Below are 110,292 nucleotides of genomic sequence, written 5' to 3'. Positions count from 1 at the left end.
CGCGAGCGGGTCGCCCGAACCGCCCGATTCGCGGTGACGGCGGCGTCGGGACGCCACAGCGGCGGCGTCGCGCCGCGACGGCAATGGCGCCAGGACGCCACAGCAACACCGGCATCACGCCACGGCGATAACGGCGTCACGACGCCGCGGCAGCCGCGGCGTCAGTCCCGGTCGAGCCCGCTCGCCCCTTCGCGCACCGCGGCGAGCACGTCGTCGATCCGATCCTCGCGCGAGGACGAAGAAAACAGCTCGTGGCCGCCGTCGTACAGCCGGACGCGCTCCGCGGGCATCCGTTCGCCGATCGCGCGCGTGCTAACGACGCGATCCCGCAGGGAACAGAACACGACGGCGTCGTCGTCGATCGGCGGCAGCTCCCGGTGAGCGCGGCGCGTCTCGCGCAGGAACGTCGGGGCGGCGTCGGGCCCTTCGTCGAGCTGGCGATCGGTCGTCAGGTCGCCGAGCAGCTCGCGGTCGTCGATGCTGCCGGGCAGGATCGGCCGCGAGATCGGCAGCTTCGCGAGGATGTCCAGCAGCGGGCCGTCGCGTCCCGGCGGCTCGCCCCACCACGGGCTGAGATACGTGCGCGTCGTCGGGGCAGTGGTCGACGCCGCCGCAGCGACGTAGGGGCCGATCAGCCCGCCGGTGCTGTGGCCGAGCAGGCGCCACTCGTCGAGGTCGGCGACGTAGCGCTCGATCGGGCGGACGTACTCGCGCTCGAAGTCGGTGATCGCGTCGGGAATCCGAAACGCGTGGACGCGATGGGTCTCGGCGAGTTCGTCGAGCAGCCAGCGGACGTTCTCGTGGTCCAGTCGATTCCCCCAGCCGAGCACGACGACGAGATCGTCACCGTCGCCGAGCGTCTCGCGGTGCATGACGCCGGGTTCGGGGCCGAAAGACAAAAAAGTGAGAGGACGCCCCGAAAGCGACGGATCAGTTCCCGTCGTGCTCGAGCGAGCGCATCAGCTCGTAGACGTTCGAGCGCTCCTGGGCGAGCGCGGCCGGGTGGGCGCCGACGGCGACGATCAGGTCGCCCTCGTGGGTGAGCGTCGTGACGTGAACGTACAGCTCGACGGTCTCGCCGTCCATCGACGCCTCGGTCCGGAACGTCGAGACCTCGACCTCGTTGGTGAGGATCACCTCGTCGCGGCTCTCGACGTACTCCAGCTGGTCGAGGCCCTCGTACTGGCCGCTGAGTTGGCTGCGGAACCGGTCGAGCAGTTCCTTGTGGGACATCTCGTTGACGGGGTTGAACGTCCGTCCCAGGATCTTGATCGCCGGCGTCGAGACGGCCGCGAAGCGGGCGGCCTCCTGCTGTTGGCCCTGGATCGAGAGCGCTTTCTCGTAGGTGGCGATCCAGTTGGTGGCGACGACCGTCCGACTGACGCCGGCGACCTCGAACGACTCCTCGATCGTCTCCTCTTGGGTCTCGGCGTGCTGGTAGCCGGTCGCTTCGAGCCCGTCGTCGCTCGCGCTCGCCTTCGTGGCCGTGTACTCCGCGCGGTCGTTGGTGACCAACTTCAGACAGCCGGCCGAGGCGGCCAGCAGGCCGACCGGAACGGCGGCCAGAAACTCGCGTCGGTTTTGCATGCACGTAGCAAGCCGGTCAGCGACTAAAGACCTTCTGGCACGCAAAGGTCGCTATTCGGCAATCGAACGGAACGAGCCGGGCGTTCGCGGCCGGAGAGCGATTCGACCGCGTCGCCCCACGTTTCGATGCGTTTGCGCCCGTTTTTTATGAGATGCCCGTCAAGGGAGCACAACAATGACGCGAGTATCCTACGACATCGTCGTCGTGGGCGGCGGCACCGCGGGCGCGTTCGCGGCGGCGACGGCGGCCCAGGAAGGGGTCGACGTCGTCCTCGTCGAGCGCAAGTCCGAGGAGGAAGCCGGCCACATCGCCTGCGGCGACGCCATCAAGGGCAAGAGCACGTTCCCGGACGTGATCGACCGGCAGTATCTCAAAGAGGAGTCGTTCAGCAACCGGAACATCCGGAAGGCTCGCTTCGAGAACCCGCGGAGCGGCGAGGTTCTGGACATTCCCTTCGGCGAGAAAGGCGCGGTTCTCGACCGGAAGCGCTACGGCGAAGTGCTGCTGGAGGAGACCGAGCGCGTCGGCGCGGACATGCACTACGACACGGTCGTCAAAGACGTCACGCAGGACGACGAGGGGAGAGTGACCGGGATCGAGGCGATCCGGAAGGGCGACACCCAGACCTACGAGGCCGACGTCGTGATCGACGCCGCCGGCGCGCTCTCCTTGCTACAGGACAAGGCCGATCTCGCGGACGCCACGTTCGACGAGAACGTGAACTACTCGCAGTTCTGCTCGGCCTACCGCGAAGTCGTCGACGTGCAGGAGCCCGTCGAGTGGGACGACGCCATCGTGTTCAAGCCGACCGAGGAGCTGGGCTACCTCTGGTACTTCCCGCGGACCGACACCGAGATCAACGCCGGCCTGGGCTTCCAGATGAACAAAGAGCCCATGGAACTGGTCGACGTGCTCAAAGACGACCTCGAAAGTCGCGCGGAGTTCCAGGGCGCCGAAGTCAAGGACAAACTCGGCGCCGCGCTGCCCACCCGACGCCCCTACGACTCGGCGACGGCGCCCGGCTTCGTCGCCGTGGGGGACGCCGCTGCTCACGTCAACCCCACCACCGGCGGCGGCATCCCCGGCGCCGCGAAGGCCGGCCACTGGGCCGCTCTCGAAGCCGTCGACGCCATCGGCGACGGCGACGTCGGCGAGGACGCGCTGTGGGAGTACAACCACAAGGTGATGACCGACTTCGGCAAGCGCTTCGCCGCGATGGATCTGTACAACATCTTCGGCGGCGCCCACGAGGTCGACGAACTCGTCGACGTGCTCACGGCGCTGCCCGGCCAGCAGATCATCGACGCCCTCGGGAAGGAGGGAACGGCGTCGATGGGGCTGGGCCTGAAGCTGCGGACGGTGTTCAAGACGCGCGGCCACTGGGACGTGCTCTACGAGCTCTACAAGATCAGCAAGAAGGCTTCGGAGCTCAAAGCCGTGTACGACGACTACCCGACGTCGCCCGACGGGTTCGACGCCTGGCGCTCGCGCCGGGACGCGATCATGGACGACGTCTACGAGATCACCGGCGCCGATCCGAAGTACTGAGCGGACCGTCGTCGAGGCGATTTCGCCGTGCTAGCGTACCCCATCGAGAATCGCTCGCCCGTTCCCAAACCCCTAACCGGTCGAACGTCCCAGTAACCAGTATGTCACAGCAACTGCCCGACAGCGACCAGTGTCCGCGCGCCAACGGGATGCCGATGCTCGGTCTGGGAACGTGGGAGAACACGGATCCCGACGACTGCATCGAGAGCGTGCAGGTCGCCCTGGAGTCGGGCTACCGACACATCGACACCGCGCAGGCCTACGGCAACGAGCACGAGGTCGGCGAGGGGATCGCCCGCGCCGACGTCGATCGGGACGACGTGTTCCTCGCGACGAAGGTCTGGCTCGACAACCTCGCGTACGACGACGTGATCGACACGACGTCGGCGAGCCTGGATCGGCTCGGCACCGACTACGTCGACCTGCTGTACGTCCACTGGCCGTCGCGGACGTACGACGCCGAAGACACGCTGGAGGCGTTCGACGAACTCGAGGAGCGCGGCTGGATCAACCGGGTCGGCGTCAGCAACTTCGAGCCCGAACACATGGAGGAGGCCGTCGACATTCTGGACGCGCCGCTGTTCGCCAACCAGGTCGAGTGTCACCCGATGCTCCCCCAGGAGGAGGTCCGCTCGAAGGCCGAAGAGCTCGACATCGAGGTCGTCGGCTACTCGCCGCTGGCCCGCGGCGAGGTGTTCGACAACGACACGCTGACCGACATCGCCGAGGACCGCGACGTCAGCGCGGCCCAGGTCAGTCTGGCGTGGCTGCGCCAGAAGGGCGTCACCCCGATCCCGAAGGCCACCGGCCGCGACCACGTCGAGGACAACTGGCGGTCGCTGAACCTGACGCTCGACGACGAGGAGATCGAGCGCATCGACGCCATCGACGAGCGCGGGCGACGCGTCGACCCGAGTTTCGGCCCCTGGAACTGAGCGCCCCCTCCTTCTCGCATCTCATTCCGGAATCGGGGGAAATATTTGCTCGACGGCGATCGAACGATCGTATGGCGAGCGTCGTGCCCGTGATTGGCGTCCGCGGTCCGGTACTATTCGTACTGCTGTTGCTGTTGGTCATCTCGGTCGGACTGGCGTACTGGGTGTACGTCGATGCTCGCTTCCGGGACGACGAGTACGCGGCTAGCTGGGCGATCACCGTGTTCCTGACGTCGCTGTTCTACCTGTTCCCGGGACTCGTCGTGATCGGCCTGTATCGGGAAGTCCGAGCGTAGCACGGCCGCCGGGATCGTTGCGAGTTGCGCTCGGATGGTAGGCGGAAGGTTGAAAGTGACACACCACTCTGTGTCGTGTATGTCCGTCGGGTCGAGCAACCGAGGCGGCGTCACGGGAGCGGTGCGGATCGACCTGCGGCGCCTCCACGAGAGCTGGATGGAACTTCTGTTCCCGCGCCAGCGCGGCACCGGCCACTCGGTGCTCGGCAAGTGGACGCCCAACACGACGAGCGGGTGGATCGCCTACCGGCTCTGGAGCGCGCTCGGCGTCCCCTTCGTCGCCGTGCTGTATCCGCTGGCGCTGTTTGGCTTCATGGCCCGATTCTACTCGCGCCGGATCGACCGCGTCGTGGCGGGGCTGGGCGTCGCCGGCGTCGTCGTGCTCGCGACGGTCGTCTGGGGCGCGCTCACGGTACTCGCCCACCTTCGGTTCACCAGAACCGGCTTCCTCGCGGTGCTGGCAGCGGGCGTGATCGGGGTGCTCGCGGCGGGCGCCGCGACCGCCTTCTCGCGGATCGGCGGTCGCGGCACGTCGGTGATTCTGGCCTATCCCGCCGCGATGACGGCGATCTTCCTGCCGCCGGTGGCCGCGGCGCTGTACTCGCCGGCGCTGGGCGATCTGGTGTTGCCGGGCAGCGAGTCGGTCGCGATCTGGGTGCTCGACAACCTGCTGACCGTCGGCGGCCTCGAAACGTACCTGCGCGACCAGTACCAGCTCGCCGGCGCGGCGTATCTGGGGATGTGGTTCGGCATCGCGGTCCCGCTGGGCTGGCTGCTCGGCGCGCTGGTCGCGCTGGCGGATCTCGTGCGGCCGTCCTGATTCCGGCAGAGCGGGTCCCCTTCCACGTATAGTTACTGTCCTCGCGTCCGTAGCTCGACCCGCATGGAGTTCGACCTGCCCACGACAGCGGCGCTGTTTATCGCACTGATCGCCGTCGGCGTCGGCGGCCTCATCGCCGCGCCGATGATGGGGACCGGCACGATTCTCACGATGGTCCTGCCATCGATGGTGGTGTTCGGGCTGCTGTGTCTGTTCATCGGGATGAAGTACGGCCAGCACCGGCGGGCGGGCGTCTGAGAACGGCTGCTCGCGACTCGGAATCGGCGAACGGCGTCGACGCCGAACCGGATCAGTCGTCAGCGTCGGCTCCCGTCGGAATCGACTCGTCCGGCGCGTCCGCGGCATCCTCGCCGACCCGCTTTCGGTTCACCGCGCCGACGCGGTCGGCGACCGTCTCGCTGAGTTCCTGTAGCTCCGCCTGCACGGCGTTGTCGTCGTCCCGCACCGCCGGACCGTCGATCCGCTCGCTGTCGAAGTCGGGATGAACCGGCAGCTCGGCCAGCAGCGGGACGTCGAAGTCCTCGCAGATGTTCTGGGCCTCGCCGCTGCCGAACACGTCGTGGTCGTCCTCGCAGTTCGGACAGCGGTACGTGCTCATGTTCTCGACGACGCCGAGGATCGGCGTGTCGTGCTCCTCGAACAGCCGGAGCCCCTTCCGGGCGTCCGCGACGGCCATCTCCTGTGGCGTCGTCACGATCACGACGCCGGCGACCGGCAGCGTCTGGAGCAGGTTGAGCGAGGCGTCGCCGGTGCCCGGGGGTAGGTCGACGATCAGGTAGTCCAGCCGCCCCCACTCGACGCCCTCGATGAACTGCATCATCACCTGTTTGACCATCGGCCCGCGCAGGATCGCGGGGTCGTCGGAGTGGTCGGTCAGGTAGTCCATGCTCATCACGCCGACACCCTCGGACCGCGGCGGGACGAGCTCCTCGTCGGGCGTCATGCCCGGTTCGCTCTCGACCGGGAGGATACGCGGGACATTCGGCCCGTGAACGTCGGCGTCGAGGATGCCGACGCGGGCGCCCATCTCGTGGAGGCCCGCGGCGTCGGAACGATGACGGACGCACCGAACGCGCTCCATCACGTCGGACCGTGCGAGCGATCCGACAAAATCTGCGGGTCGAACGCGTCCGGCATACTATAGTATATAAATCTTCTCCCTGCTTTGTGTCGCAAACTGCAATATTTAGCAAACCTTTTTGCAGTGCATATCGAACGCCGATTCGTGGCGGCGCGCCGCGCCGTCGCTGTTCGACCATGCACGACACGGCCCGCGTCCCGTGGACGCGACAGACTCGCACGTTCGCCCGCAGACACGTCCGGAAGGTGCTGCGAAGCAAGGTTCTGCTCGGCATCACCGTCGCCTGGCCCGTGCTCTGGTACTTCCTGTCGGTGCTGGTGTTCGTCGACGTGCCCGAGGGCGGGGGCGCCGGGGGCCTGAAGGCGGGACTCGCGATGACCTACGGGCTGTTCGGCGCGTTCACGATCACCGTCGCGGTGTTCGCGGGCGACTTCGCGCGGGACCTCGACGGCGATCGCTACCGGAAGTTCCGCGCGATGCCGATCGCGCCGACCGCCGACCTCGTCGGGCGCTTGCTCGCCGGGACCGCGTTCGGCGTCGCCTCCTACGTCGTGACGATCGCCGTCTCGATCGCCCACGGCGCGACGTTCGGCCGCCCGGATCCCGCCGCGCTCGGCGTGATCGTCCTGACGCTCGCGCTGTTCTGCCTGATCGCGATGGCGGCGGCGATGCTCGTCGCGCTGGTGATCACCAAGCCCGAGCACATGACGACGATCGCGGTGATCGGCGCGCTGATCGCGTTCTACGCGACGGGGTTCAACGGCGTCACGCCGGGGATGCTCGCGGAGGGCGCCGACATGGTCAACTACGTGCCGAACTCGCTGGCGACGCGGATCCAGATCGCGTACCTCTCCGAGGACGCCGCGTTCATGACGCCGCCGGCGGCGCCCGACTCGGCGAAATACCTCGGCCTGCTCGGCGCCTACGCCGCCGGGCTGCTGGCGATCTCGGTGCTGATCGTCCGCAGGTTCGCCTACGCACCGGAGTGATTCAGATGTCCGATGCCATCGTCACCGCGACCGGCGTGGAGAAGCGCTTCGACGACCAGCCCGTCCTGACGGGGATCGACCTGGAGGTGCGGCCCGGCGAGATCGTCCTGCTGATGGGCCCCAACGGCGTCGGCAAGTCGGTGTTCATGTCCTGTCTGGCGGGCTCGACCGCGCCCGACGCCGGCGAGATAGAGCTGTTCGACGGCCTGACACCGGACCGGGCCGGCGCCGAGCACAGCGTGATGCTCCAGGGGACGATGACCGATCCCGATCTCACGGGCCGGGAGAACCTGGAGTTCTACGAGGATCTCCACCCGCGGGGCACCGACGAGTGGGAAGCGCTCGCCGAGCGCCTGGAGATCGACGCCGACCTCGATCGGCTCGTCCGGGAGTATTCGGGCGGCATGGAGCGCAAGGTCGAGATCGCGAGCGCCCTCTCGGCGGACGTGCCGCTGTACCTGCTCGACGAGCCGACCGCGGAGCTCGATCTGGCGATGATCCAGACGCTCCACGACCTGCTGCTGGCGCGTCGCGACGCGGGCAAGGCGTTTCTCGTGACCAGCCACACGCCGCTCGACGCCCGGATCGCCGACCGGATCGCGTTCGTTCGCGACGGGCGCGTCGTCGCCGACGGCGAGCCCGAGGTCCTGCTCGACGAGCTGCCGCCGGTCGCGCGAGTCCGGGGCGGCGTCCCCGACGAGTCGCGACTGCTCGGCGAACGGGCGTTCCGCCGTGGCGACGAGGTCCGCGGGTTCCTGCCGACCGAGGAAGACGTCGACGCGATCGCGGCGTCGGTCGACGGCGACGCGAGCGTCGAGCTCGATCCGCCGTCGTACACCGACCTGTTCAACTACCACACCTACGTCGGTCCCGAGATCGCGGAAGGGAAAGGAACAGGTGGCCGGGCGCGAAAGCCGGTCACGAACTGAGATGTCCGGCGACACCGCGGACGACGAGGGACCGGTCGATACAGATGCGCCCGGAACTGCGAGCGCCGCGGGCGACCCGGATCTGGACGCGCTCCGGCGGGACCTCGACCATATCAAGACCGCGATGGGGATCGAGGACCGGTATCCGGGCCAGCGCCGACTCTGGGCCGTCCACGGCGCGCTCGTCGGCGGCGCAGGCGTCCTCGCGAACGTCGTGTTCGCCCTGCCGATCCCCGACTACCTCTACCTCGTCGTCTGGTTCGTGCTGGTCGCACTGGCGGGGCTGATCCAATGGCGCTCCGCGGTCGCCACCGAAGTCGACGACCCCGGTCCGACGCCGAGCTGGCGAGTCGTGTTCGGCACGCTCGTTGCGGGCTGGTTCGTGCTCACCGCGATCCCGTCGGCGATCTTCGGCGACGTACCGGGGGTCGTGCAGGGGGCGTACTTCTTCAGCCTCTCGGTCGCCGTCCTCGGGATGGGCTACCTGCTCGCGGGCACCATCCTGAGCGCGTACTCAATCCGGGCGCGGGACCGATATCCCTACTACGTCGCCGGCGCCTGGATGCTCGTCTTCGCCTTCTTCATGCCGTTCGTGGAGTTCCTGCAGTACGCCGGCTACGCGCTGTTCGGAGCGCTCTTCTTCCTCCACGGCGTCGGGACGTACTACCTGCTGACCTACCGCTGGGACTAACCCATGGAGTTCGACAAGCTCGTCCACCAGCCGACCCGGTTGCAGCTGTTCTCCTATCTCTACCGGCACGAGGAGTCGACGTTCTCGGAACTCCAGGAAGCGCTCGACGTCACCGAGGGGAACCTGTCGAGCCACCTCCAGACGATGGAGGAGGCCGACGCGATCGCCGTCGAGAAGCAGTTCGTCGACCGGCGCCCACAGACCACCTACGAGCTGACCGACGAGGGCCGATCGAAGTTCGAGGAGCACGTCGAGACGCTCGAAGCGCTGCTCGGCGCGCTGGAGGACTGATCGCAAGCGGCGCGGTGGCGGGACACCGATTCCCGGACGCCGACGATCAGGACGCCGAAACGCCGGGCGCAAACGTTTTGCCGGCCCGAGCGAATGCAAGTGCCGTGCAACTGCGTCACCGCGGCCCCGACGGCGTCGAGACGCTCGCGATGCGCGTCGACGTGGCCGACGGGCTGCTCTCTCGCGGTCGCGGGCTGATGTTCCGCCGGTCGATCCCCGACGATTACGCGCTCGTCTTCGAGTTCGACGAGCCGACCGCCCGGAGCGTCCACATGCTGTTCGTCCCGTTCCCGATCGACGTCGTCTGGCTCGTCGACGGCGAGGTCCAGCGCGTCGAGACACTGTCGGCCTGGACCGGGAACGCGAAGACCCGGGCCGACGCGTTCGTCGAACTGCCCGCAGGCGCCGCCGAAGGCGTCACGGTCGGCGACACTGTCGAGTTCGTCGAGGCGTGACGCCGCGCTACCACTCGGCGTCGGCGCCGCGGTCGGGACGCCACTCCGCCGCGGGAACGAGCGCGTCGCGATCCACGTCGGCGACCGAATCGTGGCCCGTCAGCGCCAGGGTCAGATCCAGATCGGCCAGGAAGTTCTCGGTCACCTCGCGGACGCCGTTCTCGCCGTCGATCGCCAGCCCGTAGGCGTAGGGCCGCCCGAACAGGACGGAATCGGCGCCCAGCGCCAGCGCGATGACGGCGTCGGCGCCGCGCCGGATGCCGCTGTCGAACAAGACGGTGGCGTCGTCGCCGACGCGCTCGACGATCCGCGGCAGCGCGGACAGGGCCGACACGGCGTTGTCGACCTGCCGGCCGCCGTGGTTCGAGACGACCAGCCCGTCGACGCCGCACTCTACCGCGCGCTCGGCGTCGTCGGGGTGGAGGATGCCCTTGACGAGCAGCGGCAGGTCAGTCTGCTCGCGGAGCCACTCCAGGTCGTCCCAGGTCAGCGAGGGATCGCCGAACACGTCGATGAACTGCATGATTGCGGCGTCGGGGTTCTCCTCGGGCGGGTCGGCCAGCAGGTCGCGGAACGCCGGATCGGAGAAGTAGTTCGCGACGCCCTCGCCGTCGAGGAACGGCAGGTATCCGAGGTCGACGTCGCGCTCGCGCCAGCCCAAAACGGGCGTGTCGAGCGTGACGACGATCGCCTCGTAGCCCGCCTCCTCGGCCCGCTCGACGAAGCTCGCCGTCACCTCGCGCTCGGCGCTCCAGTAGAGCTGGAACCAGCCCGGCGCGTCGCCCAGCTCCTCGGCGACGTCCTCCAACGTCTCCGAGGCGGCCGAGCTCTGGACGAACGGGACGCCGAGTTCGGCGGCGGCGCGAGCGCTGGCGAGTTCGGCGTCGTCGTGGAGGATCGACTGGACGCCGATCGGCGCCAGCGCGATCGGCGCCGGATACTCGTTCCCGCAGAGGTCGACCGAGAGGTCCCGCTCGGCGACGTCCCGGAGCATCCGCGGGACGAGCCGCCAGCGGTCGAACGCCCGGCGGTTCGCGCCGACGGTGCGCTCCTCGCCCGCACCACCCGCGACGTAGGCGTACGCCTCGTCGTCGAGCGCTTCCTCGGCGGCGGCTTCGAGTTCCTCGAACGACGGCGGAATCTCGGGCGTCCGGTCGGCGAGCATCCCCTGGGTGTACACCTCGACGAGCCGGTCGCGACCGACCGTGTGGCTGTAGTCGTCTGCCATACCGGCCGGTCTCGCGGCGGCGTCAAAAATATCGGGGCGGCTCCCGCTCGTTGACGCAGCGGCGTCTCGACGCCGAACGACGACCGCGACGCCGACGCGCGGTCGCGATGCCGCCCCGCGATCGCGCCGACGTCCGGACGCCGGCACCCGTGTCACCACCTGTCGAAGCGGGTAGCTTATATGTCTCGGGTGGCCTACGGGAGAGTGGACTATCATGACCGGTGACCGATTTATTCGGGGGCTCCCCCGAAACAAATCCCCTCTACGACGACGCGACTGACGTACAGCTTCTCGATACCACGTTGCGGGACGGCGAACAGGCACCGGGAATCTCGCTGACGCCCGACGAGAAAGCCGAAATAGCGCAGGCTCTGGACCGCGCCGAGATCGACGTGATCGAGGCCGGCAGCGCCTGCACCGGCGAGGGCGAGCGCCAGACGATCCGCCGCGTCACGGATCTGGGACTCGACGCGACGATCACCAGCTTCGCCCGGGGCGTCAAGAACGACATCGACCTCGCGCTCGACTGCGACGTCGACGGCGTCACGATCGTGGTCCCCGGCAGCGACCGCCACATCGAGACGAAGGTGAACACGACCCGCGACGAGGTCGTCGCCGACACCGAGGAGCTCGTCGCGTACGCCCGCGACCACGGGCTGTGGGTCGAAGTGATCGGCGAGGACGGCTCCCGCGCGGACCTGGAGTTCCTCGAACGGCTCGCCGAGGCCGCCATGGACGCCGGCGCGACGCGGGTCTGCTACGCCGACACGGTCGGCCACGCCGGTCCCGAGCGCGCCTACGAGGTCGTCTCCGCGCTCTCGGAGTACGGCCCCGTCAGCACCCACACCCACGACGACCTCGGGCTGGGCGTCACGAACGCTCTGGCGAGCGTCGCCGCGGGCGCGGACCTGATCCACGGGACCGTCAACGGGCTCGGCGAACGCGCCGGCAACGTCGCCCTCGAAGAGGTCGCCATCGCGCTGGACCACAGCTACGACCTCGAGACGGTCGACACGACCCAGCTGTACGAGCTGGGCCAGACGGTCGCCCGCTCGACGGGCGTCCAGCTCCCGCCGAACAAGGCCGTCACCGGCGAGAACGCCTTCACCCACGAGAGCGGCATCCACACGGACGGCACGCTCAAGGACGACCAGATGTACGAGCCGTACCCGCCTGAAAAGGTGGGCCGCGAGCGCCGGATCGTGCTGGGCAAGCACACCGGCCGCGCCGGCGCCCAGGCAGCCCTTCAGGAACACGGCTTCGACGTCTCCGACGAGGAGCTCACCGAGGTCGTCGAGCGCGTCAAGGCGATCGGCGACCGGGGCAAGCGCGTCACCGACGCCGACCTGCTGGCGATCGCCGAGGAGGTCCAGGGCACCGACCGCGAGCGCCGCGTCGAACTGCTCAATCTCACCGCGGCCAGCGGCGGCGGCATCCCGACCGCGAGCGTCCGCCTGCGCGTCGACGACGACGAGCGGACCGCCTCGGGCACCGGGAGCGGGCCGGTCGACGCCGCCGTCTCCGCGGTGCGCGAGGCGCTCGGCGAGGCCGCCAACGTCACGCTCGAATCCTACGAGGTCGACGCGATCACCGGCGGCACCGACGCCGTCGTCACCGTCGAGGTCGAGATGAGCCGCGGCGACACGTCGGTGACCGTCGCCAACAGCGACACCGACATCACCACCGCCTCGGTCAAGGCGATGGTCGACGCCATCGACCGGCTGCTGTCGGTCCCCGGCGAGGATCCGGTGCCGCTCGCCGACGACTGATCGGCGTACTTTTATCGAGGAACGACTGCGATCCGGGCTTTTGCTGAGCGGTAGTAGACGCTCGGAGAGTTTCCGAGCAACATCTTCTCGGGTTGCAGCCCTCTACGACACTCGATCCGCTATAATTGTCTCCCAAAAAACTATAAGGAACCTTTATTATGTTTGAGGGCGTATTGATAGTGAGAACCCGAACGCTGTACCGTTCCTTCTCAGGAAATACCATGACTAACTACGACGTATTGCGGGAGTTCGAAGCGGGAATCACAAACGAGCAGCTGGAGCAGGCGGTCGAAAGTTCGGGTGAAGCCATCGAGGAACTTCGGACTGGGGGGGTGCCGATGTCGTATCTCGGCTCTCAGACGTTCCTCAACGAGGACGGATCGATCGGCGCGACGATGTGTCGGTACGACGCAGACTCCGAAGCGACGCTCCGCGAACACAGTGAGCGGGCCGGTCTCGCTGTGAGCGATATCTTCGTGGTCGGCCCCCCGCACGCTGGGGTGGCCCCGAGGACCGGCGGCACGTCGAAGTCGGCCTGAAACGCCGGCTACGCGCGGACGAATTTGTTTGACGGAAACGGGGTGACGGATACCCGTTCCGTACGCGGCAATTTCTTGCCCGAGAGTGAGTGGTGTATACGCGCCCCGTACTCAACACAACTCGGTAGACTCCATCTGAAACAAATAGGACCGTAGCGGTCAGTACGCACAGGCAGTATCCAGTACCGTCAACTCGTATCCTGCTCGCCGAACGTCAGCGCCCAGTTGTCGGCGTCGGTCACCGATCGGCCGAACAGCGTCCAGTCGTCGGCGTCGACGGTCGCCGGGCGCGCGACGTGGATCGTCGCAGATCCCACGTACGACAGCGGCGGCGCGGTGTCGGGGTGGAAGCCGAAGCGAGCGAGCAGATCTTCCGGAAGGCAGGACGGCGCCGCCACGGCGTCGGCGTCGCCAGCGTCCGACAGCACGGCCGAGAGCAGCGCCGCCAGCGACCCCTCGTCCGGCGGCGTCGGGACGACGTCGGTGAGCCGGACCGCGGTGGACCCGCCCTCCGATTTCCGCCCGACCACCGCGGCGGCCAGCGGCCGGTCGGCGTCGTCGCGGGCGACGTAGGTGCGGTAGCTCCACCGCGGATTTCGGTAGCGCCAGCGCACGTACGCCTCGTTTCGGACGGCGTGAAATCCGGTCGGAACGGCCGAGCGGTACAGCGAGGCGAGCAACTCGGCGGGCGGCTCGGGGTGCCGTTCGACGGTGACGCCCTCGACCGACGGCGCCAGCGCGTCCCGCGTCCGCAGGTAACCAGTCGCGACGGCGTCGGCCGCCGTCGCCGCGACGGTCTCGACGCCGTCGTCGGGATTGACCCACGCACGTGGCGACTGCACGCGGTAGTACGTCGACAGGGCGCCGACGTCGCGCCAGCCGAGTTTGCGATTCCCGGCCGCGGACTGCTCGTTCGGGAAGTTGAAAAACAGCGCCGCCTCGTGGTCGTCGTAGCGCTCGATCGCGTGCTCGGTCATTCGGGTGAACAGCCCCTGCCGGCGGTGCTCTGGATGGACCATCGCGTCGCAGGGCTGGAGCGCCAGGAACTCGCTGTGCCCTGTGGCCATCGGCAGCGCGAACATCGGCCGCGCGCCGACGACGCCGTCGTCGGGGTCGACCGCGACCGTGATCGGCACGCCGTCGACGAACGGGTTCTCGCCGAACTTCCAGTCGAACCACCGCTCCGTCCTGGCGACGCCGAAGACGGTCTCGTACAGCGACGCGAACCCCGCCCTGTCGCTCGGCCCGAACTGTCTAAGATCGTACCCCTCGCGAACGATACCCATCGATGTTCCGTACTGTCAGGCGTCACAGACGAATAGATTCTTGCGTCATCGGTACTCTCTCGTCTGATTGCCTAAAGATGCCAACGGGATGGTTGCGGACCGATACCGGCTCGCCCGCGGTACGTCCGGCGAAGCCGCAACGAACTCGCGGCAATTCGACCGACAAAGCGCGGCCACGGCGAGCGATCGGACGCTAACCCGCTGCCGTCGGGGGACCGAGTGGTGACAACTCCCTTTCGACGGGTCGTCGACACTGTCGAGTGGATGACCGCAGTCGTCACGATGAGCGTCGAGCTGGAACTCGGGTGGGGCGTCCACGACCTCGACGAGCACGCCGACCACTTGACTGAGGACGGCCGGGAGGAGCGGCGTTTTCTCCGGCGACTCCTCGATGTCTGCGACGAGACGGGCGTAGCGATGACGTTCGACGTCGTCGATCACCTGCTGTTGACCGCCTGCGACGGCCACCACGACGGTCCCTACCCCGAGGGCTGGTTCGACGCCGACCCGGGTACCGACGTCGCGGTCGACCCGCTGTTCTACGCGCCCGACGTGGTCGAGGCGATCCGCGACCGGCCCACGGAACACGAACTGTGTACCCACTCTTTTTCGCACACGCCCCTCGAAACCGTCGACGCCGCGGCGGTGAGCGCCGACCTCGAACGGGGCCAGCAACTCGAAGCGGACGTACTCGGGCAGCGCTCGCGCTCCTTCGTCCCGCCGCGCCACCGGCCGCCACCGTCCGACGTGCTGGTCGATCGGGGCATCGACGTCGTCCGGATCGCGATCATGAATCAGGCCGACAATCCCGTGCGGAGAGCCGGGCAGTTGCTGTTCGGCCCGCCGCCGATGCGCGATCCCGAGTGGATCGACGGCGTCCTCTGGACGTACTGCTCGACCCACCCGAATCTCACCGCGCCGTCGCTCCCCTCGGGCCAGCGCCCCGCCGGCCGACCGCTCGGCTGGCTGCCGACCGGGCTGGCCCAGCGACTTCACCTCCAGTACCTCGAACGCGCGACGCTGCGAGCCATCGAGAACGACGAGCATCTCCACCTGTGGTGTCACCTCTACGACCTCAGCAACGAACGCCAGATGGCGCCGGTGTCGGAGTACCTGCAGACGCTGGCCCGGCTACGAGAGCAGGGCCGGGTCGAGGTCTGTACGATGGACGAGCTGCCCGACCGGTATCCTGCGGCCGTCGAATCGTCGGCACCGCCCGGCGAGTGACGACGCCGTCGCAACAGTCGCTGGACGCCGCCGTGGCATCGCTGCTGGACGCCGCTGTGGCATCGACGAACGGTTCCAAGGAGGAGAGTTGAACTCGCCGAGACGGTTCTAGTTGCCTCGCTTCGCTCGGCTGCGTGGACTGTGGCTCGTTTGATCCAATCTCCGGGAGTATCAGTAGTTGGTACTACAGTTTCTTTATTCAGGGCAGACCATGACAATCGCGTTGAGTAGAGGTAGATCATCTCGCGCTGAGGTCCTTCGTATCATCAGAGAATATGGCGCTCCGAACAGCTCACTTGATACGGCCAGCGCGGTAGCAAAGGACTGCCCCAACAGCGAGGAGGACCAGACGGTGAAAGTCCGTGCCACCGAACACCGAGCCGCGATACGTGAATGAGTCCTGCCGGTAATATGCATTATCGTGAGCGATTATATCGCGCGTATGGCTCCAGAGTGCGTATCCCGATAGTTGTTCATTCGTACGGATCTGACCCTCCTCGACAAGGTTTTGCACGCCCCGCGGGTAGTAGCCGGATGGCGTAGACGCCTGTTCAAGTGCAGTAGCATTCGAGATCGGCGTGAGGCCAATTCTGATCGATTCATTTTCGTAGGGGTTGAGCTGTAGTCGGTAGAACTCCTGGGTCGAGTCAGGGAAAATCACAAGTCTTGTCTTCTGATCATCCCCCTGAGCGGCGTGGTACGTCGAATCTGTGACAACCCGTGACTCAGTATCTTTGAGACTGTAGAAGAGTTCACAAGCGTCGTTCTCGGGGTAACAGGAGGTGGCTTGGTCGACCCACGCGAGAGTCTCGCCAAGTTGGGGATCGTCGGGTTCCACCTGCTCGACGGTATATTGGTGTGACCACGCGATGGTGCCAAGCGGAGCGAAGACGGTTGCTGCAAGTAAGAGAACACCGAGGGAGGCAGTAACAGCGCGGCGGACTCGGGGACTCTCAAAGGGCATACAGTAGGAATATCACTGGGAACACACAATTCTTTCCATCAGATGGAATTTCGTTAATAGAGAACCGAGCAGAATTAATTTGGATACGAACGATCGATTCGCACACGCACTTCCCGAATCGAGGAGGTCGCTCGCGGTCGTTGCGTCGACGAGAAGCGCCGAGGAGGAGGGTGCGTTTACACGCTCACGAGTGCGAGAGCCATGGAAGGCTCTCGCGGATTTGCGTCGGAGAGAAGCGCCGAGGAGGAGATTTGAACTCGCCGAGACGGTCCCGCTCGCCTCGCTTCGCTCGGCTGCGCGGGCTGCGACTCGTCTGCTCAAATCTCCACGTTTTGCGTGTACACGCTCACGAGTGCGAGAGCCATAGAAGGCTCTCGCGATGTTGTTCGCGTGAAAAGCGCCGAGGAGGAGATTTGAACTCCTGTGTCCTGAACGGACAGTTGCTCTCGAAGCAACCGCCTTGGCCGGGCTAGGCTACCTCGGCTCATCATCAGCTACCCGCCCCGTGATTTTGTACGTTTCGGTTCGGGCGTCGAGTGCCATCGGTACTCATATGTGACAGGCGGGCACCGTCACAGCTATGAACGTACGCGAGGCGAGCGAGCAGTCCGACGCGATCCTCGACGCGATCTCGGAGGCGGTGATCGCCGACGAGGAGTTTCTCGAAACCGTGCTGCTGGGCGTCGTCGGCCGGGGCCACGTCCTGCTGGAGGACGTTCCCGGGACCGGGAAGACCCTGACCGCGAACAGCTTCGCGACCGCGCTCGGACTGTCGTTCTCCCGGATTCAGTTCACGCCGGACCTGCTGCCCGCCGACGTGACGGGCACCCACGTGTTCAACGAGCAGGACGGCAGCTTCGAGTTCAACGAGGGACCGATCTTCGCGAACGTCGTGCTGGCCGACGAGATCAACCGCGCGCCACCGAAGACCCAGGCCGCGCTGCTCGAAGCCATGGAGGAGGGCCAGGTCACCGTCGACGGCGAGACCCACCAGCTTCCCTCGCCCTTCTTCGTGATCGCGACGCAGAACCCCGTCGATCAGGAGGGAACGTTCCCGCTGCCGGAGGCCCAGATCGACCGGTTCCTCGTGAAGAGTTCGATCGGTTATCCAGAGCTAGAGGGCGAGGAGGAACTGCTCCAGCGCAGGCTCGGCCGCCTCGACCGGAGCCCGAGCGTCACGAGCGTGCTCGAAGACGGCGCGGTCGCTGAACTGCGCGAAGTCCCCGAGTCGGTCGGTGTCGACGACGATCTGGTCTCCTACGTCGCCGAGCTGGCCCGCCGGACGCGCACCAAGCGCCGCGTCGACGTCGGCGTCTCGCCGCGGGGGACCCAGCGCCTGCTCGAAGCCGCCCGCGCGCGGGCCGCGATGGTCGGCCGGGACTACGTGACGCCCGACGACGTCAAGCGCGTCGCCCAACCCGTGATGGCCCACCGGCTCGTGTTGACGCCCGACGCCAAAGTCGACGGCGTCTCGAAGGCCGTGCTCGTCGACGAGGTGCTCGACGCCGTGCCGGTGCCGACCGTCGAGTGAGCCGGCCCGGGGTCGACTATCCGAGGGGCGCCTCGTAGACGTTGGCGTCGTGCGTTTCGCCGGCGATCTCGACCTGCCGCTGGTCGACCCGATCGAAGTGGTCCGCGTAGAACGCGTTGCCGACCTCGTTTTCCGCGAGCACGTAGTCGCTCACGCGCTCGACGCCGCGGTCCGCGAGGCGCTCGCGGGTCGCTTCGAGTAGCTGCGCGCCGACGCCCTGCCCCCAGCGGTCGGGATCGACGTAGACGTTCAGGTCCGCGGCCGGCTCCTCGTCGGCCTCGACGGCGCCGGCGTAGCCGATCACGCCCTCGTCGACGGCCACGAGCAACGCGGCGTCGTCGGCGTCGACGAGTTCTTCGAGTACTTCGTCGGCGTAGCCCCGCTCCAGCAACTCGTCGATCGTCGCCGAATCGAACGTGTCCGCGTAGGCCGCATCCCAGGCGCGCCGCGCCACCCCCCGAAGCGCGTCGAGGTCGTCGGCCGTCGCGGGCCGTACCGTGACATCGTCCCCCATAGCAAACGGTACGCGTCGGCGCGCGATAAATCCGCGCGGCGATCGGGATCGCCGGTGCGTATTTACTGCAGTGTGTCAATAGTTACCAATAGATGACCGGAATCACCTACGAGGACTTCCTGGACCTGTCGTACGAGCCCGACGAGAACGATCTGGTCTGTGAGTTCTACGTCGATCCCGCGGCCGACATGGATCTGGAAGCCGCCGGGAGCCGGGTCGCCTCGGAGAGCTCGAACGGCACGTGGGCCGAGCTCCAGGTCGAGGGATCGATCACCGACCTGAGCGCGACGACGTTCGCGCTCGGCGACGACGGCGTCATCGAGGTGGCCTACCCCGCCGAGCTGTTCGAGTTCGGCAACATGCCCCAGATCCTCTCCTGTATCGCGGGCAACATCATGGGGATGAAAGCGGTCGAGCGGATCCGGCTGCTCGACTGCGAGTGGCCCGACGCGCTGGCAACGAGCTTCCCCGGGCCGCAGTTCGGCACGTCGGTCCGCCAGGAGATCTTCGACGCCGGCGACCGACCGATCACGGCGACCGTGCCGAAGCCGAAGGTCGGGCTCTCGACCGAACAGCACGTCCAGGTGGGCTACGACGCCTGGACCGGCGGCGTCGACCTGCTGAAAGACGACGAGAACCTGACCGATCAGTCGTTCAACCGGTTCGAGGATCGGCTGGTCCAGAGTCTGGAGGCCCGCGACCGGGCCGAGGAGGAGACGGGCGAGCCGAAGAGCTACCTGATCAACGTCACCGCCGAGACCGAGGAGATGCTGCGCAGGACCGACCGCGTCGCCGAGCAGGGCGGCGAGTACGTGATGGTCGACGTCGTCACGGTCGGCTGGGCCGGCGTCCAGACGCTCCGGGAACGTTGTGAGGAACACGGGCTGGCAATCCACGCCCACCGAGCGATGCATGCCGCGTTCGACCGGATCGACACCCACGGCGTCTCGATGCGCGTGCTCGCCCAGATCGCGCGCCTCTGCGGCGTCGATCAGATCCACACCGGCACGGCCGACCTCGGCAAGCTAGAGAACGAGGACACCGTCGGCATCAACGAGTGGCTCTACGGCGACTGCCACGGGCTGACCGACGTGCTGCCGACGGCGTCGGGCGGGCTACATCCGGGACTGCTCCCGGAACTCGTCGACCGACTCGGCACGAACATCTGCGTCCAGATCGGCGGCGGCGTTCACGGGCATCCCGACGGCACCCACGCCGGCGCCAAGGCGCTGCGGCAGGCGATCGACGCCACGGTCGAGGGCGTCGACCTCGAAACGTACGCCGACGATCACCCCGAACTCGGCGCCGCGCTCGATCAGTGGGGGACCGAGACGCCGCGGTGAACTGCTACTGCCGGCGGGATCGACCGAACGGGACGGCGAGTCGCGACGCTCACGCTCCGCGGACCTGTAACGCGGCCAGCAGCGAGACGGCGCCCAGAAGCGCCAGCGCGACCGCGGCGACCGGCAATCCGCCGGGAGCGACGAGAAACGCCGCGTAGCTCCCCAGCGCGATCGCCGCTCCGACGGCCGCCGTCGCGCCGACGTGAGGGAGCTGGGCGCGGACCGTTCGCGGTTCGCGGCCGAGCTGGTCGCCGATCCCGACGGCCTGGTGGCCCGCGTCCCACGCGACGACCGTCGCCGTGGCGCTCGCGAGCGTCGGCAGGGCCGGGAGCCCCTGGACGCCGGCCGCGAGCACCCCGATCAGCAGCGCGACACAGCCGAGCGTGATCGAGCGGCGCGAGCCGACGACCAGCCCGACCGCGAGCAGTGCCAGCGCGGGCCCGCCGCTCCACACGACGTACTGGGAGTACGGCGCGCCGGCGAGCGCGGCCGCCAGCAGCGCGATCACGGCGATTGCGCTCGACGCCCGCGCCGGTCGCCGAGTGAGTTCTGACGCGTCGCTCACCCGTTCCACCTCCGTTCGGTGCCGGCGACCGCGGCGGCGAGCGACTCCTCGGCCGACCAGTCGACCACCCGGAGGCCGGCCTCTCTGAGACTCGCGACGCGCTCCGCGCGTTCGACGGCGGCGAGCCGACCGCCCGGCGTGTCCCTCGCCGTCGGGTCCGGGCTCAGAACCGTCACGAGGTGCCCGTGCGCGTTCCACAGTCGCGCGCGGCGGACGATCCAGTCGTCGGAGACCGGCGAGACGAGGATCACCTGCGAGCTGTCGGGCAGCCGCCGCTCGATCCTACCGGCGTACGAACGCGCCAGCGCAGCCACGTCGGGCGGTTCCGGCGAGAACGCTCGATCGGTCGCCAGCGCGTCGGCGATTCGCGCGCGGTGCTCGTCCCCCGCGGCCGGCGCCAGCCAGAACTCGCGGGGACCGAGCGCGGCGAGCCCGACTCTGTCGCCGCCGCTCAGCAGTGCGTCCGCGACGCCGGCGGCGGCCTCCGCACCGCGGTCGACGGCGTGTCTATCCGACGGATCGCCGCGACGGTAGGCGACCTCGCGCGCGTCGACCACGACCGTCACCGTCGCCGAGCGCTCCTCGCGGAACTCGACGGTGGTGAGCTCGCCGGTGCGTGCGAGACGGTTCCAGTCGACGCGGGAGAGCGGGTCCCCGACGCGGTACTCCCGCGTGGAGTGGAACTCGATGCCGTCGCCGCCGACGTCGGTCGACACCCGGCCCGCGTGGGGCGTCGTCAGCGACCGCAGCGGCAGATCGGCCAGTCCGGCCGGTGCCGGCGGACAGACGAGACTCCCCTCGGTCTCGACGGACTGGACGCGCTCGACCGACCCGGAGAACCCGCGAGCGACGACTCGGACGGGGTCGAACTCGTGGGTCCCGCGGCGGGCGGTGACGGCGTACCCGAACGTCGCCGCCTCGCCCGGTCGGAGCGCGGTGCCCAGCCGGGCGACGCCGTCGGTCACGACGAGCTCGTCCGGGACGCCGTCGACGATCCGCAGGTCCGGGAGGAGCGCGTCGCCGACGTTCCGGACGGTCACCGTCACTCGGACTTCCTCCCCGGGTTCCGGCGCGTCGTCGCCGAACGTCCGGTCGATCGAGAGCGCCGGCTCGGGGGCGTCGCCCGCTCGCGCGTACGCCGCGTAGCCGACGCCGACGGCCGCCGCCAGCACCAGCGGGGGCCGCGTCGCGAGCAGACCCGCGGCGCCGAACAGGAGCGCCAGCGCCGTGATCCCCGTCCAGCGGTTCGTCCCCGCCGCACGCGACGAGAGCACGGGGTTGGCGGCGCGGGCGTCGTCGGACTCCCCCGCGGCGCGCGTCGCCGTCTCGTCATCCGCTCGTGGCGCCGAGTCGTCCCCAGCGACGCCGTCGTCGCCCGGGCCAGTCGACGCCGCACCGGCTTCGCGCGGTTCGGCGTCCGCGCTCACGCCGACCCCTCCGTGGCGGCCGTGTCGGCCTCGTCGGGAGGCGTCTCGTCGCCGATCCCGGCGATCCGCGCGATCTCGTCCGCCGCTCGCGACGCCCGCCGGGCGTTCCGGCGCCGCGTCGTCCAGCCGCGCAGGCGGACGCGCAGCGGCGTCCAGTCGGGGAACTCGCCGTGGAACTGCGCGGCGGCCCACGGGTCGTCGGTCCACGTCCCCTCGGCCAGCGCCTCGCGCGCGGCCGCCTCGTCGAAATCGCGGTTGCGCACCAGCGCGTCGACCGCAGCGGCCGTGAGTCGGTCGTTCGCTCTCTTTCTCGCCGAGTACGACCGGGTCTCGTCGAGATCGCCGCCCTCGACGGCGGCGTCGAACTCCTCCCCGGGACGCGGAAGCTCCTGTGCCCGTTCGAGCGCCGGCAGTTCCTCGGCGTCGATCGGCGTCCGGCGCCGCTCTCGCGCCCGGTTGACTCCCTGGAGGAGCGCGATCACGCCGACGAGCGCGACGGCCCACGCGTCGAGCGCGAACGGCGCCAGCCCCGGTGCGAACACGATCCCGAGCGCGACTGCGACGAGCGCCGCGCCGACCGCGGCGAACTTATCCATCGTCGTCACCCCCGTGCGACGATTCGATTCGACGGAGCGCCGCCACCGCGCGCTCCTCGCGCTCGCCCGTCGCCTCGCGACCGCCGTACCGCACGGCCTCGAACAGTTCGGTGAGCTCGTCGACGTCGTCGGCGTCGACGCCGACGCCGCGGGCGGCCGCCGCGAACTCGCCGGGCGTGCTCGACGCCGGTCGCTCGATCGGCAGCGCGTCCGCCATCTCGCGCCAGGCCCGGTACACCTCGTTCTCGAGGTCGTCCGCGTCCTCGATTCGGTCGGCGGCTCGTCCCGCGGCGCGCCCGAGTTCGGAGCGGCGCTCCTCGTCGTCCTCGGGGGCCTCGTCGGGGTCCCGCCTCGACTCCCGTTCGCCCGTATCGGCGTAGAACAGCGCCGCGACCGCCCCGCCGATCGCGAGCAACAGGACGGACAGCAGCGCGAGCGAGGGGACCGCTGTCGCGGGGACGTCGCCGTCACCGCCGCCGCCGCCCAACAGGCCGCCGGAGCCGCCCGACGTCGAGTTGAGCTCCCCGCCCGCCGGGACTCCGGGGCTGCTGCCGGCGCAGCCGCCGGTCAGCATCAGCGCGAACAGGATCAGCAGCGGCAACAACGCGGCCGCGAGGATGAGCGTGATGCCGAGGCCGTAGCGCCGACTCGTGAGGTAAGCTGCGCCGAGCGCGGCGGCACCGATCACGGCGCCGACGCCGGGCGACAGGATCGGTTCGACACAGAGTGTCGAGAAGCTGCCGCCGCCTCCGCCGCTCTGGTTCGTCTCGACGGCCGGAAGTCCGGACGGGTCGGCGCCGCTGCCGCCGCCCGAGAGCCCGCCGTCACCGCCTCCCCCGGCCTGCATGCTCGTCAGCGTCGCCGCCGCGACGACGAGCGCGACCAGACAGAGGAGCGCGAGGGCGATCGTCCGAGCGGAACTCCGATTCACGATCGTTGATCAAACCGTCGCCTTGTATTGCTTGCGAAATATAGGATTGATAACAAATCACAGGACTAGGGCGGCATCCAGATCAGTCGTCCCGGCGCTGTGGAACGCTGCAGAACCCGTTACCGGTGTCAGTCGTCCTCGGGCACCCGCTTCTCGTCCGCGCCAGCGGCAGGGTCGGCGTCCTCGCCGGCCGTCACTGGCGCCGATGCCGATCCGCCGTCCGACGCCGTCTCCGATCCGCCGTCCGACGCCGTCTCGCGCCGCTCTCGGAACCAGCGGTACTCGCGGGCGACGGTCGGCTCGTCGTCGAGGTCCCACGGGTCGTCGTCGACGCGCGGGCCTTCGAGCCACGAGGTCACGAAGTTCCAGAGGAAGACGAGCTGACCCGCCGTCAGAATCAGGACCCCGACGGTCGCCGCAGCGTGAAGGTCGGCGAAGTGACCCGCCGGTCCGACCGGCAAGTCGTAGGTCGCGTAGCGCCGGGGCATCCCGCCGTAGCCAAGCAGGACCATCGGGAAGAACGTGACGTTGGTGCCGACCATCGTGATCCAGAAGTGCCACTTGGCGAGGCGGCGCTGGTACATCCGGCCCGTGACGAGCGGGAACCAGTAGTAGATCGCCGCGAAGATCGCGAACGCGATCGCGCCCATGATGACGTAGTGGAAGTGGCCGACCACGTGGTACGTCTCGTGGAGCACCTGATCGACGGGGATTGCGGCCTCGAACACGCCGGTGACGCCGCCGATGATGAAGTTGAACACGAAGCCAACGCAGAACAGGAGCGGCGCGGTCGTCCGAATCCGGCCGTTGACCAGCGTCGTGATCCAGTTGAACACTTTCACGGCGCTGGGCAGCGCGATCGCCAGCGAGACGGCCATGAACGCCGACTCCAGCCGGGGGTCCATCCCCGAGGCGAACATGTGGTGCGCCCAGACGCCGAACGAGAGCACCCCGATCGCGAGCGTCGAGTAGACGACGTACTTGAAGCCGAACAGCTTTCTCCCCGTGAACTTCGGCAGCACGTAGCTGACGATCCCCATCGGCGGCAACACGAGCACGTACACCTCGGGGTGGCCGAAGAACCAGAACAGGTGTTGCCAGAGGATCGGCCCACCGCCCTCCATCTGGAAGAACACCGTCCCGAGGTTCCGGTCGGCCAGCAGCATCAGGATCGCGCTCCCCAGCAGCGGGAACGCAAAGAGGATGATCCCCGACTGGACGAGCACGGTCCACGAGAAGATATCGAGGTTGTGCCAGCCCACGTCCTCGCCGCGCTCGGTGAAGATGGTCGCGACGAAGTTGATCGCGCCCATCGTCGCCGAGAGCCCCGAGAGGTGCAGCCCCAGCATCATCAGGTCGGCGCCGGGGTTCGGCGTCCCGCCGGGCGTCCCCTGGATCGAGCTCTCGATCGACATCGGCGGGTACATCGTCCACGACGTCTGGGCGCCCGCGATCCCCTCGACGAACGGCCCGAGCAGCACGCCGCCCCAGATCAGCAGCGCCGCCGGAGGCAGCAGCCAGAACGCGATGGCGTTGATCCGCGGGAACGCCATGTCGTCCGCGTCGATCAAAAGCGGGACGAGGTAGTTCGCGAACGCCGCCAGGATCGGCGTCCCGAACAAGAATAACATCGTGATGCCGTGAGTCGTCAGCAGGACGTTGTACGTCGAGGCGCCGATCAGCGTCGAGGTCTGGGTGACCAGCTCCAGGCGCATGATCACGACGGCGATGCCGCCCCACGCGAACGCCAGCACGGCGAAGGTGCCGTACAGCAGCCCGATGTCCTTGTGATCGACCGTCGTCAGCCAGCGCGCCAGCCCGCCCGGTTTCGCCGTCTCGCCGGCCGTTTCGCCGCTCGAATCGCCGTAGCTACCGGCCGCGCCGCCGGTTGTCGTCGGTCCGTACGTCCGCCAGCCTCCGATGCGCCGGAGCCAGAGCGCGACGGCGAGGAGAAAGGCAGCCATCGTCGCGCTCAGCGCCAGCTGCGTCGTCGAAGCCATTGCGGAGGCGTTCGTCCGAGCGCCGAAAGGATGTTCGCGGGAACATATTCGGTCAGTTAGCATAAAAACGGGGTTCGGCGGCGCGGACGCCGCGGTCGAGAGCCCCGCAGAAAACACGTCCGGAAGGCGGAGACGCCGCGTCAGGAGAGCTTCCGGTAGTCGCGGGCCTCCTCGGCGCGTTCGACGACCGAGTCGAGCGTCGCCTTGGGACTCGTCGCCTCGACGGCGGCGTTGACCGCGCCCTCCAGGATCGGCGCGTCGGCGAGTTCGGCGTCGACGTCGGTCATCTCGAGCGCGAGGTCGGCGTTCATTACGGCGCTCCCGAGATCGACCAGCACGACGACGCCGTCGCCGTCGTCGGCCGCCTCGATGGCGTCCTCGATCGTCGGAGCGCTCGTACCGATCTCGCCGTCGTCGCCGCCCGCCGGTTCGATCGGGGCGTCGCCGCCCATCTCCGCGGCGACCTCGCAGATTCCCTCGGCCGCGGTCGCGCTGTGGGAGACGATCACGAGGCCGATCATCAGGTGTCCCCCTCGCCGTCGGCGTCGGAATCGGCACCGTCGTCCGCCACGTCGGCGGGATCCTCGTCGGGTTCCTCGACCGCGGTCGCGTCGCGCTCGATCTCGCCCTCCACGTACTCTTTGGCGGTCGCGAGCAGTTCCTCCATGATGTACAGCGTCGACGTCGCGCCGGGGTCCTGGTGGCCGACCGACCGCCAGCCAAGGTACGACGCCCGGCCCTTCTCGGCGCGGATCGGCACGGTAAAATCGACGCCGCGCTCGGCGGCGTCGACCGCCTTCGCGAGCGCGGTCAGGGGCGAGAGGTCGTCCTGCTCGATCGACTTCTTGTACGTGTGAACCGCGGGCGTCAGCGCGTCGACCATCGTCTTCGCGCCGATCCGGGCGTCGCCGCGGTCTTCGACCTTGTCGAGATACGCCTCGGCGAAGTCGACGCTCGTCTCGGCGGTGATCCCATCATCGGCGAACGCCTGGCTGGCGCTCATGATCGACCCGCCGTACAGCGGCCCCGACGCGCCGCCGACCTCCGAGATCAGCGTCGTGCCGACCCGCTTGACCAGGTCGGCCGGCTCGGCGTCGTCGGCGTCGGCCACGGTCTCGGCCGCGGCCCGGAAGCCGCGGCTCATGTTGGCCCCGTGGTCGGCGTCGCCGATCGCCGAGTCGAGGTCGGTCAGGTACTCCTTCTCCTCCTCGAGGCGATCGGCGACGTTCTCGGCGGCCGCCCGGACCGCCTCGCGTTGCGTGTCATCGTCTGCCATAGTTGGATACCCGACCGCGTGTCGCTAAAGCATTTGTGCTCCGGTAAGTCGCCGGTCGCGATCCCGGCGTCACTCTTGGACGGTCAGCGCCGGCGTGTCGGCCGGCGCGGCGAGCAGTTCCTTGAGCTCCTCGTCGACCGCACAGACCGTGATCGAGCAGCCCTCCATGTCCAGCGAGGTCATGTAGTCGCCGACCCAGGCGTCCCAGACGTTCAGGCCCTCGTCGTCCATCAGCTCCTGAAGGCGGCGATTGACGACGAACAGCTCCATCAGCGGCGTCCCGCCCATCCCGTTGACCATCGTGACGACCTCCTGCCCGTCGTCCAGTTCGAGGTCGTCGAGCACCTGCTCGGTGAGGTGCTCGGTCACTTCGTCGGCGCTCATCGTCTCGGTGCGCTCGGTGCCGGGCTCGCCGTGGATGCCGATGCCGAGTTCGATCTCGTCGTCGCCCAGATCGAACGTCGGCTCGCCCTTTTCGGGGGTTACGCAGGATGTCAGCGCCATCCCCATCGTGCCGACGTTGTCGATCACTTTCTCGGCCGTGTCGGCGACCGTCCCGAGGTCGGCGCCCTGCGCTGCCTTCGCGCCGGCGGCCTTGTGGACGAGGATCGTCCCCGCGACGCCGCGCCGGCCCGAGGTGTACAGCGAGTCCTCGACCGCCACGTCGTCGTTCACCACCACTTGCTCGACGTCGACGCCCTCGATGTCGGCCATCTCGGCGGCCGTGTCGAAGTTCATCACGTCGCCCTCGTAGTTCTTGACGACGCAGAGCACGCCCTCGCCGCCGTCGCAGGCCTCGATCATCTCGTCGAGCTGGTCGCCCGTCGGCGACGTGAACACCTCGCCCGCCGCCGCACCGTCGAGCATCCCCTCGCCGAGGTAGCCCGCGTGGGTCGGCTCGTGCCCGCTCCCCCCGCCAGAGACGATCCCGACCTTCCCGTCGACCGGCGCGTCCGCGCGTACGAGCACCTCTTGCCCGTCGAGACGGCGGAGTCGGTCCGGGTGCGCCGCGACCATTCCGTCGAGCATCTCGTCGACCACGTCCTCCGGCTCGTTGATGAGTTTCTTCATGCCGCGTTGTTCTTCGTCATCGTTCAACATATACCTCACACTAGCGGTCCGCCTCTCCGGCTGTCGGCGTCCGGACGGCAGCTCCGGCAGCGGCAAACGGATCGGTCGACACAGCCACTATATCCGCGGCGCCCGTCGATCCGCTATGGCGCTGTACGACGCCGTCGCCGACCTCGAACTGGTCGTCGACGGCTACGACCTGTCGTTCCGCGAGCGAGATACCTCCAGCGGGTTCGCCCGGATGACGACCGTCTTCGAGCTGCGCGGCGACGGCGCCGTCGGGCGGGGTGAAGACGTCACCTACGAAGCCGAACATCACGACGCGCTCGCCGAGGACGACCCCGAGTTCGACCTAACCGGAACGTACTCGTTCGACGAGTTCTCCGAGTTGGTCGGCGACCTGGACCTGTTTCCCGCGGGCGCCCCCGACCGCACGGAGTTCCGGAACTACCGGCGCTGGGGCGTCGAATCGGCCGCGCTGGACCTGGCGCTGAAGCAGGCCGACCGATCGCTCGCCGAGGTGCTCGACCGCACGTACGATCCCGTCAGCTTCGTCGCGAGCACGCGGCTGGGCGATCCGCCGACGCTCGACCGGATCGACGCGCTGCGCGACGTGGATCCGAACCTGCAGTTCAAGCTCGATCCCACCTCGGACTGGACCGAGTCGATCGTCGAGGACCTCGCCGAGCGCGGCGCCGTCCGCATCCTCGACCTGAAGGGCCACTACGAGGGGACCGAGGTCGATCAGGAGCCCGATCCGGAACTGTACGACCGCCTGATCGAGGCGTTCCCCGAGGCCGTCATCGAGGACCCGGCGCTCACCGACGAAACGCGCCCGATCGTCGAGGAGGCCGGCGATCGGGTGAGCTGGGACGCGCCGATCCACGGATTGGCTGACGTCGAAAATCTTCCGTGGGAACCGGAGTGGCTCAACATCAAACCCTCGCGCTTCGGCTCGGTCGAATCGCTGTTCGAGACGATCGAGCACGCCCAGAAGCGCGGGATGACGATGTACGGCGGCGGCCAGTTCGAGCTCGACGTCGGGCGCCAGCACATCCAACTGCTGGCGTCGCTGTTCTACCCCGACACGCCCAACGACGTCGCGCCGCGGGCGTACAACGATCCGGACGTGGGATCTGAGCTGCCGACGAGTCCGCTCGCGCCGCCCGAGGACGCGCGGGGTCTAGAGTGGCGCAAGGATCTTTGAACGGGCCGAGAGCACCGCTCGGGCGCCGGGACGGCGCCGCTCTGTCGACGGATCAGGAACGAACCGGTCGAATTTTGGATGCTAGCCTGAAACGTCCCGAGCATGGAGCAGTTCGTCGCCGACAACCTGGAGTACTACGCGGAGACCCAGGGCGTCCTGCCCGAGCGGCTCGAGGAGTTCGGCGAGCAGTACCGCTCGCAGGGCCACCTCACGCGCGACCAGCTCTACGAAATCGCCTACGAATCCTCGACGCGGAGCGCGTATCACGTCGAAAACAACCCCGCGGATCGCTGCCGGGAGGTGACGCGAAATGCGCTCGAAGTGGAGGGCGACTTCTCGAAGATCCAGCTACTGACCGGGCTGCGCGGGTTCAAGGCACCGACGGCGTCGTGCGTGCTGGCCGCGCTCGACGGCGATCGCCACGCCGTCGTCGACACGCGCGTCTGGGCGTCCCTGGAGCGGAAGGGCTACCTGGAGGGGCGCAAGGAGAGCTTCGACGCCGCCGACTACGTGGCGATGATCGAGCCGATCCGCGAGATCGCCGCGGAAACCGGCTACAGCGCCGTCGAGATCGGCTACGCGCTGTTTGCCTACGACGACCGCGTTCGGGAAGGAACGCTGCACTGACGCGAAACCGGGCGCCTGCCGCCCGCGGCGGACGACCCGCCACAGACGCCCCGTCGCCCTCTTTTTGGAGGAGAGAACGCGAAGCGGATGCCACGGTTCATCGAATGTGAGGCATCTGGCTAATACATTCACCACGACGCCGATCCGATGTACCCGCATGGCAGACGACAAGAGAGGACGAGACAAGCAGGCTCGCGACGCCGATCGACGCCAGCGCGAGCGCGCCATCGCCGAGGAACTCGAGCGCCAGGACGAAACCGAGCCCCCGGTCGAGGCGACGGAACTCGACGACGTCGAGGCGGAACTCGAGTCGATGGAGTTCCCGGCGACGGGGGCCGAGACCGTCGCCCACGCCGGCGACCGCGAGGTCGAATCGTCCGACGGGACGTACGCGATCCGGGAACTGGTGCCGGACACGGACGCGGAGACGTTCGAGGCCCCGGACGACGTCCAGATGCGGATACAGCGGCCGACGATTGCCGCCGCCATGAAGCGGATCATCGAAGCGAACGAGGCGCACCCGAACATGGACTTCGGCGAGTCACAACGCGAAGCCTACGAGAAGACGCTCCGGAAGCTCAAGGCGATCGACGCCGACGACGACGACGAAGGCGTTCGGGTCGTCGGCGACTGGATCGTCGGGCAGATCCGCGACGAAGAAACGTTTCCCGATTCGCGGGCCGTACGCCGGGAGGCTGCGGAGTTCTGCCGATCGAACGGGTATCAGATCGGGGACGACGAGTGGCTCGGCGTGTAGGTCGGCCGTCGACGAGCGAGCGCGAGCGACCGCGCCGCGCACCGGCCGTCGACACCGGTCCGTCTCTCCGGGCAGCGCTCACCACTCGTCGCCGATCCGCTCTCTCGCGCCCTCGTACCCCCTGCTCGTCCGCCAGCGCTCGCCCGTATCGACGTGCTCGACGACGTACCGAGAGCCGCAGGCGCCGCAACGATGCTTCTCCGGCTTCTTGACGGTCTTCGAGGCCTTGAACCGGTCGACCGTCCAGTCACAGCCCGTTCCGGTGCAGAGCAACTGCAATCGCGGCACCGAAAACGACGGGCAGTGTCGCGACGCGCCGACAGCGTCGGCTTTCGCCCGGAAGCGCTCGCCGTGGCCCGACTCGCCGTACTCCAGAAACTCCCAAGCGTGGACGAGTTCGTGGCGGATCACGTCGGTGAACTCGTTCCAGCCGAACGAGCGGTAGGCCGCCCACGTCAGCCGGATCGTCACCGACTCATCGGCGCGGTGGTAGACCGCGGCTCCGGCCCGTCGCTTCGCCCGGCGGGAGACCTCCCAGGAGACGGCGTCGAGATCGACGTCGAGGTCGATCGTCGCGGCGTACTCGCGGGCGCGATCGAGCAGTTCGGCCTCGGTTCGGGGATCGTCCGCCGCGTCGGTCGGCGAGTGGCCGTCGCTCGCCGCCGCGGCGGTGGCCCGTCGCGCGTCGTCGCGTGCCATTCGAACGGTCGATCCTGTGCGCCGCCGCCACATGAAAGCGCGGGTCGCGGCGCCGAACTGCGTCGGCGCCCCGGGCGGACGAGGTGGTGTGGACGCCTCTCTCCCGCGAACGTGACGCGTTCTCACGCACACTCTTACGTCGCGCGTCGTGGATGCCGAACCCAATGGCCCCGGAGTTTGCCGTCGTCGCGACGGCGGTGGCGCTGCCCTTCGTCGCGGCAGCGCTGACGCCGCTGTTCTACCGGGCGCTCGGGGAGCGAACCGGCTACGTCGGTGCCGCGGTCGCGCTCGCCTGTTTCGCGCTCGTAGTCTCCCAGTGGGACGCCGACGGCGCGGTCGGCGTCCCGTGGGTCCCGTCGCTCGACGTCGCGCTGCGGTTCTACGTCGACGGCTGGGCGCTGCTGTTCGCCGGGCTGGCCAGCGGCGTCGGCGTGCTCGTGTTCGTCTACTCGACGGGCTACATGCACGGCGAGCCGAATCTGGCGCGGTACTACGCGACGCTGCTGGCCTTTATGGGCTCGATCCTCGGCGTCGCGTTCGCGGGCGATCTGATCGCGCTGTTCCTGTTCTGGGAGCTGACGAGCCTCGCGTCGTTCGTCCTGATCGGCCACCACACCGACCAGGAGGAGGCGCGCTACTCCGCGCGGATGGCGATGGTCGTCACCGTCGGCGGCGGCCTGTTCCTGCTCGTGGCCGTCCTGTTGCTGTCGATCGCCGCGGCGGGCGTCGCCGGCGTCGGCGCGTTCGATCTCGTCGGAATGCTCCGAAATCCCGGCGCGATGCAGGCCGCGCTGCGCGAGCAGGGCCTGTTCGTGCCCGTGCTCGGGCTGGTCGCGGTCGCCGCGGGCGCGAAGTCCGCGCAGGTGCCGCTGCACTTCTGGCTGCCCAACGCGATGGTGGCGCCGACGCCGGTGTCGGCGTTTCTCCACTCGGCGACGATGGTGAAGGTCGGCGTCTACCTGCTGGGTCGCCTGCGGCCGGTGCTGCTCGGCGGGGAGTGGACGCTGCTGGTCGCGACGCTCGGACTGGCGACGATGCTGGTCGGCGCCGTGCTCGCGGTCGCCTCGACCGATCTCAAGCAGTTGCTGGCGTACTCGACGGCGAGCCACCTCGGGCTGATGGTGGCGGGCTTCGGCTTCGCGAACCACTACGGCGCCGAGGCCGGCGTGTTCCACCTGCTGAACCACGCGCTGTTCAAGGCGGCGCTATTTCTGGTCGCCGGGATCGTCGCCCACGAGGCAGGATCGCGTCGGATCGACCGGCTGAGCGGACTCGGGCGGGAGCTGCCGGTCACCGCCGCGATCGCGGGGATCGCGGGCCTGAGCATGGCCGGGATCCCCCCGTTCAACGGCTTCTACTCGAAGGAGCTGCTGTTCGAGGCCGCCTACGAGACCGCGGTCAACGCCGACGGCGCGCTCGCGTGGCTCTTCCCCGCGGTCGCCGTGCTGGCGAGCGTCTTCACCGTCCTCTACTCGCTGAAGTTCCTCTCGATCTTCGTCGGCGAGCGCCCGGCCGCGGTCGGCGGGCTTGGCCGGGCACCAGTCACGCTGGTGGCGCCGCCGGCCGTCCTCGCGGTGCTGGCCGGCGTCATCGGCGTCGTTCCGCAGTTCGCGGTCGACGCCGCGGTCCAGCGGGGCGTCGACGCCACCGCGGCGTCGCCGACCGAGGTCGCGGTCGGGCTCCCCGCGCACCTCACCGTTCCGGTCGCGATGTCGGCGCTCTCGATCGTCGGCGGCGTCGCGGCCTACCCCTTCGAGCGGGGGATCTGCCGCCGGATCGAACTGGTCAACGCGCTGCGCGTGACGCCGCGGCCGGCCTGGCTCTACGACTACTGGCTCACGGCGACCGACGCCGCGAGCGTTCGGCTCGACGCCGCCGTCAACAACGGCCTGCTCCGGACGTACGCCGCCTGGGCCGTCGCCGCCGCGAGCGCGCTGGCGCTGATCGGGTACGCGTCGACGGCCGCCGCCGTCCCGGCGATCGACGGCGCTGGCGCGACGCCCGCGATGGTGCTCGTCCTGCTGGTGGCGATCGTCGCCGCCGTCGCCGTGACGATCGCGCCGTCCCACGTCGCGGGCGTGCTCACGCTGTCGATCCTCGGGTTCATGGTCGCGATCTTCTACATCCTCGCGAGCGCGCCCGACCTCGCGCTGACGCAGCTGGTCGTCGAGACGCTCGTCTTGCTGATCTTCCTGCTCGTGTTAGAGGAGCTCCCGGCGTTCTACGCCGAGGCGCGGCCCGGCGTGCTCGCGCGGGACGCCGCGCTCTCGCTGGGCGTCGGGCTGACCGCGGCGCTGACCGTGCTCGTGACCGCCCGGGACGGCGACGCGCCGCCGACGTATCTCGCGGAGCAGTACGTCGAGAACGCCGTCGAAGGCGCCGGCGGGGCGAACGTCGTCAACGTGATCCTCACCGACTTCCGGGCGTTCGACACGCTCGGCGAGATTGTCGTGATCTCGATCGCCGCGCTGTCGGTGCTCGTGCTGCTCACGATGCGACGCCGGGGTGAGTCGCCGTGACGCCGACGCTCGGCCGAGGTGGTCGGCGATGACGACGGTCGTGATGAAGACGACCGTCCGGATCGTCGTGCCGATCGTGCTCGTCGTCGCGATCTCGCTGCTGCTGCAGGGCCACAACCTGCCGGGCGGCGGGTTCGTCGGCGGCGTCCTGACGACCGCGGCGTTCGCGCTGATCTACGTCGCCTACGGGCTGGACTACCTGGAGATCGGCGTGCTCGGCCGCGACGTCGAGTCGGGGGCCGGGATGTTCGAGCACCGGTCGGTCGAGGCGTACCTGCGGACGTTCGTGCTCGGGCTGGCGCTGGCCGTCGGCAGCGGCCTCGCCGGCGTGGCGTTCGGCCTCGAGTTCCTGTACCAGGACCACTGGACGTTCTACGGGATCCCGATCTACCACGAGATCCACCTCGCGTCGGCGCTGGTCTTCGACGTCGGCGTCTACCTCGTGGTGGTCGGCGGGCTGCTGACGATCCTCTCGGTGGTGGGCGCCGAATGAGCCTGGCGCTCGCGCTCGTCGTCGGCGCGCTGTTCGGGCTGGGCACCTTCCTCCTGCTCCGGCGGGACCTCCTGCGGGTGGTCTGGGGGATCGCCGTCATCTCGCAGGCGGCGAACGTCTACCTCGTCTCGGTGGGCGGCGTCGTCGCGGGCGACGCCGACACGGCCCCCATACTCGCCGGGCACGGCGCCGAAGCGCCCGTGACGGCCGACCCGGTCGTGCAGGCGCTGGTGCTGACCGCGATCGTGATCAGCTTCGGGACGACGGCGTTCGCGCTCGCGCTGACGTTCCGAGTGCACGCGGAGAACGGAACGATGGACGTGGGTGAGCTGCCGTGACGACGCAGCTCGTCGTCGCGCCGATCCTGATCCCGCTGGTCGGCATCGTCGGGCTGCTCGCGCTGCGGCGCCGTCCGCGCGTCCAGCGCGTCGCGAGCGTCGGCGTCGCGCTAGCGTACGCCGTCAGCGTCGCCTGGCTGACCTACGGCGTCGTGCTCGGACCGGCGGCGCCCGGCGCGGCGGCCTACCAGCTCGGCGGCTGGCCCGCCCCGGTCGGGATCTCGCTCGTCGCGGACGCGCTGTCGACGTTCATGCTCTCGATCGCCGCCGCGGTCGGCCTCGCAGCGGTCGCGTTCTCGGTCGTCTACGTCGACCAAGCGAACCAGCGGACGTTCTACCATCCCCTCTTCCACTGCCTGCTGCTGGGCGTCTCGGGCGCCTTTCTCACGGGCGACCTGTTCAACCTGTTCGTCTGGTTCGAGGTGATGCTGCTCGCGAGCTACGTGTTCGTCGCGTTCTACGGCGGCGCCACCCACACCGCGGCGGCGTTTCGTTACCTGACGCTGAACGTGATCGGCAGCGTCGTCATGCTGCTGGCGATCGGCGGCCTCTACGCCACGACGGGGACGCTCAACATGGCCGACATGGCGCGCCGGCTCGCCGCCCCCGCGGCGTACGGTGTCGATCCCGCGCCGGTCGTCGGACTCGGCGGGTTGCTGCTCGCGACGTTCGGGCTCAAGGCCGGGCTGGTGCCGTTCCAGTTCTGGGTGCCCGACGCCTACCGCGCGGCGCCGCTGCCGGTCACCGCGATGCTCGCGGGCGTCACCAAGAAGGTCGGCATGTACGCGATCATTCGGCTGTACTTCACCGTGTTCGCCGCGGCCGACCTCGCGGTCGAGCTGCCCGGCGTCGCCGGCAACTCGCCGCTGGCCGTGTTCGCACCGGTCCTCATGGCGATGGGGATCGCGAGCGTGCTCGTCGGCGGGCTCGGCGCCGTCGCGCGGGACACCTTAGACGAACTGTTCGCGTACTCCAGCGTCGGGCAGGTCGGGTTCATCGCGATCCCGATCGCCGTCGCTGCGGCCGCCGACCCGGCGCCCTCGGGCGTCGATCCCGCGACCTCGCTTCGGGGACTTGCGGTCGCCGCAGCGCTGGTGTACGCGCTCCACCACGCGCTCGCGAAGGGGCTGTTGTTCATGGCGACCGGCGTCGTTCGCTCGGCGACCGGGACGAATCGACTGGCCGATCTCGGCGGCCTCGCGGGCCGGTCGCCGACGCTGGCCGGCGCCTTCTTCATCGGCAGTCTCTCGCTGATCGGCATCCCGCCGCTCGCGGGCTTTTTCGGGAAGTTCCTGACCTTCGGCGTCGCCAGCGACTGGCTCGGCGTCGCGCTCGGGGGCGGTGGCGCGGTCTGGCCGCCCGCCCTCGCGCTCGCCGTGTTGCTCGCCGGCGCAGTGCTGACGATCGTCTACGCGACCCGGGCCTGGACGACCTGCTTCTGGGGCGCTCAGACGCCGATGGTCGTCGGCGCTACGGTCGACCGGCGCGAGGTGGCGATCGTCGCCGCGATGGCGCTCGCGATCCTGGCCGTCGGCGTCGGCTTCGATCCGGTCTACGAGTTCGCGAGCGACGCCGCCGTCGCCGCGCTGGACCGGGAGTCGTACGTCGAGGTCGTCGCGCCGACCGGGGGTGAGTCGGCGTGAGCTTCGGCGCCGACGCCGCGCCTCGGCGGGCGGACGACGTGACGTCCGGCGACTACGGTCACGGCGGAGGTGAGCCGCCGTGATGTCCGGCGACTACGGTCACGGCGGAGGTGAGCCGCCGTGACCCGGAGATGGCCCGTCGCGGGGCTCGCCTTCGGCGTCCTGTGGGTGTTCGTCCGCGGCGTCGAGCCGGCGCTCGCACCGCTGGTCGGCCAGTTCCTGCTCGGGACCGCCGTGGGCGTCCCGATCGCGTACCTGTTCCGGCGCCTCTACGACGAAGGGATCGACCTCCGCGGGACCGCAGGTTCGGCGCCCTACGCACTGCTGTACGTGCTCACGTTCGTCCGGGAGGTCGTCGTGGCGAACGTCGACGTCGCCCGGCGGGTGCTCGCGCCCGAGATGCCGATCGAGCCCGAAGTGATCCTGATCCCGCTGCGCGTGCGGACCGATCTCGGCGTCACGACGATCGCCAACAGCATCACGATCACGCCGGGGACGATCACGCTCGATCACGACCCCGAAGAGAACGCGCTGTACGTCCACGTGATCGACGGCCGGGATCCCGAGGCGATCGTCGAGCCGATCCGCACCTGGGAGGACTACGCGCTGGAGATCTTCGACGAAGAACTGTCGCCCGACGACCCCTCGCCGGGCTTTTCGGTGTACCCGCCGGAGATGGAGATCCCCCCGGAGCCGGTGACCGACAGCGAGGGCCTCGAGGGCGTCGGCCGACCGCGCGACGAGAACTGGCGGGACCACGGAGGTGACGACGGTGGTCGCTGACCCGCTCGTCGCGACCGCGGCGAACGCCGGGCTCGTGATCGTCAGCGCCCTCTGCGTGCTCTGTAGCTACCGCGTGATCGTCGGGCCGACGGTGCCCGACCGGGTCGTCGCGCTCGACGCCATCGCGACCAACGTCGTCGCGATCGCGGTGCTGTTCGCGCTCAAGACCGGTCGCGGCCTGTTCGTCACCGTGAGCCTCGTGCTCGCGATCATCGGCTTCCTGTCGACGGTCACGGTCGCGAAGTACGTCACCGAGGGCGACATCATCGAACGGCGGGAGTAGTCGTCGAGCGCGTTTGTCCCAGGAGCTCCTGTCAGAGTCACGCTTCCGCCGGACTTCCCTACGTATCAGAGCACGGTTGGTTGAGCAGATCGGGACTCCTCACTCGCGTTGCCCGACGAACTCGGACAGTTCGTCCCACGTCGGCAGCCCCTCCATCGCGCCGGTCTCGGTCGTCGAGAGCGCGGCGGCCGCGTTGGCGACCCGGAGCACCTCGGCCGGGTCGGACGCCCGCCGGTCCATCGCCGCGAGCGATCCGGAGACGAACGCGTCGCCGGCGCCCGTCGTGTCCGTCACCTCGATCTCGAAGCCGCCGTGCTCGGCCAGCGCCTCGCCCCACGGCGCCGACGCCGACGAGTAGCCGATCGCCCCGTCTCCGCCGAGCGTGAGAAACACGGTGTGTGGCCCGTCGGCGCAGACGGCCTCGCAGAGCCGGGCGGGCTCGTCTTCCTCGTAGCCCAGCACCGAGAGCTCCGAGGCCGTCGCCTTGACGACGTCGGCGTACTCGACGGCCTCTGCGAGCGCCGAGCGGCCGTCCTCGTCGAACAGCTCCGGTCGGTAGTTCGGGTCGAAGTAGATCTGACAGCCGTCCTCGCGAGCCCGCTCCAGCAGGTCGAACACCGCCGTCCGGGAGGGCTCGCTCGCCAGCACGACGCCGCCGACGTAGAGCCAGTTCAGGTCGGTCAACGCGCTCGTGGGGACGGTGTCGGGCTGCAGTCTGGTGTCGGCGGTGCCGTCGCGGTAGAAGGAGAACGAGCGGTCGAACTCGTCGTCGTGGGCGACGAACGCGAGCGTCGTCTTCGCATCGGGATCGCGCTCGACGAACCGCGTCGGGACGCCGTTGTCGACCAGCGTCTCGACGAGGAAGTCACCGAAGGCGTCGTCGCCGACGCGCGTCCAGAACAGCGGTTCGTCGCCCAGCGCGGCGAGTCGTGCGGCGACGTTCGCCGGCGCGCCGCCCGCGCGGCGCCGGAAGCTCTCGACCTCGTCGAGGCCGCCGCGCTCGCCCGGCAGGAAGTCCACGAGCGTCTCCCCGACCACAAGGATCGAGCGATCGCTCATCGGCGTCGCCACCCCGCGTACGGACCGCCGCTCGCGCTCGCTGCGATGCCGTGGTTCGGTCGGTCGCCGTCACCGCCGTCGGTCGCGGCCGTCATCCGTGCCTGAGTCGCTCGCATCGTTGCCGAGTGATCGGCCCGTGCGGTGAAAAGTGCGGCTATCGTCGCACCGAGCGTCACGACATGCACTACTCGGCGTTTCCGTGCTCCGGACCCTCCTCGCGGATAGTGGCGAGGAGGATGACGCGTAGCGACGGCGAGCGTGACGCGTCGAGACGATCCCGGGTACTCACCTTCCCGGAGAACGACGTTCCGATAGATGGTCGGACCGATCCGCGTGTGGACGATCGTCGCGCTCGTCGTCGTCGGGATCTTCTTCCTGACGGTCGGGACGATCGGCCTGCTGCGCCTGCCCAACGTCTACAACCGGATGCACGCCACGAGCAAGCCGACGACGCTGGGAACCGCGGCGATCTTTCTCGCCGGCTTCGTCTACTTCGGCCCCGGCGGCGCGGGGATGCCGTCGCTGATCGGCATCGTCTTCCTGTTCCTCACCGTACCGACGGGCGCACACATGATCTCGCGGTCCGCACAGCGGATCGGCGTCCCGTTCCTGGGAAGCGTGACCTGGCCCGCCGAGGAGGCAGCCGACCACGGCGTCGGCGAGCGCGACGAGGACGCCGACGATGACGACGGTGTCGGCGAACGCGACGAAAACGACGGCGACGCCGGAGCGCGCGGAGCGTGATCCTCGCGTGAAGTCCCGCCCGCCGCTGCCTCCGATTGAGGACGTTCGCGACGACCTGCTCGCCGGCGGCCACCTCTGGCTGCAGGAGTACGTCGACGGCGGCTCGTTCCGCTTCCAGTTGCGCGCGGACGGCGCGATTCGCTTCGGCGACCGCGAAAACGAATTCGAGCCGGGCGATCCGCCGCTGCCCTACCGGCGCGCGCTGGCGCACGTTCGCGAGAACCTCGACCGACGGGCGCTCCGCGAGGCGGTCGCCGACGTCGGGGCGGTGACGTTCTTCGGCGTCGCGACGCACCACAGGTCGATCGACTACGACTGGGCGCGCACGCCGCCGGTGCTGGGCACCGACGTCTGGTCGGCGACCGAGGAGCGGTTTCTCCCGCCCGATCGGGTCGAGCAGACCTTCCGCCGACTGGGGCTCGATCCGATCAACGCCGTCCGGAAGGAACTGCGCGCGCAGGACTTCGACCCCGACGCCTACGAGTTCCCGGCCTCGAACTGGTACGACGGCCCGGTCGCCGGCGTCGTCGTGCGATCGAAAACCGGCGGCGCCGCGCAGTTGCTCGCCCCCGAGTTCGAACGCGGGAGCGGCCGGAACGACGCCCCGGCGCCCGACGCCGTCGATCCCGCGGACGCGCTGGTCGAACACCACGCCACGGACCGGCGGCTCGAAGGGCTGGTCGGAACGCTGGAGGCGCAGGAACGCGGGGTGACCGCCGACGCGCTGACCGAACGCGCGCTGGACGCCGTCGCGCGGGAAGCCCCCGCGGAGCGCTTCGGCGACGGCGGCGTCGACGAGGGGGCGCTCCGGTCGGCGCTCGCGCCCCGAGTCCGGGAGTTTCTGGATACCCGATCGTGGGAGTGAGCGCCCCGGCTGCTCCACCCCGGGGGCGGACGAAGCATTTACGTCAATCACTCCCCGAGTTCGCCACATGCCCAACATCGAGGTCTCCCTGCCCGACCGCGTCGACACCGAAATCGACCGCCTCGTCGATCAGGGCGAGTTTCTCAACCGGGAACAGGCGATCGAAGAGCTGCTGTCGATGGGGATGTCGGCCTACGAGACCACCGGAACGTCCACCGAGGACGACGAGTGGGTGATGCAGAACGTCGAGGACCAGACCGACCCCGCGATGCAGGACGACGTCGACGAAGACGGCCGGATGTTCTAGCGGGCCGCCGTAGCGACCGAGTCACCTCGTTTTTCCAGCACCGTGGCGAGCAGCCGTCGGCTACCGGCCGAGCGCCCGGTCGGCGTCGACGAACGCTTCCAACGCGTCGGTCGTCGCGGTCTCGGCCAGCGCGTCCAGCGCCCGCTCCGCCTCGTCGCGCCGCCGGGTCGCGAACTGTCGAAGCCGCCGCTCGTTCGGCGACGTGGGCGCGACGCGCGGCTCGTCAACGGGTTCACCGATCGCCTCTCGGACGCGCCGGGCAGCGGCGAACCCGCTGCCCACCGCGGCGAGGCGCTCGATCTCGGCGTCGGCGGCGCCGGCCAGCGTCGCTCCGACGACGGCCGCGCCGCGTCCGAGCGCGCCGGCCGTGGCGTCCGCGAACGCGCAGAACGCCTCGGGCGGCAGCGTCGACCGGGGCGGCCCGTCGCCGAACGCCTCGACGACCGACTCGGCGGCCGCCTCGAACGCCTCGACGCACGGCGCCGCGCGCTCGCCCCGGAGGTCTCCGAGCGTCGCGTACGACGAGGTAAAGAGGAAGTCCGACGCCAGCAGCCGCGTCGTCAGCTCGCGGTCCGAGCGTTCGAGGGCGCCCTCGTCGAGTCGCACGAGCAATCGCTCGCGCAGCGCCCAGTACTCGCGGAGCAGTTCGATCGCCGTCGCGGCGTCGTTCACCGCCGTCGCGTCGGCAGCCTCGGCTGGGTCGGACGCCGCAGCGACCGCATCGTGCGAGAGCACGAGTAGCTGTCCGTACCAGCGGTCGTCGCGCTCCGGGACGGTCGCGAGTTCGGCCGCCAGCGTCTCGCCCGCGACGGCGTCGATCCGGTCGGCGATCCGGCGGTCGATCTCGGTTCGGCGCTCGGGGAGGGTGCGTTCGGGGATCATGGTCGTCAGTCGTTCGTCGCGGACACATCGACCGCGGCGTCGTCGTCGGGGATGTCGGGCTCGGTGAGATCGCCGTCCCGCCAGGTGCCGCGCTGGTACCACGCGTAGGCGACGATCGCTCCGATGACGTTCGAGATGGCGAAGGACAGCCAGATCCCGGCCTCGCCGATCCGGTCGGCCGCGACCCACGCGATCGGGAACCGGACGATGCCGAGCATCAGCACCGAGATCGCCGCCGCGGTCAGCGTCTTGCCGGCGCCGCGGAAGCTCCCGGTGTAGGCCCGCGTGATGCCGATGAACCCGAACGTCAGGGCGACGTAGCGCATGAACTGGGCACCGACCTCGACGACCTGATCGGCGTTGGCCTGGTCCGCGCCGACGAACACCGAGACGATCGGCTCGGGGAACACGAACACGACGACGCCGACGATCGAGAGGAGGCCGAACAGGAATTTCGACGCCAGCTTCGCAGCCTCGGCGGCGCGGTCGGGCTTGTCCGCGCCGATGTTCTGGCCGGTCATCGTCTCGACGCCGCGAGCGACCGCGATCGCCGGCAGCACGATCACCGAGAACACGCGCGTCCCGATACCGTAGGCCGCCACGACCGGGTCGGAGAACATCGCCACGATGAACAGCAACAGGTTCATCGACAGCGCCCGGCCCATCCCCTCGACGGAGGCCGGCAGCCCGATCGCGACGAGGCGACGCAGGTACATCGGATCCGGCGCCATGTCGCGGAGATTGATCTGGACGCCGCGCACGCCGCGGAACATGATCGCGAGGCCGACGATCAGCGCCAGCCCGCGGGAGAACACCGTCGCGACGGCGGCGCCCTGGATCCCCATCTCGGGGAACACCCACCACCCGAAGATCAGGAACGGGTCGAGGATGATGTTGAGCACGACCGAGCCGAACATCACCAGCATCGGCGTGATCGTGTCGCCGTAGCCTCGCATCAGCGCGATAAACACGAAGAAGCCGAACATGAAGACCAGCCCTAGCGAGATCACCTCCATGTAATCGGTCGCCAGCGGGAGCACGTCGGCCGACGCGCCCATCAGGTCGAGGAACTCCCCGATCGCGAAGTAGCCGATCCCGCCGAGCAACACCGAGACGATCAGCGCGAACGTCACGGTCTGAGAGGCGGCGTACTCGGCTTCCGCCGGGTCGTCCGAACCGGTGTACTGGGCGACGAGGACGCTCCCGGCGACGGAGATCCCCATCCCGAAGGAGATCAGCAGGAACACCATCGGGAACGCGAAGCTGATCGCGGCCAGCGCGTCGGTGCTGTACTGGCCCAGCCAGAACGTGTCCGCGAGGTTGTAGGCGGTCTGGAACAGGTTCGTCACGACGATCGGCATCGCCAGGAAGAACAGCGGCTTCCCGATGCCGCCCGAGGTGAGATCGAACTCCTCGGGCCCCTTGAACAGCGCGCCGACGCGCTCGCGCAGGCTCATCGGCCGGCCCCCTCGGCCACTGCGGGCTGGAGCCGAGTTTCGACGAGTCCGTCGACGGCGTCGCGACTGCGCTCGGTCGAGCGCTCGGCCGCGAACCGGCGTATCTGGGCGCCCTTGACCGTCGTTACGAGTTGCTCGGCGACGACGGCGGGCTCGGCGTCGGCGTCGAATTCGCCGGCGTCGACGCCCGTCGCGACGACGTCCCGGAACGTCTCGAACAGCCGCCGGTCGAAGGCGGCGACCCGCTCCCGGATCGCGTCGTCGTGGGGCGCCCGCGCGGTCACCGCGAGGACGGCGGTGTGGAACTCATGGTCCAGCGGCGCCTCGTCCGCGAGCAGCACGTCGAGCACGGCGTCGAGGCGCTGCCGGGCGGTGTCGCCGTCCGCGGCGTCGATCCGGGCGACGTAGCGCTCGTAGAGGCGATCGAGCAGTGCGGCGAACAGTTCCTCCTTGCTGTCGTAGTGGTAGTGGATCGTCGCTTTGCTCCGGTCGGACTCGTCCGCGATGTTCTGTATCGTCAGATCGGCGTAGCCGTGCTTGCAGAGGGCGAGATACGTCGCGTCGAGAATCTCGGCCGCTGGATCGTCGTCCATGTCGATACCGTACTTACTGACTAGTTAGTCAAAAGAGTTTGGAACGCGCGCTCGCCGTTCCGTTCGCCACTGTTCGACGGGGAGAGTCGCGAACGCGACGTTCGAGGGCGTCGACCGGACGCTGACGAGGAGGTCACAACTGTTATCCGGGACAGGAGCGACGCTGTAGGTGATGGGAGATCCGCCGGACCGCTCTTTTTCCGACGCCGAGGAGGAGGTGCTGCGCGCCACCTACAGTGCGCTTCGCGAACACGGGTACGCCGACCTGACGATCAAGCGAATCGCCGACGAGTACGGCAAGTCCACGGCCGCGGTTCACTACCACTACGACACCAAAGAGGAGCTGCTGGCGGCGTTTCTGGACTACGTCCTCCAGCAGTTCGTCGACACGATCCACGAGGTCGAGACGACCGACCCCGACGAGCGGCTGACGCTGCTGCTCGACCAGTTGCTCGTCGAACTGGAGGACCACCTGGATCTGCTCGTCGCGATCCTCGAGATGCGCAGTCAGGCGCCGTACAAGGAGACATTCTCGCAACGGTTCGAGCAGAACGACGAGTACGTCCGCTACATGCTCAGGACGGTGATCGCCGACGGCATCCGGCAGGGCGTGTTCGACGACGATGTCGACGCCGAACACGCGGCCGGCGCGCTGATGACGATCGTCGACGGCGCCCGGACGCGGGCGGTCGTGCTCGACGATCCCGACGCGCTGGCGACGGCGAGACGGACCGCCGAGGAGTACGTGGAGTCGGTGCTCAAAAGCGGCGCCTGAACCGAGAATTGAGTTGGCAACCTGCCGCGAACGCACTTACTCCTCGGACGCGGGCTCGACCTCGTCGAGCGGCGTCGTACACCAGTGACAGAACTCCAGATCGCCGTCGAGTTCGTTCCCGCAGTGGGGACAGTGCGTTAGCGTCCCGTCGGGTTCGGGCGTCTGTCGCGCGATCATGTTCTGGGCCTGCGCCAGAATGTACGCGTCGACGACGCTGAGCGTCGCGACGACGAGCAGCGGCGCCACCGACAGCGGGTCGACATCCGAGAGCGTCAAGAACGCTTCGAGCGCCGACGGATCGACGAACAGCGTTCCCACACCGAACGTGGTAACGAGCCAGCCGAGCGCGCGTCGCCACCGCCGGATGTAGAAGTGACCGAACCCGATGGCGAGCACTCCCAGCAGCGCCGCGAGCCACGGTCGTTTCTGCGAACTCGTTCGTTCCACGCATTGACTTACTGGTCAGTAAGTCATAAGTCTTCTCTCGTTGACCCACTCCGGATTTAAGTGGCACCGACGCCACCTACCGCCGTGCGAGTGCTACTCATCGGCGGCACCGGGCTGATATCGACGGGCATCACCAGACAGCTCGTGGACGCCGGCCACGATGTCACGTGCGTGACCCGCGGCGAAACGGACGCCGACCTCCCCGCCGCGGTCGAGTTCGTCCGCGGCGATCGGAACGATACCGACCGCCTCGAAACGGTCGCCCGGGAGGTCGACGCCGACTGCGTGATCGACATGGTCTGCTTCGACGCCGAACAGGCCCGCGACGCCATCGACGCGTTCGCCGGCCGGGTCGACCAGTACGTGTTCTGCTCGACGGTCGACGTGTACCACCGGCCGCTGGATCGCAACCCGGCGACCGAATCGGCGTCGCGCGAGCCGGGCGTGAGCGAGTACGGCCGGAACAAGGCCGCCGCCGAGGACGCGTTTTTCGACGCCCACGGCGAGGCGTTCGCGACGACCGTGATCCGCCCGTGGAGCACGTACGGCGAGGGCGGCACCGTGCTCCACACGCTCGGCGACGGGAGCTACTACGTAGATCGGATCCGCAAGGGCAAACCGATCGTCGTTCACGGCGACGGCACGTCGCTGTGGGGGCCCTGTCACCGCGACGACGTCGCCGCGGCGTTCGTCGGCGCGGTCGGCAACGAGGACGCCTTCGGCGAGGCCTACCACGTCACCAGCGAGGAGACGATCACCTGGAACCAGTACCACCGCCGGGTCGCGAGCGCGCTCGACGCGCCCGAGCCCGATCTCGTCCACGTTCCGACCGAGCAGCTCCGGGCGGCTGTTCCCGACCGAACCCCTCTGCTGGAGAACCACTTCCGGTACAGCACGGTGTTCGACAACGCGAAGGCCCAGCGCGATCTGGGCTTCGAGTACACGATCGACTTCGAGGATGGCGTCCGCCGGACGGTGGCGGCGCTCGACGAGCGCGACGCCGTCGATCCCTGGGACAGCGAGAACGACGACGCGATCGTCGACGCGTGGCGCGACTCGACCGAGTCGTTCGTCGCGCAGTTCGAGTGAGTGCGGACGATTCAGGGCCCGCGCTTCCGTCACCACACGACTCAAGCGGACCCGGACCGAAGGTGCGATCATGACAGCGATCGAGGTAGACGGACTCACGAAATCCTACGGTGACGTCGTCGCGGTCGACGACCTCTCGATCGACGTCGCGGACGGCGAGATATTCGGGCTGCTCGGCCCCAACGGCGCCGGGAAGTCGACGCTGATCAACGTGCTCTGTACGCTGCTCGACCCGACCGACGGAACCGCCAGGGTAGCGGGCCATGACGTCCGCTCGGCGGCCGACGCCGTGCGCTCGTCGATCGGCGTCGTGTTTCAAGAGCCCGCGCTCGACGAGGAACTCACCGGCGAGGAGAACCTGTCGTTTCACGGACGGCTGTACGGGATGGGCGGGGCGACGCTGCAAGACCGGATGGACGAGGTGCTCGAACTGGTCGACCTCGGCGATCGGCGCGACGAGCGCGTCGGCGGCTACTCCGGCGGGATGGCGCGCCGGCTGGAACTGGCACGAGGAATGTTGCACCGACCGGAAGTCCTGTTTCTCGACGAGCCGACGGTCGGACTCGACGCCCGGACGCGCCGTGACACCCGCGACTACGTCCGGCGGCTCAACGAGGAGACCGGCGCGACGATCGTGCTGACCACCCACTACATGGACGAGGCCGACGCGCTCTGTGACCGCGTCGCGATCGTCGACGACGGCGACATCGTCGCGCTCGACGCACCCGAGGCGCTCAAGTCCTCGCTGGGCGGCGACGTCGTGACCCTCGACGTCGAGGGGTCGGTCGCGCCGCTCCGACCTCGACTGGACGACCAGCCGTGGGTGAGCGAGTACGCGACCACCGACGCGGGCGTCCGCGTCACCGTCGAGCACGGCCGCGCGCACGTCGCGGATCTCGTACGACTGGCCGACGACGCCGGCGTGCCGATCTCCGGCGTCGACGTTCGGAAGCCGAACCTCGAAACGGTGTTCCTGTCGCTCACCGGGTCGACGCTCGAAGAACGGGAGTCCGGCGCGTCGGCGCCCGCCGACGCGTCAGCCGGCGGAACGCGGCGCGCCGACGACGCCGAACCACAGGCCGACGCCGGAACGGCGGGTGGTGACCGATGAACCTCGTCGATCCCCGGAGCATCTACGCGCTCTGGCTGCGCGACGTCAAGCGCTTCCTCCGGGCGCCCTCGCGAATCGTCGGCTCGATCGCGATGCCGCTGCTCTTCTTGGTGTTCCTTGGCTTTGGCTTCAGCGGCGCGGCGATCCCCGGACTGCCCGAGGGCGTCGACTATCTTCAGTATCTGGTCCCCGGAATGGTCGGGTTCACGATGCTGTTCGGCGCCTCCTTCGCCGGCATGTCGATCCTCTCGGATCAGGACGTGGGGTTCCTCAAGGAGATCCTAGTCGCGCCGGTGAGTCGCACCTCGATCGTCCTCGGTCGGATCGCCGGCGGCTCGACCACGGCGCTCGTGCAGGCCGGACTGATCTTGCTCATCTCGATCCCGCTGGGGTTCCGAGTCGACAGCGCGCTCGGCGTCCCGCTCGCGGCCGTCTTCCTCCTGTTGATCGCGATCACGTTCGTCGGCTTCGGGATCGCGCTGGCCTCCCAGTTCCGCGACAGCGAGGGGTTCGGCCTCGTCATCCAGTTCGTCATCTTCCCGCTGTTCTTCCTCTCGGGCGCGATCTACCCCGTCGAGAGCCTGCCCAGCGCGATCCAGACGCTCGCGTTCGTCAACCCGCTGACCTACGGCGTCGACGGGCTGCGGGCGGTGCTGGTCGGCACCTCGGCGTACCCGGTTCTCCTCGACTTCGGCGCGCTCGTCGCGTCGTCGATCGTGATGGTCGGCGTCGGCACCTACCTCTTCGAGCGCGTCGAGCCGGTGTAACGCCGGTCACGCCGACTCGTTGCCTTCGCCCTCCTCGCTGTCGGCGGCAGCATCGGCGGCAGCGGCGTCGTCGCCGTTCTCGCCGGCACCGGCGTCGTCGGTCGCATCGGCGTCGGCGTCGTCGTCGGTAGCACCGTCACCGCCGTTTTCGGCAGCGCTCGCATCCGCATCGGCGTCGTCCGGACTCTCACCGTCGGTACCGGCGTCGGCATCGGTTGCAGAATCGTCGCCGCCGCTTGCGCCCGCATCGGCGTCAGCGTCGCCGCTCGCGTCGGCGTCCTCGGCACCGCCAGTAGCACCGTCGTCGCTCGTCCCGGCGTCGGCCGACGCGTCGTCCCCGCCACCATCAGTTCCGTCGGCACCGCCGGGTTCGCCGTCCGAGGGCTCGGCGTCCGCGCCACCGTCGTTCCCGTCGTCTGCCGAACCGCCCGCGGTAGTACTCTCGTTCGCGCTCGCGTCCTCGCCGTCCGCGGTCGCATCGGCGTCGGCCGCGGCGTTCGCCGAGGACTGCGCGCTCGCAGACGCCGACGTGTTGACGTTCACGTTGACGTTCGTGTCGCCGCCGGCAGGAGCGCCGCCACCGTCGCCGCCGTCAGTCCCGTCCCCGCCGTCGGCGTCGGAATCGTCGTCACCGCCGGCGTCGTCCGGCTGGTCGTCTCCGCCGTCCTGTTGTTGTTGCTGCTGCTGCTGTTGCTGTTGCTGCTGTTGCTGTTGCTGTTGCTGCTGTTGCTGTTGGCCCTGTTGTTGCTGGATGTCGTACTGCTCGCCGGACGGCGAGAGCGCGCCGGTCGCGAGGCCGAGCATCCCGTCGCCGGTCAGCCGACCGCTGACGGTCCCGACGAGCCTGTCGTCGCGGGGCTGGACGCCGACGATCGCGCCCGAGACGCGGTAGGTCACCGTCTCGCCGGGCTCGACCGTCCCGTTGAGCCGACAAACCTGGCCGGCGCAGTTCACCGTCCCCTCGGCCGTCTCGCTCGCTGGGAGCACCGCACCGAGGACGAGCAGTCGGTACTCGGTCGCGTTGGTCGTCCCGCTCTGGAGCGCCAGCCCGTAGTCGACCTTGTCGTAGTCGATCACCGGGTCGGTGACGTTCTCCGTCGCGGGCGGGAACTCGTCGGCGTCCTGCTGGGCGGCCTGTGGCTGGCCGGTCGATTGCGTGCCGCCGCCCAGCGCGGGGCCGATGCCCGCGCCCGCGGTGGCCGCGATGACGAGAATCGCGACGAGTGTGGTCAGTGCGCCCGCTGCGGCGTAGCGTAGCCGTGGCTCCCCTGGCATACGCGTGAGAACGACCGCTGTGCCTAAACGCGAAGTTTCGCGACGGTTGTCGTTGGCCGCGGCCTGCGTAGGGCTGGCGACCACTCGCGTCCGCATGAGTGTCGCGTACCTAGAGACGGCGCGGTGGTACTACCGGACGAGTGGTGAGACGGGGCCCATCGCCGTCACCGATCGTCGCCGTTCCGAGCCATCAGAGCTGCGAACAGGGCGATTCCGGCGCCGATCAGTCCGGCGGCGAGTTCGACCGGGTGGGTGACGGCCCAGAGCTGGAAACTGCGCTCGCGCGCGCGATCGTCGAACCGACCGTGCGCGCCGTGGTCCGTCTCGTCGTCGACCGGCTCCCAGAGGTTGTGTGCCCGATCGGGGTCGCTCGGCTCGTCGGTCATCTGGGACCCCCATCCGGAGGACGCTAGCTTCCGGTCGAGTCGGCGCGGGATCACGCGGTTCCCCAGGATCGCCTTGACCGTCGAGCGACCGACCCACAGCTCGTCGCGACCGTTCTCGGCCGTCCAGACGATCGCCTCGGCGGCGACTTCGGGCTGGTAGATCGGCGGCACGGGCTGGGCTTCCTTCGGCAGACGATTTTTCACCCAGTCGAACTGGGGCGTGTTGAGCGCCGGCATCTGGACCATCGAGAGCTGGACGTCGCTGTCCCGGTGGATGAGCTCGCTGCGGACCGACTCCGTGAACCCCTGGATCGCGTGCTTGGCGCCGCAGTAGGCCGACTGGAGCGGGATGCCGCGGTAGGCGAGCGCCGAACCGACCTGCACGATCGTCCCCTGGTCGCGGGGCTCCATCCGGTCGAGCGCGGCCTCGGTGCCGTACACGCACCCGAGGTAGGTCACCTCGGTCACCCGCCGAAACTCTTCGGGCTCCATCTCGGTCGCCGGGGAGAACACCGACGTCATCGCGTCGTTCACCCAGACGTCGATCGGTCCGAACGCCTCCTCGACGGCGTCGGCCGCGTCCTCGATCTGCTCGGCGTCGGCGACGTCGGTCGGCACCGCCAGCGCCTCGCCGCCGGCGTCCTCGACGTCCTTTCTCGCGCCGTCGAGTCCGGCCTCGCCGCGCGCGAGGAGGCCGATCCGCGCTCCCTGCTCGGCGAACGCGCGGGCCGTCGCCCGCCCGACGCCGGCCGACGCGCCCGTGACCACGACCACCGTCGAATCGTCAGTTTTGGTTGTATCAGACATTGTTTCTCACACGATGTACTCCTGCCAGAACCCGTACTGATCCCTGACCTGCCCTCTCGGGACGCTCAGGAGGACCAGTAGCACGCCGGCGACGACGCCGCTCCACGTCGCGAGCGTCGGCGCGCCGAACAGCCACGGCGCCACGGCCGCCCACGCGCCGAGCGGGACGTTGACGAACCGCAGTGCCCGCGCCGGCTCGGCCGTCGCGATCACGGCGGTCGAGACGATCAGCGCGCCCGCGAGGTGACTGCTGTCGGCGAGCAGCCCGCCGGTGCCGAACACCGTCGGCGAGAGCATCAGCCAGAAGCCGACCGCCATCGAGACGAGCAGGTACCACGGGATCGAGACGCCCCAGAACATCCCCGCGGGGCGGTTCCGCTCTCCGCGAGTATCGCCGTCCAGCCCGGCGTCGTCCTCGGAGAGGTACCCACCCATCCAGAAGGCGTGCCACAGCGACGCGCCCTCGTCGGTGCGCCGGTCGAGCAACTGGACCATCGCGACGACCTCGTCGAAGGTGAGCGAGATCATCCACAGCATTCCAAAGGCCGACAGCAGACAGAGGGTACACCACGTCCCGACGAGCACCGGCTGGGTGATGACCAAAAGCACCTGGACAAACCCCAGCGGGATCACGACGATGCCGAAGAACGTCACCATCCACGGCATCGTCCGCCAGCGGCTCCGGCCGCCCATAAAGCCCATCAGCGCCTCGATCGCGTACGCGACGGCGCCCAGCCCGGCGTCGGAGACGGGGAACGCCGCCGACACCCGCGAGTCGAGGATCTGCTCGGTGCCGTTTCGGAAGAAGGGGTCCCACACGGCGTCGATGTAGCCCAGCTGGTAGGCCGCCATGTACTGCGAGGCGAAGAAGCCGAACATGCCCAGCGCGATCAGCGGGAACCGCTGGGCCGCCGTCGAGGGGTTGTACGACCAGCCCTCGGGCACCGCGGCCCCGTCCATCCGCATGCGCATCATGATGATGATCGAGAACATGATCACCAGGATGCCCACGAGCGTGTCGTTGAGGTAGGCCGCGGCCGTCGGCGCGTGAAAGACCAGCGGCGCCAGCAGCAGCCAGACGCCGACGCCGCCGCTGGCGTACGACGCCCACGGGTTTTTCTGCCACACGGTCACGACGCCCAGCGCGACGAGCACCAGCCCCGTCACCACGTCGCTCCACGCCATCAGCGCGCTCTCGTACCCGTGGGCCGTCGGGGCGAACACGAGCCAGATGCCGAGCGAGATGATGCCGTACTGGATCCACAGCTCCTTCAGCGGGTGATTCAGCATCATCTCGCCGGGTTCTTGCATGCCTTCGCTGTCGTCCTGATTGTCGGTGTCCTGAGTCTGGGTGCTGTCAGCCATCCTGATCCCCCGATTGTGAAGCTGCCGCGTCTTCGAGCGCGAGCGCACCGTTGATCAGCCCGATCTGGCTGAACGCCTGCGGGAAGTTCCCCAGTAGCTCGCCCGTCTCGCGGTCGATCTCCTCCGAGAGCAAGCCGAGCGGGCTGACGAACTCGCAGACGTCCTCGAACAGGTCGCGAGCCTCGTCGTCGCGGCCCGCCAGCGCGAGCGCGTTGACCAGCCAGAACGAGCAGACGACGAACGCGCCCTCCTCGCCGGGGAGCCCGTCGTCGCCCTCGAAGCGGTCGACCAGTCCGTCGTCGGTCGTCAGCCGATCGCTGACGGCGTCGATGGTCCCTTGGACCCGCTTGTCATCGGGCGGGAGGAAGCCGACCATCGGAATGCGCAGCGTCGCGGCGTCGAGCTGCTCGTCGGCCTCGAACGAGCGGACGAAGCTGTCGAGCTCGTCGCTGTACCCCCGGTCGAGGACGGTCTCCTCGATCTCCCTGCGAACGTCGCGCCAGCGCTCGACCGGCCCCTCGTAGTCGGTCTCGTCGGCGAGTCGGAGCGCCCGGTCGATCGCCGCCCAGCACATCACCTTCGAGTAGACGAAGTGCTGCGGATCGTCGCGGATCTCCCAGATCCCGACGTCGGGTTGCTCCCACGCCCCGCAGACGTAGTCGACGATGTCGCGGATCGCTGCCCACGCCCGGTCGGTGATCTCGGCGCCGTACCGCGTCGTCTCGTGGACGCCGACGATCAACTCGCCGTACACGTCGAGCTGGCGCTGCTCGTGAGCGGCGTTGCCGACCCGGACCGGCGCCGAGTCCCGGTAGCCAGAGAGATGATCGAGCGTCCGCTCGGGCAGGTCGTCGTGGCCGTGGAGGCCGTAGACGGGCTGAATCTCGGCGGGCGGGCCGCTCGAACAGTGCGAGAGACAGAGCTCGAAGTAGTCTTTCGCCTCCTCGACGTGGCCGAGTTCGGCCAGCGCCTGGACGGTAAAGGCCGAGTCGCGGATCCAGTTGTACCGGTAGTCCCAGTTCCGGACGCCGCCGATCTCCTCGGGCAGCGAGGTCGTCGACGCGGCGCAGATCGCCCCCGTGTCGGCGTGGATCAGCAGCTTGAGCGCCAGCGCCGACCGAACAGCGAGGTCGTGGTGCGGGCCGCCGATCGGACACGTCCCGTCGTCGGGACACTCGTGGGCCCAGTCCTGCCAGTACTCGACGACGTCGTCGAGCGTCCGCCGGTGCTCGGCCGGTCGATCGGGGAGCTCGCGGTCGTAGCCGAGGACGAGCCAGCGCGTCTCGCCGGCCGCCAGCGTCAGCGCGGCGCCGGCGCCGTCCTTCCCCATCGTGGGCGAAGCATCGTCATCACTGCCCTCGTCGACGTCGAACTCGACCGAACTCGTGAGAAACGCCGACTCGTCGTCGCCCCGCGCGACGACGCCGTGGCTCGATCGCTCGACGGTCGGCGCCGTCTGCGCGTAGTCGAAGCGGGGCTCGAAGCGGACGTTCAGTTCCACCGGCCCGTCCTCGCACTCTACTTTCCGATACAACGCCCGGTGAGCGTCCCCGGCGCCGCCCGCTGCCCTCGGAACCGGCATGAAGTCGGTCACCGTCGCCCGCCCGGACGCCGTCTCGAAGCGCGTCTGCAGGACGTTCGTCCGATCGAGGTATCGCTGGCTCGCCTCGAACGGCCGGGCGGGCGTGACGCCGAAGTGTCCGCCGCGCTCGGTGTCGAGCAGGCGGGCGAACAGGCTCGGCGACTCGACGTGCGGGAAACAACACCAGTCGACCGACCCGTCGCGGCCGATCAGCGCGACCGTCTCCAGGTTTCCGACAACGCCGTACTCCGCGATCGGCCTGTACTTCTCGTCGCCCGATCGATCGGCGCTTTCGTCCGGTGAGGTCGATGGATGCATGCTGAGAGGCCCGCAAGTGATGCGGCGAGCGCGGCGTTACGTGAGGTCTATCACGAATCCGGTGTTCAACCTAGGGGTGATCGGCGACCGGGAGCGACGGGAGATCGAGATCCACTCGGCGGAGTAGCTGCGCGTTGATCGCTACGATGACGGTGCTGAGCGACATCAACAGCGCGCCGACCGCGGGCGACAGGAGAACGCCGATCGGCGCGAGCACGCCCGCCGCGAGCGGAATCGCGAACACGTTGTACCCCGCGGCCCAGACGATGTTCTCCTGCATCTTCCGGTAGCTCGCGGCGCTCAGTTTCACGAGGCGGACGACGTCCATCGGGTTGTTCTGGACGAGGATCACGTCGGCCGACTGCACGGCGACGTCGGTCCCGCTGCCGATGGCGATGCCGACGTCCGCGCGGGTTAGCGCGGGCGCATCGTTGACGCCGTCGCCGACCATTCCCACGAGTTTGCCCTGCCCCTGTAACTCCCGAATCTTCGTGTCCTTGTCCTCGGGCAGCACCTCGGCGAAGACGGTGTCGATGCCGAGCTCGGCGGCGACGGCACCGGCGACGTCTTCGGAGTCGCCGGTCAGCATCGCCACCTCGACGCCGAGGTCGTGGAGCGCGTCGACGACCCGGTAGCTCTCCTCGCGGATCACGTCCGCCAGCGCGACGGCGGCGACGATCTCCCCTCCACGGACGAGATACACGACGGTCCGCGCGTTCTCGCCCGCCTCGTCGGCGAACGCCCGCAAGTCGTCGGCGACCGCGGCGTCGAGGTGGTCCAGCAGGTTCGGACCGCCGACGTACACGTCGTCGCTATCGTCCGACGATCCTCCGGCGAAACCGGAGACGTCGACGGTCGCGCGAACGCCCCGGCCTTTCATCGCCTCGAAGCCGGTCGCGTCGGGCGCGTCGATCCCGCGATCGTCGGCCGCCTCGCGGATGGCCCGCGCGATCATGTGCTCGGAGTCGCTCTCGACGGCCGCCGCGAGCGCCAGCGCCTCGTCCTCGTCGACGCCGCGCTCGGTCTCGACGCCGACGACGCCGTGCTCGCCCTCGGTGAGCGTGCCGGTCTTGTCGAAGACGATCGTGTCCAGATCGCGCGCCGCCTCCATCGCGATGCGGTCGCGGACGAGCATCCCGTTGCGCGCCGCGAGCGAGGTGTTGATCGCGACGACGAGCGGGATCGCCAGCCCGAGCGCGTGCGGGCAGGCGATGACCAGTACCGTGACGACGCGCTCGATCACCGCCGCGTCGAACGACACGGCGACGGTCCAGCCGATGCCCGTCACGACCGCCGCAGCCAGCGCGACGTAAAAGAGCCACCCCGCCGCCCGATCCGCGAGCACTTGCGTCTTCGACTCGCTGCTCTGGGCTTCCTCGACCAGCCGCATGATCCCCGCCAGCGTCGTCTCCTCGCCGGTGGCGTCGACGCGGACGCGGAGACTGCCGTCACCGTTGATCGTTCCGCCGATCACCTCGTCGCCGGGCACCTTCGAGACGGGACGGGACTCGCCGGTGATCATCGACTCGTCGACCGACGAGTCGCCCTCCTCGACGACGCCGTCCGCGGGGACGCTCGCGCCCGGACGCACGAGGACGAGATCGCCCTCCGAGAGATCGCTCACCGGCACGTCCTCGATATCACCCTCGTCCTCGGAGATGCGCTCGGCCGTGTCGGGCACGAGCCTCGCCAGTTCGTCGAGCGCGCTCGACGCCCGGCGGACCGAACGCATCTCGATCCAGTGACCCAGCAGCATGATGTCGATGAGCGTCACCAGCTCCCAGAAGAACGCCGACTCCGTCGGGAACGCGACGCTCGCCAGGCTGTAGACGAAAGCGACGGTGATCGCCATCGAGATGAGCGTCATCATCCCCGGCGACCGATCCCTGAGTTCGGGGGCGGCCATCCGGAGGAACGGGACGCCGCCGTACGCGAAGACGACGACGGCGAAGACGGGGGTGATCCACTCGCTGCCCGGAAACGCCGGGACGGAGAACCCGAGCCATCGCTGAAGCGTCTCGCTGTACAGCAACACCGGGATCGAGAGCAGCGTCGACACGAAAAAGCGTCGCCGGAACATCCGCTCGTGACCCTCGTGCATCCTGCCGTGGTCGTCGCCGTTGCCCCGTCCGTCGTGGTCCGCACCGCGGGCCTGGTGCGCCCCGGCGCTATCGTGATGCCCCTGGATCTCGCTGTCGGCGTCGCCCGCGTCTTCGGTGCGTTCTTCGAGCGTCGACCGTTCAGTCGGCGGTTCGTCGCTCGCTCCGTCATCTCGGCGAGATTCGTCCCGCTCGTTCGAGGCGTGATCGTGGTCGTCCATCGACGCTCTGTGAACGGTTCGACGGCGCTGGTCATTGCTCTGGGGGCCGGGAGACGCCGCGCGTCGGGGCGATGGGCAGGGGGTAGTGGGATCACTCCCCGGAAATTTCGAGGATCCAAAAGAATCGCGCGTCGAAAACGAGGGGATCGAAGGAGCAACTGCATTGAACGGCGAGCGCGTACGTTCAGACGAGGTCGACAACCGGAGGTACACTCATGGCAACAAACAGGAATGACAGTTCGCTCGTCGCGATCCTCCTCGTCCTCGCCGCGCTGGTCGTCTTCCCCATGATCGTCATGGGAGGCGGCATGATGGGGTTCGGCTCGATGATGGGCGCGTGGGAGCACGGAATGTGGGGCGGCGGAGCGATGCCGGGCTGGATGCTGCTGGTCGGCGTGCTGATGCAGCTGCTGTTCCTCGCGGCGATCGTCGGCGCCGGCTACCTGCTGTATCGAGCGGTCGCCGGCTCGGACGATGACGCCGACCGAGCGCTCGAAGAACTTCGGGTCGCGTACGCCCGCGGCGAGCTGACCGACGAGGAGTACGAACAGCGCCGGGACGCGCTGGAACGGGATCGCTGACTCACGCACTGATCTACAAAAGATGTCCGGCACCTCAACGAGGGGATGCGACGACTCGCTACCGCGGTGGCTCGAGCAGTACCGGGTGTACGCGCTCTATGGACTCGCCGTCGGAACGATACTCTGCCTGCTCGCGCTGTTCACGAACCCGATCCCGGATCCGTCGTTTCCGGCGATGACGCTCCCGCCGTCGCTGCGGCTGCTGGTTCGACAGCCGCGAATCGAACACTGGCCCGTCACGTACACGGTCGGCATCTGGCTGTGGATCGGCGGCTTCCCGGCGCTGTTTCTGACCGGCTATCTGAAGTACGGCGCCGCAGGTCGGCGCCGGCACGCACTGTGGCTCGGCGGCGCGCCGGCGGCGGCGATGCTCGGCTGGACGACGTACTGTCGGTTCTTCTGGCCGAAGCTCCATCCGCCGACGTGGAACGCACCATCCTACACGGTCGCGTGCTGGGGCTACTGCTCGACGTACGATCCGATCTGGAGCAATCTCGCCTACGCGATCGCGCTGCTCGGGGTCGCCGCGACCGTCGCCGCGGATCGGCGCCGGCGCGGCGCGCCCCACGCGCTCGTCGCCTTCGGGGCGCTCGCGCTGCCGCTCGGGCTCCCCGCACTCTACGAAGGATTTCGACGATCGACGCGGTGAGGGACCGCGAAGCGTACGACGCGGAGTGACGGACCGTCGCGAGCGTGCCGATCGCGCGGTCGTCGTTCCTACCGCGCAAGAATGGTCGACGGAGCGTTTACGTCGTTCTGCGAGCGAGGAGATGATGACACGACATCGGACGCGGCGACGGTTCCTCCGCGCCGGCGCCACAGTCGGGCTCATCGGCGTCACGGGCTGTCTCGGCATCAGCGACAGCACCCAGCAGGACGCCGACGTCGCGATTCCAGCTGCGAACGCCCGCCAGTACAGCGCGCCCGGCTGCGGGTGCTGCGGGAACTACGCCGAGTACCTCCGCGACGCGCTCGACGGCGATCTTGCGGAGACCGTTTCGGAGGACGTCGACGCCGTCAAGCGCGAGCACGGGATCCCCGATCGGCTCCGGAGCTGTCACACGCTCGTCGTCGACGAATACGTCGTCGAGGGACACGTCCCCGCGGAGACGATCGCGACCCTGATCGAGGAGCGACCGTCGATAGACGGCATCGCGCTCCCGGGGATGCCCGCAGGCTCGCCGGGAATGGGTGGCGAAAAAAGCGAGCCGTTCGTCGTGTACGCGTTCGGCGGCGATCGCATCGACGAAGTCTTCGAGACCGTGTAGATCAGCGCCTCAGCCGAGGATGTATCGCATCCAGGGGTACTTCTCGATGAATGGCTGGCCCCCGACGTCGTACTGCTCGATGTAGGCGTCCAGCCCGAGGATGCGCCCGGCGCCGAACGCGGCGACCGCGAGGAACGTGAGCATGTACGCGAAGTCGCCGTTGATGAACCCGTGGGCCATGTCCCAGTTGCCAAGGTAGAACATGAGCATCATGAACGCGCCCCAGAACGCCGCCAGGCGCGTCAGGGCGCCGAAGATCAGGCCGAGCCCGATCAGCACCTCGCCCCACGGCACCGCGATGTCGACGAAGCTGACGAACAGGTCGGAACTGCCCATCGCCTCGAAGAGGCCGGCGACGGGACTGCCGTTCGCCGCCGGCGCGTTGTTCAGGTAGCCCGCGGCGCCGAACTCGCCGAGCACCTTGTCGAATCCGCTCTGGAAGAACGCGATGCCCATCATCAATCGAAGCGCCAGGATGAACCAGACGCTCAGGGTGTGAAGTTTGCCGGTCGCGGTGAATCCGCCGATCGTGCTGGTAAGTTCGACCTCCTGTGAGGACATGATGATTCGGGTTTCACAGAGATATTTGTTAAAGATTCCCCCCGGGCCCCGAATAGGTTCGGCAGGAGCTACTCCCGACTGAAGCGGCTGGCTACCCGTATGGCATCGGCATCGGGGCGTCGGGGGGAGTTCTGTACGGCCACGCATCCGGACCACTGCGTCGACCGCGGTCCGGGGCGATACCTGGCCGCGATCTACTGGGTCGTTGGCGGGGCGGATCGTCGGGCCCGACCGGGAGCGATCGGCGACCGCCTCGGCGTCGAACCGGCGAGCGTGACCGAGATGTTCGTCCGACTCGACGACGCCGGGCTGGCCGACTACGAGAAGCAGCGGGGCGTCGAACTGACCGAGCGGGGCGGGACCGTCGCCCGCGAACTCGCGTGGCGCCAGTGCGCCGTCAGGGCGTTCTTCGGGGCGCGGCTGGACGCCGAACTCGACGCCGGCACGGCGTATCGCATCGGCTACACGCTGCCCGAGCAGGGCATCGAGCGGCTGTCAGAACTCGTCGGCCACCCCGTCGAGAAAGCGTGCTGCGGGTCCGGAGCGGACGGTGATTGCTTCTTCGGTGTTCGATCCGCATTCGACGCCGCCGACCCGTAACGAGAATACAGACACCCGAACGGCGACCAGTCGATAGAGACGAGCGCCCGTTCGTTCGCTCCACGAACGGTACTCGCCGAGTCAGTCACACCCCCGCGAGTTTACTCTGCGCTCCCGTATCCTCGACACAGAGATGAACGTCCTTGTCCCGATGGACTACTCGGAGCTATCGAACGAAGCGCTACGCACCACGCTCTCGCTGCATCCGGACGCCGACATCACGGTCCTGCACGTCCTCGACTGGCACGCGAGCGACATCGGTCCCGGCGGGTGGGGCGACTCGCCCGGCACCTTCGACGAGTGGCTGGAATCGGCCCGAGAGCACGCGGAGGAACTCTTCGAGGACGCCCGTGAGATCGCCGCGGAGCACGATGCGGAGATCGACACGGACACTGCAGTCGGCGAGGACGCTCGAAAGATCGTCGAGTACGTGGAAAACAACGATGTCGATATGGTCATCATTGGCAGCCACGGCCGTTCGCTGACCAGCCGGGTCCTCCTCGGCAGCACCTCCGAGACGGTCGCGCGTCGAGCGCCGGTACCGGTGTTGCTCGTGCGCTGAGTCGCCCGACGGCGAGCCCCGTCCCGACCGGACGCGTCCGATGACGGCCTTTCATGTCACCACGGATCGTACTCCGGATACGGTGAACGCGTCGACCGATCGATCGAGCAGGCGTCGGTCGCTCCGCTCGATCGTCCGGATCGCCGTCGCGGCCGTGACCTTCCTGTTCGCCGTGCAGTTGCTGAGCGAGGCGTTACGTTCACCACGGCCGTCTCGGCCGGTCCGGCGCCCCCGCGACCACCGGGCGGCCACCGCCGGTGGCACACGAATTCCCTTTGTGGCCGCCGTAGATGATCCACGTAGTGTCCAGCGTATCACGGCCCGGCGTCGAGCAGGGATCGCCGCACCACCGCTCGACCGACCGCGTTCTCGACGATCTGGACAGTCGACGGGACGGGCTGTCGACCGCGGAGGCGACGAGACGGCTCGAAGTCCACGGCGAGAACGACATCGTCCGTGGCGAACGTCGGTCCCCGCTCGACATCTTCGTCGCGCAGTTCGACAGCGCGCTCATCTGGGTGCTCCTCGGGGCGGCCGCGCTCTCGATCTGGGCGGGACACGCCGTCGACGCGGTCCTGATCGTGACGATCGTCGTCGCGAACGGGGCCTTCGGCTTTCTGCAGGACTACCGGGCGGAGCAGAGCCTCGAGTCCCTTCGGGAGCTGGCAGAACCGACCGCGACCGTCCTGCGGGACGGCGAACGGATCGACGTCGACGCGACGGCGGTCGTCCCCGGCGACGTTCTGGTTCTCGAGAGCGGCGACGTCGTTCCGGCGGACGCGCGGGTGCTCGAGGCGACCGACCTCGACGTCGACGAGGCCGCGCTCACCGGCGAGAGCCTGCCGGTCTCCAAGCGGCCGGCGCCGGTGAGCGCCGACGCACCGCTCGCAGAGCGATCGAGTATGGTGTACAACGGGACGAACGTCGCGCGCGGCAAGGGCGTCGCCGTCGTCACCGGGACGGGAATGGACACCGAAGTCGGGTCGATCGCACGGGAACTCGCGGCCACCGAGGAGATGGAGACGCCGCTCCAGCGGGAACTCGACGACCTCGGGCGGGTACTCGGAATCGGCGTGCTCGCGCTGGCGGCGCTGGTCGCGCCGTTTTTGGTCCTCCGCGGGACGCCCGCGGTCCAGGCCGGGCTGACTGCAGTGTCGCTGGCCGTCGCGGCGGTCCCGGAGGGGCTACCGGCCGTGGTGACGCTGACGCTCGCGCTGGGAGTCAGGCGCATGGCCGACGAAAACGCGCTGGTCCGCAGCCTCCCGTCGGTCGAGGCGCTGGGGGCCGTCGACGTGATCTGTACCGACAAGACGGGGACGCTCACCGAGGGCGAGATGACGGTTACGCGCCTCTGGGTCGACGACGTCGCCGTCGACGCCGAGGGCAAGGATGCGGCCGAGGCGGTCGACGACGACCGCGTCGAACGTCTACTCCGGATCGGTGCGGTGTGCAACGACGCCACTGCGGACAGCGGCAGCCCGACCGAGCGGGCGCTGGTCGAAGCGGCCGAGCGACGCGGACTCGACGTGCCCCGGCTCCGCGAGGAGCGCCCCCGTACCGACGAAGTGCCGTTCTCCTCGGAGCGAAAGTGGATGGCGACGATCCACGACGAGGAGGCGTATCTGAAGGGCGCCCCCGAGGTGCTCCTCTCGAAGGCCGATCGGATCCTCACTGCCGACGGTCCCGCTCCCCTGACCGACGAGCGGCGCGAACGCGTCGAGGGCGCGGTCGGCGAGTTGGCGGACGACGCGCTCCGGGTGTTAGCGACCGCGTACGCCGACGACGGAGATCCGAACGACGACCTGGTGTTCGTCGGCCTCGCCGGGATGATCGACCCGCCGCGCGAGGAAGTGGCCGAGGCTATCGAGACGACCCGGCAAGCCGGGATCGACGTCAAGATGGTGACCGGCGACAACATCCGGACCGCGAGGGCGATCGCCGAGTCGCTCGACATCGGGACGAGAGTGCTCGAAGGCGCGGAGATCGAGTCGATGGACGGAGCGACGCTGCGCGACCGCGTCGAATCGGTCGACGTCTTCGCTCGCACCTCGCCCGAGCACAAGGTGCGCATCCTGCGGGCGCTCCAGGACCGCGGCCACGACGTCGCGATGACGGGCGACGGCGTCAACGACGCCCCGGCGCTGAAAAATGCCGACGTGGGCGTCGCGATGGGCGTCCGCGGGACCGACGTCGCCAAGCAGTCATCGGACGTCGTCCTGTTGGACGACGACTACGCGACGATCGAACGGGCGATCGAGCGGGGGCGCGCGATCTTCGACAACGTCTGGAAGTTCGTCGCCTACCTGCTGAGCGCGAACGTCGCGGAGGTGGCGCTGGTCTTTCTCGCCTCGCTGTACGGCTACCTCGTCCTCCCGGCCGTGCAGTTGCTGTGGATCAACCTGCTCACCGACGGCCTGCCGGCGCTGGCGCTCGGGACCGATCCCAAGAGCGGCGACGTGATGGACCATCCGCCGCGGGACCCCGACCGGGCGATCGTCGACCGCCCGATGCTCGGCCTGATCGCCGGAACGGGGGCGGTGACGACCGGGGTGATGCTCGGGCTGTTGTTCCTGACGCTCGACGGCGCGGCGGCCGTCACGCCGTACGCGATGACGATGGTGTTCACCGGATTCGTGTTTCTGGAGTTCGAGAAACTGTACGTCATCCGCTGGCTGCGCGAGACGCCGACGCTGTCGAACCCGTGGCTCGCCGCGTCGGTCGCGGCGTCGGTCGCGCTGCAGTTGGCGGTGCTGTACACGCCGTTGCGTCGGTACTTCGGCACCGTCCCGCTCGGGCTCGCGGACTGGGGAATCCTCGCGGCGGTGCTGGCGATCTGTCTCCCCCCGTACTTCGCGGTCGCAACTGTCGTTCGACGGCTGTAAGCAGTGCGCTCCCCCGACGGCTGGTTCGTCGCGAGCGTCCGGCCGAACGACGCTACTGCTCTTCCTCGTACCCGCCGTACTTGAGGAAAAAGTATCCGAGGCCCACGGCGATGGCCAGGGCGCCCATCGTCAGGATGCCGGCGGTCAGCGCCCAGCCGGGAACTGACGGCCCCGTCGGGCCGCCACCGCCGCCGGTCGCTCCGACTTCGATCGTCCCCTCCATCCCGAGGTTCAGGTGCGGATCGCAGTGGAACTCGTAGGTTCCCTCGGCGTCGAACGTGTACTCGTACTCGAACGGGGCGTCCTCGACCGGTTCGTGACCCTCCCACTCCGCGCCGTCGGGCGTGCTGTCGACGTTGATGTTGTGGCTGTCGGTGACCCAGACGAACTGGACCGTCGTCCCCGGTTCGATCGACAGCGGAGTGGTGGTCCCCGGTTCGTACGCGTAGTCGACGAGTTCGACCGTGACGCTCTCCCCGCCGGTCGCGCCGGTTTCGTTGCCATCTGTCTGCGCGCCGGTTTCGTTTCCGTCCGTTTCGTTGCCATCTGTCTGTGCGCCGGCGACCTCCGCCCCCGCGATTCCGACGCTGCCCGCCAGCAGCGCTCGCCGCGTCGTCGACGGTCCGTCGCTCGAAGTCGCCGTGGCGTCGTCCGGTGAATCGGAGCGAGCGCCGCGACGCCCTCCCCGTTCGCGCGTCGAGTTTCGTCGAAGCATCGAGGGATCAGTGTGTCGTCCTGACGACCGACCGCACGATAAGGGGCAGGGGCCCGGACCGCCCTCCCTCTTTACCCGAGCCGTCGTAGTTCACCACGGGATGACGATCGACGAACTCGGGGAGTACGGGATGGAACGCATGGACGACGAGGAGATAGAACGGTTCCTCTCGATGCAGAGCATGGGCGTGCTCGGCCTGCCGACCGAGGACGAGCCGTACCTGATCCCGCTGTCGTACGGATTCGACGGGGGATCGCAGCTCTACTTTTTCTACCTCGTCGGCGAGGAGAGCCGGAAGGCGGACCTGTCCGAACGGGCCGACTCGGCCAGCTTCCTCGTGTACAGCGCCGAGACGGCGTTTCACTGGCGGAGCGTCTTCTTGACGGGGTCGCTCCGAGAGCTCTCGCAGGACGAAGGCGAGACTATGACCGACGACCAGACGCCGACCTGGCGCCCGAAGCTGATCGAGGCGGCCGGCGAGACCGAGCGGACGCGGTTCTGGGAGTTCAGCATCGAGGAAGTGGCCGGGATTAGACACGATGCGCAGCCGCCCGGATACCCGTTCTACCGGCGACCGGAGGGAGACGGATCGGAGTGACGCCAAACGCGCTCGAAGGAGGTGTAAGTCGATCGAACGGTCGGGACGGGGGCTACTCGGCCGTCGCGATCAGGAGGAACGTCTCGGACCGGACGGCCTCGTGTTCGACGTCGAAGCCGCTCTCGCGGAGCGCGGCCGCCGCCTCGTCGGCGGCGTATCGCTCCTCGATCGGCGGTCCGGGGTCGCCGGAACCGGCGGCCGCCCAGTCGACGACGACGAGGCGACCCCCCGGTGCGAGGACGCGGCGAATCTCCGCGAGCGCGTCGTCGCTCGCGAACTCGTGGTACGTCATCGTCGAGACGGCGGCGTCGAGCGTGCCGTCGTCCAGCGGGAGATCGCTCACACCGCTGGTGACCAGTTCGACCGCCTCAGGGACGCCCTTCTCGCGGTAGTAGTCGTGCATCGCCTCTTGGACGTCGACGGCGTAGACGTCCCCCGCGTGCGGAGCGAGGTCGTCGGTGTAGAAGCCGGTGCCGCTGCCGAGGTCGGCGACGGTGTCGTCGTCGCTTAGCGCGACCGCCCACAGCAACTCCTCGGTCGAGAGGAACCGGTATCGGCGCTCGGGGCGCTCCAGCTTCTCCGCTCGCGAGGCGTCGAACGTGTGGTGCCCCACCGTTAGAGCTCCTCGAACGCTTCGTCGACGAGTTCGCCCGTCTCGGCGATGATGTCGCTCATCTCGTCGTCGTCCGGCGCCATGCCGACGAGTCGCGCGATGCGCATGATCGAGACGTGGTAGACGCGTTGCGTACCCGGTTCCTCCTCCCAGACGACGACGTTGCAGGGGAACAGTCCGCCCATCCGCTTGTCGGTCGCGTCGAGTGCGCGGTCGGCCACAGACGGGTTGCACGCGCCCAGGACGTAGTACGGGTCCCTGTCCGCGTCGACCTTCTCGTTGAGCATCTCGGAGGGCGAAAACTCGACGGGGATGCCGAACCCGGCGTCGGTGAACGCTTCGCGGACGTGTTCGATGGCCGCCTCGTGGTCCATCTCCAGAGTCGTCTGCTGGGTTCCGATCTCGTCGGGGTCGATCTGCGTCGGATCGATTGGGAGCGTCATTCGTGTGGAATATTGTGTCGACCAAGAAAAACTCTTTCGTCATCAGGGCGGACAGCCCGTCACCGGTCAGCTTCACGCTGCGCACGGCATCGCGAGGGCGGCGACGCGCTCGAAGTGCGGACGCCGACGTTCGACTCTGAACAACGCCTGACGAACGATCGTCGGCCAGCCGATCAAGGAGGTCGAGGATACGTGCGCTCGGGGCGCGGTGGTCCGGGAGAGCCAGTCGTTGCAATCCGGTCCCAAGCATCGTCGCGTTCGTCCCGCGGCGACCCAATATTGTGGGAATTGTGCAAAACAACTAAGTCGACGCGGTCCATACGAGTGGCCGATGGCCGAGGAGATCGAGGAGATCCGACGACAGAAACTGGAGGAGCTCCGCACCCGAGGAGAAACTGTGGATGCCGACGAATCTGAACGACAGAGCCCGTCCGAGCCGGTCCCGGTCGGCGGAAACGCTGATCTGTCCGAAACCGTCGAGGAGCACGGCGTCGTTCTGGTCGACTTCTACGCCGACTGGTGCGGGCCGTGCCGGATGCTCGAACCGGTCGTCGAAACGATCGCCGCGGAAACCGACGCGACCGTGGCGAAAGTCGACATCGACGCGAACCAGCAGCTCGCCGCCGAGTACAACGTCCGGGGCGTCCCGACGCTGCTCCTGTTTGCCGACGGACAGCCGGTCGAGCGGTTCGTCGGGATGCAAGAGGAAGCGCAGCTCCGCTCGGTGATCGAGAAACACGCGTAAACGACACTCACAGGTCGTCTTCCGGTTCACACGCCGCTGCTCGCCTGGCGAGACGCCGTCGCCGCCGATCGCCAAGCGCAGTCGCCGTTTATCTGTCAACCGCAAAGCCCATCAACGAACCACCTGATGTTGCACGTAAATGGAGAGCGAGGGCAAGATCACGCGTCGACGAGCACTACTCGCCGGCGGCGGGACGCTCGCGTTCGGCGGCGGCGTCGCGTACGTCGCGTCGCGATCCGGATCGAGCGAACAGCGCTACGTCCCAGCCACGTCCCACACTAGCGACGAGACGAGCGGCTTCGGCGTCGAACTCGCCGGCCGGCCGATCGCGGGCGAGCGCGACGCCCCGGTCGACATCTACTATTGGACTGACTATCTGTGCCCGTTCTGCAAGAAGTTCGAGGCGGAGACGTTCCCCGAGCTCGGACGAAACTACATCGACACCGGCGACGTCCGCCTCGTGGCGCTGTACATGCCGAACATCGGGCGGTACTCGATGCCGGCGGCGATCTGGGGACGGTGCGTGTGGTCGCAGGTGGCCGACACCGAGCCGAGCGCATTCTGGAACTGGCACTCGGCCGCCTTCGACGAGCAGCCCAACTCCGGCAAGGACTGGGCCGACGACGAGACGTTCGCGGGAGTGACCGAACGGACGGACGGCGTCGACAGATCCGCGGTCGAACGCTGCCGCCAGGAGCGCGGCGAATCGATCCGCGAGAGCATGGACCCCAATCTCGCCGTGGCTTACGAGGCGAGAATCCAGGGAACGCCCGGGTTCGTGATCTACAACCGCGAGTCCGGAGCGGTCGTGAAGGCGGTCGGCGCACAGCCCTACGAAAACTTCGCCGACGCGATCGATCAGGTGCTACAGTCGTGAGCAGGACCGGCGGCGTCGCCGGACGGGACTGGTCCCGCGACCTCCGTGACGCACTCGTCTACCCGCTCACGTCGAATCTGCGGCTGCTGTCGGCCGCCGTCGCGACGGTCGTCACGTACGCCGTCTTGGTGTTGAGTTCGTTTCCGCAGTTCTCTATTCAGGTACTGACGAACGATCCGGCCGACGTCGTCTACGCGGTCACCGCGCTCACGCGCGAAGTGTACCTGAGTACCGGCTGGTTCGGGATCGGTCTCGTCGCCGCGTACGCGGTGCTGACCGGCGTTGCGACGATCAACGCGCTCGCGCTGGTCCGTCGCGCGCGTCGCAGGGGCGCGTCGACGTTCGTCGGCGTCCTTCCCGGGGTGCTCGCAGCCGGCTGCGCGAGTTGCGGCGCGGGCGTGCTGGGGGCGCTGGGCTTCGTCGGCGCGATGGCCGCGCTGCCGTTCGACGGCAACCTCCTCCGGGTCGGCGGGATCGCCCTGCTCCTCTTTTTCCTCGGGCGAGCGGGCGATCCGCGAACGTGTTCGATCGCCGGGGCGAGAGACGGATGACGTCGCTGCCGAACCGCCGTCTCCTGCGGAGCGTCGGCGTGAGTGTCGGGGCGTTCGTCCTGTTCGGGACGATAACCGGCCTCCTGCCGAACCCGATCTACGTTCGGATGGTCGAACGGACCCCGGCGGACTACCTGTTTCTCGTCGCGACCGCCGCCTTCGCCGGGGCGTTCGTCTACCAGCGGTCGCTGGCCGACGAGCCGATCGGCGATCGGTTCGCCGCCGGCGGGATCGTCGGCGGGTTTCTCGCCTTCGGCTGTCCGATCTGCAACGTCGCGCTGCTCGCGCTGTTTAGCTCGTCGGCGCTCATGACGCACTTCGACCCGCTTCGACCGCTACTCGGGGCTGTGAGCGTCGTCTTCTTCGCCGGGCTCCTGTACTATCAGCGCCGGCGGTGCGAGGTGTGTTGACCGTGCGCCGTCGTCGACCCAAAAACACATGAGCAGACCACACGAACTGGGCAACGACCGATGACCGGTTCGGACGCCGATTCCGAGGCCGATTCGAGTTCCGAGGCCGATGCGAACGCCGACGCGGCGTCGACGCCCCCGTGGGGAGTGCTCGGTGCAGGGGGCGCGGTGAGTCTCTGTTGTCTCTTCGCGGCGCCGGCAGCCAACGGCGTCGCGGGCGGCGCGGCCGCCGGCGGAGCGACGGCCGCCGCCGGCGGGAGCCTCACGTTGATCGTGGTGACGGCGCTGACGGTCGGTCTCCTGGGCGCCGCGTTCCGGCTTCGCTCGTCGGCGCGTTCTTGCGAGTCCTGTCAGTCGTAGGGATCCAATCGCTGCCGGATCCATCTGCTCTCGCTGACGACCGACCGACGGACGCGTACGACTCGCCGACGGCGTTTCATAGTATTGTGGAGTTCAGGAAATACTTTTGGTGATGCTGGGCTAACTAGAAGGTATGAGCGACACGTTCGTGGTCGTCGGCGGTGACGCTGCGGGGATGAGCGCCGCGAGCAAGGCCAAGCGCGAGGACCCGGAGACGGACGTGATCGTCTTCGAGAAAGGCGAGTGGGTGTCCTACGCGGCCTGCGGGATGCCCTACTACGTCAAAGGCGAGATCGATGACCTGGACGATCTGGTCGCCGTGACGGCCGACGAGTTCCGGGAAGAGCGTAACGTCGACCTCCGGACGGGCCACGAGGTCGTCGGGATCGATCCCGAAGCCGAAACCGTCACCGTCGAGGGCGGCGGCGAGACGTTCGAGCAGCCCTACGATCAGCTCCTCGTCGCGACGGGCGCGAGCGCGATCGAGCCGCCGTTCGACGGGCTGGACCTCGACGGCGTGTTCACCATCCACGACATGGACGAGGCCGACGCCGTCGAGGACTACGTCACCGAGCGCTCGCCCGACACGGCGGCGATCGTCGGCGGCGGCTACGTCGGCATCGAGATGGCCGAGGCGCTGTCGGCGCGCGGCGCCGACGTCCACCTCTACGAGATGCTGCCCCACGTCCTCCAGCCGTTCGGCGACGCGGTCGCCGAGGTCGTCGAGGAGCATCTGCGAGAGCAGGGCGTCAACCTCCATCTCGACACGGCGGTCTCGGGCTTCGACGGCGGGGGTGCCGTCGAGCGCGTCGCCCTCGAAGACGAGTCCCACCCCGCCGAGATCGCGATCGTCGGTGTCGGCGTCGCGCCGAACGCCGAACTCGCGGCCGATGCCGGCATCGAACTCGGCGAGACCGGCGCCGTCGCGACCGACGAGTACGGCCGTACGAACTACGAGAACGTGTACGCCGCGGGCGACTGCGCCGAGGCGCGCCACGTCGTGACCGGCGAGCCCGACCACGTTCCGCTGGCGCTGACGGCTAACCGGGCCGGCCGCGCGATCGGCCAGACCGTCGCCGGCGACCCGGAACCGGTCGGCGAGATCGCCGGGACGGCCATCGTCAAGGCGTTCGATCTCGGCGCCGCCCGAACCGGAATCGTCGACGAGGAGCGGGCGCGGGAGGCCGGCTTCGACCCCGTCTCGGTCTCGATCTCGGCGCCGACGCGTGCCCACTACTACCCCGGCGGTGCCGAACTCACCGTCACGCTGGTTGCCGACCGCGAGTCTGGCGAACTGCTGGGCGGGACGGTCGTCGGCCGCGAGGGCGCAAAGCGGATCGACACGGTCGCGACGGCGCTCACGGCGGGCACGACGGTGACCGAGCTGCGGAACGCCGATCTGTCCTACGCGCCCCCGTTCAGCCCCGTCTGGGACCCGATCCTCACGGCGGCGAAAGTTCTCGACGGCAAGCTCGACCGCGAATGAGCGACGCTACCCCTGTCGAGTACGTCCGCGAGCACCGCGAGGAACTGGTCGACCTCGCCCTCGATCTGATCGAGATCGATACGTCGAATCCGCCCGGCGACACGCGCGAGATCGTCGCCGCGATCGAGCGCTTCCTCGATCCGCTTCCGGTCGAGGTCGAGCGCTTCGCTGTCGATCCGGCGAAGCCGAATCTCCTCGTTCGGGTCTCCGGAGAGTCGGATCGAACGCTGCTGTACAACGGCCACCTCGACACCGTGCCGTTCGACGCCGACGCGTGGGCCTACGACCCGCTCGGCGAGCGCGTCGACGACCGCATCTACGGCCGCGGTGCGACCGACATGAAAGGCGCCGCGGCGTCGATGCTGGTCGCGATCCGGGCGTTCGCAGCGGCCGACGCCGAACCGCCGGTCGATCTCCTGGTCGCCCTGGTGAGCGACGAGGAGGTCGGCGGCGACGCCGGCCTGCCCGCGCTGCTGGAGGCCGAACGCCTCGACGCGGACGCCTGCGTGATCGGCGAGCCGACCTGCGAGGCGGGCCGCAACTCCGTCACGATCGCCGACCGTGGCAGCATCTGGCTGACGCTCGACGCCGTCGGCGAGGGCGCCCACGGCTCGCGCCCGGCGCTCGGCGTCAACGCGATCGACCGACTCTACGCCGCCGTCGAGACGCTGCGGGAGCGTTTCGGGACGCGCGAGCTCGATATCGGCGCCGACGTCGAGCCGATCGTCGAGGAGTCGGTCGACTACTACGGCCCGTCGATGGGCGAGGACGTCGCCCGCGACCTGTTCCGGTACCCCTCGATCAACCTCGGCGTCCTCGAAGGGGGCGACGCGATAAACAGCGTCCCGCGGTCGGCCCGCGCCGAGATCGACGTGCGACTGACCGCCGGCGTCCCGACACCCGATGTGCTCTCCGAGATCCGGTCCTGCGTCGCCGACTGCGACGGTATCACGATCGCCGACGTCTCCTGGAGCGTCGGCACCGCCGAGGAAGCCGACAGCCCGCTCGTCGAGGCCGTCGCGTCGACGGCGGCGGACGTCACCGGCGATCGCATCTTCCGACGGAGCGCGACGGGCGGCGGCGACGCCAAGTCGCTCCGGAACGCCGGCGTCCCGACCGTCGAGTTCGCGCTCGGGACCGACACCGTCCACGCACCCGACGAGTACGTCCCGGTCGACGCGCTCGTCGACAACGCGACGGTCTACGCACGGCTTCCGGCGGCGTGGGCGACCCTGACGAACGGGAACAGCCGCTGAGGCGGGAGCTTCGTGGATCGGTGTCCGACCGTCGAGCAAGACTTAGGTTTTAGTATTGTGTATTAGTGGTTATGGAGAACAATATTGGTGCGGCCGACAGACGGACTCGGGTAGTCGTCGGTGCGATGCTGGCAGTCGTCGGACTGGCGACGCTGGGCGGCCTGCTCGGTCTCGGTCCGACGATCGGCGCCGTCGCGACGCTGCTGGGCGTCGTCCTCGTGGCCACGGGACTCGTCCGAATCGGTCTGCTGTACCGCCTGCTGGGTATCGATACGTCGGGGTCCCGATAGCGATGGAACCGTTCCAGAACACCGGCCAGCCCGACTGGGGCTGGTGGGGCAAGCTCTGGCCGACGCCCGGCGCGACGCTCCGGAAACTCGGCGTCGAGGCCGGCGAGTCGGTCGCGGAAGTCGGCTGCGGCAGCGGCTACTTCGCGCTGCCGGCCGCCCGGATCGTCGAGCCCGAACCGGTGTACGCGCTCGACCTCGACGAGGAGCTACTGGACGAACTCGATCAGGTCGCCGACCTGCAGGGCATCGAGAACGTCGTCCCGATCCACGGCGACGCCCGAAACCTGGCCTCGGTGCTGCCCGAACGCGTCGACACCCTCGTGGTGGCGAACACGTTCCACGGCGTCGACGACCAGCCCGGACTCGTCGCGCAGGCGTTCGACGCGATCGAGCCCGGCGGGCGTCTCGTCGTCGTCAACTGGCACGATCGACCGCGCGAGACCACGACCGTGGCGGACGAACCGCGAGGCCCGCCGGCGGCGCTTCGGATGACGCCCGCGGAAACCGAGGATGCCGTGCTCTCGGCGTCGAAGTTCGCGCTCGATCGCCAGGTCGACCTGCCGCCGTACCACTACGCGCTCCTGTTCGATCGGTAGTCCGCGGCGGCGCCGCGGTGGGCGGCTTTCTCGGCGTACGCTCGACCGTTTCGGCGGTTTCGGCGCTCCGACGGTTGTTTTCATAATCTTGGAACAGACGTGCATTACTAATAGCATCCAGCGCCAACGTACTCCTGTGAGAGATCTATGACTGACATCGATCCCGACGACACCGTCGACGCCAGAGGCGCAGCCTGCCCCGGTCCGCTGATGGACCTCATCGGAAAGATCCGGAGCGCCGAGCCCGGCGACGTGATACGGCTCCTGAGCGATGCCGATCAGTCGCTGACCGACGTGCCCGAGTGGGCCGAGGAGGCCGGCAACGAGCTGCTCGCCGTCGAAGAGCTCGACGACCACACCGAGTTCTACGTGGAGAAGGCATGACCGAACACGTCGTCATCGTGGGCGGCGGGACCGGCGGTACGGTCCTCGCGAACGATCTCGCCGAGCGACTCGACGCCGAGATTGACGCCGGCGACGTCCGCATCACGCTGGTCAACGACGACCCGGATCACGTCTACAAGCCGGTCTGGCTGTACGTGCCGTTCGGCCAGCGCGAACCCGAAGACGGTCGGCGCCGCCTCGACGAGCTGGTCGCCGACGCCGTCGATCTCCGGATCGATCGCGTGACCGACATCGACACCGACCGCCAGCGGCTCCGGTTCAGCGGCGGCGCCCCGTCGGTCGGCTACGACTACCTCGTACTCGCGACCGGGTCGACGCTCGAACCCGAACAGATCCCCGGCCTCGCGGAGGGCGGCCACGACTACTACAGCGAGACTGGCGCGACCGATCTCCGCGAGGAGCTCCTGGAGTTCACCGAGGGCGAGCTCGTGTTGAGCGTCATCGGGTCGCCACACATGTGCCCGGCGGCGCCCCTGGAGTTCGCGTTCATGGCCGACGACTGGTTCCGCGAGCGCGGGCTCCGCGAGAACGTCGACATCACCTACACCTACCCGATCCAGCGCGTCCACGGCAACCCCCACATCGCCGAGTGGGCCCGACCGATCATGGACGAGCGCGACATCAACGTCGAGACGTTCTTCAACGCCGAGGAGATCGACCCGGACGCGCAGACGATCACCTCGATGGAGGGGACCGAACTCGACTACGATCTCCTCGTGACGATCCCGCCACACGGCGGTATCGACCTGATCGAGGAGGCCGGGCTCGGCGACGACGGCTGGGTCGACGTCGACAAGCACACGCTCGAAGCCGAGGCCGCCGAGGACGTCTACGCGATCGGCGACACCGCCGCCACCGGCGTTCCCAACGCGGGCAGCGTCGCTCACTATCAGGCCGGCGTCGTCGGCCAGCGCCTCGCCAGCGAGATCCGCGGGCGTCCCGCGACGGCGACCTACGACGGCAAGACGCTGTGCTTCATCGAGACGGGGATGGACGCCGCTTCGTTCGTGGAGTTCGACTACGAGAACCCGCCGTCGCCCGCGCCACCCTCCGAGAAGCTCCACTGGTCGAAGCTGGCGTACAACGAGTCCTACTGGCTCACCGCGCGAGGGCTGCTCTGACCATGTCCGAAGAACAGCTATCCGAGCCGACCGACCTCGAAGCGGCGATCGAGCAGAACCCCGAGGCGGTCGCCGAGTTCGTCGAACGCCTCGACGCCGTCAACGAGCTGCTGGACGTACTCTCGCTCGGCGAGAGCGCGCTCACCGACGAGATGGTCCGCGAACTCTCGGCCACGGGATCGACGCTCGCCGAATCCGCCGACGGAATCGCGACCGACGAGACGGTCGCGCTGGCCGAGACGGTCGGCGAGAACGGAGACGAGCTGCGCGAAGCGCTCGACACGCTGATCGTGCTCCAGAAAAGCGGCACGCTGGACGAACTGGCCGAGATCGCGGAGGTCGGTTCGCTGGCGACCGCCGCGCTCTCCGACGAGATGGTTCGATCGCTGGCCGGCACCGGCGCCGCCGTCGGCGAGGTCGCACAGACGGCCGCCGAGGACGACACCCGCGACGGCATCGAGACGCTGCTGGACGGCGTCGGCGAAGCGGAGAGCCAACCGCCCGAGCAGGTCGGCCCCGTCGGCCTGCTTCGCGGACTGCGCGATCCGGACGTCCAGTACGGGCTCGGCTACCTGCTGGCGCTCGCGGGCGCGATCGGCCGCGAGCGCTCCGGTGGGAACTCGTACTGACGGGCAACCGCTCCACTTCGCGACGACCTCGCGGAAGACACAGCCACCCGGGCCATATTGTGCAGTAAGCCCAAGACTATTAAACGAACGGAACGTAGGTAGTGCTAATGACAACACAGACGACGAAGACGAACAGCGTGGTTTCGCTCGGCGACGACGACATCGAGGCGGCCGTCGAGATCGACGGCGTCGCCCTGGCGGAGTTTTACACCGAGTGGTGCGGTTCCTGCCAGCGGATGACGCCGATACTCGAGACGATCGCCACCGACACCGACGCGACGGTACTGACGATCGACGTCGAATCGCACCTCGAAACTGCGATCGAGTTCGGCGCCCAGAGCACGCCGACGTTCGTCCTGTTCGCGGACGGCAAGCCGGTGAAACAGCTCCGGGGAGCGCAGGACGAGGCGACGCTACGGAAGCTGATCGAACGCTACAGCGACTGACGTTCGGAGGACATCGATGAAGCCCACAGAACTTCGCGCCGACACGCCAGCCCTGCACGAGGACGTCTACCTGAACTTCGGCGCCCACGGCCCCAGCCCGCGGTACGTCGTCGAGGCCGCCGACGAGTTCGTACGGGCACACGAGTACGATACGTCCGCGCGAAACGACCCCTACGACGTGGCGTTCGACGCGTTCGACCGCACGCGGGAGCGCGTCGCCGAGTTCGTCGGCGCCGACGCCGACGAGATCGCCCTGACCGAGAGCACGACCGCGGGCATCAACGCGGTCGCGAATGCGATCGACTGGCAACCCGGCGATACTGTCGTTCGTACCGACCTCGAACACCCCGCCGGGACGCTCCCGTGGCAGCGCCTCGAACGGGAGGGCGTCGAAGTTCGCGTCGTCGAGACCGAGGACGGTCGCGTCGACCCCGAAGCGTTCGCCGAGGCCGTCGACGGCGCGCGGCTGGCGTGTTTCAGCGCGGTGACGTGGACCCACGGGACGCAGTTACCCGTCGCGGAACTCGTCGACATCGCCCACGAGGCCGGCGCGCTCGCGCTCGTCGACGCCGTGCAGGTGCCCGGTCAGCTGCCGATAGACGTCGCCGAGTGGGGCGCCGACGCCGTCGCAGCGGCGGGCCACAAGTGGCTTCTGGGGCTCTGGGGCGGCGGCTTCCTCTACGTCGACCGCGACGTCGCCGAAACTCTCGCGCCCAGAACGGTCGGCTACCGAAGCGTCGAGACGCCGACCGCTGACCCTTACGAGTTTGCGGCCGGCGCTCGGCGGTTCGAGGTCGGCTCGTCGAACCCGGCCCCGCACGTCGCGCTCACTGAGGCGATCGACGCGATCGACGAGGTCGGCGTCGACCGCATCGCGGATCGGATCCGGCAGCTGGCGGGACGGCTGGTCGACGGCATCCCCGACGAACGACTCCACAGCCCGGCGACGCCCGAATCGGGACTCGTGACGATCGACGTCGACGATCCGGACGCGACGGTCGAGCGGCTCGCGTCGGAGGGGATCGTCGTCCGCGCGTTGCCGACGCCGAACGCGATCCGAGCGTCGATCCACGCGGTCAACACTTCGAGCGAGGTCGATCAGCTACTCGATGCGCTCGATTCGGAGTGGGACTGACCCGGACGCTGCTGTTTTTGCGTTGACTCACGGCAAGTTACGACTCCGAAATATAGCCAGCTCACGCTAGCATTCTCTCGGAGTATTGCTGGTCGTAGGACGTGGCCGCCGATTCTCGATTGGCATCCGCCAGCTGGTTCCTGGCCGCTGAGAGAAAACTATGGTCTCGTTGAAATCATAAAGCAGTGATAGTTTTAGGCGTCGTACTGAATAGAACGCGCAGATCTCGCACGGCAGCCGCACAGGAGTTCAGTACTGGGATTGTTAGATACAGACGAAGTACTTCACAGCGTTCCTTGTACGCCATCCGATAGAGCCGGTATCATGGAGCTTTCAGACGCCCGTTGGGCATATCGATAGCCATGTCTCAGTGGATATGTTCGGTCCGTCGCTGAGTTTCTGAGTTGAAAAGTAAAAATGTAATCACGATTATCTCAGCTGAAACCAAGATCAATATCGTCTGTATTAGGGTCTAAACTTCCTATCCACGCCCTAATCGCCCCTATTGGAAGTAAATAGAGTAACAACCATGCCCGTGAATTTAGATTGGTATCTATTGCGAATACGATACCCGCAAGCACGATGCTGATGGGGGCGGCCACATAGAACAACATCAGATACAATTCAACAACTGGAACAAACGCAAACTCAAGTGCGTCCGCCGGTGACTTGTCTTGATATGACCGGTTGGCGATGAAGTAGCGCCAGACGCGCGTCAGCTGAAAGAAAACAATGCTGCCAATCGCCAGTCCCACTGAGAAAGGAAGTCCCGACTCCAGACCGTAACTGGAAAATACAGGTCTCATAACTGCCCCAATAAGGATACCAGCGAGAATAGCCTTGCCCAGAATGAATTTGATATTCCGCCAGTATACCGGCGGTATTAGCGCAATCGGCTGAAGTGGAGTGGGCTCATTATTCCAAGAGCCCCCATCAAGATCATCCACTGGCTGTGGCGTGAACAACGCGACAGAGAAGAATAGGAGATTGATAATCGCTATCTCAATGAGATATATAAAAGCAATTTCAACGAGACTCCACTCAAACACAACCACTCCGGTAATAAGCCCAAGGTTCAGAATGCACCCGGAAGCGAAATCACGGGACTCTCTGAGCACTCTGGGAACCGTTTTAACAATTCCCGTTCGACTGCTCTTTCCCATCTATCTACACATTGCCCGGTGGCCATTTAGTTTATAATAATTGGGTTGATTTGACCGAGATTAATTCCTGTTAATAAATAAGACGGGGAACTGTAGTACGCAACTCGAACAGACCGTTTTGGACGAATTTTCCATGCGAAATCTGCGCTCTGTATCTTACACGGTGATCCAAACATCATCTGTAACTGGTAGGACTCTCAGCGGTCAATTCGCACAGCTACTAAACAGATAGTTCATCAGTCATCGGGAGAAACAAACAAGGTTGCCGTGCTGAACGCGTATGGTTCCTATCAACCGTTGGGGTCCCAAGAGAGAAAACTGTCCGGTTCAGCTGATCCGCACGCGCCCGCTCCCGTCGACGACGACCTCGTGGTCGCGGTACGTGAACCGAATTTCGAGTTCCGACGCCGTCGTGTCTTCGACCAGCGTTTCGAGCGCATCCGGATCGAGGACCTGTGCCAGCGGCGGATCGAGCGCGGCCGGTTCGACGCCCTCCGCCTCGGCGACGGCGTCGATAATTTCGGGGACCGGTCGCTTTGCGAGTGTGTTCATCGGTGGATCAGACGAGAAGTTGGATATCGGCCTCGGCCATGTCCTGGATGGCCGTCGCGGCGCCGACGCCGGTGGTGACGCCGTCGTAGAAGTCGTCCTCGTCGTAGTCCATCAGATCGATCGTCATCTGGCAGGCCTGGAACTCCACGCCCATGTCCAGCGAGGTCTCGAGGAGCTCCTCGATCGTCGCGGTGTCGTTGTCGTCGATCTTCTTTTCCATCATCGACGTCGTCACGCGATCCATGCCGGGGAGCGCGGCGACCGCGTTCGGCACCGGCATGTTGGGGTTGCCGACCGAACTCAGCTTGAGGTTCTTCGAGCGCTCCTCGTGGAGGATGTCGAGCCCCCAGAACGTGTGGAACACCGTCACCTCGTAGCCGAAGGCGGCGGCGGTGCTGGCGAGGATCAGCGGCGGGTACGCCATGTCGAGCGTCCCCTTCGTCGCGATGATCGACATCTTCTTCGAGTCGTCGCCGGTGTCGCTGGTCGCCTCCGACAGCTGCTGTTCGAGCTCGTCGACGCGCGCGGCGAGTTCCGCGCGGGAGGGTGCGTCGCCGGACGACGCGTCTGGTGTGTCCGTGCTCATCGTTACTCCGTCTTCCGCACGTAGTGCTTGTACACGTCGTCGCCCTCCTCCTGTCCGACGAGCTCGACGCCGCCGGTGCCCGATGCCCAGCCGTCGATGTCGCTCATGCTGCCGGGATCGGTCGCGAGCACTTCGAGAACCTCGCCTTCGGCCAGGTCGTCGATGGCGCCTTTCGTCTTGACGACCGGCATGGGGCACGATGCGCCTTTCACGTCGAGCGTCTCCGCGATGTCGTATTCCGAACTCATGTTTTGATCTGCTCCGATGGTCTGTCTTGGAGCTAACGCACAATACCACCTCTGGGGTTAAAAGAATGTTGGTTCTTGTGGATACGCCGAACATCCGGACAACGATAGTTACGCTATTTATGTTGTACACGTGTGTAGGGTGGCGGACGTGGTGGAGGAGCGGGTGGCTGTATTGTGGAGTTGCTGAATTTCTATGAAAACCCTTTTGTACGTCAACCCTGTAGATGGGGGTGTACGATGAACGCAGACGACTTCCCCACCCCGGACGTCGAGGTGGAAACGATCGCTCCGGAGACGCTGAAGCACCGCATCGACGCGGGCGAGGAGATCACGCTCCTCGACGCGCGAATGAGTTCGGACTACGAGGAGTGGCGCATCGACGGCGAGACCGTCGAATCGATCAACGTTCCCTACTTCGAGTTCCTCGACGACGAGATCGACGAGGACGTTCTCGATCGAATCCCCGACGACCGCGAGGTGACCGTCCTGTGTGCGAAGGGCGGTGCCAGCGAGTACGTCGCGGGCACGCTCGCCGAGCGCGGCTACGACGTCAACCATCTCGAAGACGGGATGAACGGCTGGGCCAGCATCTACGAGGCCGTCGAGGTCGGCGAGTACGACGGTCCCGGCACGCTCCTGCAGTACCAGCGCCCCTCCTCGGGCTGCCTGGGCTACCTGCTGTACGACGACGGCGAAGCCGCCATCGTCGATCCGCTGCGCGCCTTCACCGACCGCTACCTCGACGACGCCGACGACCTCGGCGTCGAACTGAAGTACGCCATCGACACGCACATCCACGCCGACCACATCTCGGGAGTGCGCGCCCTCGACGACGAGGGCGTCGAGGGCGTCATCCCCGCCGCCGCGGTCGACCGCGGCGTCTCCTACGCAGACGAGTTGACCCAGGCCGAGGACGGCGATACCTTCGCGGTCGGCGACGCCGAAATCGAGACCGTCTACACGCCCGGCCACACGACCGGGATGACATCCTACCTGCTCGGCGATAGCCTGCTCGCGACCGGCGACGGGCTGTTCGTCGAGTCGGTCGCCCGCCCCGACCTCGAAGAGGGCGACGACGGCGCGCCCGACGCCGCGCGCATGCTCTACGAATCCCTCCAGGAGCGCGTTCTGACGCTCGACGACGACGTGCTGATCGGCGGGGCTCACTTCAGCGACGCTGCCGAGCCCGCCGCGGACGGTACCTACACCGCGCCGATCGGCCAGCTCGTCGACGAGATGGACGCGCTCACGATGGACGAAGACGAGTTCGTCGAGCTGATCCTCTCGGACATGCCGCCCCGGCCGGCCAACTACGAGCAGATCATCGCGACGAACCTCGGTCAGGAGTCGGTCGACGACGACGAGGCGTTCACGCTCGAACTCGGCCCGAACAACTGCGCCGCCAGCCAGGACTCCCTGGCCGGTGACTGAATAGATGGTCCTCGATCCGGTACCGCTCCAGCTGGCCGCCGAGCTGTTCCCCAACGGGATCAGTCGCTACGCCGTCGGCGGGCTGCTCGTCGGCCTCGGCGCGGTCGTGATCTACGTCGGGACCGGGATTCCGGCCGGCGCGAGCACGTTCCTCGAGTCGACGCTGTCGTACGTCTCGGACCAGTCGCGGTTCCAGCAGTACGTCGGCTCGCGGGACTGGCGGGTCGTGTTCACGCTCGGGATCATCCTCGGCGCGCTGGCGTTCGCCGCGACGGTCCAGTCGGGCCTCGTCACGACCTCGCTGTACGAGCCCGGGACGACGGGCGAGCTGTACGAGGTCGGCGGGCTGACGCTCTGGTCGACGTCCGTCCAGCCCTGGCGGCTGTTCCTGGGCGGGATTCTGGTCGGGATCGGCACCCGGATCGGCAAGGGCTGTACGTCCGGCCACGGGGTCTGCGGCGTCGGCTCGGCGTCGAAGACGTCGCTCGTCGGCGTCGCGACGTTCCTGGCCGTCGCCATCGTGACCGCTCAGATCGTCGCGGCGCTGGGGGTGAGCCCGTAGATGAGTCAGAACCGTCATCCCCTGTTCATGCCGCTGATCCTGCTCGGCGGCCTGATCTTCGGGTTCGGACTCGGATTCAGCCAGATGGCCCGGCCGGAGGTCGTGCTGAACTTCCTGCAGTTCGAGGACTTCGGGCTGCTGTTCGTCATGTTCGGCGCGGCGATCGTCTCCGGGATCGCCTTCGCGGTGATGCCGCGAATCAGCGATGCGGCGCCGCTGACGGGCGACCGGTACGAACGGCGGCTGAAGCCGTTCGACCGGAACGTCCTGATCGGCGGCGGGATCTTCGGCGTCGGCTGGGGTCTCTCGGGCATCTGTCCGGGCGCGGCCTACGCCAGCCTCGGCGTCGGTAACGTGACGATCCTCTGGGCGCTCGCCGGGATGTTCGTCGGCGCGTATCTCCAGGGGTACTGGCGTAGTCAGACGGCCGACGCGGGGGCCGCGACCGCCGGCGCCGACTAACCGGTTCTCAATTTTGCACAACTGATGGACATCACAGCTATCGCTCTGTTCGTCGTCGCCGGACTCGCGAGTCTGTTCATGGCGTGGGTGATCGGCGCCGGCTCCAGCGGCGCGACGCCGTTCGCACCCGCAGTCGGCGCGAACGCCATCTCGACGATGCGGGCGGCGTTCGTCGTCGGCATCTTCGGCTTCGCCGGCGCCGTCACGCAGGGATCGAACGTTTCGGAAGCCGTCGGAAGCGGGCTCGTCGGCGGCATCAGTCTCCCGGCGACGGGAGTCATCGTCGTCCTGCTGATCGGCGCCGGGCTGATGGCGATCGGGATCAGCACGGGGTACCCGATCGCGACGGCCTTTACCGTGACCGGCTCGGTCGTCGGCGTCGGCCTCGCGCTCGGCGGCACGCCCGTCTGGTCGAAGTACGCCCAGATCGGCGCCGTCTGGGTGTTGACGCCGTTCGTCGGCGGCGGGATCGCCTACGCCATCGCGAGCGTCCTCCCTCGGCAGGACGTGCCCGAACGCTACAGCGTTCCGGTGCTGGCGGGGCTGGTCGGAGCAGTCCTGACCAACGTCCGGTTCGCGTCGCTCGGCCCGGACGGGACGGCCGGCTCGCTGTCCGGCCTCGCGCGACGGACGCTCGGCGTCGACGGGCTCGCGATCCCGTTCGTCGTGACGCTGCTCGTCGCCGTCGGAATCGCCGTCGCAGTCTCGTTGGACATCCGACGCGACAAGTACGGCGGACTGCGGCGAGTGTTGCTGTCGCTCGGGGCGCTCGTCGCGTTCTCGGCCGGCGGAAGCCAGGTCGGGCTGGCCGTCGGACCGCTACTCCCCCTCCTCGACACGGTCGGGATGATCCACCCACTCGCCGTGCTGGCCGGAGGCGGCCTCGGCATCCTCGTCGGATCGTGGACCGGCGCCCCGCGAATGATCAAGTCGCTCGCGCAGGACTACTCGTCGCTGGGGCCGCGACGATCGATCTCGGCGCTCGTCCCCTCGTTTCTCATCGCCCAGCTGGCGGTCCTGCTGGGCGTGCCCGTGTCGTTCAACGAGATCGTCGTCAGCGCGATCATCGGCAGCGGCGCCGCCGTCGGTGGTGGGAGCGCCGTCGGCTCTCGAAAGATCGTCGTGACGGTCGGCGCGTGGGCGGGGTCGCTCGTGCTGGCGCTGGCCCTCGGCTACGCGTCGGTCGTCGCGTTGCCGATCGGCTGACGGGGACCGTCGAGGTCAGGCCGTCCGCGGCGGCGGCACCAGGTAGACGTTCCCGTTCGCACGAGCGACGACGTCCTCGGAGACGCTACCGAGCATCAGCTGCCGGAGTCGGCTCCGGCCGCGCGAGCCGATCAGCGTCGTCGTGGGTGTGACCGCCTCCTCGACGTCGAGGATTTCGTCGGCCGCGTCGCCGTACCGGAGCTCGATCTGCGCGTCGATGTCCCACCGTTCCAGTCGATCGGCAAGCTCTGTGAGCTGTGTCTCGGGGTCGTCGCTGGGGTCTTTCGGCGACTCGACGTGAACGAGCGTCGCTTCCTCGGTCGCGTGTCGAAGGTACGAGAACGCGTCGAACGCGCGCTCGGCGTTCTCCGAGAAGTCCGTGGCGTACAGGACCCGCTGGAACAGGTGCTCGTGGCGGATCTCGGGCTCGTCGGTGGCGCGTTCGATCCGGTTGACGAGCAGCGGGACGACGGTCGTGCGCGCGAGGTTTCGCGCGGTCGACCCGATCACGCGGTTCTCGAGGGGGCTCTGTCCGCGCGAACCGATGATCGTCATGTCGGCGTGGATCGTCTCGGCGATACCGTTGATCCTGCGGTGTGGCGTCCCGCGGACGACGTGGGTCTCGACGTCGAAGCCGGCGTCTTGCATCACCGAACGGTACCGCTGGAGGCCTCGCTCGCGTCGCTTTTCGAGATCCATCCCGGGCATTCCCGCGTGGACGTTCGAGGGGACGACCGTGACGAGGTGGACCGTCTCGACGCCGATCCGCTCGAGACACTCGAGGCAGGTCTCGTTCTGGATGGCCGCTTCGCTGGCCGCCGAGAGGTCCGTCGCGTAAATTGCTCTCATACCTCAGACGAGGGTCCGAGAGTATAATATTGTTTGGGGTGCCCAATACGGCGTTCGCGATTCCTGCAGTTTCGACCGGTGTCGGTCCGGGACAGCCCGCCGGATCGCGAGGTCCTGGTCGCGGGTGGGTGGCGCCGTGCCCGAGGCTCCGGTCGCTCGAACTCGGCGTCTCCGGCGTCGTTCCGATCGTTGGGCGCGCCCGACCGCTACTGGGAACAAGATGCCGCTCTCGCGTGTGTCGACGTCCGGATCTATATTCTCGTAACGTATGGAGATATCCGGATTGGTTAGCCGTGAGATTCAGCGCAGTAATATTGTATGGTGCATCCAAAACTGTTAATATGGCCCCTCTGCTAGGCCGAGGTAGGTGATACGGTACGATGATTCCAAAACCATTCAATATCGAGGTGGAGGCACTATGATCGACGTCGCGACTCTTCCACCGGTGGCACAGGCTGGTGCGCTCATCGGGGTCGTGCTACTCGAGGCGATCGTCCTCTACGTCGTGTACGGCCTCGCGGGACAGGCAGTCGGACAACAGATCGTCAACCGGGTGAAAAAGAACTAACATGGAGGTCCTAGGCATCAGTCTCGCGCTGCTGCTGTTGTTCGTCGGGTTCGGCCTGCTCATCGGCATCCTCTTTGGATTCTTCGGGATGGGCGGGTCGTTCCTGGTGACGCCGGCGCTGCTCGTGATGGGGTATCCGTCCCGCGTCGCGGTCGGGAGCGGCCTCGCGTTCGTGTTCGGGACGTCCGTGATCGCGACGCTGAAACACCGCGACCTCGGTCAGGTCGACTACAAGCTCGGCGTGTTGATGATCGCCGGCACGACCGCCGGCATCGAGGTCGGCAAGGAGATCGTTCTCCACCTCGAAGAGCTGGGGCTGGCCGGTAGCATCATCAGCGTCACCTACGTCTTCCTGCTGGGCGGCATCGGCGTCTTCGTCACTTACGAGGCGCTGAAAGGCGGCGACGGCGGGGGCGTCGACCACGACGCCGCCGACGCCGACGTCGACGACGCCGACATCCCCGACATCGCCAAGAAGATCCAGTCCTACCGCGTGCCGCCGATGATGAACCTTCGCGGCGGCATCTCGGTGTCGCTGTGGATGATCCTTGGCGTCGCGTTCGCGACGGGGCTGCTGTCGGGCTTCCTCGGCGTCGGCGGCGGGTTCATCCGGATGCCCGCGCTGTTCTACCTGATCGGCGTGCCGGTGCCGATCGCGGTCGGGACGGACCTCTTCGAGATCGTCTTCTCGGGCGGGATCGGGAGCTTCCTCTACGCGATGGACGGCGGCGTCGACCTCTCGATCGTCCTGCCGCTGCTGGCCGGGAGCGCGCTCGGCGCGCGGGTCGGCTCCGCGGCGACGAGCATCGTCGACGAGGGGGAGATCAAGGTGTACTTCGGGCTGATGCTGTTGGGCGGCTCGATCGCCGTCGCCGTCCGAGAAATCGGGAACGTCTACGGCATCCCGGTCCTCGACACGGTGAGTTTAGTGTTGATCCTCGGCTCGGCGCTGATGGTCAGCGGGGCCGTCGTCTACAGCAGCGTCACCGCGCTGCGCGAGGAGCCGACGCCGGGATCGGCAGCTGGCGACTGAGTCGACCGCAGGATTGTGCGATCCATGCACAATACTTTTAACGGCGTGGTGCGTAGGCAAAGATGATAACAATGCCAGATTCGATGTCTGAACAACTCAAGCAGGACATGGAGTGCGAGGGCCTCCTCGAGTGTTTCCACGGGCTCAAACAACTCGACAGGGAATGCTTCCAGGCGCTCGTAGAGACCGAAGAACCGCTCACCGTCGACGAGATCGCCGAAGCCGTCGACCGCGAACGCTCGACCGCCTACCGGGCGGTGCAACGGCTGCTCCAGACGGGCTTCATCCAGAAGGAGCAGGTCAACTACGAGCAGGGCGGCTACTACCACGTCTACGAACCGACCGACCCCTCGAAGATCTCCGACGACATGCAGCGGATGCTCAACGACTGGTACGCCAAGATGGGCCAGCTCATCCAGGAGTTCGAGACGAAGTACGAGCAGCAGGACGCTGCGTCGGCGTCCCTCGAAAGCTGACTCGCCGGTTTCGGCGTTCTCTCGGTCGACGTACTCTCGTTTTCTCTTCTGGCGGTCGGTCGCTTGCTTCGAGTCGGATCGCTCCCGATGACGTCGCGCGCCCCCGGCCAGAGTATTGTACTGTTGGTCCAAAACTCTTAACTTCCGGTGGCCCATACGAGGTAGTGATGACAGTCGATACTGCACCCGACGCAAGCACAGCCACTCCCGACGAGCCCGTCCACGTAGACGGACAGGCCGAACTCGACGACGCCGTCGCCGAGTACGACGTCGTGCTCGCGGACTTCTACGCGGACTGGTGCGGACCGTGCCAGATGCTCGAACCGGTCGTCGAGACGCTCGCCGAGGAAACCGACGCCGCCGTCACGAAGATCGACGTCGACGCCAACCAGCAACTCGCCGGCGCGTACGGCGTCCGCGGCGTCCCGACGCTCGTGCTGTTCGCCGACGGCGAGCAGGCCGAGCAGGTGGTCGGCGTTCAGTCCGAAGACCAGCTGCGGACGCTGATCGAGGGGTACACCGAGTAAATGCCCGGCGAGCGACGCGACCTCGTCATCGCGGGCTCGGGCGTCGCGGGGCTCTCCGCGGCGGTGTACGCCGCCCGCGCCGATCTCGATCCGCTCGTGCTCGAGGGCGACGAGCCGGGCGGCCAGCTGACGCTCACAACCGACGTCGAGAACTTCCTCGGCTTCCCCGACGGCGTCGGCGGGATGGAGCTGATCCAGCGCGGAAAAGAGCAGGCAGAGCGATTCGGCGCCGAGTTCCAGCACGGTAGCATCGAGACGGCGGCGGTCGACGGGCAACCGCTCGAACTCACGCTCTCGACCGGCGAGACGCTCCGAACGCGAGCGCTGATCGTCGCGACCGGGGCGAGCGCCCGGTGGGTCGGCGCCGAGAACGAGGACGAACTGATGGGCTACGGCCTCTCGACGTGCGCGACCTGCGACGGCGCGTTCCACCGCGGCGACGACGTCTTCGTCGTCGGCGGGGGCGACTCCGCGATGGAAGAGGCGCTCTTCCTCGCGAAGTTCGCCGACTCGGTGACCGTCGTCCACCGCCGCGACGAGCTGCGAGCCTCCGAGATCATGGCCGACCGCGCCCGCGAGCACGAGGACATCCAGTTCCGGTGGAACACCGAACTGCGGGCGCTCCACGGCTCCCAAGAGGAGGGCGTCACCGGCGCGACGGTCGTCTCCCACCCCGACGGGCACCCCACCCAGAAGGCCGCCGAAGGCGTCGACGTCGAGACCGAACGAGTCGACGTCGGCGGGGTGTTCTACGGCATCGGCCACACGCCCAACACCGCGTTCCTCGAGGAGACCGGCGTCGAACTCGACGCGGACGGCTACGTCGTCACGCAGACCGACGAGACGGGCCGCGCGACGGCGGAGACCGCCGTCGAAGGGGTCTTCGCCGCCGGCGACGTCGCCGATCCCTCGTACCGCCAGGCGATCACGGCTGCCGGCACCGGCAGCATGGCCGCGCTCGACGCCGAAGCGTACCTCGAACGGATCGAGAACGAGCGTCGAACCGCGGTCGAGACGACCGCGTAGGCTTCCTGAACTACCTCCACGGCCGACCGAGCCGAACGCAACGGATCGCTCAGATCCAGCGCTACCGTTCCGGAGCTCGCGACAATTCGATTCGGATCGACGCAGCTCGGCCCGATCCGCCGAGAAACCGTACGATCTGCTCCCGGAGACACAGTATTCTCCACGACGAGCACATCGAACGCCGATGTCAGCGATCGAACGACTATCTGTCGGGAGGTCGTATCCTACGGCGTATGGACGTTTCGTCCCCGAACGTCGTGTTGATCCACGCGCACGATCTCGGTCGATACCTCGGCTGCTACGGGACGGATATCGACACGCCGGCCATAGACGAGTTCGCGGCGAACGGCGCGCTCTTCGAGAACCACTTCGTCACCGCGCCGCAGTGTTCGCCGAGTCGAGGCAGCCTCATGACCGGCCGCCACCCGCACGTAAACGGGCTGATGGGTCTGGCCCACGGAGACTGGGAACTACGCGACGACGAGCGGATCCTGCCCCACTACCTGAGCGACGCGGGATACGAGACGCACCTGTTCGGGCTCCAGCACATCAGCCAGGACACCGACCGGCTCCGGTACGACCACATCCACTCGGAGGGGAACCTCTACCCCGGCGTGGCGCCGTCGGTCCACCAGGTGAACAGGGCCGAAAGCGTCGCATCTGTCGTCGCCTCGTTTCTCGATCGAGGAGCGTTCGACGCTCCGTTCTTCGCGTCGATCGGCGTCTTCGAGTGCCACCGCGTCGAAGAAGAGACCGGACGGTTCGGCTTTCACGGCGAGCGGTACGACGGAGACGACCCCGACGCGATCCAGCCGCTCGCGTACCTTCCCGATCGGCCCGGGATCCGTCACGACCTCGCGGAGATGCGGGGGATGGTCTACGCCATCGACGACGCCGTCGGGACGATCCTCGACGCCCTCGGTGCGGCCGGTCTCGCCGACGAGACGGTCGTCGTTTTCACGACCGAACACGGAATCGCGTTCCCCCGGGCGAAAGGGAGCTGCTACGACGCCGGGATCGAGGCCGCGCTGGTGCTTCGCGTGCCCGGAATCGCCGACGACGGTCGGCGCTACGACGAGTTGCTCAGCAACGTCGACGTGTTGCCGACGCTGCTCGACCTCGTCGGCGCCGACGTCCCGGACGAGATCGGAGGCCGGAGCTTCCTGCCGCTGTTGATCGACGGCGAGTACGAACCTCGCGAGCGGGTGTTCGCCGAGATGACCTGGCACGACCTGTACAACCCGGTCCGCGCGATCCGGACGGAACGGTACAAGTACGTCCGCAGTTTCTGGCGCCTGGCGCGCGTCTACCTCCCCAGAGACATCTTCGCGAGCGAGGCCGGACGCGAGGTGCGCGAGACGTACTGCGTTCCCACGAGGCCGTACGAGGAACTGTACGATCTGCGGGAGACGCCCCGAGAAGACGAGAACGTGGCGTCCGAACCGCGGTACCAGGACGTCCGCGAGTCGCTGTCGCGGCAGCTCTACGAGTGGATGGACGCGACGGACGACCCGCTCCTCGACGGCCCGGTCGTCCCCGGCAACTACGACCGGATCGTTCGGCGCCCCGACGAGTCGGCCTGAGTCGTCTGTCGGCGAGGCGCTTTGGCGTCCCCAACAGATACCCTCGCAGTCGTGATATCGATCGTACGGACTATGCACGCCCCATCGCTATCGGATCGGTCGGTCGAGGCGTACGCCGACGCGATCGGAGCGGAGCAACTCGACCGGCTCCGGTCGCGCGCCGAGGCACTCGGAGACGGCCGGATCCTCCACGTCAACTCGACTGCGACCGGCGGCGGCGTCGCCGAGTTGCTTCGGTCGATCGTCCCGCTGTGTAACGATCTCGGCGTCGACACCGACTGGCTCGTGCTGGACGCGGACGACGAGTTCTTCGCGGTCACGAAGTCGATACACAACGGCCTGCAGGGCGACGACGCTCCGCTGACCGACGCGATGAAGGCGACCTATCGCTCGGTCACGGAGCGAAACGCGGCCGAGGTAGACGGCGAGTACGACCTCGTCGTACTCCACGATCCCCAGCCGCTGGGCATGCTCGACGGAGTCCGAGAGCGCCTGCCGGACGCGCCGATCGTCTGGCGCTGTCACATCGACCTCACCGACCCCTCGCCCGACCACCTCGCGTTCGTCGCCGAGTACGCGAGTCGAGTGGATCGCGCGATCGTCAGCCGATCCGACTACGCGGGCGTGATCGACGTGCCGACGCGCGTCGTCTACCCGTCGATCGACCCGCTGACCGAGAAAAACCGGGCGCTCGACGAGACGACCGTTTCGTCCGAGCGGGACCGCCTGTATCCGCTCTCGTTCGACGAACCGCTCGTCGTCCAGATCTCCCGCTTCGATCCGTGGAAGGACCAGTTCGGCACGCTGGCGGCGTTCCGTCGGGCCCGCGAGGAGGTCCCGGGCCTCCAGTTGGCGCTGGCCGGCGCGATGGCCGGCGACGACCCGGAAGGGCTCGAAGTCTACGAACGTGTGGCCAAAGACGCCGCCAGCGAACCGGACGTACACGTGTTGACTGACCTGCCGGACGCGGCGGTGAACGTCCTGCAGCGACGCGCGGACGTCGTCGTCCAGAAGTCACTGCGGGAGGGGTTCGGGCTGGTCGTCGCCGAGGCGCTCTGGAAGCGCACGCCGGTCGTCGGCTCGACGGTCGGCGGCATCCCGCTGCAGATCGAGGACGGGCGAAACGGCTACCTCGTCGAACCGGACGACGCGCAGGCCGCCGGAGCGCGCGTCGTCGATCTCCTCGAAGACGACGACCGCCGACGGGCGTTCGGAGCGAACGGCCACGAGCGAGTTCGCGATCGGTTTCTGCTTCCGCGCCAGCTCACCGAACTGTTCGACGTCTTTCTCGACGTTCTGGACATCGAGCGTTGATCGCCGTCTCCCCCCACGACTATCTTCCGAGCCGGCGAAGCTCCAGTATCCCCATGAGCCGGGTTATCGACTCGATACTGATCCCGACGGACGACAGCGAGGGAGCGATCGCGGGCGCGAAGTACGGGATCGCGCTCGCCTCGCGGACGGACGCCGACGTGCACGTGCTCTCGGTCGTCGAAGCGGGTGGCGAAACGGACGATCTCGACGACGGCTCCCTCTCGACGCTCGAAGAGAACGCGCAGGAGGCGACCGAGACGGTCGCGAAACTGACGCGCGAGTTCGACGAAGAGCTCGACGTCACGACCACCGTCGAGCGGGGGACGCCGTTCCAGTCGATCCGGGAGTACGCCCACCGGCGCGACATCGACGTCATCGCAATCGGCACCAAGGGTCGCTCGGGGCTCGAGCGAGTCCTCCTCGGCAGCGTCACCGAGAACGTGCTCCGGACGGTGCGAACGCCCGTGCTCGCGGTCCCGCCGGACGCGGACGTCGCCGCGATCGACGACGTGGCGTTCGACGACGTGCTGCTGCCGACGGACGGCAGCGACGGGGCGGCGATCGCGGCCGAGTGGGGGATCGCGCTCGCGACGCTGCTGGACTCGATGGTACACAGCGTGTACTCGGTGGACACGAACGCGTTCGGCGGCGCGCAAGACCCCAGTGAGCTCCTCGACGCACTCGAACGCCGCGGAGAAGGGGCGCTCGAAACGGTCCGGGAGCGCGCCCGATCGGCCGACGTCAGCGTCTCCGGTTCGATCGCGAACGGGGCGCCGGCGACCGTGATCACCGAGTACGCGACCGACAACGACGTCGACCTGATCGTCATGGGCACCCACGGCCGGACGGGGATCGGCCAGTGGTTCCTCGGCAGCGTCACCGAGAACGTCGTCCGGCAGACCGAGGTCCCCGTGCTCTGTGTCCCGGTCAGCGCCGCGTCGCCGTGACCGACGCGGCCGCCGTCACGTCGACGACCCACGACTCGCCGCTCGGACGCCACGCGACGGCGTCGAGAGCTCACAGCGGCATCGATCGGGAGGCAGTGTCAGCGCGGCACACAGCGTTACGTGACTGCACCGGGAAGTACGACACAAAGTGACATACGATCGCTCCCGACTGGAGTCCGACCTCCGCGCGCTGGAGGGGGTTCCGGTGTTCGTCGCCTACAACGCGAACGTCGACGCCGTCGTCCGGGTCGACGCCGAGCTGGAATCGGCGCTCGACCGACCGACGGCGCCCGGAGAGCGCGCCCCGCCGAGCCCGTTGACCTCGAAGCGAGACCTCGCCGCGGCGATCACGCACGCGATGGCGGCCGGGCGAGGGGACGAGGTCGCGATGGCCGACGAGTTCGCCGCCGAACTCGAGTCCGGTTTCGATTCCGACGTCCAGCAGATGGGCGGACAGACCGGGATCATAACCAACCTCGTCTCCGCGCTGGGAGGAGCGCCGATCGCGTACACGTATCTGCTGTCGGACAGACAGCTGTCGATGTTCGACCGCTCAGACGCGGTGCGGTACCCGGCTGTCGAGAACGGGCAGGTGACGTTCGTCCCGCTTGAGGAGGCCCCCGCCGCCGATCGGACGAAGATCAACTGGGTGTTCGAGTTCGGCGTCGGCGACGAACTCTTTGGCGTGCGCGCGGCCGAGGACACCCGGTTCATCGCCGCGTCGAGACCGCCGGAGTTCGACCTGACGACCGGCGCCCTCGACGCACACGTCGATCAGGTCGGCGAGGTAGTCGAGGGGGCGCTGTTGGCCGGCTACCACAATCTCACCCCGGCTCACGTCGACGACGGCTACGCGGAGCGGCTTCGTCACGCGCGGGACGTCGTCCGCCGATTCCGCTCCGGTGGCGATCCGAAAGTGCACATCGAGTGCGCGGTGACCCACGACGAGGACCTCAGAGAAGCCATCTACGAGTTGATCCTCCCGGAAGCGAACGTGATCGGTGCAGATGCCAGCGAACTCGCCGTCCTGCACGACGACGCCGAAATCGAAGCCGTGGACGACGAGCCGACGAGCAACGCACCGTTCGAAGTCGACGAGATACTCACCCACTACCGAATGCTCTCGGCACTCCGGGAGGACCTGGGCGTCGGGTGCATCCGATTGCACGCGATGGAGTATCACCTCGCTGTGATGGACTCGTATCTCTCCCCGGAGGCGGTCCTGCGCGGGATGAAATTCGCCGCTGTCAACGCCGCAACCAAGGCAGCTCGGGGTAGCATCACGGCTCCCAGCGATCTCGAGACGGGGTTGACGTACGACCCGTCGACGGACGGGCGCGAGGCGATCGAACGCCTCGCGGAGCACGTCGACGAGACGGCCGACGACGGCACGCTCTGCACGCCGACACTCGTCGCCTGTCCGAACCGAGTCGTCGAAGACCCCGCGGGGACGGTCGGCATCGGCGACATCGTCTCGGCGTCGAGTTTTACGCTCGAGCTCGCCGTCGCCGAGGATCGCCGCGAGCAAGAACAGTAGCTCGCGGCGTCCCCGATCAGCTGTTGCCTCTTCGCCGTCTGTGCGCGCCCCGCGTCGTTCGCAGAACCTGGAAATCGCCACCTCGTATTATGGCCGACGAGCGTCGATGTACACCCGTGTACGACGACATACTCATTCCGACGGACGGGACGCGGGGATCGGAGTTCGCAATCGACCACGCCGTCGACCTTGCAGCGGTCCACGGCGCGAGGCTGCACGCGCTGTACGTGATCGACGAGGACGTGTACTCGTCGTACGGCGGCGACGAGTACGTCCACGACAGCGAAGGGCTGGAGGCGGCGCTCGAACACGAGGGCGAGGACGCACTGGCCCGCGTCGCGGAGCGAGCGGCCGACGAGAACGTCGAGTGCGTCTCGACGCTGACGCGGGGCGTCCCCCACGAGGAAATTCTCGAGTACGCGGCCGACGAAGACGTCGACGTGGTCGTGCTGGGTACCGAGGAACGCACCGGCGAGTACCGCCGGCTGCTCGGGAGCGTCACCGAGCGCGTCGCGCGGCGAACCAGCCGTCCAGTGTCGGTCGTCAAGACGCCCGAGCGAGACGAGTAGCGCCGACGCCCGCGTCGACGCTCGTCTCTCGCTGACGGCTCTCAGTAGGGCGGCCGCTGGGCGCGGATCACCTCGGCTAGCTGTTCGTGCTCGTCGGCGAGCAGTTCGTTCAGATCGTCGACCGTGACGAGTCCGGCCAGCGCGCCGTCGGCGTCGCACACCGGCAGTCGACGGACGCCGTGCTCGGCCATCAGCTGCGTCGCCTGATAGAAGCCGGAACCGCTCTCGATCGTACAGAGGTCGCTCGACATCACGTCTTCGGCGTCGAGATCGCTCGCGTCGTCCTCCTCGGCCAACACGCGAACGGTCAGATCGCGGTCGGTGACGATCCCCCGCGGCGTCTCGCCGTCGACGATCACGACGCTTCCGACGTCGGCGTCGTCCATAGTCGATGCGAGTTCGCCGATTGACGTCTCTGTACTCGCCGTGACGACGTCGCTGCGTGCAAGATTTTCTACTGGCATAGGGACTCCCCCACGAGGAGGGACGACACAAACGTTAATAATCATCTATGATGGTTGCGGCAGTATGGGAATCTCCGCCGGTCGTGTCACCGAAGCGCTCGTACTCGATGTGCAGCGGGACGAAACTCCGAGTTATTTGACCATCATCGACGTATCTCTCGTGGATGAGCCTGCGTGAGCGTCGACGCGACGGGATCCGATCGATCGTTCGCGGGGTAGACCGATGAGCGCTGTCGTCGACCTGTTCGTCCGGATCGCCGGGCAGGATCCGGTGATCCAGGGGCTCGTCGGCGGGATCGTCATCGCGTCGCTGAATCTGCTCGGCGCGTCGCTGGTGCTCGTCTGGCGTGATCCGTCGGAGCGCGCGCTCGACGGCGCGCTCGGGTTCGCTGCCGGCGTGATGCTCGCCGCGGCGTTTACGAGTCTCATCATCCCGGGAATCGAGCAGTACTCCGGCGGGAATCCGATCCCCACGCTGGCGGGCGTCGCGCTCGGAGCGCTCTTTCTCGACCGGGCCGACGGCCTCGTTCCGCACGCGCACTACCTGCTGACGGGAAACAGGCGGCCGGACGAAGCCGACCCCAGCACGTCGCTCCCTCTCGACAGCGAGCGGTTGGCGCCCGTCGTCCTGTTCATCCTGGCGATCACGCTCCACAACATGCCCGAGGGACTGGCGGTCGGCGTCGGCTTCGGCTCCGGCGACGTCGAGACCGCGATTCCGCTGATGCTGGCGATCGGCGTCCAGAACATCCCCGAAGGGCTCGCCGTCTCGGTAGCCGCGATCAACGCCGGACTGGATCGACGCTTCTACGCGGTCTTCGCCGGGATTCGGTCGGGGGTCGTCGAAATCCCTCTCGCGGTGCTGGGCGCGCTGGCGGTCAGCGTCGTCGAGCCGCTGTTGCCCTACGCGATGGGGTTCGCGGCGGGCGCGATGCTGTTCGTCATCTCCGACGAGATCATCCCGGAAACCCACACCCACGGCTACGAGCGCGTCGCGACGCTCGGGTTGATGGCCGGCGTGATCGGGATGCTCTACCTCGACATCAGTCTGGGGTGAGGGCTGACACAGGAGCACGGACGACAGGCGCGTCGAACCGTGCGTCCGAGCGGGTGGAAGAGTCGCGTTTCTCGCCCCCGTTTACGCGGCCACGACGAACAGGAGCCCGGCGACCGAGGCTGCCCCGAGTGCGACGAGCACGATGCGAGCGAGTTCCCTGGTTCCCAGAAGCCACGCGAGCCCGATCTTCACGAGGGTGTTCGCGATGGCGCCGATGACGATCCCGATCGCCGCGACGCTCCGGGGAATCTCGCCTTCGGCGGCGAGCCTGCTCAGCGTGAGCGTGATGGCGTCCACGTCGGCGAGTCCCGAGAGGAACGCCGTCGCGTAGATCCCCGACGCGCCGAGCCACGAGTGTGCTGACTCGGACACGAGCAGGACGAGTGCGAAGACCGCTCCGAAGAACAGCGCCGGTTGCAGACGGAACGGGTTCTCGATTTCGGTATCGATGTCCGCGCCCGTGGCGCCTCTCCGGTAGACGACGGCGGCGACGGCCGCTCCGATCCCGGTCATCGCGCCGAGCGGGACGGCGACGTAGGGGAGCAGCGCCCGGTTGACGACGGCGATCTCGATGAGCGCACGGGGGAACATCACGATCGACGCGACGATCGTCGAGAACGCACACACTCGGTAGAGCGGAGGCGTCTCGCTCGCCCGCTCGGCCATCGAGACCGTCGTCGCGGTCGAGGAGACGAACCCGCCAAGTACGCCGGTCAGTGCGATCCCCCGTCTGGCCCCGACCGTCCGGGCCAGAACGTAGGCCGCGAAGCTCAGCCCGGTGACGAACACGACCATGAGCCAGACGAACCGCGGGTTGAGCCCGTACAGGGCGTCGAGTTCGCGATCCGGCATCAGCGGGAGTACGACCAGCACGACGAGGATGAACTTGACCGAAGCCCGGCGTTCCGGCTCCGCGATTCGATCGGCGAACTGATGGACCGTTCCTTTCTCCGAGAGCAGCACGGTGACGACGCCGCCGACGATGATGGCGAGGACGGCTCCGCGTTCCGAGTGCGTCGTCAGCGCCCCGAGGACGACCGTGAGCTGCGCAACGGTCAGCGTCGTGAGGCCGACGTCGCGTTCGATCCAGATCTTCCCCGCGTACGCGACGGTCAGCGGGACCGCGATCGCGACTAACGCCACGGGCAGCATCGCCGGAAAGAACGCCTGGACGAGCGCGCCGAGGAGTCCGAACAGCGGAAACGTCCGGCTCCCAGCGAACGTCCCGCCCGAGTCGCTCTGCTCCCGTTCCATCCCGATGAGCGCGCCGATCCCGAACGCGATCGCAACCCGGAACACCAGCAATCCGAGCGGATCGGCTCCCGGTTCGACCATTCAGGGCCGGCCTGCGAGGTGTCTCGCGCTCACCGTACTCGTCCCCGATCCGCCGTACGTTCCGAGGCGAGCCGCGCCGGGACGCCTGAACCGACCGATCGGAGAGTCACTCTTGATCGCCGGGGGATTGCGGACCGCCGCCGGTCTGTGCTTCCTCGGCGTCGCCCCAGCCTCCGGCGTCGACGACCTCGAATAGTTTGTGCCAGTTCTCGTCGTCTTCGCTCTCCGGGAGCTGATCGCGCAGTTGCTGAAAGTCCGACGGCGGCACTACCGTACTGACGAGGTCCACGATGACTTTGGCGTGGTAGGCCGCCGCCGATCTGTCGGTCTGCTCGATCTCGCTGACGCGCGAAACGAACTCGCTCCAGCCGAACCGTTGGCCGTGGTCGTGGACGGCACCGGTCAGGAACCACTTGATCTCCATCGGGAGCGAGGCCGCGAGGTCTTCAGCGTTCCCTTCTGGGATGCGCCGTCCGAGCGTCATCAACGTGGCTCGGATCGCCCGCACCGTCTCGCCGGTGCCCGGGAGTTCGAGTCGGTGCTGAACCTCTCCTGTGAACTCGTCGAAATTCATGGGTATCCCCCGTCTGGGGGTACGATCCATGCAATCATAACCTCCCCCTGTCATCGATCGAAACGGCAGTGGTCACCCTCCGCGTTCAGGACCGGAGCGCGGCATCGAGGATCCCCGCAGTCTGGCCGGCACCGACGAGTGCGAGTCCCGCGAGCATTCCCGGGTCAGACGCGACCGCGAGGCCCCAGCCGTACAGCACGGCGCCGACGGCACATCCGACGGCGCCGGCCGCGTAAATCCAGGCCCCCGCAGTGACTCTGCGTCCGGTCTCGACGAATCCGACGGCCGGAAGCAGCATCCAGCCGACCAGCGCGATCGTCAGGAGGCGCTCGTCGCGCGGACCGAGCAGGAACCCGGCGACGCCACACAGCGTCACGACCGTCCCGACGGCGATGATGCGCCACCAGACGAGCAGCGTCCCGGATCGCATGTCGTCGCGGCCGGTCGCCGCGAAGCCCGCGAGCAGGACGCTCATCACGACGAGCGCGATGAAGATCGTCCGATCGGCGACGACGCCGACCTGAGCGGCGGCGACGAACGTCCACGCCAGCGGCACCAGCAGCGGCGGTCCGAGTTCGCGAGCGCGACGGAACATGCCCATCGGTTCGGCTGCCGGACAAAATTCGGTATCGGTTTCATGCCGAGATCTGCTCGCGAAACCCAACGGTAAGTATATGCAAGTAATCTCCCACTGCCAGTTTAGATGGAGTACACCACACTCGGTTCGACGGGGATGGAGGTCTCGAAGATCTGTCTGGGCTGCATGAGCTTCGGCAGCCAGGACGACTGGATGCTGGACGCCGACGAGGGGCGCGAACTCGTCGAGCGGGCGATCGAACTGGGGGTCAACTTCTTCGACACGGCCAACGCCTACTCGTCGGGTGAGAGCGAGGAAATCCTCGGCGACGTTCTCGCGGAGTACGATCGGGACGAGCAGGTCGTCGCGACCAAGGTCCGCTTCGCCGGCGCCAAGGAGCACCGCAACGCGACGGGGCTCTCGCGCAAGACCATCGAGCAGGAACTCGAACACTCGCTCGATCGCCTGGGGATGGACACGGTGGACCTCTACCAGATCCACCGGTGGGACTACGACACGCCGATCGAGACGACGCTCCGGGCGCTCGACGACGCCGTGCGTCGAGGCGACGTCCGGCACATCGGCGCCTCGTCGATGTGGGCCCACCAGTTCCAGCGGGCGCTCGACGTCTCGAAGCGCGAGGGGCTGGCCCGCTTCGAGACGATGCAGAACCTGTATCACCTGACCTACCGCGAGGAGGAACGCGAGATGTACCCGATCTGCGACCGGGAGAACGTCGGCGTCATGCCGTGGTCGCCGCTGGGGGCTGGCTACCTGACGCGACCGCACGACGAGTTCACCGAAACCGCCCGGGGCGAGCACGAGATCGACTACGGCACGCCGTATCACGAAGGGCCCGCCAGCGAGGAGATCAACGGGCGCGTCGAGGAACTCGCCGAGGAAAAGGGCGTCACGATGGCCCAGATCGCGCTCGCGTGGCACTTCCAGAACGACAACGTCGACGCACCGATCGTCGGGACGTCGAGCATCGAGCACCTCGAAGCCGCCGTCGAGGCGCTGGAGATCGATCTCTCGGACTCGGACGTGGAGTACCTGGAGGAACCGTATCATCCGGTCCCCGTCTTCGGGCACGAGTAGCGACGTCGGCGCGAGCCGGGATGTTGCCAGCGAGGCCACGCTGTGACGCCTCCTCGCCCTTCGGCGGGGCGCAGTGAAGCGCTGGCTACTCCACGGACGCCCGCTCAACTGCGAACGACAGCCCGACGTCCGCCAGTCGATCGATGAGCGGCGTCCCGATCCCCGACGCCGGGGTTAGCACGCCTCCGTCCAGCGCGGTGCCAGTGTCCCCCTTTGCCAGGCAAACGGCGGACTCCCCTATCATCCGAGCGGTGGCGCCGTAGCCGGGATCGCGATTCGCCGCGACGGTGCCCTCCACCGCGAACTGCTCGTTCGTCTCGGGCGACCGGCCGGTGCCGAGCAATCTGACCTCGAACGTTCCGCCTTCGATCTCCTCCCGAGTCGGTCCCTCGCCGGAGTCCGGCAACAGATACTGGTCGACCAGCTTCCGGACGGGCGACACCGCCATGGCTCCCGTAGCCAGTGCCAACCCACCCGCGACACCGGACGCGCTGGCTGCTCCGAGTGGCCCGGCCCCGGTCGGGACGACCTCGTCGTATCGGAACGTACGTCCCCACGGATATCCGAGAAGGGCGTTGGACCGGTGGACCGTCTTCTCGTTGACCGCGGCCATGATGAACGGCGCCGTCCACTGGCCGACGTCACCGTCGTATCTCGGCAACCGCTGGCTCCCTTCGTCTGGTCCGCTACGCTCCCCGCTCGGGGCCAGGGAGTACGGATTTTGGAGGATCTCCCTGACCTCGGGATTCCTGGAGAGTTCCTCGTACAGTTCGAGCATGCTGGCGAACGTCCCGCCGCTGACACTGAACGAGTTGCTCGTGACGAACGACTTGACGGTCGAACAGGCCGTTCCGACGGTCTCCTCGGCGTGCGTCTGGACCAGTAGCGTGCCGAGATCGCTCGGCAGCGAGTCGAAGCCACAGGAGTGGACGATTCGCACCCCTTGATCGCGAGCGTCCTCGTGGTGCTCGTCGATCACGCGGCGCATCCAGGGGACCTCGCCGGCCAGATCACAGTAATGAGTGCCGTTCTCGACACAGGCGTCGACGAGGGGCGACCCGTACTTCGCGTACGGTCCGACCGTGGTGCAGACGACCTGCGTCCGCTCGGCGATGGCGTCGAGACGCTCGCGGTCGAAGGCATCGCCGACCAGAATATCGAGCGACTCCCGGTCGGGGTCGATCTCGGCGAGCTCGTCCCGCAGCGTCTCCAGCTTCTCTCTATCTCGCCCGGCGATAGCCCAGTCGAGGTCGGCCGCGTCGTAGCGGTCCGCCAGGTGTTCCGCGACGAGTCGTCCCGTGAACCCCGTGGCGCCCCAGAGAACGATCTCGTACGCGCGGTCGTCCCGGATCACGATTGACCATACGAATCCGTGTCACGTTAAGCCCCAGCAAGATTGTGGCGCTCCCACTGCCGCACCCTTCGGGACCGTTCCAAGAATCGCATACCCCGACTCGCTGAGGTCCGTACTCTCAACTGGCTGAACGACCTCTGTTTGCATATGCCCCACGATCGAATCCACGCGCGGCAGCCGACCCACGACATCGAGCGGTGGTCCGTCGGGACGATCGAGGCCATCGACGAGCGGGACGGGCACTACGTCTTCGCGGTGCGAGACGCCGACGACGAAACGATCGACCTCGTGGTCACGGACGCCATCAGGGAGTTAGTTCTGCGCAGGCTGGACCTCGAGGAAGACGAGTCGCCTGCCGGGTCCAGGGTCTGGTATCGAAAGCACGGCGAGGGGAGTTCAGGGTAGCCACGACCGGCGTCTCGTCGCTCGATAGTCGGACGCTCCCCGCGAGTCGTCGAACATATTCGTCGACTCATTTAAATGGATCGCCCGTTCCCGCTCCGGAGGAACCCCCTATCGGGTTTTGAAACGGCGAGCCATACGCGGCCGATATGAATCCGCAAGACGTGTTCGGTCGCGGCGAGTTGAACGCGAACCTCGACGCCGAGCAGCTGACCGCCGACATCGGTCTCGACGAGCGCGAGATCGACTGGCGCAAGGAGTTCATCGGCTTCGACGCCGAGGACGAGCGACGCCTCGCGTCGCTGGAGCCGTTTCTCCGCGAGCACAGGGAGGAGATCGCGGACCGGTTCTACGCCAATCTCACGCAGTACGACCAGACGACCGCGGTCATCGGACGGTCCCCGAAAACGGTCGAGCAGCTCAAGATGACACAGCAGGCCTATCTCGTGACGCTGGCGACCGGCGACTACGACGCGGCGTACTTCCAGAACCGGGCGCGGATCGGGAAGCTCCACGAGCTACTGGACATGCCGCTCAAGCACTACATCGGCCAGTACGGCGTCTACTACGATCTGCTGTTCGATCGCCTCGACGAGCGGATCCAGGACCAGGTCGTCGAGGCGATCGAGGACTGGGCGGTAGAGCGCGCCGAAGCCGAGCGGTCGGAGGGGCTGTTCGGCGGCGTGTTGAGCGCGCTCGGCGACGACGACGGCGACGACCCCGGTGATCTCGACGACGCCTTCGAGTCGACCGTCCGGGCAGCGATCCACGACGGGATCGCCGACCTGCTGTCGCTGTTGCGGATCATCAACCTCGACGTGCAGGTCGCGTGTGACACCTACGTCGACTCCTACAGCAACCGCCTCGAACGCGAGATCCAGCGTCGAAAGCGCCTGGCCAGTGACGTCGAGACCGACGTGCGGGAGCCGCTCGGGGATCTCCACGACGCCGCCGGCGACGTGGCGGGAAGCGCGGAGACGATCCACGGGCTCGCGACCGACCAGTCCGACGGCGTCCGCGCCGCGGCCGTGGAGACCGAGGAGCTGAGCGCGACCGTCGAGGAGATCGCCGGCACCGCGGGAGAGGTCCGAACGCTCGGGGAGCGGACCGAGGAGATCTCTCGAGCGGGTCTCGACGAGGCCGAGGCGACTGCCGCAGCGATGGACGATCTCCGGGAGGCGACGCAGGTCGCAGTCGAGGCGACCGACCGTCTCGAAGAGCAGGCCGACCGCATCGACGACGTCGTCGAGACGATCGACGAAGTGACGAGACAGACCAAGCTACTCGCGACCAACGCCACGGTCGAGGCGACGCGGGGCGACGCGTCGAGCGACGCGTTGGGGATTCTCGGCGAGGAAGTCCAGTCGTTCGCGGACGAGACCAGCGATCAGCTCGAGGAACTCCCGGAGACCGTCGAGGAGCTCCGAGCGATCGCCCGGGAGGTCTCCGAGGCCGTCGACGACGCCGCTGCCGAACTCGACGAGAGCTCCGCGCGGGTCGAATCGCTCGGCGAGCGGCTCGACGCCGTCCACGACGCCGCCGAGGAGACTGCGGACGGGATGGCGGAGATCGAGCAGGCGACCGACAAGCAGGCGCGGAGCGCGGAGACGATCTCGGCCGAGATGGACGACCTCGCCGATTCGGCCGACCGCGTCGCCGGCGAAACGGAGTCGCTCGCCGCCGCAGCGGAAGAACAGACCGCCGCCCTGGGCGAAGTCGCCGACTCCGTCGATCGGCTCACCGACACGGCGGCGTCCGCGTCGGCGCCGGAAGGGGACTACCCCGAGCGGTAGCGCCGCGTCGCCGCGAAGTCGCCGTTCGAGAGCGGTCACCGCTTGGGCAGCGTGGCGATGAACTCGTTCGGGCCGACCCGATCGACCGTGTATCCCTCGGCGTCGAACGATTCGATCTCGGCGCTCATCTGGTGGTACAGCGGCTTCGGGTCGTGGTCGTTGATCAGCGTCAGCGCCTCGTCGGACTCCAGATCCTCGAACGCGTCGAAGATCCGGGGGTGGCGCTCGGGCGGCGGGATCTCGCGGAGATCGAGTTGCTGTTCGGGCATCGCCTCGGTACCGAGGGTGCCGAGCGGCGTGGCGCTTGGCGCGAATATGTTCGCCGCCGCGGCGTCGATCAGCCCCCCGCCGACTCGTGCGAACATATTTGCGGACACGGTTATACCAGAGAGAACCCAACGTTCGACGATGTCGACACCAGACTCCGGCGAGACCGCTCCGACGTTCACGGCCACGGTCGGCACCAGCGATCACGAGTCGTTCGAGTTGAAGGACTACCTCGGCGACGGGCCGGTCGTCCTCGCGTTCTTCCCGGGGGCGTTCACGCCGCCCTGCACGAACGAGATGGTGGCGTTGCAGGACGAACTCGACCGGTTCGAGTCGGCCGGCGCAACCGTGTTCGGCGTCAGCGCCGACTCGCCGTTCTCCCAGGGGGCGTTCCGCGAGGAGCACGGCCTCGAGTTCGACCTCGTCAGCGACACGAACCGCGAGGCGATCAGTGCCTACGGACAGGAGATCGACATCCCCGACCTCGGGCTCTACGGCGTCGCCAACCGCGCCGTGTTCGTCCTCGACGACGACGGCGAGATCGCCTACAGCTGGGTCGCCGACGATCCGACGACCGAGCCACCCTACGACGAGTTACTGGCGGCCGTCGAGGCAGTCTGATGGACGTGAACGAGCTGTGGCAGTAGAGTCTCCGTACTCGTCGATCCGGTTGCCGACCGCCTCAATGATCGGGTGTAGTGCTTGATCGATCTCGGTCAAGCTGTACTCGACGCGCGACGGAATCTCGTCGTGAGACTCCCGGCTAATGATGCCCTCCTCACAGAGGTCCGCTAGACGATCTGACACCGCCGTCAGGCGTGCTGAACAGCGGGCATGGTTCAGCAAGCGCTGTAATCGTATCATATTCATGTGGTAGCACTTAACAGGATTGGCGCCGATATCCTACGAAAAGGGAGATCGCCATGACGTTAGCCACTGTTCCCGAGTATGACTCTGCCCAAACCACTCGTAAGGCCGGGCATGCGGTTGTTTCGGGGGCGGGAATGGCGGGACTGCTGGCAGCCCGCGTGCTGGCGGATCATTTCGAGCAAGTGACGATTGCCGAGAAAGATTCCCTGCCAGATTCCCCCGTGACTCGAAAAGGGGTTCCGCAGGCAAACCACATCCACAACCTGCACGAAGCCGGGCGAAAAACCCTCGAAGATTTATTCCCTGGCTTTAGCGAGGATTTGATCGCTGCTGGAGGCAACCGAATCGATATCAACAGCGACTCTCGCGTGTTCATTGAGGAGGACGTGCTGGCTCACGGATCGGGTCAAATACCGATGTACTGTGCCAGCCGGCCGCTGTTCGAATTGGTCACGCGACGGCGAGTGGACGACATCGATAACATCTCGCTCCGAGAAAACTGCCAGTTCATCGATTACCTCGTCGGGGCGGCACCGAACGTCAAGGGGATATCAGTCCGTCACGACGGGGGTACAGACGAAATCCCCGCGGATTTGGTCGTCGATGCGACCGGGCGGGCCTCCCGAACCCCGGGCTGGCTAGCAGAACATGACTATCCGACGCCGACGGTCGATGAGGTTCACATTGACGTGGCATACAGCACAGCTCTCGTCAACCGACCTGCGGATGCACAGCAAACGCGTGTTGTTCTGCCGAATCCCCCGCGCAAACGCGGTGGTGGCATGTTTCCGGTCGAAAACGGCCGGTGGATGATGACGCTCTTCGGGGTTCATGGCGAACACGCCCCACCGGAACCCGAGGGATTCGCCGACTTCGCGGCCAGCTTGCCGGTCCATGATTTCAAGCGTGTTATCGGTGACCACGGGCTGGCCAGCGAAACGATCGAACAGTACCCGTTCCCCTCGAATAAACGGGTTAGGTACGAGAGGATTGACCGCATTCCCGACGGCTTAGTCGTGATTGGTGATGGAATTGCCAGTTTCAATCCGATCTACGGCCAGGGGATGTCGGTCGCTGCGCTCGAAGCCCTCCAGCTACACCACGCCCTCGCGGCGGACGGAACCGACGATCTTGCACATCGGTTCTTCCAACGAGCCGAAACCGTCGTTGACGACGCCTGGATGCTCGCAGTTGGCTCCGATTTCCAATTTCCACAGACCACCGGTCCCAAACCCAACGGGACGGATCTCATCAATATGTATCTCTCGCGGCTGTTACGGAAGGCCCGGACGGATGGCAAACTCGCCGATGCATTCAACAGGGTCATCGTCATGGAGGAACGCCCGACCTCGCTGTTCCGGCCCGAAATCCTGTGGCGAGTCCTCACGCCAAGCATCTGAATCGGGCGATGCACAAACCCGGAAGTTCCGTATGCCGCTTTCTGAGCGTGACGGGGCTTGTTCCCGCAGCATCTGCGACTCCAGTCTGTGTGAGCGATGCGTCGAATTCCGTTCCTGCAACATCGACACGCCCGGCCTGACGGCAGTGTATCCAGTTGAGTGGTTGCGGGAGTCGTTCGGCGAAGAGTGAGAGAGGGGACAACTTCGAGCGCGATCAGCTGCTAAGGATTCTAAGGCCGGCTGACTCAAAACGGTCCGCCACCGGAACCACCTGAAGAAATTATCCCGCTCGGCCACTGAGAACTGATATGCAGTGGTGCGACCACCCACCGAGCACATTAGAGAGCGCGGGTGTAAGGGACCAGAACCGATGCCCGATGGGGAAAGTAGCGTGACCGACGACACACTTCCGGCCGAACACCTCTCGCCGCTCGCCACGCTCGTCGACGAGGTACTCGCGGACGTCGGCTACGAGATGGCGACCGCCACCGATGCCATCGACGACGCTGTCCCCGGCTATGGAGGTCTCTTCGACCCCGCGACCGACCAGGACGAATTGCGGCGTGCGCTCGAAGGCCTGCTGGAGTCGGGACTCGTCCGGTCATCCGTCCCCGACCCGACCAGCGACACGTTCGTCCTCTACGTCGACGGCAGTTCACGCGGCAACCCCGGACCTGCAGGGGCGGGCGCGGTCATCATGGACGCTTCGGAGGAGCAACTCGCCCGTCTCGGCCGCCCCGTCGGCTCGCGGACGGGGAACAACACCGCCGAGTACGTCGCCCTCCAGCTCGGACTCACCGAACTGCTGGCGCGCTACGAGCCACGCAGATTGGAAGTGCGCATCGATTCGATGACCGTCATCCGGGATGTCTGGGGTGGCGAGGACCCGACGGAACCGGGCGTCGAGACGTACAGCGAGGCCGTCACGACAGCACTGTCGAGCATCCCGGACCACGAGTACACGCATCTGGCCGACAGCGACCCGAACCCCGCCGACGCACTGGCGACAGTAGGTGCCGATATCGCAGCTTTTGGACCTGGATAGCCAAGCCGAGAAATGCGGGAATCGTTCGATAGCCGTCTCGACTCCCTGAAGTCCCAAGTACAGACAACAGTCTCGATTTCTGACCGACGAGTGGTTTAACTGGATCGGCGTGGTGTGGGGTACAATGAGTTCGCGAGCGAGCGCGTCCGACGACTTCTGGGGGGATGTCGACGACGACGTTGCACTCAGACGGTTCCGGTCGCTGGTTAGCACGATCGATGAAGGAGTGTACCAACTCGATCCGGACGGATACTTCGTCGCTGTCAACGACCGACTCATCCAAGCGACGGGCTATCCCCGCGAGCAACTCCTCGGCGAACATGTCTCGCTGGTGCTTGCTGACGACGACGTCGAACGCATCGAACGTGAGATTGAGCGCCAACTCGAAACAGACTGTGGGGATGTCGCGACGTTCGAATTCGGCTTCCAGACTGCCGGTGGAGATGTCGTTCCCTGCGAACTCCGGATCAACCTGCTCGTCGAAGGGGGAACGTTTCAGGGAACGATCGGCGTCGCCCGGGACATCCGCGACGAGCAGACGATCGAAACGATCTGGGATAGCATCGCGACGCTCGACGCCGATGGCCGATTCGTAATAGCCAATGAGGCGTTCTGCGAGATGACCGGCTACCGGCGAGACGAACTACTCGGAGAACACGTCACGCTCCTTGTCGACGAATCGGTCAACGAGCGTGCAAAGGAGTTACAAGCGGAGCTGCTCGGCAACGAGCAAGAGTACGCCACAATCGAGTTCGAGATCGAAACGGCTGACGGCAAGCGGGTTCCGGTCGAGAGCCAGTTCGGCCCGTACACTTTCGAAGATGGATCGGTTGGTCGTACAGGCGCCCTCCGTGATATCGCTGATCGGAGAGACCGCAAGCGGGAACTACTGAAGTACGAGACGATCGTCGAGACGGTCAACGACGGGATCTATACGGTCGATGCGGACGGCCGCTTCACAATGGTCAACGACGCGTACTGCGACGTAACCGGCTACTCCCGCGAGGAACTCCTTGGATCGCACGTCTCGTTGGTCGTCGACGACGAAACAGCTGATCAGGCACAGGAACTGGAAGCGGAGATTGCGACGGGAGATGTCGACCGACCGATGGCAGAAGCCGAGATTAAGACCGCTGACGGCGATCGCGTCCCCGCGGAGGCGACGTTCTCGATGTTGCCTGGTGAGCGACGTGAACGAATCGGCGTCGTCCGCGACATCACCGAACGGAAGGAACACGAACGGGCGCTCGAAGAGAGCGAACGTCGCTATCGAACGCTCGTCGACCACTTCCCCAACGGCGCGGTCGGGCTCTTCGACGAAGAGCTGACCTATACCGTCGCGGGCGGCGAGATGCTCGGCGAGCTCGGGATCGACCCGGACGATGTCGTTGGAACCTCCATCTACGAGCGGTATCCCGACGACCTCATCGAGCAGGTCAAGCCCCACTTTCAGGCGGTCTTCGACGGCGAATCAGCAACGTTCGAGGCGGAGTATCACGATCGACACCTACTGGCGCACACGCTTCCGGTTCGCAACCCCGACGATGAGATCTACGCCGGGATGCTAATGATTCAGGACATCACCGAGCGTACAGAGTACCGCAAGCGACTCGAGGAGTCGAACGAGCGCTTAGAGCAGTTCGCGTACGCCGCCAGTCACGACCTCCAAGAACCCCTCCGGATGATCACGAGTTACCTCCAGTTGATCGAGCAACGATACGGAGACGAACTCGACGAGGACGGTGAGGAGTTCATCGAGTTCGCCGTCGACGGTGCCGAACGGATGCGCACCATGATCGACGGGCTACTCGAGTATTCACGCGTCGAATCGCAGGGCGATCCGTTCGAATCACACGATCTCAACGACGTTCTCGCCGACGTTCGCGAGGATCTGCAAATGCAAATCGACGAGAGCGGCGCCGAGATTATGGCCGACGATCTCCCGCGAGTGGACGGTGACCCGAGCCAGCTGCGACAGGTCTTCCAGAACCTGCTGAGTAACGCAATCGAGTACAGCGGTGACCAGCCGCCGTCAGTGGGGATTTCGGCCGAACGCGACGGACACGAGTGGATCATTTCAATCCAAGACGATGGAGTGGGTATCGATTCCGAGGATCAAGACCGGATCTTCGAGGTGTTCCAGCGGCTTCACTCCCAGGACGAACATCCGGGCACGGGTATCGGGCTGTCGCTGTGTCGCCGGATCGTCGAACGGCACGACGGCGAGCTCTGGGTCGAATCAAAACCCGGGGACGGCACGACGTTCTCGTTCACGCTGCCAGCAGCGAGTAACAGCGATGCGTGACTGATGGACAGCTCGAAGGAGTCGAGAGGCGCTGTTAAGCTGCGGACTGGTGATTCGGAGTGGACACCAACACGGCGCCGCGCAGTCTTTTCAGCATCGTCTGGAACGAGTGAGATCTCGAAGGGAGTGAAGTATGCACACAGCCTCGGACCGGATCGTTTCAGTCTGCGATGCAAGCCGCCGCAGAATCTGAATACGACCCTGGTGGCCATTCTCGTACGCGGCACAGGTCTGGACGGTTTCGGTGTCGGAGATCGAAACGGTCCCAGCGTCAACGAGGTTCACGTTGGGTGGTTTGAGCCGTTGTGTGAGAGATAACTCGGACGAGACGGTGACGCTGGGAACTGGTTATCGCCTCCGTCCACCGAGGCGATAGAAAATCAGTTAGTGAGGATCAATCGATACGGACTCACGAGGTAGTGATGGCTCGCTCGGGGCACCAGACACAAACGGCCCGAACTCGAAACTACCCACGATGCGAACGTCCACGGCCGTCATGGCTCTCGGAGTCCTCCTGTTCGTGATCCCCTTCCCAGGAACGTTCATTCTTGGCGGAGCAGTCGCTCTCTTCGGTGCCCTCCTGCGCTGGTTTGGCGTCTGAACTGACCACTGCTCCCGTGAGCGCGGTAACTGACGCCGTGCGAGATACAGTGCATGTATCTTGCGCGAAGAGACCTATAATTCTCCTCGGCTTACAATGTTGCCTCCAACCGCGGAGGGCTTATCCATCCGTGTCGCGAGTAACTGAAGTAGTGACCGACTCACAATTGACGAATACACTTCGAGAGACCCTCGTCCTCTTCGAAGCGGGAGGGGCGCCCATGACGACAACCGAGGTGGCCGAACAACTCGACCTCGGCCGCCGGAGCACCTACGAGCGCCTAGAACGGCTCGTCGATCACGACCGACTCGAAACAAAGAAAGTCGGGGGAAACGGACGCGTATGGTGGCAGCCATCCACGAACGGGCAAGCGTTCACGACGGGGTGGAAAAGGGATGCGGTAGGCAGCGACCTCGGCGAGGTCTTTGATCGAATCTCAGACAGTTTCTATGCCCTCGACGAAGGACTCCGCTTTCGCTATCTGAACGACACCGCAGCAGACCTTTTTGGACTGGATGAGGACGCAATTGGTTCGGACATTCGTAACGAGAATCTCACGGAGACGTACGAGAACGCACTGTATGAGGCTCTTAAAACACAAGAGGCCGTAGTCTTCGAAGACTACTATCCTCCGTGGGACAAGTGGTTTCTGAACGCCATCTATCCCTCAGAATCGGGCCTGTCGGTCTACTCCCGCGACATCACCGAACGGAAGCGACGTGAACGAGAACTGACCCGCTACGAAACAATCGTTGAAACGAGTCCAATCGGCATCACGATCGTTGACAGTGACGGCGAAATGCAGTTCGCCAACGATCGGGCTGAGGAGATCTACGGTCGGAGCAAAGACCAGATCAACGACCTCAGCTTTGACGATTCCGAGTGGACCGAAGTCGACGTTGACGGCGAACCACTTCCGGATGGCGAGAAGCCTTTCCCCCAAATTATGGAATCCGGAGAACCCGTGTTCGATAATGTCAGTGGAATATCTAGTCCGGATGGAGAACGAGTCTGGATCTCTATCAACGGAGCGCCGGTCTACGACGACCACGGAGAGATCGAGAGTGCTGTGTTCGCCATCGAAGATATCACCGAGAGCAAAGAGCGCGAACAGGAACTCAGGGAGAGCGAGGCGCGCTATCGGTCGCTGACGAATGATGTCCTCGACACATCAGACGTGGGAACGTTCATCCTGAATTCCGACTTCGAGGTCGTCTGGATCAACGAGGCGATCGAGGAGTTCTTCGGACTCGATCGCGAGGCGATCGTCGGTCAGAACAAACGAGCGCTCATCGAGGCGGAGATCGCGGGTATCTTCGAGGAGCCCGAACGGTTCGCCAACCGCGTGACCGCCACCTACGAGGACAACACCTACACCGAGGAGTTCGAGAGTCACGTCCTCGGAGAGGAGAGCCTCGAGGAACGCTGGGTAAACCACTGGAGCCAGCCCATCGAGTCTGGGCTCTACGCCGGCGGCCGCATCGAGCATTACACCGACATCACCGAACGAAAGGAGCGCGAACGCGCGCTCGAGGAGTCCGAACGGCGCTACCGGACGCTCGTCGAAAACTTCCCGAACGGTGCGGTTGGCCTGTTCGACGATGACCTGCAGTACACGGCCATCGGTGGGGAGTTACTGGACGCAGCCGGCGTCTCCCCGGAAGATCGGATCGGAAACAGCGTTTACGACATCTACCCGGACGAGATCGTCAAGGAGGTCGAACCGTACTTCGAGGCTGCGCTGGAGGGCGAGGCGAGCTCGTTCGAGGCCGAGTACAACGATCGCAACCTGTTCGCCTACACCTTGCCCGTCAGAAACAACGACGAAGAAGTGTTTGCGGGATTGCTCGTCGTCCAAGACGTTACCGAACGACGGGAGTACCAGCGCAAACTCGAGGAGTCGAACGAGCGGTTAGAGCAGTTCGCCTACGCCGCCTCCCACGACCTCCAAGAGCCGCTGCGAATGGTTACGAGCTACCTCCAATTGATCGAGGATCGGTACGGCGATGCGCTCGACGAAGACGGTGAAGAGTTCCTCGAGTTCGCTGTCGACGGCGCCGAGCGGATGCACAATATGATCGACGGGCTACTCGAGTACTCGCGCATCGAAACGCGTGGCGATCCGTTCGAACCGGTCGACCTCGACGATGTCCTTGATGACGTTCGCGAAGATTTCCAAATGCGGATCGACGAGAGTAACGCTGAGATCACAACGGACGATCTCCCGTGTGTGGATGGCGACGCCAGCCAGTTGCGCCAAGTCTTCCAGAACCTGCTGAGTAATGCGATCGAGTACAGCGGGGACGAGCCGCCGCAGATCGAAATTTCCGCCTCGCGTGATGATGAACGATGGCTCCTTTCAGTGCAGGATAACGGTATCGGGATTGATCCAGATCAACAGGAGCGTATCTTCGAGGTGTTCCAGCGACTGCACACCCACGAGGAACACTCGGGGACGGGCATTGGCCTCGCGCTGTCCCGACGGGTCGTCGAGCGCCACGGCGGCGAGATTTGGGTCGAATCGGAGCCCGACGAGGGGGCGATCTTTTCCTTTACGCTTCCGGCTGTCGATGCCTAAATAGCCTATGCTGATGTCGGCATTCCCGCTAATGCGTGGGCAGAGAGTGCTGCATTCGCGCTTTGTATCTCGCACGGCTATCGGAACATCTCTTTGAGTTGGTAGGGCTCTCAGTGATCAATTCGCACATCTGTTGAACGGCTATTCCAACCACAGATTCCTCGAATAAACCAGATCGGAATGCGGTCCTCTTGCCGGGCCAGCCGCTGACCGCAAAACGTCAGTTCTCGCTCGCCCGTCGGAAGAACGCGATCGCGGCGCCGAGCAGCGTCAGATTCTGGAGGAACGACGTGAGCTCCTCGCCGCGGGAGTCCTCGTCGACGGCCCAGAAGTCGTGCATGAGCGGCGTGACGCCGACGAAGAACGCGGCGATGCTGCCCGCGGCGAGTTTGGGGAGTTTCCAGAGCCCGACGCCGATGCTCCCGCCCAGGAGGAGGCCGCTCGACGCGGGGACCAGTTTGTCCGCGAGCGGGACGCCCTTGGCGTCCGCGTAGGCGATGCGTCCGTCGAGGTTCGTCAGATTGCGAAGCGCGAGCGCCGCGAGACCGCTCGCGAAGAGAAGCCGCCCGAGTCGCGACGGCGGCGTATCGGTGGTCGAATCGGTGTCTGACATCACTCCGTTCGAGGGGTGCTGGCCAGTTAACGGGCGAGCTATCCCCCCAGACTGCCGCTACCGCCCCGCCGTTGTCACGGGTGGTAGTACCAACCGTATCGGTTCCCTCGATGGTCGCTCAGAGTTCCTTTCGCAGCTCCAGCACCCGCCCGGTGACGCCGCCGCCGAACTCGTGGACCCGCTCGGCCACGCGCTCGTACCCGTGGTCCTCGTAGAACGGCACGGCGTTCATCGACGCCCACATTCCGATCGCACCGAGCTCGCGCTCGCGGGCCGTAGCTTCCAGACGATCGAGCAGCGCCGTCCCGACGCCCTGCCGGGCGACCGCGGGGTGGACGTACATCCCGGTCACCTCGCCGTCGACGTCGGCGATCAGGTGCTGGCCGGGGTCACAGGAGAGCCAGCCGAACCCGCGAACCGCCCCATCGACCTCGGCGACGAACACGGCCCGATCGTCGGCGTCGAACTCGTAGTCGTCGGGACTGCGGCCCGCGCTCCACGCCGCCACCTGCTCGTCGTCGTAGACCGTTGCTCCGAGTTCCTCGATCGCCGCGTGATGGGCGTCGGAGACGGCTTCGGCGTCGGCGGGCGTCCCCGGACGGATCTCCATGTCGGTAGGTTCCGGGGCTGCGGACAAAGTTCGTGGGGGCGAGAGACCGCGAGCGGCGGGACGCCGCGGCGTCCGCGTCGCTGCGGGTCGGTCGCGTTCTTCGATTGCGTCACGGCGACGGCGGAGCGTCCGCTCGACACGGGCGTCACGGCCACTCGGCGTCGGCGTCCG

General features: G+C 67.3%; 119 protein-coding genes, 1 tRNA gene and 3 pseudogenes (1 of these 123 only partly in view). 76 read left to right on the top strand and 47 right to left on the bottom strand.

Annotation, left to right across the window (positions count from 1 at the left end; genetic code table 11):
• Positions 1 to 161: 161 nt before the first annotated feature.
• Positions 162 to 872 (bottom strand): alpha/beta fold hydrolase, encoded by a 711-nt coding sequence (locus tag NO931_RS13010; protein ID WP_256392764.1) that lies wholly within the window; start codon positions 870 to 872, stop codon positions 162 to 164.
• A gap of 58 nt (positions 873 to 930) precedes the next feature.
• Positions 931 to 1,587, bottom strand: coding sequence for a DUF6517 family protein (locus NO931_RS13005; protein WP_256392763.1), 657 nt, complete (start codon positions 1,585 to 1,587; stop codon positions 931 to 933).
• A 175-nt stretch (positions 1,588 to 1,762) separates the two neighbouring features.
• On the opposite strand from NO931_RS13005, the gene NO931_RS13000 reads away from it, so the two are divergent.
• From NO931_RS13000 to NO931_RS12980, 5 genes are all read left to right on the top strand, one after another.
• Complete coding sequence (locus NO931_RS13000) at positions 1,763 to 3,136, top strand: geranylgeranyl reductase family protein (RefSeq protein ID WP_256392762.1); 1,374 nt, start codon at positions 1,763 to 1,765, stop codon at positions 3,134 to 3,136.
• A gap of 101 nt (positions 3,137 to 3,237) precedes the next feature.
• The gene (locus tag NO931_RS12995) at positions 3,238 to 4,071 is read left to right on the top strand and encodes an aldo/keto reductase (RefSeq protein WP_375142056.1); all 834 of its coding nucleotides are present in this window, start codon (positions 3,238 to 3,240) and stop codon (positions 4,069 to 4,071) included.
• 71 nt (positions 4,072 to 4,142) lie between these two features.
• On the top strand, positions 4,143 to 4,367 hold the full coding sequence (locus tag NO931_RS12990; protein WP_256392761.1) for a hypothetical protein: 225 nt from the start codon (positions 4,143 to 4,145) through the stop codon (positions 4,365 to 4,367).
• Positions 4,368 to 4,446: 79 nt separating this feature from the next.
• Positions 4,447 to 5,187 carry a hypothetical protein gene (locus tag NO931_RS12985; protein ID WP_256392760.1) on the top strand — a complete coding sequence of 247 codons (741 nt, stop codon included), beginning with the start codon at positions 4,447 to 4,449 and terminating at the stop codon, positions 5,185 to 5,187.
• Between the two features lie 63 nt (positions 5,188 to 5,250).
• Positions 5,251 to 5,445, top strand: a complete 195-nt coding sequence (locus tag NO931_RS12980) for a DUF7333 family protein (RefSeq protein WP_256392759.1) — start codon at positions 5,251 to 5,253, stop codon at positions 5,443 to 5,445.
• A gap of 52 nt (positions 5,446 to 5,497) precedes the next feature.
• Here NO931_RS12980 and NO931_RS12975 read toward each other — a convergent pair.
• A pseudogene (locus tag NO931_RS12975) lies at positions 5,498 to 6,253 on the bottom strand (P-loop NTPase); the annotation flags it as partial.
• 212 nt (positions 6,254 to 6,465) lie between these two features.
• On the opposite strand from NO931_RS12975, the gene NO931_RS12970 reads away from it, so the two are divergent.
• From NO931_RS12970 to NO931_RS12950, 5 genes are all read left to right on the top strand, one after another.
• A complete protein-coding gene (locus NO931_RS12970) occupies positions 6,466 to 7,278 on the top strand; it encodes an ABC transporter permease (RefSeq protein WP_256392757.1) in 813 nt (270 codons plus the stop codon).
• Between the two features lie 5 nt (positions 7,279 to 7,283).
• The gene (locus NO931_RS12965) at positions 7,284 to 8,207 is read left to right on the top strand and encodes an ABC transporter ATP-binding protein (RefSeq protein ID WP_256392756.1); all 924 of its coding nucleotides are present in this window, start codon (positions 7,284 to 7,286) and stop codon (positions 8,205 to 8,207) included.
• Between the two features lies 1 nt (position 8,208).
• Positions 8,209 to 8,898 (top strand): hypothetical protein, encoded by a 690-nt coding sequence (locus tag NO931_RS12960; protein WP_256392755.1) that lies wholly within the window; start codon positions 8,209 to 8,211, stop codon positions 8,896 to 8,898.
• A 3-nt stretch (positions 8,899 to 8,901) separates the two neighbouring features.
• Complete coding sequence (locus NO931_RS12955; RefSeq protein WP_256392754.1) at positions 8,902 to 9,189, top strand: winged helix-turn-helix domain-containing protein; 288 nt, start codon at positions 8,902 to 8,904, stop codon at positions 9,187 to 9,189.
• Positions 9,190 to 9,293: 104 nt separating this feature from the next.
• Positions 9,294 to 9,644, top strand: a complete 351-nt coding sequence (locus NO931_RS12950; RefSeq protein WP_256392753.1) for a DUF192 domain-containing protein — start codon at positions 9,294 to 9,296, stop codon at positions 9,642 to 9,644.
• Positions 9,645 to 9,651: 7 nt separating this feature from the next.
• Here the strand turns inward: NO931_RS12950 and NO931_RS12945 are convergent, their stop codons facing one another.
• Complete coding sequence (locus NO931_RS12945) at positions 9,652 to 10,872, bottom strand: alpha-hydroxy-acid oxidizing protein (protein ID WP_256392752.1); 1,221 nt, start codon at positions 10,870 to 10,872, stop codon at positions 9,652 to 9,654.
• 221 nt (positions 10,873 to 11,093) lie between these two features.
• Between NO931_RS12945 and NO931_RS12940 the strand changes: the two genes are divergently transcribed.
• Entirely contained in the window at positions 11,094 to 12,641 is a 1,548-nt protein-coding gene (locus tag NO931_RS12940) for a (R)-citramalate synthase (RefSeq protein ID WP_256392751.1), read from the top strand.
• 158 nt (positions 12,642 to 12,799) lie between these two features.
• On the top strand, positions 12,800 to 13,180 hold the full coding sequence (locus tag NO931_RS12935) for a nickel-binding protein (RefSeq protein ID WP_256392750.1): 381 nt from the start codon (positions 12,800 to 12,802) through the stop codon (positions 13,178 to 13,180).
• 188 nt (positions 13,181 to 13,368) lie between these two features.
• On the opposite strand, the gene NO931_RS12930 is transcribed toward NO931_RS12935, so the two are convergent.
• Positions 13,369 to 14,466: a GNAT family N-acetyltransferase gene (locus tag NO931_RS12930; protein WP_256392749.1), complete on the bottom strand. Its 1,098-nt coding sequence runs from the start codon at positions 14,464 to 14,466 to the stop codon at positions 13,369 to 13,371.
• A gap of 222 nt (positions 14,467 to 14,688) precedes the next feature.
• On the opposite strand from NO931_RS12930, the gene NO931_RS12925 reads away from it, so the two are divergent.
• A complete protein-coding gene (locus tag NO931_RS12925; protein ID WP_256392748.1) occupies positions 14,689 to 15,693 on the top strand; it encodes a polysaccharide deacetylase family protein in 1,005 nt (334 codons plus the stop codon).
• Positions 15,694 to 15,985: 292 nt separating this feature from the next.
• Here NO931_RS12925 and NO931_RS12920 read toward each other — a convergent pair whose 3' ends face one another.
• On the bottom strand, positions 15,986 to 16,657 hold the full coding sequence (locus NO931_RS12920; RefSeq protein ID WP_256392747.1) for a hypothetical protein: 672 nt from the start codon (positions 16,655 to 16,657) through the stop codon (positions 15,986 to 15,988).
• A gap of 398 nt (positions 16,658 to 17,055) precedes the next feature.
• Positions 17,056 to 17,141 (bottom strand) — tRNA-Ser (locus NO931_RS12915).
• A 96-nt stretch (positions 17,142 to 17,237) separates the two neighbouring features.
• Between NO931_RS12915 and NO931_RS12910 the strand changes: the two genes are divergently transcribed.
• Positions 17,238 to 18,188, top strand: a complete 951-nt coding sequence (locus NO931_RS12910) for an AAA family ATPase (protein WP_256392746.1) — start codon at positions 17,238 to 17,240, stop codon at positions 18,186 to 18,188.
• Between the two features lie 16 nt (positions 18,189 to 18,204).
• Here the strand turns inward: NO931_RS12910 and NO931_RS12905 are convergent, their stop codons facing one another.
• Positions 18,205 to 18,702 carry a GNAT family N-acetyltransferase gene (locus NO931_RS12905; protein WP_256392745.1) on the bottom strand — a complete coding sequence of 166 codons (498 nt, stop codon included), beginning with the start codon at positions 18,700 to 18,702 and terminating at the stop codon, positions 18,205 to 18,207.
• Between the two features lie 92 nt (positions 18,703 to 18,794).
• On the opposite strand from NO931_RS12905, the gene rbcL reads away from it, so the two are divergent.
• The gene (gene rbcL / locus NO931_RS12900) at positions 18,795 to 20,045 is read left to right on the top strand and encodes a type III ribulose-bisphosphate carboxylase (protein ID WP_256392744.1); all 1,251 of its coding nucleotides are present in this window, start codon (positions 18,795 to 18,797) and stop codon (positions 20,043 to 20,045) included.
• A gap of 49 nt (positions 20,046 to 20,094) precedes the next feature.
• Here the strand turns inward: rbcL and NO931_RS12895 are convergent, their stop codons facing one another.
• The 8 genes from NO931_RS12895 to dhaK all read right to left on the bottom strand — a co-directional run bounded on the left by NO931_RS12895 (position 20,095) and on the right by dhaK (position 27,911).
• Complete coding sequence (locus NO931_RS12895) at positions 20,095 to 20,610, bottom strand: DUF7519 family protein (RefSeq protein WP_256392743.1); 516 nt, start codon at positions 20,608 to 20,610, stop codon at positions 20,095 to 20,097.
• A complete protein-coding gene (locus tag NO931_RS12890; RefSeq protein ID WP_256392742.1) occupies positions 20,607 to 22,037 on the bottom strand; it encodes a DUF58 domain-containing protein in 1,431 nt (476 codons plus the stop codon). The genes NO931_RS12895 and NO931_RS12890 overlap by 4 nt, the downstream gene beginning before the upstream one ends.
• Positions 22,034 to 22,633 (bottom strand): DUF7269 family protein, encoded by a 600-nt coding sequence (locus NO931_RS12885; RefSeq protein ID WP_256392741.1) that lies wholly within the window; start codon positions 22,631 to 22,633, stop codon positions 22,034 to 22,036. The genes NO931_RS12890 and NO931_RS12885 overlap by 4 nt, the downstream gene beginning before the upstream one ends.
• Entirely contained in the window at positions 22,626 to 23,564 is a 939-nt protein-coding gene (locus NO931_RS20750) for a DUF4129 domain-containing protein (RefSeq protein ID WP_256392740.1), read from the bottom strand. The genes NO931_RS12885 and NO931_RS20750 overlap by 8 nt, the downstream gene beginning before the upstream one ends.
• A gap of 128 nt (positions 23,565 to 23,692) precedes the next feature.
• Positions 23,693 to 25,564, bottom strand: coding sequence for a cbb3-type cytochrome c oxidase subunit I (locus NO931_RS12875; RefSeq protein WP_375142055.1), 1,872 nt, complete (start codon positions 25,562 to 25,564; stop codon positions 23,693 to 23,695).
• A 140-nt stretch (positions 25,565 to 25,704) separates the two neighbouring features.
• Positions 25,705 to 26,085, bottom strand: coding sequence for a dihydroxyacetone kinase phosphoryl donor subunit DhaM (dhaM, locus tag NO931_RS12870; RefSeq protein WP_256392739.1), 381 nt, complete (start codon positions 26,083 to 26,085; stop codon positions 25,705 to 25,707).
• Complete coding sequence (gene dhaL / locus NO931_RS12865; RefSeq protein WP_256392738.1) at positions 26,085 to 26,840, bottom strand: dihydroxyacetone kinase subunit DhaL; 756 nt, start codon at positions 26,838 to 26,840, stop codon at positions 26,085 to 26,087. The genes dhaM and dhaL overlap by 1 nt, the downstream gene beginning before the upstream one ends.
• 69 nt (positions 26,841 to 26,909) lie before the next feature.
• Positions 26,910 to 27,911 (bottom strand): dihydroxyacetone kinase subunit DhaK, encoded by a 1,002-nt coding sequence (gene dhaK / locus NO931_RS12860; protein WP_256392737.1) that lies wholly within the window; start codon positions 27,909 to 27,911, stop codon positions 26,910 to 26,912.
• A gap of 145 nt (positions 27,912 to 28,056) precedes the next feature.
• Between dhaK and NO931_RS12855 the strand changes: the two genes are divergently transcribed.
• From NO931_RS12855 to NO931_RS12845, 3 genes are all read left to right on the top strand, one after another.
• Positions 28,057 to 29,118: a hypothetical protein gene (locus tag NO931_RS12855; protein WP_256392736.1), complete on the top strand. Its 1,062-nt coding sequence runs from the start codon at positions 28,057 to 28,059 to the stop codon at positions 29,116 to 29,118.
• Between the two features lie 102 nt (positions 29,119 to 29,220).
• Positions 29,221 to 29,745: a hypothetical protein gene (locus tag NO931_RS12850; protein WP_256392735.1), complete on the top strand. Its 525-nt coding sequence runs from the start codon at positions 29,221 to 29,223 to the stop codon at positions 29,743 to 29,745.
• A 157-nt stretch (positions 29,746 to 29,902) separates the two neighbouring features.
• Positions 29,903 to 30,502, top strand: a complete 600-nt coding sequence (locus NO931_RS12845; protein WP_256392734.1) for a DUF5789 family protein — start codon at positions 29,903 to 29,905, stop codon at positions 30,500 to 30,502.
• 78 nt (positions 30,503 to 30,580) lie between these two features.
• Here NO931_RS12845 and NO931_RS12840 read toward each other — a convergent pair whose 3' ends face one another.
• A complete protein-coding gene (locus NO931_RS12840; protein WP_256392733.1) occupies positions 30,581 to 31,201 on the bottom strand; it encodes a SprT-like domain-containing protein in 621 nt (206 codons plus the stop codon).
• Positions 31,202 to 31,365: 164 nt separating this feature from the next.
• Here NO931_RS12840 and mbhE point away from each other — a divergent pair, with 164 nt between their 5' ends.
• The 6 genes from mbhE (at position 31,366) to NO931_RS12810 (ending at position 37,260) form a co-directional block, all read left to right on the top strand.
• Entirely contained in the window at positions 31,366 to 33,720 is a 2,355-nt protein-coding gene (gene mbhE, locus NO931_RS12835; protein ID WP_256392732.1) for a hydrogen gas-evolving membrane-bound hydrogenase subunit E, read from the top strand.
• Positions 33,721 to 33,748: 28 nt separating this feature from the next.
• Positions 33,749 to 34,213 (top strand): MnhB domain-containing protein, encoded by a 465-nt coding sequence (locus NO931_RS12830; protein ID WP_256392731.1) that lies wholly within the window; start codon positions 33,749 to 33,751, stop codon positions 34,211 to 34,213.
• Positions 34,210 to 34,551, top strand: coding sequence for a sodium:proton antiporter (locus tag NO931_RS12825; protein WP_256392730.1), 342 nt, complete (start codon positions 34,210 to 34,212; stop codon positions 34,549 to 34,551). The genes NO931_RS12830 and NO931_RS12825 overlap by 4 nt, the downstream gene beginning before the upstream one ends.
• Positions 34,548 to 36,194, top strand: a complete 1,647-nt coding sequence (locus NO931_RS12820; protein WP_256392729.1) for a complex I subunit 5 family protein — start codon at positions 34,548 to 34,550, stop codon at positions 36,192 to 36,194. The genes NO931_RS12825 and NO931_RS12820 overlap by 4 nt, the downstream gene beginning before the upstream one ends.
• 120 nt (positions 36,195 to 36,314) lie before the next feature.
• On the top strand, positions 36,315 to 36,977 hold the full coding sequence (locus tag NO931_RS12815; protein ID WP_256392728.1) for a Na+/H+ antiporter subunit E: 663 nt from the start codon (positions 36,315 to 36,317) through the stop codon (positions 36,975 to 36,977).
• Positions 36,967 to 37,260, top strand: a complete 294-nt coding sequence (locus tag NO931_RS12810; RefSeq protein WP_256392727.1) for an MrpF/PhaF family protein — start codon at positions 36,967 to 36,969, stop codon at positions 37,258 to 37,260. Before NO931_RS12815 ends, NO931_RS12810 begins: the two co-directional genes overlap by 11 nt.
• 99 nt (positions 37,261 to 37,359) lie before the next feature.
• Here the strand turns inward: NO931_RS12810 and NO931_RS12805 are convergent, their stop codons facing one another.
• Positions 37,360 to 38,319, bottom strand: coding sequence for a carbohydrate kinase family protein (locus NO931_RS12805; protein ID WP_256392726.1), 960 nt, complete (start codon positions 38,317 to 38,319; stop codon positions 37,360 to 37,362).
• A gap of 315 nt (positions 38,320 to 38,634) precedes the next feature.
• On the opposite strand from NO931_RS12805, the gene mnhG reads away from it, so the two are divergent.
• The 3 genes from mnhG (at position 38,635) to NO931_RS12790 (ending at position 40,235) form a co-directional block, all read left to right on the top strand.
• Entirely contained in the window at positions 38,635 to 39,063 is a 429-nt protein-coding gene (gene mnhG, locus NO931_RS12800) for a monovalent cation/H(+) antiporter subunit G (RefSeq protein ID WP_375142054.1), read from the top strand.
• Positions 39,002 to 39,928 carry a hypothetical protein gene (locus NO931_RS12795; protein WP_256392725.1) on the top strand — a complete coding sequence of 309 codons (927 nt, stop codon included), beginning with the start codon at positions 39,002 to 39,004 and terminating at the stop codon, positions 39,926 to 39,928. Before mnhG ends, NO931_RS12795 begins: the two co-directional genes overlap by 62 nt.
• A 67-nt stretch (positions 39,929 to 39,995) precedes the next feature.
• Positions 39,996 to 40,235 (top strand): ribbon-helix-helix domain-containing protein, encoded by a 240-nt coding sequence (locus tag NO931_RS12790; protein WP_256392724.1) that lies wholly within the window; start codon positions 39,996 to 39,998, stop codon positions 40,233 to 40,235.
• A 60-nt stretch (positions 40,236 to 40,295) separates the two neighbouring features.
• Here the strand turns inward: NO931_RS12790 and NO931_RS12785 are convergent, their stop codons facing one another.
• Genes NO931_RS12785 through NO931_RS12775 form a run of 3 tightly spaced genes read right to left on the bottom strand, consistent with a single transcriptional unit; the run spans position 40,296 to position 43,167 of the window.
• A complete protein-coding gene (locus NO931_RS12785) occupies positions 40,296 to 41,117 on the bottom strand; it encodes a hypothetical protein (RefSeq protein ID WP_256392723.1) in 822 nt (273 codons plus the stop codon).
• 5 nt (positions 41,118 to 41,122) lie between these two features.
• Positions 41,123 to 42,574, bottom strand: a complete 1,452-nt coding sequence (locus tag NO931_RS12780; protein ID WP_256392722.1) for an MATE family efflux transporter — start codon at positions 42,572 to 42,574, stop codon at positions 41,123 to 41,125.
• Positions 42,571 to 43,167: a TetR/AcrR family transcriptional regulator gene (locus NO931_RS12775; RefSeq protein WP_256392721.1), complete on the bottom strand. Its 597-nt coding sequence runs from the start codon at positions 43,165 to 43,167 to the stop codon at positions 42,571 to 42,573. Before NO931_RS12775 ends, NO931_RS12780 begins: the two co-directional genes overlap by 4 nt.
• A gap of 172 nt (positions 43,168 to 43,339) precedes the next feature.
• On the opposite strand from NO931_RS12775, the gene NO931_RS12770 reads away from it, so the two are divergent.
• A complete protein-coding gene (locus tag NO931_RS12770; RefSeq protein ID WP_256392720.1) occupies positions 43,340 to 43,942 on the top strand; it encodes a TetR/AcrR family transcriptional regulator in 603 nt (200 codons plus the stop codon).
• A gap of 36 nt (positions 43,943 to 43,978) precedes the next feature.
• Here the strand turns inward: NO931_RS12770 and NO931_RS12765 are convergent, their stop codons facing one another.
• Entirely contained in the window at positions 43,979 to 44,389 is a 411-nt protein-coding gene (locus tag NO931_RS12765) for a DUF7575 domain-containing protein (RefSeq protein WP_256392719.1), read from the bottom strand.
• Between the two features lie 84 nt (positions 44,390 to 44,473).
• Between NO931_RS12765 and NO931_RS12760 the strand changes: the two genes are divergently transcribed.
• The 3 genes from NO931_RS12760 to NO931_RS12750 all read left to right on the top strand — a co-directional run bounded on the left by NO931_RS12760 (position 44,474) and on the right by NO931_RS12750 (position 47,356).
• Positions 44,474 to 45,478, top strand: a complete 1,005-nt coding sequence (locus tag NO931_RS12760) for an NAD-dependent epimerase/dehydratase family protein (RefSeq protein WP_256392718.1) — start codon at positions 44,474 to 44,476, stop codon at positions 45,476 to 45,478.
• 70 nt (positions 45,479 to 45,548) lie between these two features.
• Complete coding sequence (locus NO931_RS12755; protein ID WP_256392717.1) at positions 45,549 to 46,589, top strand: ABC transporter ATP-binding protein; 1,041 nt, start codon at positions 45,549 to 45,551, stop codon at positions 46,587 to 46,589.
• On the top strand, positions 46,586 to 47,356 hold the full coding sequence (locus NO931_RS12750; RefSeq protein WP_256392716.1) for an ABC transporter permease: 771 nt from the start codon (positions 46,586 to 46,588) through the stop codon (positions 47,354 to 47,356). Before NO931_RS12755 ends, NO931_RS12750 begins: the two co-directional genes overlap by 4 nt.
• Before the next feature lie 6 nt (positions 47,357 to 47,362).
• Here NO931_RS12750 and NO931_RS12745 read toward each other — a convergent pair whose 3' ends face one another.
• The 5 genes from NO931_RS12745 to NO931_RS12725 all read right to left on the bottom strand — a co-directional run bounded on the left by NO931_RS12745 (position 47,363) and on the right by NO931_RS12725 (position 55,190).
• The gene (locus NO931_RS12745) at positions 47,363 to 48,631 is read right to left on the bottom strand and encodes a hypothetical protein (RefSeq protein ID WP_256392715.1); all 1,269 of its coding nucleotides are present in this window, start codon (positions 48,629 to 48,631) and stop codon (positions 47,363 to 47,365) included.
• A 164-nt stretch (positions 48,632 to 48,795) separates the two neighbouring features.
• Positions 48,796 to 49,824: an SDR family oxidoreductase gene (locus NO931_RS12740; protein ID WP_256392714.1), complete on the bottom strand. Its 1,029-nt coding sequence runs from the start codon at positions 49,822 to 49,824 to the stop codon at positions 48,796 to 48,798.
• A gap of 6 nt (positions 49,825 to 49,830) precedes the next feature.
• On the bottom strand, positions 49,831 to 51,189 hold the full coding sequence (locus NO931_RS12735) for a vitamin K epoxide reductase family protein (RefSeq protein WP_256392713.1): 1,359 nt from the start codon (positions 51,187 to 51,189) through the stop codon (positions 49,831 to 49,833).
• Positions 51,182 to 53,089 carry a glycoside hydrolase family 15 protein gene (locus NO931_RS12730; RefSeq protein WP_256392712.1) on the bottom strand — a complete coding sequence of 636 codons (1,908 nt, stop codon included), beginning with the start codon at positions 53,087 to 53,089 and terminating at the stop codon, positions 51,182 to 51,184. The genes NO931_RS12735 and NO931_RS12730 overlap by 8 nt, the downstream gene beginning before the upstream one ends.
• A gap of 70 nt (positions 53,090 to 53,159) precedes the next feature.
• A complete protein-coding gene (locus NO931_RS12725) occupies positions 53,160 to 55,190 on the bottom strand; it encodes a heavy metal translocating P-type ATPase (RefSeq protein WP_375142065.1) in 2,031 nt (676 codons plus the stop codon).
• 434 nt (positions 55,191 to 55,624) lie between these two features.
• Here NO931_RS12725 and NO931_RS12720 point away from each other — a divergent pair, with 434 nt between their 5' ends.
• From NO931_RS12720 to NO931_RS12710, 3 genes are all read left to right on the top strand, one after another.
• Entirely contained in the window at positions 55,625 to 55,990 is a 366-nt protein-coding gene (locus NO931_RS12720; RefSeq protein ID WP_256392710.1) for an SHOCT domain-containing protein, read from the top strand.
• Positions 55,991 to 56,012: 22 nt separating this feature from the next.
• The gene (locus NO931_RS12715; RefSeq protein ID WP_256392709.1) at positions 56,013 to 56,639 is read left to right on the top strand and encodes a hypothetical protein; all 627 of its coding nucleotides are present in this window, start codon (positions 56,013 to 56,015) and stop codon (positions 56,637 to 56,639) included.
• Positions 56,640 to 56,760: 121 nt separating this feature from the next.
• A complete protein-coding gene (locus tag NO931_RS12710; protein WP_256392708.1) occupies positions 56,761 to 57,258 on the top strand; it encodes a DUF411 domain-containing protein in 498 nt (165 codons plus the stop codon).
• Between the two features lie 9 nt (positions 57,259 to 57,267).
• Here NO931_RS12710 and NO931_RS12705 read toward each other — a convergent pair whose 3' ends face one another.
• Positions 57,268 to 57,819 (bottom strand): DoxX family protein, encoded by a 552-nt coding sequence (locus NO931_RS12705; RefSeq protein ID WP_256392707.1) that lies wholly within the window; start codon positions 57,817 to 57,819, stop codon positions 57,268 to 57,270.
• 99 nt (positions 57,820 to 57,918) lie between these two features.
• Between NO931_RS12705 and NO931_RS12700 the strand changes: the two genes are divergently transcribed.
• The 3 genes from NO931_RS12700 to NO931_RS12690 all read left to right on the top strand — a co-directional run bounded on the left by NO931_RS12700 (position 57,919) and on the right by NO931_RS12690 (position 61,863).
• Positions 57,919 to 58,419 carry a metal-dependent transcriptional regulator gene (locus NO931_RS12700; protein WP_256392706.1) on the top strand — a complete coding sequence of 167 codons (501 nt, stop codon included), beginning with the start codon at positions 57,919 to 57,921 and terminating at the stop codon, positions 58,417 to 58,419.
• A gap of 133 nt (positions 58,420 to 58,552) precedes the next feature.
• Entirely contained in the window at positions 58,553 to 58,981 is a 429-nt protein-coding gene (locus NO931_RS12695; protein WP_256392705.1) for a universal stress protein, read from the top strand.
• 302 nt (positions 58,982 to 59,283) lie between these two features.
• Positions 59,284 to 61,863, top strand: coding sequence for a cation-translocating P-type ATPase (locus NO931_RS12690; protein WP_256392704.1), 2,580 nt, complete (start codon positions 59,284 to 59,286; stop codon positions 61,861 to 61,863).
• A gap of 52 nt (positions 61,864 to 61,915) precedes the next feature.
• Here the strand turns inward: NO931_RS12690 and NO931_RS12685 are convergent, their stop codons facing one another.
• Positions 61,916 to 62,578 carry a plastocyanin/azurin family copper-binding protein gene (locus NO931_RS12685; RefSeq protein ID WP_256392703.1) on the bottom strand — a complete coding sequence of 221 codons (663 nt, stop codon included), beginning with the start codon at positions 62,576 to 62,578 and terminating at the stop codon, positions 61,916 to 61,918.
• A gap of 100 nt (positions 62,579 to 62,678) precedes the next feature.
• On the opposite strand from NO931_RS12685, the gene NO931_RS12680 reads away from it, so the two are divergent.
• On the top strand, positions 62,679 to 63,176 hold the full coding sequence (locus NO931_RS12680) for a pyridoxamine 5'-phosphate oxidase family protein (RefSeq protein ID WP_256392702.1): 498 nt from the start codon (positions 62,679 to 62,681) through the stop codon (positions 63,174 to 63,176).
• Positions 63,177 to 63,228: 52 nt separating this feature from the next.
• Here NO931_RS12680 and NO931_RS12675 read toward each other — a convergent pair whose 3' ends face one another.
• Together NO931_RS12675 and NO931_RS12670 are read right to left on the bottom strand one after the other, a co-directional pair.
• Positions 63,229 to 63,789 carry a class I SAM-dependent methyltransferase gene (locus NO931_RS12675; protein WP_256392701.1) on the bottom strand — a complete coding sequence of 187 codons (561 nt, stop codon included), beginning with the start codon at positions 63,787 to 63,789 and terminating at the stop codon, positions 63,229 to 63,231.
• 2 nt (positions 63,790 to 63,791) lie between these two features.
• Positions 63,792 to 64,232 (bottom strand): DUF302 domain-containing protein, encoded by a 441-nt coding sequence (locus NO931_RS12670; protein ID WP_256392700.1) that lies wholly within the window; start codon positions 64,230 to 64,232, stop codon positions 63,792 to 63,794.
• A gap of 331 nt (positions 64,233 to 64,563) precedes the next feature.
• On the opposite strand from NO931_RS12670, the gene trxA (NO931_RS12665) reads away from it, so the two are divergent.
• The 14 genes from trxA (NO931_RS12665) to NO931_RS12600 all read left to right on the top strand — a co-directional run bounded on the left by trxA (NO931_RS12665) (position 64,564) and on the right by NO931_RS12600 (position 74,539).
• On the top strand, positions 64,564 to 64,977 hold the full coding sequence (gene trxA / locus NO931_RS12665; protein WP_256392699.1) for a thioredoxin: 414 nt from the start codon (positions 64,564 to 64,566) through the stop codon (positions 64,975 to 64,977).
• Between the two features lie 139 nt (positions 64,978 to 65,116).
• The gene (locus tag NO931_RS12660; protein ID WP_256392698.1) at positions 65,117 to 65,854 is read left to right on the top strand and encodes a DsbA family protein; all 738 of its coding nucleotides are present in this window, start codon (positions 65,117 to 65,119) and stop codon (positions 65,852 to 65,854) included.
• Entirely contained in the window at positions 65,851 to 66,405 is a 555-nt protein-coding gene (locus NO931_RS12655; RefSeq protein ID WP_256392697.1) for a hypothetical protein, read from the top strand. The genes NO931_RS12660 and NO931_RS12655 overlap by 4 nt, the downstream gene beginning before the upstream one ends.
• Positions 66,402 to 66,815: a hypothetical protein gene (locus tag NO931_RS12650; protein WP_256392696.1), complete on the top strand. Its 414-nt coding sequence runs from the start codon at positions 66,402 to 66,404 to the stop codon at positions 66,813 to 66,815. Before NO931_RS12655 ends, NO931_RS12650 begins: the two co-directional genes overlap by 4 nt.
• 60 nt (positions 66,816 to 66,875) lie before the next feature.
• Entirely contained in the window at positions 66,876 to 67,175 is a 300-nt protein-coding gene (locus NO931_RS12645; RefSeq protein WP_256392695.1) for a hypothetical protein, read from the top strand.
• Between the two features lie 133 nt (positions 67,176 to 67,308).
• Positions 67,309 to 68,661 (top strand): FAD-dependent oxidoreductase, encoded by a 1,353-nt coding sequence (locus tag NO931_RS12640; RefSeq protein ID WP_256392694.1) that lies wholly within the window; start codon positions 67,309 to 67,311, stop codon positions 68,659 to 68,661.
• The gene (locus NO931_RS12635; RefSeq protein ID WP_256392693.1) at positions 68,658 to 69,917 is read left to right on the top strand and encodes a M20 family metallopeptidase; all 1,260 of its coding nucleotides are present in this window, start codon (positions 68,658 to 68,660) and stop codon (positions 69,915 to 69,917) included. The genes NO931_RS12640 and NO931_RS12635 overlap by 4 nt, the downstream gene beginning before the upstream one ends.
• Positions 69,918 to 69,988: 71 nt before the next feature.
• Positions 69,989 to 70,207, top strand: coding sequence for a YgaP family membrane protein (locus tag NO931_RS12630; protein WP_256392692.1), 219 nt, complete (start codon positions 69,989 to 69,991; stop codon positions 70,205 to 70,207).
• A 2-nt stretch (positions 70,208 to 70,209) separates the two neighbouring features.
• Positions 70,210 to 70,803 (top strand): class I SAM-dependent methyltransferase, encoded by a 594-nt coding sequence (locus NO931_RS12625; RefSeq protein WP_256392691.1) that lies wholly within the window; start codon positions 70,210 to 70,212, stop codon positions 70,801 to 70,803.
• A gap of 147 nt (positions 70,804 to 70,950) precedes the next feature.
• A complete protein-coding gene (locus tag NO931_RS12620; RefSeq protein ID WP_256392690.1) occupies positions 70,951 to 71,187 on the top strand; it encodes a sulfurtransferase TusA family protein in 237 nt (78 codons plus the stop codon).
• Entirely contained in the window at positions 71,184 to 72,329 is a 1,146-nt protein-coding gene (locus NO931_RS12615) for an NAD(P)/FAD-dependent oxidoreductase (protein ID WP_256392689.1), read from the top strand. The genes NO931_RS12620 and NO931_RS12615 overlap by 4 nt, the downstream gene beginning before the upstream one ends.
• Before the next feature lie 2 nt (positions 72,330 to 72,331).
• On the top strand, positions 72,332 to 72,958 hold the full coding sequence (locus tag NO931_RS12610) for a helical membrane plugin domain-containing protein (protein ID WP_256392688.1): 627 nt from the start codon (positions 72,332 to 72,334) through the stop codon (positions 72,956 to 72,958).
• Positions 72,959 to 73,065: 107 nt separating this feature from the next.
• The gene (locus NO931_RS12605; RefSeq protein WP_256392687.1) at positions 73,066 to 73,404 is read left to right on the top strand and encodes a thioredoxin family protein; all 339 of its coding nucleotides are present in this window, start codon (positions 73,066 to 73,068) and stop codon (positions 73,402 to 73,404) included.
• A gap of 16 nt (positions 73,405 to 73,420) precedes the next feature.
• Positions 73,421 to 74,539 carry an aminotransferase class V-fold PLP-dependent enzyme gene (locus NO931_RS12600; protein ID WP_256392686.1) on the top strand — a complete coding sequence of 373 codons (1,119 nt, stop codon included), beginning with the start codon at positions 73,421 to 73,423 and terminating at the stop codon, positions 74,537 to 74,539.
• 434 nt (positions 74,540 to 74,973) lie between these two features.
• Here the strand turns inward: NO931_RS12600 and NO931_RS12595 are convergent, their stop codons facing one another.
• From NO931_RS12595 to NO931_RS12580, 4 genes are all read right to left on the bottom strand, one after another.
• Positions 74,974 to 75,702 carry a DUF6498-containing protein gene (locus NO931_RS12595; protein WP_256392685.1) on the bottom strand — a complete coding sequence of 243 codons (729 nt, stop codon included), beginning with the start codon at positions 75,700 to 75,702 and terminating at the stop codon, positions 74,974 to 74,976.
• Between the two features lie 327 nt (positions 75,703 to 76,029).
• On the bottom strand, positions 76,030 to 76,254 hold the full coding sequence (locus NO931_RS12590; RefSeq protein ID WP_256392684.1) for a HalOD1 output domain-containing protein: 225 nt from the start codon (positions 76,252 to 76,254) through the stop codon (positions 76,030 to 76,032).
• Positions 76,255 to 76,261: 7 nt separating this feature from the next.
• Positions 76,262 to 76,840: a DsrE/DsrF/DrsH-like family protein gene (locus NO931_RS12585; protein ID WP_256392683.1), complete on the bottom strand. Its 579-nt coding sequence runs from the start codon at positions 76,838 to 76,840 to the stop codon at positions 76,262 to 76,264.
• Positions 76,841 to 76,842: 2 nt separating this feature from the next.
• A complete protein-coding gene (locus NO931_RS12580) occupies positions 76,843 to 77,088 on the bottom strand; it encodes a sulfurtransferase TusA family protein (protein ID WP_256392682.1) in 246 nt (81 codons plus the stop codon).
• Between the two features lie 237 nt (positions 77,089 to 77,325).
• Between NO931_RS12580 and NO931_RS12575 the strand changes: the two genes are divergently transcribed.
• Genes NO931_RS12575 through NO931_RS12560 form a run of 4 tightly spaced genes read left to right on the top strand, consistent with a single transcriptional unit; the run spans position 77,326 to position 80,749 of the window.
• On the top strand, positions 77,326 to 78,519 hold the full coding sequence (locus tag NO931_RS12575) for an MBL fold metallo-hydrolase (RefSeq protein ID WP_256392681.1): 1,194 nt from the start codon (positions 77,326 to 77,328) through the stop codon (positions 78,517 to 78,519).
• A gap of 4 nt (positions 78,520 to 78,523) precedes the next feature.
• Positions 78,524 to 79,081, top strand: a complete 558-nt coding sequence (locus tag NO931_RS12570; protein ID WP_256392680.1) for a YeeE/YedE family protein — start codon at positions 78,524 to 78,526, stop codon at positions 79,079 to 79,081.
• Entirely contained in the window at positions 79,082 to 79,543 is a 462-nt protein-coding gene (locus NO931_RS12565; protein ID WP_256392679.1) for a DUF6691 family protein, read from the top strand.
• A gap of 24 nt (positions 79,544 to 79,567) precedes the next feature.
• On the top strand, positions 79,568 to 80,749 hold the full coding sequence (locus tag NO931_RS12560) for an inorganic phosphate transporter (RefSeq protein ID WP_256392678.1): 1,182 nt from the start codon (positions 79,568 to 79,570) through the stop codon (positions 80,747 to 80,749).
• Between the two features lie 15 nt (positions 80,750 to 80,764).
• Here NO931_RS12560 and NO931_RS12555 read toward each other — a convergent pair whose 3' ends face one another.
• Positions 80,765 to 81,598, bottom strand: a complete 834-nt coding sequence (locus NO931_RS12555) for a universal stress protein (protein ID WP_256392677.1) — start codon at positions 81,596 to 81,598, stop codon at positions 80,765 to 80,767.
• 418 nt (positions 81,599 to 82,016) lie between these two features.
• On the opposite strand from NO931_RS12555, the gene NO931_RS12550 reads away from it, so the two are divergent.
• The 10 genes from NO931_RS12550 (at position 82,017) to NO931_RS12505 (ending at position 91,178) form a co-directional block, all read left to right on the top strand.
• The gene (locus NO931_RS12550; RefSeq protein WP_256392676.1) at positions 82,017 to 82,166 is read left to right on the top strand and encodes a DUF7512 family protein; all 150 of its coding nucleotides are present in this window, start codon (positions 82,017 to 82,019) and stop codon (positions 82,164 to 82,166) included.
• A gap of 1 nt (position 82,167) precedes the next feature.
• On the top strand, positions 82,168 to 83,199 hold the full coding sequence (locus NO931_RS12545) for a sulfite exporter TauE/SafE family protein (RefSeq protein ID WP_256392675.1): 1,032 nt from the start codon (positions 82,168 to 82,170) through the stop codon (positions 83,197 to 83,199).
• 71 nt (positions 83,200 to 83,270) lie between these two features.
• Positions 83,271 to 83,675, top strand: coding sequence for a helix-turn-helix domain-containing protein (locus NO931_RS12540; protein WP_256392674.1), 405 nt, complete (start codon positions 83,271 to 83,273; stop codon positions 83,673 to 83,675).
• A gap of 167 nt (positions 83,676 to 83,842) precedes the next feature.
• Complete coding sequence (gene trxA / locus NO931_RS12535) at positions 83,843 to 84,202, top strand: thioredoxin (protein ID WP_256392673.1); 360 nt, start codon at positions 83,843 to 83,845, stop codon at positions 84,200 to 84,202.
• A complete protein-coding gene (locus tag NO931_RS12530) occupies positions 84,203 to 85,228 on the top strand; it encodes an NAD(P)/FAD-dependent oxidoreductase (RefSeq protein WP_256392672.1) in 1,026 nt (341 codons plus the stop codon).
• A gap of 233 nt (positions 85,229 to 85,461) precedes the next feature.
• The gene (locus NO931_RS12525; RefSeq protein ID WP_256392671.1) at positions 85,462 to 86,811 is read left to right on the top strand and encodes a sulfatase family protein; all 1,350 of its coding nucleotides are present in this window, start codon (positions 85,462 to 85,464) and stop codon (positions 86,809 to 86,811) included.
• A 72-nt stretch (positions 86,812 to 86,883) separates the two neighbouring features.
• A complete protein-coding gene (locus NO931_RS12520; RefSeq protein WP_256392670.1) occupies positions 86,884 to 88,125 on the top strand; it encodes a glycosyltransferase in 1,242 nt (413 codons plus the stop codon).
• A gap of 53 nt (positions 88,126 to 88,178) precedes the next feature.
• The gene (locus NO931_RS12515; RefSeq protein WP_256392669.1) at positions 88,179 to 89,072 is read left to right on the top strand and encodes a universal stress protein; all 894 of its coding nucleotides are present in this window, start codon (positions 88,179 to 88,181) and stop codon (positions 89,070 to 89,072) included.
• A gap of 148 nt (positions 89,073 to 89,220) precedes the next feature.
• Positions 89,221 to 90,609, top strand: a complete 1,389-nt coding sequence (locus NO931_RS12510; RefSeq protein ID WP_256392668.1) for an ADP-dependent glucokinase/phosphofructokinase — start codon at positions 89,221 to 89,223, stop codon at positions 90,607 to 90,609.
• A gap of 116 nt (positions 90,610 to 90,725) precedes the next feature.
• Positions 90,726 to 91,178 (top strand): universal stress protein, encoded by a 453-nt coding sequence (locus tag NO931_RS12505; protein WP_256392667.1) that lies wholly within the window; start codon positions 90,726 to 90,728, stop codon positions 91,176 to 91,178.
• Positions 91,179 to 91,219: 41 nt separating this feature from the next.
• On the opposite strand, the gene NO931_RS12500 is transcribed toward NO931_RS12505, so the two are convergent.
• A complete protein-coding gene (locus tag NO931_RS12500) occupies positions 91,220 to 91,642 on the bottom strand; it encodes a CBS domain-containing protein (protein WP_256392666.1) in 423 nt (140 codons plus the stop codon).
• 223 nt (positions 91,643 to 91,865) lie between these two features.
• On the opposite strand from NO931_RS12500, the gene NO931_RS12495 reads away from it, so the two are divergent.
• Entirely contained in the window at positions 91,866 to 92,699 is an 834-nt protein-coding gene (locus NO931_RS12495; RefSeq protein WP_256392665.1) for a ZIP family metal transporter, read from the top strand.
• An 81-nt stretch (positions 92,700 to 92,780) separates the two neighbouring features.
• On the opposite strand, the gene NO931_RS12490 is transcribed toward NO931_RS12495, so the two are convergent.
• The 3 genes from NO931_RS12490 to NO931_RS12480 all read right to left on the bottom strand — a co-directional run bounded on the left by NO931_RS12490 (position 92,781) and on the right by NO931_RS12480 (position 95,203).
• Positions 92,781 to 94,034: an MgtC/SapB family protein gene (locus tag NO931_RS12490; protein WP_256392664.1), complete on the bottom strand. Its 1,254-nt coding sequence runs from the start codon at positions 94,032 to 94,034 to the stop codon at positions 92,781 to 92,783.
• Between the two features lie 106 nt (positions 94,035 to 94,140).
• Positions 94,141 to 94,608, bottom strand: a complete 468-nt coding sequence (locus tag NO931_RS12485; protein ID WP_256392663.1) for a DUF2267 domain-containing protein — start codon at positions 94,606 to 94,608, stop codon at positions 94,141 to 94,143.
• Between the two features lie 85 nt (positions 94,609 to 94,693).
• Positions 94,694 to 95,203, bottom strand: a complete 510-nt coding sequence (locus tag NO931_RS12480; RefSeq protein ID WP_375142064.1) for a hypothetical protein — start codon at positions 95,201 to 95,203, stop codon at positions 94,694 to 94,696.
• A gap of 108 nt (positions 95,204 to 95,311) precedes the next feature.
• Between NO931_RS12480 and NO931_RS12475 the strand changes: the two genes are divergently transcribed.
• Positions 95,312 to 96,283, top strand: coding sequence for an aldo/keto reductase (locus NO931_RS12475; RefSeq protein ID WP_256392661.1), 972 nt, complete (start codon positions 95,312 to 95,314; stop codon positions 96,281 to 96,283).
• Positions 96,284 to 96,368: 85 nt separating this feature from the next.
• Here NO931_RS12475 and NO931_RS12470 read toward each other — a convergent pair whose 3' ends face one another.
• Entirely contained in the window at positions 96,369 to 97,637 is a 1,269-nt protein-coding gene (locus tag NO931_RS12470; RefSeq protein ID WP_256392660.1) for a saccharopine dehydrogenase family protein, read from the bottom strand.
• A gap of 147 nt (positions 97,638 to 97,784) precedes the next feature.
• On the opposite strand from NO931_RS12470, the gene NO931_RS12465 reads away from it, so the two are divergent.
• Both NO931_RS12465 and NO931_RS12460 read left to right on the top strand, forming a co-directional pair.
• Entirely contained in the window at positions 97,785 to 98,042 is a 258-nt protein-coding gene (locus NO931_RS12465) for a DUF7861 family protein (protein ID WP_256392659.1), read from the top strand.
• Between the two features lie 146 nt (positions 98,043 to 98,188).
• Entirely contained in the window at positions 98,189 to 99,832 is a 1,644-nt protein-coding gene (locus tag NO931_RS12460) for a globin-coupled sensor protein (RefSeq protein WP_256392658.1), read from the top strand.
• A gap of 35 nt (positions 99,833 to 99,867) precedes the next feature.
• On the opposite strand, the gene NO931_RS12455 is transcribed toward NO931_RS12460, so the two are convergent.
• Positions 99,868 to 100,101, bottom strand: coding sequence for a DUF2249 domain-containing protein (locus NO931_RS12455; RefSeq protein ID WP_256392889.1), 234 nt, complete (start codon positions 100,099 to 100,101; stop codon positions 99,868 to 99,870).
• A gap of 139 nt (positions 100,102 to 100,240) precedes the next feature.
• Between NO931_RS12455 and NO931_RS12450 the strand changes: the two genes are divergently transcribed.
• Positions 100,241 to 100,720: a redoxin domain-containing protein gene (locus NO931_RS12450; protein ID WP_256392657.1), complete on the top strand. Its 480-nt coding sequence runs from the start codon at positions 100,241 to 100,243 to the stop codon at positions 100,718 to 100,720.
• Here NO931_RS12450 and NO931_RS20860 read toward each other — a convergent pair.
• Positions 100,694 to 100,963 carry a winged helix-turn-helix transcriptional regulator gene (locus tag NO931_RS20860; protein ID WP_375142053.1) on the bottom strand — a complete coding sequence of 90 codons (270 nt, stop codon included), beginning with the start codon at positions 100,961 to 100,963 and terminating at the stop codon, positions 100,694 to 100,696. The genes NO931_RS12450 and NO931_RS20860 overlap by 27 nt on opposite strands.
• Before the next feature lie 59 nt (positions 100,964 to 101,022).
• On the opposite strand from NO931_RS20860, the gene NO931_RS12445 reads away from it, so the two are divergent.
• The 4 genes and pseudogenes from NO931_RS12445 to NO931_RS12435 all read left to right on the top strand — a co-directional run bounded on the left by NO931_RS12445 (position 101,023) and on the right by NO931_RS12435 (position 105,719).
• Positions 101,023 to 102,369 carry an FAD-dependent oxidoreductase gene (locus NO931_RS12445; RefSeq protein WP_256392656.1) on the top strand — a complete coding sequence of 449 codons (1,347 nt, stop codon included), beginning with the start codon at positions 101,023 to 101,025 and terminating at the stop codon, positions 102,367 to 102,369.
• Between the two features lie 391 nt (positions 102,370 to 102,760).
• On the top strand, positions 102,761 to 103,414 hold the full coding sequence (locus NO931_RS12440) for a ribonuclease HI family protein (protein ID WP_256392655.1): 654 nt from the start codon (positions 102,761 to 102,763) through the stop codon (positions 103,412 to 103,414).
• A gap of 124 nt (positions 103,415 to 103,538) precedes the next feature.
• Positions 103,539 to 103,949, top strand: a pseudogene (locus NO931_RS20925) (PAS domain S-box protein); the annotation flags it as partial.
• Positions 103,938 to 105,719 (top strand): PAS domain-containing sensor histidine kinase, encoded by a 1,782-nt coding sequence (locus NO931_RS12435; protein ID WP_445668787.1) that lies wholly within the window; start codon positions 103,938 to 103,940, stop codon positions 105,717 to 105,719. The pseudogene NO931_RS20925 and the gene NO931_RS12435, both read left to right, overlap by 12 nt.
• 90 nt (positions 105,720 to 105,809) lie before the next feature.
• Here NO931_RS12435 and NO931_RS20975 read toward each other — a convergent pair.
• Positions 105,810 to 106,013 (bottom strand): annotated as a pseudogene (locus tag NO931_RS20975) (DUF8129 domain-containing protein); the annotation flags it as partial.
• 527 nt (positions 106,014 to 106,540) lie between these two features.
• On the opposite strand from NO931_RS20975, the gene NO931_RS12425 reads away from it, so the two are divergent.
• Complete coding sequence (locus tag NO931_RS12425; RefSeq protein WP_256392653.1) at positions 106,541 to 108,898, top strand: PAS domain-containing sensor histidine kinase; 2,358 nt, start codon at positions 106,541 to 106,543, stop codon at positions 108,896 to 108,898.
• Positions 108,899 to 109,118: 220 nt separating this feature from the next.
• Here the strand turns inward: NO931_RS12425 and NO931_RS12420 are convergent, their stop codons facing one another.
• The 3 genes from NO931_RS12420 to NO931_RS12410 form a co-directional block, all read right to left on the bottom strand.
• Positions 109,119 to 109,511, bottom strand: a complete 393-nt coding sequence (locus tag NO931_RS12420) for a DoxX family protein (RefSeq protein ID WP_256392652.1) — start codon at positions 109,509 to 109,511, stop codon at positions 109,119 to 109,121.
• A gap of 118 nt (positions 109,512 to 109,629) precedes the next feature.
• Positions 109,630 to 110,121: a GNAT family N-acetyltransferase gene (locus NO931_RS12415; RefSeq protein WP_256392651.1), complete on the bottom strand. Its 492-nt coding sequence runs from the start codon at positions 110,119 to 110,121 to the stop codon at positions 109,630 to 109,632.
• A 145-nt stretch (positions 110,122 to 110,266) separates the two neighbouring features.
• Positions 110,267 to 110,292, bottom strand: partial view of a DUF8014 family protein gene (locus tag NO931_RS12410; protein ID WP_256392650.1) — the end only. The gene runs 142 nt beyond the window's last position; 26 of the gene's 168 nt are visible here — the last part of the coding sequence; the start codon falls outside the window, past its right edge — the gene reads right to left on this strand; its stop codon occupies positions 110,267 to 110,269.

The sequence above is a fragment of the Natronoarchaeum rubrum genome, from assembly GCF_024494695.1.
This window is presented reverse-complemented; position numbering and strand designations above follow the sequence as displayed.

Bases quoted from the DNA above. Each gene is read 5' to 3' on its own strand.
- NO931_RS13010 (WP_256392764.1), bottom strand. From the start codon at position 872: ATGCACCGCGAGACGCTCGGCGACGGTGACGATCTCGTCGTCGTGCTC.
- NO931_RS13005 (WP_256392763.1), bottom strand. From the start codon at position 1,587: ATGCAAAACCGACGCGAGTTTCTGGCCGCCGTTCCGGTCGGCCTGCTG.
- NO931_RS13000 (WP_256392762.1), top strand. From the start codon at position 1,763: ATGACGCGAGTATCCTACGACATCGTCGTCGTGGGCGGCGGCACCGCG.
- NO931_RS12995 (WP_375142056.1), top strand. From the start codon at position 3,238: ATGTCACAGCAACTGCCCGACAGCGACCAGTGTCCGCGCGCCAACGGG.
- NO931_RS12990 (WP_256392761.1), top strand. From the start codon at position 4,143: ATGGCGAGCGTCGTGCCCGTGATTGGCGTCCGCGGTCCGGTACTATTC.
- NO931_RS12985 (WP_256392760.1), top strand. From the start codon at position 4,447: ATGTCCGTCGGGTCGAGCAACCGAGGCGGCGTCACGGGAGCGGTGCGG.
- NO931_RS12980 (WP_256392759.1), top strand. From the start codon at position 5,251: ATGGAGTTCGACCTGCCCACGACAGCGGCGCTGTTTATCGCACTGATC.
- NO931_RS12970 (WP_256392757.1), top strand. From the start codon at position 6,466: ATGCACGACACGGCCCGCGTCCCGTGGACGCGACAGACTCGCACGTTC.
- NO931_RS12965 (WP_256392756.1), top strand. From the start codon at position 7,284: ATGTCCGATGCCATCGTCACCGCGACCGGCGTGGAGAAGCGCTTCGAC.
- NO931_RS12960 (WP_256392755.1), top strand. From the start codon at position 8,209: ATGTCCGGCGACACCGCGGACGACGAGGGACCGGTCGATACAGATGCG.
- NO931_RS12955 (WP_256392754.1), top strand. From the start codon at position 8,902: ATGGAGTTCGACAAGCTCGTCCACCAGCCGACCCGGTTGCAGCTGTTC.
- NO931_RS12945 (WP_256392752.1), bottom strand. From the start codon at position 10,872: ATGGCAGACGACTACAGCCACACGGTCGGTCGCGACCGGCTCGTCGAG.
- NO931_RS12935 (WP_256392750.1), top strand. From the start codon at position 12,800: ATGTTTGAGGGCGTATTGATAGTGAGAACCCGAACGCTGTACCGTTCC.
- NO931_RS12930 (WP_256392749.1), bottom strand. From the start codon at position 14,466: ATGGGTATCGTTCGCGAGGGGTACGATCTTAGACAGTTCGGGCCGAGC.
- NO931_RS12920 (WP_256392747.1), bottom strand. From the start codon at position 16,657: ATGCCCTTTGAGAGTCCCCGAGTCCGCCGCGCTGTTACTGCCTCCCTC.
- NO931_RS12910 (WP_256392746.1), top strand. From the start codon at position 17,238: ATGAACGTACGCGAGGCGAGCGAGCAGTCCGACGCGATCCTCGACGCG.
- NO931_RS12905 (WP_256392745.1), bottom strand. From the start codon at position 18,702: ATGGGGGACGATGTCACGGTACGGCCCGCGACGGCCGACGACCTCGAC.
- rbcL (WP_256392744.1), top strand. From the start codon at position 18,795: ATGACCGGAATCACCTACGAGGACTTCCTGGACCTGTCGTACGAGCCC.
- NO931_RS12885 (WP_256392741.1), bottom strand. From the start codon at position 22,633: ATGGATAAGTTCGCCGCGGTCGGCGCGGCGCTCGTCGCAGTCGCGCTC.
- NO931_RS12875 (WP_375142055.1), bottom strand. From the start codon at position 25,564: ATGGCTTCGACGACGCAGCTGGCGCTGAGCGCGACGATGGCTGCCTTT.
- dhaM (WP_256392739.1), bottom strand. From the start codon at position 26,085: ATGATCGGCCTCGTGATCGTCTCCCACAGCGCGACCGCGGCCGAGGGA.
- dhaL (WP_256392738.1), bottom strand. From the start codon at position 26,840: ATGGCAGACGATGACACGCAACGCGAGGCGGTCCGGGCGGCCGCCGAG.
- dhaK (WP_256392737.1), bottom strand. From the start codon at position 27,911: ATGAAGAAACTCATCAACGAGCCGGAGGACGTGGTCGACGAGATGCTC.
- NO931_RS12855 (WP_256392736.1), top strand. From the start codon at position 28,057: ATGGCGCTGTACGACGCCGTCGCCGACCTCGAACTGGTCGTCGACGGC.
- NO931_RS12850 (WP_256392735.1), top strand. From the start codon at position 29,221: ATGGAGCAGTTCGTCGCCGACAACCTGGAGTACTACGCGGAGACCCAG.
- NO931_RS12845 (WP_256392734.1), top strand. From the start codon at position 29,903: ATGGCAGACGACAAGAGAGGACGAGACAAGCAGGCTCGCGACGCCGAT.
- NO931_RS12840 (WP_256392733.1), bottom strand. From the start codon at position 31,201: ATGGCACGCGACGACGCGCGACGGGCCACCGCCGCGGCGGCGAGCGAC.
- mbhE (WP_256392732.1), top strand. From the start codon at position 31,366: ATGGCCCCGGAGTTTGCCGTCGTCGCGACGGCGGTGGCGCTGCCCTTC.
- NO931_RS12830 (WP_256392731.1), top strand. From the start codon at position 33,749: ATGACGACGGTCGTGATGAAGACGACCGTCCGGATCGTCGTGCCGATC.
- NO931_RS12825 (WP_256392730.1), top strand. From the start codon at position 34,210: ATGAGCCTGGCGCTCGCGCTCGTCGTCGGCGCGCTGTTCGGGCTGGGC.
- NO931_RS12805 (WP_256392726.1), bottom strand. From the start codon at position 38,319: ATGAGCGATCGCTCGATCCTTGTGGTCGGGGAGACGCTCGTGGACTTC.
- mnhG (WP_375142054.1), top strand. From the start codon at position 38,635: ATGGTCGGACCGATCCGCGTGTGGACGATCGTCGCGCTCGTCGTCGTC.
- NO931_RS12795 (WP_256392725.1), top strand. From the start codon at position 39,002: ATGACGACGGTGTCGGCGAACGCGACGAAAACGACGGCGACGCCGGAG.
- NO931_RS12790 (WP_256392724.1), top strand. From the start codon at position 39,996: ATGCCCAACATCGAGGTCTCCCTGCCCGACCGCGTCGACACCGAAATC.
- NO931_RS12785 (WP_256392723.1), bottom strand. From the start codon at position 41,117: ATGATCCCCGAACGCACCCTCCCCGAGCGCCGAACCGAGATCGACCGC.
- NO931_RS12780 (WP_256392722.1), bottom strand. From the start codon at position 42,574: ATGAGCCTGCGCGAGCGCGTCGGCGCGCTGTTCAAGGGGCCCGAGGAG.
- NO931_RS12775 (WP_256392721.1), bottom strand. From the start codon at position 43,167: ATGGACGACGATCCAGCGGCCGAGATTCTCGACGCGACGTATCTCGCC.
- NO931_RS12770 (WP_256392720.1), top strand. From the start codon at position 43,340: ATGGGAGATCCGCCGGACCGCTCTTTTTCCGACGCCGAGGAGGAGGTG.
- NO931_RS12755 (WP_256392717.1), top strand. From the start codon at position 45,549: ATGACAGCGATCGAGGTAGACGGACTCACGAAATCCTACGGTGACGTC.
- NO931_RS12750 (WP_256392716.1), top strand. From the start codon at position 46,586: ATGAACCTCGTCGATCCCCGGAGCATCTACGCGCTCTGGCTGCGCGAC.
- NO931_RS12745 (WP_256392715.1), bottom strand. From the start codon at position 48,631: ATGCCAGGGGAGCCACGGCTACGCTACGCCGCAGCGGGCGCACTGACC.
- NO931_RS12740 (WP_256392714.1), bottom strand. From the start codon at position 49,824: ATGTCTGATACAACCAAAACTGACGATTCGACGGTGGTCGTGGTCACG.
- NO931_RS12735 (WP_256392713.1), bottom strand. From the start codon at position 51,189: ATGGCTGACAGCACCCAGACTCAGGACACCGACAATCAGGACGACAGC.
- NO931_RS12730 (WP_256392712.1), bottom strand. From the start codon at position 53,089: ATGCATCCATCGACCTCACCGGACGAAAGCGCCGATCGATCGGGCGAC.
- NO931_RS12725 (WP_375142065.1), bottom strand. From the start codon at position 55,190: ATGCACGAGGGTCACGAGCGGATGTTCCGGCGACGCTTTTTCGTGTCG.
- NO931_RS12720 (WP_256392710.1), top strand. From the start codon at position 55,625: ATGGCAACAAACAGGAATGACAGTTCGCTCGTCGCGATCCTCCTCGTC.
- NO931_RS12715 (WP_256392709.1), top strand. From the start codon at position 56,013: ATGTCCGGCACCTCAACGAGGGGATGCGACGACTCGCTACCGCGGTGG.
- NO931_RS12710 (WP_256392708.1), top strand. From the start codon at position 56,761: ATGATGACACGACATCGGACGCGGCGACGGTTCCTCCGCGCCGGCGCC.
- NO931_RS12705 (WP_256392707.1), bottom strand. From the start codon at position 57,819: ATGTCCTCACAGGAGGTCGAACTTACCAGCACGATCGGCGGATTCACC.
- NO931_RS12700 (WP_256392706.1), top strand. From the start codon at position 57,919: ATGGCATCGGCATCGGGGCGTCGGGGGGAGTTCTGTACGGCCACGCAT.
- NO931_RS12695 (WP_256392705.1), top strand. From the start codon at position 58,553: ATGAACGTCCTTGTCCCGATGGACTACTCGGAGCTATCGAACGAAGCG.
- NO931_RS12685 (WP_256392703.1), bottom strand. From the start codon at position 62,578: ATGCTTCGACGAAACTCGACGCGCGAACGGGGAGGGCGTCGCGGCGCT.
- NO931_RS12680 (WP_256392702.1), top strand. From the start codon at position 62,679: ATGACGATCGACGAACTCGGGGAGTACGGGATGGAACGCATGGACGAC.
- NO931_RS12670 (WP_256392700.1), bottom strand. From the start codon at position 64,232: ATGACGCTCCCAATCGATCCGACGCAGATCGACCCCGACGAGATCGGA.
- trxA (WP_256392699.1), top strand. From the start codon at position 64,564: ATGGCCGAGGAGATCGAGGAGATCCGACGACAGAAACTGGAGGAGCTC.
- NO931_RS12660 (WP_256392698.1), top strand. From the start codon at position 65,117: ATGGAGAGCGAGGGCAAGATCACGCGTCGACGAGCACTACTCGCCGGC.
- NO931_RS12650 (WP_256392696.1), top strand. From the start codon at position 66,402: ATGACGTCGCTGCCGAACCGCCGTCTCCTGCGGAGCGTCGGCGTGAGT.
- NO931_RS12645 (WP_256392695.1), top strand. From the start codon at position 66,876: ATGACCGGTTCGGACGCCGATTCCGAGGCCGATTCGAGTTCCGAGGCC.
- NO931_RS12640 (WP_256392694.1), top strand. From the start codon at position 67,309: ATGAGCGACACGTTCGTGGTCGTCGGCGGTGACGCTGCGGGGATGAGC.
- NO931_RS12635 (WP_256392693.1), top strand. From the start codon at position 68,658: ATGAGCGACGCTACCCCTGTCGAGTACGTCCGCGAGCACCGCGAGGAA.
- NO931_RS12630 (WP_256392692.1), top strand. From the start codon at position 69,989: ATGGAGAACAATATTGGTGCGGCCGACAGACGGACTCGGGTAGTCGTC.
- NO931_RS12625 (WP_256392691.1), top strand. From the start codon at position 70,210: ATGGAACCGTTCCAGAACACCGGCCAGCCCGACTGGGGCTGGTGGGGC.
- NO931_RS12620 (WP_256392690.1), top strand. From the start codon at position 70,951: ATGACTGACATCGATCCCGACGACACCGTCGACGCCAGAGGCGCAGCC.
- NO931_RS12615 (WP_256392689.1), top strand. From the start codon at position 71,184: ATGACCGAACACGTCGTCATCGTGGGCGGCGGGACCGGCGGTACGGTC.
- NO931_RS12610 (WP_256392688.1), top strand. From the start codon at position 72,332: ATGTCCGAAGAACAGCTATCCGAGCCGACCGACCTCGAAGCGGCGATC.
- NO931_RS12605 (WP_256392687.1), top strand. From the start codon at position 73,066: ATGACAACACAGACGACGAAGACGAACAGCGTGGTTTCGCTCGGCGAC.
- NO931_RS12600 (WP_256392686.1), top strand. From the start codon at position 73,421: ATGAAGCCCACAGAACTTCGCGCCGACACGCCAGCCCTGCACGAGGAC.
- NO931_RS12595 (WP_256392685.1), bottom strand. From the start codon at position 75,702: ATGGGAAAGAGCAGTCGAACGGGAATTGTTAAAACGGTTCCCAGAGTG.
- NO931_RS12590 (WP_256392684.1), bottom strand. From the start codon at position 76,254: ATGAACACACTCGCAAAGCGACCGGTCCCCGAAATTATCGACGCCGTC.
- NO931_RS12585 (WP_256392683.1), bottom strand. From the start codon at position 76,840: ATGAGCACGGACACACCAGACGCGTCGTCCGGCGACGCACCCTCCCGC.
- NO931_RS12580 (WP_256392682.1), bottom strand. From the start codon at position 77,088: ATGAGTTCGGAATACGACATCGCGGAGACGCTCGACGTGAAAGGCGCA.
- NO931_RS12575 (WP_256392681.1), top strand. From the start codon at position 77,326: ATGAACGCAGACGACTTCCCCACCCCGGACGTCGAGGTGGAAACGATC.
- NO931_RS12570 (WP_256392680.1), top strand. From the start codon at position 78,524: ATGGTCCTCGATCCGGTACCGCTCCAGCTGGCCGCCGAGCTGTTCCCC.
- NO931_RS12565 (WP_256392679.1), top strand. From the start codon at position 79,082: ATGAGTCAGAACCGTCATCCCCTGTTCATGCCGCTGATCCTGCTCGGC.
- NO931_RS12560 (WP_256392678.1), top strand. From the start codon at position 79,568: ATGGACATCACAGCTATCGCTCTGTTCGTCGTCGCCGGACTCGCGAGT.
- NO931_RS12555 (WP_256392677.1), bottom strand. From the start codon at position 81,598: ATGAGAGCAATTTACGCGACGGACCTCTCGGCGGCCAGCGAAGCGGCC.
- NO931_RS12550 (WP_256392676.1), top strand. From the start codon at position 82,017: ATGATCGACGTCGCGACTCTTCCACCGGTGGCACAGGCTGGTGCGCTC.
- NO931_RS12545 (WP_256392675.1), top strand. From the start codon at position 82,168: ATGGAGGTCCTAGGCATCAGTCTCGCGCTGCTGCTGTTGTTCGTCGGG.
- NO931_RS12540 (WP_256392674.1), top strand. From the start codon at position 83,271: ATGCCAGATTCGATGTCTGAACAACTCAAGCAGGACATGGAGTGCGAG.
- trxA (WP_256392673.1), top strand. From the start codon at position 83,843: ATGACAGTCGATACTGCACCCGACGCAAGCACAGCCACTCCCGACGAG.
- NO931_RS12530 (WP_256392672.1), top strand. From the start codon at position 84,203: ATGCCCGGCGAGCGACGCGACCTCGTCATCGCGGGCTCGGGCGTCGCG.
- NO931_RS12525 (WP_256392671.1), top strand. From the start codon at position 85,462: ATGGACGTTTCGTCCCCGAACGTCGTGTTGATCCACGCGCACGATCTC.
- NO931_RS12520 (WP_256392670.1), top strand. From the start codon at position 86,884: ATGCACGCCCCATCGCTATCGGATCGGTCGGTCGAGGCGTACGCCGAC.
- NO931_RS12515 (WP_256392669.1), top strand. From the start codon at position 88,179: ATGAGCCGGGTTATCGACTCGATACTGATCCCGACGGACGACAGCGAG.
- NO931_RS12500 (WP_256392666.1), bottom strand. From the start codon at position 91,642: ATGCCAGTAGAAAATCTTGCACGCAGCGACGTCGTCACGGCGAGTACA.
- NO931_RS12495 (WP_256392665.1), top strand. From the start codon at position 91,866: ATGAGCGCTGTCGTCGACCTGTTCGTCCGGATCGCCGGGCAGGATCCG.
- NO931_RS12490 (WP_256392664.1), bottom strand. From the start codon at position 94,034: ATGGTCGAACCGGGAGCCGATCCGCTCGGATTGCTGGTGTTCCGGGTT.
- NO931_RS12485 (WP_256392663.1), bottom strand. From the start codon at position 94,608: ATGAATTTCGACGAGTTCACAGGAGAGGTTCAGCACCGACTCGAACTC.
- NO931_RS12480 (WP_375142064.1), bottom strand. From the start codon at position 95,203: ATGTTCCGTCGCGCTCGCGAACTCGGACCGCCGCTGCTGGTGCCGCTG.
- NO931_RS12475 (WP_256392661.1), top strand. From the start codon at position 95,312: ATGGAGTACACCACACTCGGTTCGACGGGGATGGAGGTCTCGAAGATC.
- NO931_RS12465 (WP_256392659.1), top strand. From the start codon at position 97,785: ATGCCCCACGATCGAATCCACGCGCGGCAGCCGACCCACGACATCGAG.
- NO931_RS12460 (WP_256392658.1), top strand. From the start codon at position 98,189: ATGAATCCGCAAGACGTGTTCGGTCGCGGCGAGTTGAACGCGAACCTC.
- NO931_RS12455 (WP_256392889.1), bottom strand. From the start codon at position 100,101: ATGCCCGAACAGCAACTCGATCTCCGCGAGATCCCGCCGCCCGAGCGC.
- NO931_RS12450 (WP_256392657.1), top strand. From the start codon at position 100,241: ATGTCGACACCAGACTCCGGCGAGACCGCTCCGACGTTCACGGCCACG.
- NO931_RS20860 (WP_375142053.1), bottom strand. From the start codon at position 100,963: ATGATACGATTACAGCGCTTGCTGAACCATGCCCGCTGTTCAGCACGC.
- NO931_RS12445 (WP_256392656.1), top strand. From the start codon at position 101,023: ATGACGTTAGCCACTGTTCCCGAGTATGACTCTGCCCAAACCACTCGT.
- NO931_RS12425 (WP_256392653.1), top strand. From the start codon at position 106,541: ATGACGACAACCGAGGTGGCCGAACAACTCGACCTCGGCCGCCGGAGC.
- NO931_RS12420 (WP_256392652.1), bottom strand. From the start codon at position 109,511: ATGTCAGACACCGATTCGACCACCGATACGCCGCCGTCGCGACTCGGG.
- NO931_RS12415 (WP_256392651.1), bottom strand. From the start codon at position 110,121: ATGGAGATCCGTCCGGGGACGCCCGCCGACGCCGAAGCCGTCTCCGAC.